This window comes from Roseateles sp. PN1, assembly GCF_038419725.1.
In the GTDB taxonomy this organism is placed as follows: domain Bacteria; phylum Pseudomonadota; class Gammaproteobacteria; order Burkholderiales; family Burkholderiaceae_C; genus Paucibacter_A.
Map to the genome: position 1 here is coordinate 57013 of NZ_JBCARA010000007.1, position 112273 is coordinate 169285.

The 112273-nt window shown below is 64.4% G+C and carries 102 protein-coding genes, 1 tRNA gene, 2 pseudogenes and 1 riboswitch (2 of these 106 running past the window's edge); of the genes and pseudogenes, 46 read left to right on the forward strand and 59 right to left on the reverse strand.

Annotated elements, in window-relative coordinates; all coding sequences use genetic code 11:
* Positions 1-455: the 5' portion of a response regulator gene (locus AABB87_RS12440; RefSeq protein WP_341971547.1), read on the reverse strand. The gene continues 106 nt to the left of window position 1, outside the view; 455 of the gene's 561 nt are visible here — the first part of the coding sequence; it begins with the start codon at positions 453-455; its stop codon lies off the left edge, out of view.
* 348 nt (positions 456-803) lie between these two features.
* Between AABB87_RS12440 and uvrA the strand changes: the two genes are divergently transcribed.
* Positions 804-6464 (forward strand): excinuclease ABC subunit UvrA, encoded by a 5661-nt coding sequence (uvrA, locus tag AABB87_RS12445; RefSeq protein ID WP_341971548.1) that lies wholly within the window; start codon positions 804-806, stop codon positions 6462-6464.
* Between the two features lie 37 nt (positions 6465-6501).
* On the opposite strand, the gene AABB87_RS12450 is transcribed toward uvrA, so the two are convergent.
* On the reverse strand, positions 6502-6960 hold the full coding sequence (locus tag AABB87_RS12450; protein WP_341971549.1) for a hypothetical protein: 459 nt from the start codon (positions 6958-6960) through the stop codon (positions 6502-6504).
* Positions 6961-7295: 335 nt separating this feature from the next.
* On the opposite strand from AABB87_RS12450, the gene AABB87_RS12455 reads away from it, so the two are divergent.
* From AABB87_RS12455 to AABB87_RS12465, 3 genes and pseudogenes are all read left to right on the forward strand, one after another.
* Entirely contained in the window at positions 7296-9788 is a 2493-nt protein-coding gene (locus tag AABB87_RS12455) for a DUF3141 domain-containing protein (protein ID WP_341971550.1), read from the forward strand.
* Positions 9746-10747 (forward strand): annotated as a pseudogene (locus AABB87_RS12460) (phosphate acetyltransferase); the annotation flags it as partial. The gene AABB87_RS12455 and the pseudogene AABB87_RS12460, both read left to right, overlap by 43 nt.
* Positions 10748-10807: 60 nt before the next feature.
* Positions 10808-12013 carry an acetate/propionate family kinase gene (locus tag AABB87_RS12465; RefSeq protein WP_341971551.1) on the forward strand — a complete coding sequence of 402 codons (1206 nt, stop codon included), beginning with the start codon at positions 10808-10810 and terminating at the stop codon, positions 12011-12013.
* Positions 12014-12064: 51 nt separating this feature from the next.
* Here the strand turns inward: AABB87_RS12465 and AABB87_RS12470 are convergent, their stop codons facing one another.
* Complete coding sequence (locus tag AABB87_RS12470) at positions 12065-12376, reverse strand: hypothetical protein (protein WP_341971552.1); 312 nt, start codon at positions 12374-12376, stop codon at positions 12065-12067.
* 134 nt (positions 12377-12510) lie between these two features.
* On the opposite strand from AABB87_RS12470, the gene AABB87_RS12475 reads away from it, so the two are divergent.
* On the forward strand, positions 12511-15303 hold the full coding sequence (locus AABB87_RS12475) for a S9 family peptidase (RefSeq protein WP_341971553.1): 2793 nt from the start codon (positions 12511-12513) through the stop codon (positions 15301-15303).
* Between the two features lie 112 nt (positions 15304-15415).
* Here AABB87_RS12475 and AABB87_RS23090 read toward each other — a convergent pair whose 3' ends face one another.
* From AABB87_RS23090 to AABB87_RS12495, 5 genes are all read right to left on the reverse strand, one after another.
* On the reverse strand, positions 15416-15826 hold the full coding sequence (locus tag AABB87_RS23090) for a GFA family protein (RefSeq protein WP_445944862.1): 411 nt from the start codon (positions 15824-15826) through the stop codon (positions 15416-15418).
* Between the two features lie 63 nt (positions 15827-15889).
* Positions 15890-17413, reverse strand: coding sequence for a M48 family metalloprotease (locus tag AABB87_RS12480; RefSeq protein WP_341971694.1), 1524 nt, complete (start codon positions 17411-17413; stop codon positions 15890-15892).
* A gap of 2 nt (positions 17414-17415) precedes the next feature.
* Positions 17416-18069, reverse strand: a complete 654-nt coding sequence (locus AABB87_RS12485) for a UPF0149 family protein (protein WP_341971554.1) — start codon at positions 18067-18069, stop codon at positions 17416-17418.
* A gap of 110 nt (positions 18070-18179) precedes the next feature.
* Positions 18180-18407, reverse strand: coding sequence for a hypothetical protein (locus AABB87_RS12490; protein ID WP_058718555.1), 228 nt, complete (start codon positions 18405-18407; stop codon positions 18180-18182).
* Positions 18408-18416: 9 nt separating this feature from the next.
* Positions 18417-19349: a DUF808 domain-containing protein gene (locus tag AABB87_RS12495; RefSeq protein ID WP_341971555.1), complete on the reverse strand. Its 933-nt coding sequence runs from the start codon at positions 19347-19349 to the stop codon at positions 18417-18419.
* Between the two features lie 95 nt (positions 19350-19444).
* Here AABB87_RS12495 and AABB87_RS12500 point away from each other — a divergent pair, with 95 nt between their 5' ends.
* Both AABB87_RS12500 and AABB87_RS12505 read left to right on the forward strand, forming a co-directional pair.
* Positions 19445-19954, forward strand: coding sequence for a thioredoxin family protein (locus AABB87_RS12500; protein WP_341971557.1), 510 nt, complete (start codon positions 19445-19447; stop codon positions 19952-19954).
* A gap of 76 nt (positions 19955-20030) precedes the next feature.
* Positions 20031-20885, forward strand: coding sequence for a transposase (locus AABB87_RS12505; protein WP_341971558.1), 855 nt, complete (start codon positions 20031-20033; stop codon positions 20883-20885).
* 977 nt (positions 20886-21862) lie between these two features.
* Here AABB87_RS12505 and AABB87_RS12510 read toward each other — a convergent pair.
* The 6 genes and pseudogenes from AABB87_RS12510 to AABB87_RS12535 all read right to left on the reverse strand — a co-directional run.
* A complete protein-coding gene (locus tag AABB87_RS12510) occupies positions 21863-22327 on the reverse strand; it encodes a hypothetical protein (RefSeq protein WP_341971559.1) in 465 nt (154 codons plus the stop codon).
* Positions 22328-22472: 145 nt separating this feature from the next.
* Positions 22473-23855: a bifunctional UDP-N-acetylglucosamine diphosphorylase/glucosamine-1-phosphate N-acetyltransferase GlmU gene (gene glmU / locus AABB87_RS12515; RefSeq protein ID WP_341971560.1), complete on the reverse strand. Its 1383-nt coding sequence runs from the start codon at positions 23853-23855 to the stop codon at positions 22473-22475.
* A 44-nt stretch (positions 23856-23899) separates the two neighbouring features.
* Complete coding sequence (locus AABB87_RS12520) at positions 23900-24571, reverse strand: DUF4136 domain-containing protein (protein ID WP_341971562.1); 672 nt, start codon at positions 24569-24571, stop codon at positions 23900-23902.
* Between the two features lie 107 nt (positions 24572-24678).
* Positions 24679-25632 carry a tRNA 2-thiocytidine(32) synthetase TtcA gene (gene ttcA / locus AABB87_RS12525; RefSeq protein ID WP_341971563.1) on the reverse strand — a complete coding sequence of 318 codons (954 nt, stop codon included), beginning with the start codon at positions 25630-25632 and terminating at the stop codon, positions 24679-24681.
* A 20-nt stretch (positions 25633-25652) separates the two neighbouring features.
* Complete coding sequence (locus AABB87_RS12530) at positions 25653-26021, reverse strand: dihydroneopterin aldolase (protein ID WP_058721997.1); 369 nt, start codon at positions 26019-26021, stop codon at positions 25653-25655.
* A gap of 408 nt (positions 26022-26429) precedes the next feature.
* Positions 26430-27008 (reverse strand): annotated as a pseudogene (locus AABB87_RS12535) (FAD-dependent oxidoreductase); the annotation flags it as partial.
* Between the two features lie 132 nt (positions 27009-27140).
* Between AABB87_RS12535 and AABB87_RS12540 the strand changes: the two are divergent.
* Complete coding sequence (locus AABB87_RS12540) at positions 27141-29297, forward strand: S9 family peptidase (protein WP_341971564.1); 2157 nt, start codon at positions 27141-27143, stop codon at positions 29295-29297.
* Here AABB87_RS12540 and AABB87_RS12545 read toward each other — a convergent pair.
* From AABB87_RS12545 to AABB87_RS12570, 6 genes are all read right to left on the reverse strand, one after another.
* The gene (locus AABB87_RS12545; protein ID WP_341971565.1) at positions 29223-29879 is read right to left on the reverse strand and encodes a sulfite oxidase heme-binding subunit YedZ; all 657 of its coding nucleotides are present in this window, start codon (positions 29877-29879) and stop codon (positions 29223-29225) included. The genes AABB87_RS12540 and AABB87_RS12545 overlap by 75 nt on opposite strands.
* 3 nt (positions 29880-29882) lie before the next feature.
* On the reverse strand, positions 29883-30872 hold the full coding sequence (msrP, locus tag AABB87_RS12550; protein ID WP_341971566.1) for a protein-methionine-sulfoxide reductase catalytic subunit MsrP: 990 nt from the start codon (positions 30870-30872) through the stop codon (positions 29883-29885).
* Between the two features lie 98 nt (positions 30873-30970).
* Positions 30971-31720 carry a substrate-binding periplasmic protein gene (locus AABB87_RS12555; RefSeq protein WP_341971695.1) on the reverse strand — a complete coding sequence of 250 codons (750 nt, stop codon included), beginning with the start codon at positions 31718-31720 and terminating at the stop codon, positions 30971-30973.
* A 130-nt stretch (positions 31721-31850) separates the two neighbouring features.
* The gene (ccsB, locus tag AABB87_RS12560) at positions 31851-33218 is read right to left on the reverse strand and encodes a c-type cytochrome biogenesis protein CcsB (RefSeq protein WP_341971567.1); all 1368 of its coding nucleotides are present in this window, start codon (positions 33216-33218) and stop codon (positions 31851-31853) included.
* Positions 33215-35395, reverse strand: coding sequence for a cytochrome c biogenesis protein ResB (locus AABB87_RS12565; RefSeq protein WP_341971568.1), 2181 nt, complete (start codon positions 35393-35395; stop codon positions 33215-33217). Before AABB87_RS12565 ends, ccsB begins: the two co-directional genes overlap by 4 nt.
* 132 nt (positions 35396-35527) lie before the next feature.
* On the reverse strand, positions 35528-36148 hold the full coding sequence (locus AABB87_RS12570; RefSeq protein ID WP_341971569.1) for a c-type cytochrome: 621 nt from the start codon (positions 36146-36148) through the stop codon (positions 35528-35530).
* A gap of 67 nt (positions 36149-36215) precedes the next feature.
* Here AABB87_RS12570 and yihA point away from each other — a divergent pair, with 67 nt between their 5' ends.
* Complete coding sequence (yihA, locus tag AABB87_RS12575) at positions 36216-36983, forward strand: ribosome biogenesis GTP-binding protein YihA/YsxC (RefSeq protein ID WP_058721999.1); 768 nt, start codon at positions 36216-36218, stop codon at positions 36981-36983.
* Between the two features lie 29 nt (positions 36984-37012).
* Here the strand turns inward: yihA and AABB87_RS12580 are convergent, their stop codons facing one another.
* The 6 genes from AABB87_RS12580 to AABB87_RS12605 form a co-directional block, all read right to left on the reverse strand.
* Positions 37013-39250: a patatin-like phospholipase family protein gene (locus tag AABB87_RS12580; protein ID WP_341971570.1), complete on the reverse strand. Its 2238-nt coding sequence runs from the start codon at positions 39248-39250 to the stop codon at positions 37013-37015.
* Between the two features lies 1 nt (position 39251).
* Positions 39252-41258 carry a DUF1631 family protein gene (locus AABB87_RS12585; protein WP_341971571.1) on the reverse strand — a complete coding sequence of 669 codons (2007 nt, stop codon included), beginning with the start codon at positions 41256-41258 and terminating at the stop codon, positions 39252-39254.
* A gap of 206 nt (positions 41259-41464) precedes the next feature.
* Positions 41465-43114 (reverse strand): chaperonin GroEL, encoded by a 1650-nt coding sequence (groL, locus tag AABB87_RS12590; RefSeq protein WP_058718568.1) that lies wholly within the window; start codon positions 43112-43114, stop codon positions 41465-41467.
* A gap of 178 nt (positions 43115-43292) precedes the next feature.
* Positions 43293-43583: a co-chaperone GroES gene (gene groES, locus AABB87_RS12595; RefSeq protein ID WP_263540526.1), complete on the reverse strand. Its 291-nt coding sequence runs from the start codon at positions 43581-43583 to the stop codon at positions 43293-43295.
* A gap of 320 nt (positions 43584-43903) precedes the next feature.
* Positions 43904-44284 (reverse strand): nuclear transport factor 2 family protein, encoded by a 381-nt coding sequence (locus AABB87_RS12600; RefSeq protein ID WP_341971572.1) that lies wholly within the window; start codon positions 44282-44284, stop codon positions 43904-43906.
* 137 nt (positions 44285-44421) lie between these two features.
* Positions 44422-45741, reverse strand: coding sequence for an MFS transporter (locus AABB87_RS12605; protein WP_341971573.1), 1320 nt, complete (start codon positions 45739-45741; stop codon positions 44422-44424).
* A 256-nt stretch (positions 45742-45997) separates the two neighbouring features.
* Between AABB87_RS12605 and cyoA the strand changes: the two genes are divergently transcribed.
* The 12 genes from cyoA (at position 45998) to AABB87_RS12665 (ending at position 58280) form a co-directional block, all read left to right on the forward strand.
* On the forward strand, positions 45998-46972 hold the full coding sequence (cyoA, locus tag AABB87_RS12610) for a ubiquinol oxidase subunit II (RefSeq protein ID WP_341971696.1): 975 nt from the start codon (positions 45998-46000) through the stop codon (positions 46970-46972).
* Between the two features lie 76 nt (positions 46973-47048).
* Positions 47049-49052, forward strand: coding sequence for a cytochrome o ubiquinol oxidase subunit I (cyoB, locus tag AABB87_RS12615; protein ID WP_341971574.1), 2004 nt, complete (start codon positions 47049-47051; stop codon positions 49050-49052).
* Between the two features lie 26 nt (positions 49053-49078).
* The gene (gene cyoC, locus AABB87_RS12620; protein ID WP_058718573.1) at positions 49079-49711 is read left to right on the forward strand and encodes a cytochrome o ubiquinol oxidase subunit III; all 633 of its coding nucleotides are present in this window, start codon (positions 49079-49081) and stop codon (positions 49709-49711) included.
* Positions 49708-50106: a cytochrome o ubiquinol oxidase subunit IV gene (gene cyoD, locus AABB87_RS12625; RefSeq protein ID WP_341971575.1), complete on the forward strand. Its 399-nt coding sequence runs from the start codon at positions 49708-49710 to the stop codon at positions 50104-50106. Before cyoC ends, cyoD begins: the two co-directional genes overlap by 4 nt.
* 4 nt (positions 50107-50110) lie before the next feature.
* Entirely contained in the window at positions 50111-50926 is an 816-nt protein-coding gene (locus AABB87_RS12630; RefSeq protein ID WP_341971576.1) for an SURF1 family protein, read from the forward strand.
* A complete protein-coding gene (locus tag AABB87_RS12635) occupies positions 50916-52250 on the forward strand; it encodes an ATP-binding protein (protein ID WP_341971577.1) in 1335 nt (444 codons plus the stop codon). Before AABB87_RS12630 ends, AABB87_RS12635 begins: the two co-directional genes overlap by 11 nt.
* Entirely contained in the window at positions 52243-52857 is a 615-nt protein-coding gene (locus AABB87_RS12640) for a response regulator transcription factor (RefSeq protein WP_341971578.1), read from the forward strand. Before AABB87_RS12635 ends, AABB87_RS12640 begins: the two co-directional genes overlap by 8 nt.
* A gap of 32 nt (positions 52858-52889) precedes the next feature.
* Entirely contained in the window at positions 52890-53648 is a 759-nt protein-coding gene (locus AABB87_RS12645) for an SGNH/GDSL hydrolase family protein (protein WP_341971579.1), read from the forward strand.
* Between the two features lie 245 nt (positions 53649-53893).
* Positions 53894-54958, forward strand: coding sequence for an acyltransferase family protein (locus tag AABB87_RS12650; RefSeq protein ID WP_341971580.1), 1065 nt, complete (start codon positions 53894-53896; stop codon positions 54956-54958).
* 40 nt (positions 54959-54998) lie between these two features.
* On the forward strand, positions 54999-56756 hold the full coding sequence (locus AABB87_RS12655) for an ExeA family protein (protein ID WP_341971581.1): 1758 nt from the start codon (positions 54999-55001) through the stop codon (positions 56754-56756).
* Between the two features lie 58 nt (positions 56757-56814).
* Positions 56815-57651: a general secretion pathway protein GspB gene (locus AABB87_RS12660; RefSeq protein ID WP_341971582.1), complete on the forward strand. Its 837-nt coding sequence runs from the start codon at positions 56815-56817 to the stop codon at positions 57649-57651.
* A gap of 2 nt (positions 57652-57653) precedes the next feature.
* Positions 57654-58280, forward strand: a complete 627-nt coding sequence (locus AABB87_RS12665; protein WP_341971583.1) for a LysE family translocator — start codon at positions 57654-57656, stop codon at positions 58278-58280.
* 36 nt (positions 58281-58316) lie between these two features.
* Here the strand turns inward: AABB87_RS12665 and asd are convergent, their stop codons facing one another.
* A complete protein-coding gene (asd, locus tag AABB87_RS12670; RefSeq protein WP_341971584.1) occupies positions 58317-59213 on the reverse strand; it encodes an archaetidylserine decarboxylase in 897 nt (298 codons plus the stop codon).
* A gap of 61 nt (positions 59214-59274) precedes the next feature.
* On the opposite strand from asd, the gene AABB87_RS12675 reads away from it, so the two are divergent.
* Positions 59275-60954 (forward strand): aminotransferase class III-fold pyridoxal phosphate-dependent enzyme, encoded by a 1680-nt coding sequence (locus AABB87_RS12675; RefSeq protein ID WP_341971585.1) that lies wholly within the window; start codon positions 59275-59277, stop codon positions 60952-60954.
* A gap of 111 nt (positions 60955-61065) precedes the next feature.
* On the opposite strand, the gene AABB87_RS12680 is transcribed toward AABB87_RS12675, so the two are convergent.
* Positions 61066-61665, reverse strand: a complete 600-nt coding sequence (locus AABB87_RS12680) for a hypothetical protein (protein WP_341971586.1) — start codon at positions 61663-61665, stop codon at positions 61066-61068.
* A gap of 159 nt (positions 61666-61824) precedes the next feature.
* Between AABB87_RS12680 and AABB87_RS12685 the strand changes: the two genes are divergently transcribed.
* A complete protein-coding gene (locus tag AABB87_RS12685; protein WP_341971587.1) occupies positions 61825-63087 on the forward strand; it encodes a glycosyltransferase family 4 protein in 1263 nt (420 codons plus the stop codon).
* 45 nt (positions 63088-63132) lie between these two features.
* Here the strand turns inward: AABB87_RS12685 and AABB87_RS12690 are convergent, their stop codons facing one another.
* The 4 genes from AABB87_RS12690 to AABB87_RS12705 all read right to left on the reverse strand — a co-directional run bounded on the left by AABB87_RS12690 (position 63133) and on the right by AABB87_RS12705 (position 67284).
* Positions 63133-63714, reverse strand: coding sequence for a DUF1415 domain-containing protein (locus tag AABB87_RS12690; RefSeq protein ID WP_445944863.1), 582 nt, complete (start codon positions 63712-63714; stop codon positions 63133-63135).
* A complete protein-coding gene (locus AABB87_RS12695) occupies positions 63701-64813 on the reverse strand; it encodes a M14 family metallopeptidase (RefSeq protein ID WP_341971588.1) in 1113 nt (370 codons plus the stop codon). Before AABB87_RS12695 ends, AABB87_RS12690 begins: the two co-directional genes overlap by 14 nt.
* Before the next feature lie 11 nt (positions 64814-64824).
* Complete coding sequence (locus tag AABB87_RS12700; RefSeq protein ID WP_341971589.1) at positions 64825-66021, reverse strand: M20 aminoacylase family protein; 1197 nt, start codon at positions 66019-66021, stop codon at positions 64825-64827.
* Between the two features lie 105 nt (positions 66022-66126).
* Complete coding sequence (locus tag AABB87_RS12705) at positions 66127-67284, reverse strand: ABC transporter substrate-binding protein (RefSeq protein ID WP_445944864.1); 1158 nt, start codon at positions 67282-67284, stop codon at positions 66127-66129.
* A 120-nt stretch (positions 67285-67404) separates the two neighbouring features.
* On the opposite strand from AABB87_RS12705, the gene AABB87_RS12710 reads away from it, so the two are divergent.
* From AABB87_RS12710 to AABB87_RS12720, 3 genes are read left to right on the forward strand one after another with little or no spacing between them, the layout of a single operon-like run.
* Positions 67405-69501, forward strand: coding sequence for a molybdopterin-containing oxidoreductase family protein (locus AABB87_RS12710; RefSeq protein ID WP_341971591.1), 2097 nt, complete (start codon positions 67405-67407; stop codon positions 69499-69501).
* Positions 69498-70595, forward strand: a complete 1098-nt coding sequence (locus AABB87_RS12715) for an aminopeptidase (protein ID WP_341971592.1) — start codon at positions 69498-69500, stop codon at positions 70593-70595. The genes AABB87_RS12710 and AABB87_RS12715 overlap by 4 nt, the downstream gene beginning before the upstream one ends.
* Positions 70596-70598: 3 nt before the next feature.
* A complete protein-coding gene (locus AABB87_RS12720; RefSeq protein ID WP_341971593.1) occupies positions 70599-70985 on the forward strand; it encodes a polyhydroxyalkanoic acid system family protein in 387 nt (128 codons plus the stop codon).
* Between the two features lie 37 nt (positions 70986-71022).
* Here AABB87_RS12720 and AABB87_RS12725 read toward each other — a convergent pair whose 3' ends face one another.
* Positions 71023-71274, reverse strand: a complete 252-nt coding sequence (locus tag AABB87_RS12725) for an acyl-CoA-binding protein (RefSeq protein WP_058718587.1) — start codon at positions 71272-71274, stop codon at positions 71023-71025.
* 83 nt (positions 71275-71357) lie between these two features.
* Here AABB87_RS12725 and AABB87_RS12730 point away from each other — a divergent pair, with 83 nt between their 5' ends.
* Together AABB87_RS12730 and AABB87_RS12735 are read left to right on the forward strand one after the other, a co-directional pair.
* On the forward strand, positions 71358-72782 hold the full coding sequence (locus AABB87_RS12730) for a wax ester/triacylglycerol synthase family O-acyltransferase (protein WP_341971594.1): 1425 nt from the start codon (positions 71358-71360) through the stop codon (positions 72780-72782).
* A 3-nt stretch (positions 72783-72785) separates the two neighbouring features.
* Positions 72786-73769, forward strand: a complete 984-nt coding sequence (locus AABB87_RS12735; protein ID WP_341971595.1) for a CHAD domain-containing protein — start codon at positions 72786-72788, stop codon at positions 73767-73769.
* A gap of 81 nt (positions 73770-73850) precedes the next feature.
* Here the strand turns inward: AABB87_RS12735 and AABB87_RS12740 are convergent, their stop codons facing one another.
* Positions 73851-74624, reverse strand: coding sequence for a hypothetical protein (locus AABB87_RS12740; protein ID WP_058718590.1), 774 nt, complete (start codon positions 74622-74624; stop codon positions 73851-73853).
* A 13-nt stretch (positions 74625-74637) separates the two neighbouring features.
* Positions 74638-75297, reverse strand: coding sequence for a TetR/AcrR family transcriptional regulator (locus AABB87_RS12745; RefSeq protein ID WP_058718591.1), 660 nt, complete (start codon positions 75295-75297; stop codon positions 74638-74640).
* 175 nt (positions 75298-75472) lie between these two features.
* Between AABB87_RS12745 and AABB87_RS12750 the strand changes: the two genes are divergently transcribed.
* The 6 genes from AABB87_RS12750 to hisD all read left to right on the forward strand — a co-directional run bounded on the left by AABB87_RS12750 (position 75473) and on the right by hisD (position 81685).
* Positions 75473-76429, forward strand: a complete 957-nt coding sequence (locus tag AABB87_RS12750) for an ABC transporter ATP-binding protein (protein WP_341971698.1) — start codon at positions 75473-75475, stop codon at positions 76427-76429.
* Entirely contained in the window at positions 76426-77196 is a 771-nt protein-coding gene (locus AABB87_RS12755; RefSeq protein WP_341971596.1) for an ABC transporter permease, read from the forward strand. Before AABB87_RS12750 ends, AABB87_RS12755 begins: the two co-directional genes overlap by 4 nt.
* Before the next feature lie 113 nt (positions 77197-77309).
* Positions 77310-79376 carry a S9 family peptidase gene (locus AABB87_RS12760; RefSeq protein ID WP_341971597.1) on the forward strand — a complete coding sequence of 689 codons (2067 nt, stop codon included), beginning with the start codon at positions 77310-77312 and terminating at the stop codon, positions 79374-79376.
* 64 nt (positions 79377-79440) lie between these two features.
* Positions 79441-79692, forward strand: coding sequence for a BolA family protein (locus tag AABB87_RS12765; protein WP_058718594.1), 252 nt, complete (start codon positions 79441-79443; stop codon positions 79690-79692).
* 13 nt (positions 79693-79705) lie between these two features.
* Positions 79706-80344 carry an ATP phosphoribosyltransferase gene (gene hisG / locus AABB87_RS12770; protein WP_058722008.1) on the forward strand — a complete coding sequence of 213 codons (639 nt, stop codon included), beginning with the start codon at positions 79706-79708 and terminating at the stop codon, positions 80342-80344.
* 30 nt (positions 80345-80374) lie between these two features.
* The gene (gene hisD, locus AABB87_RS12775; protein ID WP_341971598.1) at positions 80375-81685 is read left to right on the forward strand and encodes a histidinol dehydrogenase; all 1311 of its coding nucleotides are present in this window, start codon (positions 80375-80377) and stop codon (positions 81683-81685) included.
* Between the two features lie 83 nt (positions 81686-81768).
* Here hisD and AABB87_RS12780 read toward each other — a convergent pair whose 3' ends face one another.
* Positions 81769-82599: a PEP-CTERM sorting domain-containing protein gene (locus AABB87_RS12780; RefSeq protein ID WP_341971599.1), complete on the reverse strand. Its 831-nt coding sequence runs from the start codon at positions 82597-82599 to the stop codon at positions 81769-81771.
* A 316-nt stretch (positions 82600-82915) separates the two neighbouring features.
* Between AABB87_RS12780 and AABB87_RS12785 the strand changes: the two genes are divergently transcribed.
* The 10 genes from AABB87_RS12785 (at position 82916) to AABB87_RS12830 (ending at position 89245) form a co-directional block, all read left to right on the forward strand.
* Positions 82916-83137 (forward strand): hypothetical protein, encoded by a 222-nt coding sequence (locus tag AABB87_RS12785; protein WP_058718597.1) that lies wholly within the window; start codon positions 82916-82918, stop codon positions 83135-83137.
* Positions 83134-83604: a PIN domain-containing protein gene (locus AABB87_RS12790; protein WP_341971600.1), complete on the forward strand. Its 471-nt coding sequence runs from the start codon at positions 83134-83136 to the stop codon at positions 83602-83604. Before AABB87_RS12785 ends, AABB87_RS12790 begins: the two co-directional genes overlap by 4 nt.
* Entirely contained in the window at positions 83601-84686 is a 1086-nt protein-coding gene (gene hisC / locus AABB87_RS12795; protein ID WP_341971601.1) for a histidinol-phosphate transaminase, read from the forward strand. The genes AABB87_RS12790 and hisC overlap by 4 nt, the downstream gene beginning before the upstream one ends.
* Complete coding sequence (hisB, locus tag AABB87_RS12800) at positions 84686-85303, forward strand: imidazoleglycerol-phosphate dehydratase HisB (protein WP_058718600.1); 618 nt, start codon at positions 84686-84688, stop codon at positions 85301-85303. The genes hisC and hisB overlap by 1 nt, the downstream gene beginning before the upstream one ends.
* A gap of 1 nt (position 85304) precedes the next feature.
* Positions 85305-85952, forward strand: a complete 648-nt coding sequence (gene hisH / locus AABB87_RS12805) for an imidazole glycerol phosphate synthase subunit HisH (protein ID WP_341971602.1) — start codon at positions 85305-85307, stop codon at positions 85950-85952.
* Between the two features lie 92 nt (positions 85953-86044).
* Complete coding sequence (hisA, locus tag AABB87_RS12810) at positions 86045-86794, forward strand: 1-(5-phosphoribosyl)-5-[(5-phosphoribosylamino)methylideneamino]imidazole-4-carboxamide isomerase (RefSeq protein WP_058718602.1); 750 nt, start codon at positions 86045-86047, stop codon at positions 86792-86794.
* Between the two features lie 150 nt (positions 86795-86944).
* Positions 86945-87724, forward strand: coding sequence for an imidazole glycerol phosphate synthase subunit HisF (hisF, locus tag AABB87_RS12815; RefSeq protein WP_341971603.1), 780 nt, complete (start codon positions 86945-86947; stop codon positions 87722-87724).
* A gap of 16 nt (positions 87725-87740) precedes the next feature.
* Positions 87741-88376 (forward strand): 16S rRNA (guanine(966)-N(2))-methyltransferase RsmD, encoded by a 636-nt coding sequence (gene rsmD, locus AABB87_RS12820; protein ID WP_445944865.1) that lies wholly within the window; start codon positions 87741-87743, stop codon positions 88374-88376.
* Positions 88377-88483: 107 nt separating this feature from the next.
* Complete coding sequence (gene coaD / locus AABB87_RS12825; RefSeq protein ID WP_082679699.1) at positions 88484-88981, forward strand: pantetheine-phosphate adenylyltransferase; 498 nt, start codon at positions 88484-88486, stop codon at positions 88979-88981.
* Positions 88982-88990: 9 nt separating this feature from the next.
* Positions 88991-89245 carry a YfhL family 4Fe-4S dicluster ferredoxin gene (locus AABB87_RS12830; RefSeq protein WP_058718605.1) on the forward strand — a complete coding sequence of 85 codons (255 nt, stop codon included), beginning with the start codon at positions 88991-88993 and terminating at the stop codon, positions 89243-89245.
* A 26-nt stretch (positions 89246-89271) separates the two neighbouring features.
* Here AABB87_RS12830 and AABB87_RS12835 read toward each other — a convergent pair whose 3' ends face one another.
* The 16 genes from AABB87_RS12835 to pth form a co-directional block, all read right to left on the reverse strand.
* A complete protein-coding gene (locus AABB87_RS12835) occupies positions 89272-89838 on the reverse strand; it encodes a histidine phosphatase family protein (protein WP_341971604.1) in 567 nt (188 codons plus the stop codon).
* Entirely contained in the window at positions 89835-90635 is an 801-nt protein-coding gene (locus AABB87_RS12840; protein WP_341971605.1) for an adenosylcobinamide-GDP ribazoletransferase, read from the reverse strand. Before AABB87_RS12840 ends, AABB87_RS12835 begins: the two co-directional genes overlap by 4 nt.
* Before the next feature lie 30 nt (positions 90636-90665).
* Positions 90666-91709 carry a nicotinate-nucleotide--dimethylbenzimidazole phosphoribosyltransferase gene (cobT, locus tag AABB87_RS12845; protein ID WP_341971700.1) on the reverse strand — a complete coding sequence of 348 codons (1044 nt, stop codon included), beginning with the start codon at positions 91707-91709 and terminating at the stop codon, positions 90666-90668.
* Positions 91709-92521 (reverse strand): ABC transporter substrate-binding protein, encoded by an 813-nt coding sequence (locus AABB87_RS12850; RefSeq protein ID WP_341971606.1) that lies wholly within the window; start codon positions 92519-92521, stop codon positions 91709-91711. The genes cobT and AABB87_RS12850 overlap by 1 nt, the downstream gene beginning before the upstream one ends.
* Positions 92518-93987, reverse strand: a complete 1470-nt coding sequence (locus tag AABB87_RS12855; RefSeq protein WP_341971607.1) for a cobyric acid synthase — start codon at positions 93985-93987, stop codon at positions 92518-92520. Before AABB87_RS12855 ends, AABB87_RS12850 begins: the two co-directional genes overlap by 4 nt.
* On the reverse strand, positions 93984-95018 hold the full coding sequence (locus AABB87_RS12860; RefSeq protein ID WP_341971608.1) for an aminotransferase class I/II-fold pyridoxal phosphate-dependent enzyme: 1035 nt from the start codon (positions 95016-95018) through the stop codon (positions 93984-93986). Before AABB87_RS12860 ends, AABB87_RS12855 begins: the two co-directional genes overlap by 4 nt.
* Positions 95015-95947, reverse strand: coding sequence for an adenosylcobinamide-phosphate synthase CbiB (gene cbiB, locus AABB87_RS12865; RefSeq protein WP_341971702.1), 933 nt, complete (start codon positions 95945-95947; stop codon positions 95015-95017). Before cbiB ends, AABB87_RS12860 begins: the two co-directional genes overlap by 4 nt.
* A 5-nt stretch (positions 95948-95952) precedes the next feature.
* Positions 95953-96522 (reverse strand): cob(I)yrinic acid a,c-diamide adenosyltransferase, encoded by a 570-nt coding sequence (cobO, locus tag AABB87_RS12870; protein WP_341971609.1) that lies wholly within the window; start codon positions 96520-96522, stop codon positions 95953-95955.
* A gap of 10 nt (positions 96523-96532) precedes the next feature.
* A complete protein-coding gene (locus tag AABB87_RS12875; RefSeq protein ID WP_341971610.1) occupies positions 96533-97849 on the reverse strand; it encodes a cobyrinate a,c-diamide synthase in 1317 nt (438 codons plus the stop codon).
* Complete coding sequence (locus tag AABB87_RS12880) at positions 97842-98705, reverse strand: ABC transporter ATP-binding protein (protein WP_341971611.1); 864 nt, start codon at positions 98703-98705, stop codon at positions 97842-97844. Before AABB87_RS12880 ends, AABB87_RS12875 begins: the two co-directional genes overlap by 8 nt.
* Positions 98702-99709: a FecCD family ABC transporter permease gene (locus AABB87_RS12885; protein ID WP_341971612.1), complete on the reverse strand. Its 1008-nt coding sequence runs from the start codon at positions 99707-99709 to the stop codon at positions 98702-98704. The genes AABB87_RS12880 and AABB87_RS12885 overlap by 4 nt, the downstream gene beginning before the upstream one ends.
* Before the next feature lie 2 nt (positions 99710-99711).
* Positions 99712-100626: an ABC transporter substrate-binding protein gene (locus tag AABB87_RS12890; RefSeq protein WP_341971613.1), complete on the reverse strand. Its 915-nt coding sequence runs from the start codon at positions 100624-100626 to the stop codon at positions 99712-99714.
* Between the two features lie 17 nt (positions 100627-100643).
* On the reverse strand, positions 100644-101225 hold the full coding sequence (cobU, locus tag AABB87_RS12895) for a bifunctional adenosylcobinamide kinase/adenosylcobinamide-phosphate guanylyltransferase (protein ID WP_341971614.1): 582 nt from the start codon (positions 101223-101225) through the stop codon (positions 100644-100646).
* A 157-nt stretch (positions 101226-101382) separates the two neighbouring features.
* Positions 101383-103317, reverse strand: a complete 1935-nt coding sequence (locus tag AABB87_RS12900) for a TonB-dependent receptor domain-containing protein (RefSeq protein ID WP_341971615.1) — start codon at positions 103315-103317, stop codon at positions 101383-101385.
* A 91-nt stretch (positions 103318-103408) separates the two neighbouring features.
* Positions 103409-103663: riboswitch (cobalamin riboswitch) on the reverse strand.
* Positions 103660-104133, reverse strand: a complete 474-nt coding sequence (locus tag AABB87_RS12905; RefSeq protein WP_341971616.1) for a hypothetical protein — start codon at positions 104131-104133, stop codon at positions 103660-103662. (Overlaps the previous riboswitch by 4 nt.)
* Positions 104130-104855: an aminoacyl-tRNA hydrolase gene (gene pth / locus AABB87_RS12910; protein WP_341971617.1), complete on the reverse strand. Its 726-nt coding sequence runs from the start codon at positions 104853-104855 to the stop codon at positions 104130-104132. Before pth ends, AABB87_RS12905 begins: the two co-directional genes overlap by 4 nt.
* 81 nt (positions 104856-104936) lie before the next feature.
* On the opposite strand from pth, the gene AABB87_RS12915 reads away from it, so the two are divergent.
* Positions 104937-105293, forward strand: a complete 357-nt coding sequence (locus tag AABB87_RS12915) for a DUF1304 domain-containing protein (RefSeq protein WP_341971618.1) — start codon at positions 104937-104939, stop codon at positions 105291-105293.
* A gap of 58 nt (positions 105294-105351) precedes the next feature.
* Here AABB87_RS12915 and AABB87_RS12920 read toward each other — a convergent pair whose 3' ends face one another.
* From AABB87_RS12920 to AABB87_RS12950, 7 genes are all read right to left on the reverse strand, one after another.
* Positions 105352-106113, reverse strand: coding sequence for a GGDEF domain-containing protein (locus tag AABB87_RS12920; RefSeq protein WP_341971619.1), 762 nt, complete (start codon positions 106111-106113; stop codon positions 105352-105354).
* Between the two features lie 161 nt (positions 106114-106274).
* A complete protein-coding gene (locus AABB87_RS12925; RefSeq protein ID WP_058718620.1) occupies positions 106275-106901 on the reverse strand; it encodes a 50S ribosomal protein L25/general stress protein Ctc in 627 nt (208 codons plus the stop codon).
* Positions 106902-107019: 118 nt separating this feature from the next.
* The gene (locus AABB87_RS12930; protein ID WP_058718621.1) at positions 107020-107982 is read right to left on the reverse strand and encodes a ribose-phosphate pyrophosphokinase; all 963 of its coding nucleotides are present in this window, start codon (positions 107980-107982) and stop codon (positions 107020-107022) included.
* Positions 107983-108108: 126 nt separating this feature from the next.
* Positions 108109-108185 (reverse strand) — tRNA-Gln (locus AABB87_RS12935).
* A 54-nt stretch (positions 108186-108239) separates the two neighbouring features.
* On the reverse strand, positions 108240-109241 hold the full coding sequence (gene ispE / locus AABB87_RS12940; RefSeq protein ID WP_341971620.1) for a 4-(cytidine 5'-diphospho)-2-C-methyl-D-erythritol kinase: 1002 nt from the start codon (positions 109239-109241) through the stop codon (positions 108240-108242).
* 10 nt (positions 109242-109251) lie between these two features.
* The gene (locus tag AABB87_RS12945; RefSeq protein WP_341971621.1) at positions 109252-109827 is read right to left on the reverse strand and encodes an outer membrane lipoprotein LolB; all 576 of its coding nucleotides are present in this window, start codon (positions 109825-109827) and stop codon (positions 109252-109254) included.
* Between the two features lie 29 nt (positions 109828-109856).
* Complete coding sequence (locus AABB87_RS12950) at positions 109857-111698, reverse strand: tetratricopeptide repeat protein (RefSeq protein WP_341971622.1); 1842 nt, start codon at positions 111696-111698, stop codon at positions 109857-109859.
* Between the two features lie 86 nt (positions 111699-111784).
* Here AABB87_RS12950 and mutM point away from each other — a divergent pair, with 86 nt between their 5' ends.
* A protein-coding gene (mutM, locus tag AABB87_RS12955; protein ID WP_341971623.1) for a bifunctional DNA-formamidopyrimidine glycosylase/DNA-(apurinic or apyrimidinic site) lyase crosses the window boundary here: on the forward strand, positions 111785-112273 show its 5' portion. It continues 351 nt past the right edge of the window; only the first 489 of its 840 coding nucleotides appear in the window; its start codon is at positions 111785-111787; its stop codon lies off the right edge, out of view.

Here is a 112273-nt window from a genome sequence, read left to right on the forward strand (position 1 = left end):
TCGCTGTCCAGCGCATGGGCGGTCAGGGCCAGGATGGGGAAGGGTGCCAGTTGGCCCGCGGCTTGCAGGCTGCGCAGGCGGCGGGTGCATTCCAGCCCGTCCATGCCGGGCATTTGAATGTCCATCAAGACCAGATCGGGGGCGGCAGCGGCGCAGGCGGCCAGGGCCTCGGCGCCGGTTTTGGCCAGGCGCGTGTGCACACCCATCAGGGCCAGAAACTCCAGCGCCACGACCTGATTGACGGCGTTGTCTTCCACCAAAAGGATTGTCGGGATGGCGCTGTCGGTGCTCATGTCGCTGGCTAAGTCTTGCATGGATCCGGCTGCCGCGCGGCTGAAGCGGCTAACCATATGCGGTCGCAGGCCGACAGCTGGGATCTCGCTCAGCGCACGACTGCCGCTGTTCAAATTGACCACTGGCGCGGTGGTGTCGCTACTGAAAAAAGACATCGTCATGGCGCAGGTTCCAGCCCATTTTTTACACCGCCATTTGCACAGTCATTGCTAAAGCAATGTGCATTGGGCTCTTGGCTTCACTCTCGCTGCCCATCGTGACGGCGCGAGTCTATCCGCTAAACACCCGCAGCCTATTGGCGAAAATTACCCTTGTTCAGGGGGTCGACACCGGCGCAAAAGGCAGCGCGTGGGGGCATTCTGTTCGCTGCGCCGGGGCCATGCAATGAGGCATCGAGTCATAGTAGTAACAAAGCGCTTCCGGCTTGCCGGGGCAATTTTGCAGGGGCCGCGCCAAAGTCCGGGGCACTCCTAGAATGCGGGCTCCCAGCGCACAGGCATCACCCACACATGTCAGACGAAGAAGGTCTCATCCGCATCCGCGGCGCCCGCCAGCACAATCTGAAGAACATCGACCTGGATTTGCGCACGGGGGAGATGACCGTCGTGACCGGCCCGAGCGGCTCGGGCAAATCCAGCCTGGTGTTCGATACCTTGTACGCCGAGGGTCAGCGCCGCTACGTCGAAACCTTCTCGGCCTATGCGCGGCAGTTCCTGGACCGCATGGACCGCCCGGCGGTCGACAAGGTGGACGGCGTGCCGCCCGCCATCGCCATCGATCAGACCAATCCGGTGCGCACCTCGCGCTCCACGGTTGGCACCATGACCGAGCTGAACGATCACCTCAAGCTGCTCTACGCCCGCGCGGCCCAGCTGTTTGACAAAAAGACCGCCCAGCCGGTGCGCCACGACACGGCGCAGAGCATCTACACTGAGCTGATGGCCCGCAGCCTGGCCGCCAGCGACCCGCGCCTGGTGCTGACCTTCCCGGTTGAGCTGCCTGGCAACACCTCCAGCGAGCAGGTCACGCAATGGCTTTCGGCCAGCGGTTTCACCCGCGTGCAGGCCGAGCGTGAAGTGGCCACGCCCACTGGGCCGCACAAGCTGCTGGATGTGGTGGCCGACCGATTCCGCATTCAAGGCACCGACAAGCAACGCGCGATGGAAGCCATCGAGCTGTGCTTGAAGCGCGGCAGCGGCCGCTTCAATGTCTATGTGCTGCCCGCCGAAGAAGGGCCGGAGCCCGAACTCTGGCGCTACTCCACCGGCCTGCATTGCCCGGAAAGCGATCTGCGCTACCAAGACCCGCAGCCGCCACTGTTCTCCTTCAATTCGGCCATGGGCGCTTGCGAGGCCTGCCGCGGCTTTGGCCGCGTCATCGGCGTGGACCTGGGTCTGGTGATTCCGGATGAGCGCAAGACTCTGCGCAACGGTGCCATCAAGACCCTCAGCACGCCTGCCTGGAAAGACAGCTTTGACGACCTGCTGCGCTACGCCGGCGACGCCGGCATCCCGCGCGACACGGCCTGGAACCAGCTCTCGCCGGCCCAGCATGACTGGGTCATCAACGGCTCACCCAACTGGACCGGCAACTGGAACAAGCAGTGGTACGGCATCAAGCGCTTTTTTGAGTATCTGGAGAGCAAGGCCTACAAGATGCACATCCGTGTGCTCTTGTCCAAATACCGCAGCTACACGCCTTGCGGCGACTGCGGCGGCGCGCGCCTCAAGACCGAAGCCCTGCTGTGGCGCCTGGGTAGCAAGGCGCTGGCCGATGCCAATTTGCCGGCCGAGCAGCGTTTCATGCCGGTGGGCGTGGACTGGACCCGCGGGCAGCTGGAGGCCTTGCCCGGCCTGGCCCTGCATGATTTGATGCAGTTGCCTCTGCATCGCCTGCGCCGCTTCGTTGATGAGTTGCAACTGCCCAGCGGCTTGCTGGACGATGCCCTCAAACTCTTGCTGGACGAGATCCGCAACCGGCTCAAATACCTCTGCGACGTTGGCATCGGCTACCTGACGCTGGACCGCCAAAGCCGCACGCTCAGCGGCGGTGAGGTGCAGCGCATCAACCTGACCACGGCCCTGGGCACCTCGCTGGTCAACACCTTGTTCGTGCTTGACGAGCCCAGCATCGGCCTGCACCCGCGCGATATGAATCGCATCGTGCAAGCCATGCACCGCTTGCGCGATGCCGGCAATACCTTGGTGGTGGTGGAACACGACCCGGCGGTGATGCTGGCGGCTGACCGTCTGATTGATATGGGCCCCGGCCCCGGCGAGCGCGGCGGCCAGATTGTGTTTGACGGCACGCCCGAGTCGATCCGCTCGGCCGACACGCTGACCGGCGCCTACCTCGGCGCGCGCAAACATGTGGGCATGGGCCTGAAGCGGCCGGTGGACGCCAGTACGCCCAAGCTCATCATCGAAGGCGTGCGCGAACACAATCTGCGCAATGTCACGGTGGAGTTTCCGCTGCAGCGCATGGTGGTGGTGACGGGGGTGTCCGGCTCGGGCAAGAGCACCTTGATGCAAGACGTCTTGTACCCGGCCCTGGCGCGCCACTTCGGCCAGCAAACCGAGACGCCGGGCCAGCACGATCGCCTGCTGGGCGCGGACTGGCTTTCGGACGCGGTGTTTGTGGACCAGTCCCCCATCGGCAAGACGGCGCGCTCCAACCCAGCCAGCTATGTGGGCGCGTTTGACGAGATCCGCAAGCTCTTCGCCAATGCGCCGATGTCGGCGGAGCGCAGCTACACCGCCGGCATGTTCAGCTTCAATGCCGGTGATGGCCGCTGCCCCACCTGCGGCGGCTCGGGCTTTGAGCATGTGGAGATGCAATTCCTATCGGATGTGTATCTGCGCTGTCCGGACTGCGACGGCCGCCGTTTCCGCGCCGAGATGCTGGATGTGAAGCTGGCCCTGCATGGCCGCGAACTGAGCGTGGCCGATGTGCTGGAGCTGACCGTCAGCGAAGCCGTTGCCTTGTTCAAAGACCATCGCGAGGTGCTGACCAAGCTGCAGCCCATCATCGATGTGGGCCTGGAATATGTGAAGCTGGGCCAGCCAGTGCCGACGCTGTCGGGCGGCGAGGCGCAGCGCCTCAAGCTGGCCGGCTTCCTGGCCGAGGCGGCGGCCAAGCCGCGCCAGGCCCTGGCCAAGAAGGGCACGCTCTTCCTGTTCGACGAGCCCACCACCGGCCTGCACTTCGATGACATCGCCAAGCTGATGCGCGCCCTGCGCAAGCTGCTGGGCGCCGGGCATTCGCTGATCGTGATCGAACATAACCTCGACGTGATACGGGCGGCGGACTGGCTGATCGACCTCGGCCCCGAAGGCGGCGAGCAGGGCGGTGAGATCGTTTGCGTCGGCACGCCCGAGCATGTGAAGGAGCACCCCAGCTCGCACACCGCCCAGGCCTTGCGCGAATACTCGGCCCATATGGACAGGCCCGCCTTGCAAGTGGCGGAGGGCCGGCCGCTGCAAGCCATCCTGCGCGCACGGCGCCAGATCGACCCGAATATCCGCATCGTCAATGCGCGTGAGCACAATTTGAAGTCGGTGGATGTGAGCATTCCGCGCGGCAAGTTCAATGTGATCACCGGTGTCTCGGGCTCAGGAAAATCCACCCTGGCCTTTGACATCTTGTTCAACGAGGGCCAGCGCCGCTATCTGGAATCCCTCAACGCCTATGCGCGCTCCATCGTGCAACCGGCCGGGCGGCCCGAGGTGGATGCGGTGTGGGGCATTCCGCCCACGGTGGCGATTGAGCAGCGCTTGTCGCGCGGCGGCCGCAAGAGCACGGTAGCCACCACCACCGAGGTCTGGCATTTCCTGCGCCTGCTGTATGTGAAGCTGGGCGTGCAGCACTGCATGCACGACGGCACGCCGGTGCGGCCGCAAAGCGTGGAGTCGATTGCCGCACAGCTGCTGCGCGATCACCGCGGCCAGCATGTGGGCTTGCTGGCGCCCTTGGTGGTGAACCGCAAGGGCCTCTACACCGATCTGGCCAAATGGGCCAAGACGCGTGGCTACACCCATCTGCGGGTGGACGGTGAATTCCTGCCCACCGCCCCCTGGCCCCGCCTGGACCGCTTCAAGGAACACACGGTGGAGTTGCCGGTCGGCGACCTGGTGATTGCGCTGGACAAGGAAGCCGAGCTGCGCGAGCTGCTGGCCAAGGCGCTGGACCTGGGCAAGGGCGTGCTGCATTTGCTGAGCCCGCTGGACGGCCTCAAGGCCGCGCAAGCCGCCGGGCAAAGCACCGCGGGCCTGGGCGCCGTCAAGGTCTTCTCCACCAAGCGGGCCTGCCCCACTTGCGGCACCAGTTATGGCGAGTTGGACCCGCGCATGTTCAGCTACAACTCCAAGCATGGCTGGTGCAATAGCTGTGTGGGTACCGGCCTGGCGCTGACGCGCGAGCAGCGCAAGGCGCTGGATGACTCTCAGCCCGACAAGGACAACAAAGGCCGGGAGCAAAGCTTTGCCGGCGAAGAGGTCGAGCTGGAAGGCTTGGTGGATCAGGCCTGCCCGGACTGCTGCGGTGCCCGCCTCAACCCCAGCGCCCGTGCCGTCACCTTTGAAGGCCAGGCCATCAGCGATGTGGCGGCCTGGAGCGTGGGTGCGGCACGCGCCTGGGTGCAGAGCCTGGAGCTGCTGGGTCGCGATGCCGATATTGCGCGCGATGTGCTGAGCGAAATCAAGGGCCGGCTGGAGTTTCTGGAAGAAGTCGGCCTGGGCTATCTGACCCTGGACCGGGCGGCGCCTACCTTGTCGGGCGGCGAGGCCCAGCGCATCCGTTTGGCGGCGCAGTTAGGCAGCAATCTGCAAGGTGTTTGCTACATCCTTGACGAGCCCACCATCGGCCTGCATCCGCGTGACAACCAGATCCTGCTCAAGGCCCTGGCCACGCTGAGCGACAAGGGCAATACCCTGGTGGTGGTGGAGCATGACGAAGACACCATCCGCCGCGCCGATCACATCATCGACATCGGCCCCGGTGCCGGCAAGCGCGGTGGCCATGTGGTGGCCCAGGGCACGGCGTCCGATCTGGCCTTGGTGGCCGATTCGGTCACCGGCCGCTTCCTGGCGCATCCGCTGATCCACCCGCTGCAGGAACGGCGTGAGATGCTGGGCGAGGCGCCGGCGCTGCGTATTCTGGACGCCACTCTGCACAATCTGCGCCATGTGACGGTGGATGTGCCGCTGCACTGCTTGGTGGCGGTGACGGGGGTGTCCGGCTCGGGCAAGTCCACCTTGGCGCGCGATGTGCTGCTGGCCAATATGGCGGTGGCCGTGCCGCTGCGCAAAGCGCCGGCCCACTGGATCGGCTGCGCCGGCATCGAGGGCCACGAAAAGGTGGACCGCGTGCTGGAGGTGGACCAGACGCCTATCGGCAAAACGCCGCGCTCCTGCCCGGCCACCTATATCGGCTTCTGGGATGCCATCCGCAAGCTCTTCGCCGAAACCTTGGAGAGCAAGGCGCGTGGCTATGCGCCGAATCGCTTCAGCTTCAACACCGGCGCGGGCCGCTGCCCGGGCTGCGAGGGGCAGGGCATGCGCACCATCGAGATGAGCTTCCTGCCCGATGTGAAGGTGCTCTGTGACCAATGCCATGGCCAGCGTTTCAATCCCGAAACCCTGGGCGTGACCTGGCGGGGCAAGAGCATCGGCGATGTCTTGGCGATGGAAGTGGACGAGGCGGTGGAGTTCTTTGCCGCCATGCCGGCCATCGGCCACCCGCTCAAGCTGCTGCAGGACGTGGGCCTGGGCTATCTGACCCTGGGCCAGCCTTCACCTACTTTGTCGGGCGGCGAGGCGCAGCGCATCAAGCTGGTTTCCGAGCTGGTCAAGGTGCGCGACGAAGTGGGTCGGCGCGGCCAGAAGGCGCCGCACACCCTTTACGTGTTGGACGAACCCACGGTGGGCTTGCACATGGCCGATGTGGAGCGCCTGATCCGCGTGCTGCATCGCCTGGTGGCGGGCGGGCATTCGGTGGTGGTGATCGAGCATGACCTCGACGTGGTCGCCGAGGCCGACTGGGTCATTGACCTGGGTCCTGACGGCGGCACCGCCGGTGGCGCGGTGGTGGTGCAGGGCACGCCGGAGGCCGTGGTGGCCGCCGGCACGCATACCGGCATGGCCTTGCGGCCGGTCTTGCAGCGGGGCGCTTGAAACAAGCGCTTCCGAACGGACTTAAGCGCTTTGCGGCTTAGTCGCGGTCATGGCCTCGGCCATGACCATGGCCGTGACCTTTGCCATGATCATCCCCGCGGCGCTCGTCGCGGCGATCGTCACGCCGGTCATCGCGTCGATCTTCGCGGCGTTCTTCGCGCCGCTCAGAGTAGTGTCGCTGGTACCAGTCCTCGCGCACAAAGTAGACCGGGCGGCCGCAGGCGTCATAGCGGCCGCAATGCTTGTGCCAGTGCTTTTCATGGCCAGGCGGCACGCGCAGATAGAGCGGCTCATAAACGACGCCACGCACTTCCCGGATGACGACCGGGCGCGGGTAGATCACGGCACCGTTGGGCCCGCCATTGCCGATATCAATGCGGCCGTAAAAGCCAGGTTGCCCGACGGTGACCGAAACGCCCACATCGGCAGCCTGAGCTGCCGAGCTGGCCAGCAGGACCAAGCCGAGTCCGGCCAGAATTTGTCTTGTTGTGCTCATGGTGTGGGCTCCAAGCGGATGGGTAGGGTTGGGAAGGCTGGGGTTTGTCTATTCAGCTAACGCGCCAGCCCTCGCGCACGATGACGGGCTTTACCAATGCTCACATTCTCCTCTCGGCACTGGCCTTGGCGCTGTCCACGCTGGCTTGAAACTTGGCCGGCTAGGCTTGCTGAGCATGTCAGCCGTTTGAACCAGACCAAGTCTGCGCCCGGATCCCAGTCGATGCTTGATGTGAATCAAGAAGCGCGCCCTCGGCACGGCTGCCTTCTTGGTGAAATGTTGCGCCGCAACAATGCCTGCAGCAGAATCATTTCACCAAGGCCAGGGAGAGACGAATGCGCGTCAATGCTGAACGTTTTCGAGCCACTGTTGAGAAAACCGGCAAGGTGGGGCAGGTGCTGCAGCGCCGCAAGCAGATTGCGGATGCCAAGCTGCAGGCGCAGTTGGCCAAGGCCCTGCGCCAATTGCCGGCGCTTGAGCTTGCGCTGCCTTCAGCGACCGCGGCCTTAGGCGGCGCTCGGCAAGCCGCCACGCCCTGGGGGCTGTGGCAGGAGTGGGGTCGCTACGCGGTCGATAGCGCGCAGCGCTCGCTGCTATTCCTCGACACCCTGCGCCAGCGCGGCAATAACTACCATGCGCATGAGGCCGCCGGGCGGCCACCGCTTTTGCATTTCGATTACGAGATGGTGATGGACGCGCGCGAGTTCGCGCCGCCGCTGCAGCCGGTCAACTATGCGCTGGTGCGCATCGTGCCGCCCACCGGCGTATATGTGGACGACGCACGCCGGCCCTATGTGATCATCGACCCGCGTGCAGGGCATGGCCCCGGCATCGGCGGCTTCAAGGACGACTCGCAAGTGGGCATGGCCTTGCGTGCCGGCCATCCGGTCTATTTCGTGATCTTCTTTCCCGATCCGCAGCCCGGTCAGACCCTGCCCGACGTCTGCGCCGCCGAACAGGCTTTTGTGCGCAAGGTGCGTGAGTTGCATCCCGGCTCGCCCAAGCCCGCCATCCTCGGCAACTGCCAGGGCGGCTGGGCTGCCATGATGATGGCGGCGGCCGACCCGGAAACGGCCGGCCCCATCGTCATCAATGGCGCGCCCATGTCTTACTGGGGCGGCGCCTGGAGTGAGGGCGAGGGCGATAACCCGATGCGCTATTCGGGCGGCCTGCTGGGCGGCAGCTGGTTGTCCTCGCTGACGGCAGACCTGGGCAATGGCATCTTCGACGGCGCCCATCTGGTGGCCAATTTCGCCACCCTCAACCCCGCCAATGCGCTCTGGGGTAAGTACTACAACCTGTATGCCAAGGTCGACACCGAGGCCGCGCGGTTTTTGGAGTTTGAGCGCTGGTGGGGCGGCTTCTTCCTGATGAACAAGGCCGAGATCGAGTGGATCGTGCAGAACCTCTTCGTCGGCAACCGGCTCTGGACAGCCCCCGCCGGCAAAGGCGGCCAAGCTTTTGATCTGCGCGATATCCGCTCGCCCATCATCTTGTTCGCGTCGATGGGCGATAACGTCACGCCGCCGCAGCAGGCCTTCAACTGGGTCGCCGATGTGTATGACTCCACCGACGAGATCAAGGCCGCGGGCCAGGTCATCGTCGGCTTGCTGCATGAGGACATCGGCCATTTGGGCATCTTTGTTTCCGGCAGGGTGGCAAAGAAGGAGCATGCGCAAATCGTCTCGGTCATGGAGTCGATCGAGTCCCTGCCGCCGGGCTTGTACGCCATGCGCATCGACGAGTCGCGCGGAACTGACGGGCAGCCCGTCTACGAGGTCAGCTTTCACGAGCGCGAGCTGGAGGACCTCAAGGCCCAGCTCAATCGCTTTGAGCGCCGGGACGAAAAGCCGTTTGAAGCGGTGGCCGAAGTCTCACAGCTGAACCAGCTGGCCTATGAGAAGTTTGCCCAGCCTCTGGTGCAGGCCATGTCCACCGAGGCCTCGGCCGAGGCCTTGCGCCGTATTCACCCCATGCGCCTGGAGCAGGGCGTGGCCTCGGACCGCAACCCACTTTTCGCCTGGCTGGCGCCGGTGGCTGCGGCCGTCAGGCACTCCCGCCAAGCGGTGGCGCCGGATTCGCCCTTCAAGCAGGCCGAGCAAGCGGCGTCCACCCTGATCAGCGCCGCGCTGGACTATGCCCGCGACTTGCGCGATGCCAGCAGCGAGGCCATGTTCTTCCAGCTCTACGGCGTGGCCCTGCCGGCCCTGCATGCTGAAGGCTCAAAAGCCGCGCCGGCAGCCTTGCCGCAACTGCCCAAACAACCCCGTGATTTGCCGGTGGTGCGCGAGGCGCTGGCCGCCGTCGCCGAGGGCGGCTATCCGCAAGCCCTGGCGCGCGCCGCCTGTCTGCTGTCCAGCAAGGGCGAGCCGCTGCCGCTGGCCCTGGTGGAGCTGAAGGCGCAGCTGGTCAATGACTACCGAGATTTGCTGCCGGCCTTGTCCGCCGACGAGTGGCACAAGATCCGTGGCCGCCAGGACTTGATCTGCCGCTACGAACCGGCGCTTGCCTTGGCCACGCTGCCCCAGCTGCTGCGTGCCGAGGCGGACTGCGCCCGCTTCCTGGCCGTGCTGCGGCGTTTGCTGGCCGACCCGCGCATCGGCGATGGCCTGGCCAGTGATGCGCGGCGCGAGATGGTCGAGCGGATTTGCGCGCTATTGCCTGAACCCGTCAGCGCCGTGACCGATGTAAGCGAAATGAGCGACATCAGCGACGCTATCGAAAGCCCCGTAGCCGCCGCAGCGCGCCCCGTGCGACAGTCCGCAGCACGCAGCGGCAGCACAAGCGCGACCCGCCCAGCCGGCAGCCGCCGCAAAGCCAACACTTGATTCGGAGCCCCAGCCAGATGACCATGCCTCACTCCAAATACCTGCGCCTGATCGAAGTCTGCAAGGGCTTTCCGGCCATGCCCACGGCCGTGGTTCACCCCTGCGACAGCGCGGCACTGGAAGGCGCCATCGGTGCCGCCAAGCTCGGCTTGATCGAGCCGATTCTGGTCGGGCCGGAGGCGCGCATCCGCGAAGTTGCCGCCAAGGCCGGCATCGACCTGACCCCCTACCGCATCGTTGACGTGCCGCACAGCCATGCCGCCGCCGAGAAGGCGGTGGAGCTGGTGCTGCTGGGCGAGGCCGAGGCCTTGATGAAGGGCAGCCTGCACACCGATGAGCTGATGGGCGCGGTGGTGCAGCGTGAAGGCGGCCTGCGCACGGCGCGGCGCATCAGCCATTGCTTTGTGATGGATGTGCCGGGCTATGAGCAGGCGCTGATCATCTCGGACGCCGCCATCAACATCCAGCCCACGCTGGAAGACAAGATGCACATCGTGCAGAACGCGATTGATCTGGCCCACGCCCTGGCCTTCCCGGAGGTGCGGGTGGCCATTCTGTCGGCGATGGAGACGGTCAACCCCAAGGTGCAGTCCACCATCGAGGCGGCGGCTTTGTGCAAGATGGCCGATCGCAAGCAGATCACCGGCGCCGTGCTTGACGGCCCGCTGGCGCTGGACAACGCCATCAGCCTCGATGCCGCCGCGATCAAGAAGATCGATTCGCCGGTGGCCGGACAAGCCAATGTCTTGATCGTGCCCGACTTGGAGGCCGGCAATATGCTGGCCAAAAGCCTGAGCTTCATGGCCGGGGCCGACGCCGCGGGCATCGTACTCGGCGCCCGCGTGCCCATTATCTTGACGAGCCGCGCGGATTCGGAGTTATGCCGCATGGCCTCTTGCGCGGTGGCCGTGCTGGTGGCCCGGGCCCGGCGTGAGACTTTGAGCAAAGCCCTCACCTGAATTTCATGACGGGGGCGCAGAGCCCCGAATCTTGGAACCTTTCAATATGAAGGAGTGCGCATGTCAGCGCCAAATCTGCCAGAGCAAGCGATTGTGGTTCTCAACGCGGGCTCTTCCAGCGTCAAGTTTTCGGTCTTCATCGCGCAGGCATCCGGCGCCCTGAGCTTGCGCCTGCACGGCCAGGTGGAGGCCTTGTTCAACCAGCCGCACTTTCTGGTGCGGGGCGCCGACGGTGCGCTGATGGATCAGCGCCATTGGTCGGCCGGCACCCAGCTGGGCCACCATGGTGCCCTGGAATATTTGATCGAGTTCTTGCGCCAGCACTCCGAGGGCATCGTGCTGCTGGGCGTGGGCCACCGCGTGGTGCACGGCGGCATGTCCTATGCCGACCCGGTCAGGGTAGACGCAGCCACTTTGGCCGCCCTGGCGCAATTCGTGCCCTTGGCGCCGCTGCATCAGCCGCACAACCTGGATGCGATCCGCGCCGTGGCCGAGCTTTTGCCCGAGGTGCCCCAGGTGGCCTGTTTCGACACTGCCTTCCACCGCAGCGACCCGGACATGGCGCAGATGTTTGCATTGCCGCAGCGCTTCTTCGAGGAAGGCGTGCGGCGCTACGGTTTCCACGGCCTGAGTTACGAGTACATCGCCTCGGTGCTGCCGGCCCTGGCGCCGCGCGCTGCCAGCGGCCGCACGGTGGTGATGCATCTGGGTAATGGCGCCAGCATGTGCGCGTTGAGTGCTGGCCGCAGCGTGGCCTCCACCATGGGATTCACCGCCATTGACGGCCTGCCCATGGGCACGCGCAGCGGCAATCTGGATCCCGGCGTGGTGCTGTATTTGCAGCAGGAGCGGGGCATGTCGGCGGCCGAGGTGGAGCGCTTGCTTTACCAACAGTCAGGCTTGCTGGGTATGTCCGGCCTGTCCAGCGATATGCGCACGCTCTTGGCCAGTGATTCACCGGCGGCGCGTCGGGCTGTCGATCACTTTGTTTATCGCTGCGGGCGTGAGCTAGGTTCCTTGGCGGCGGCCCTCGGCGGCTTGGACGCGGTCGTGTTCACCGCCGGCGTGGGCGAGAACTCGGCCGAGATCCGCGCTCGCATCTGCCGCCAGGCGGCCTGGTTGGGCCTGCAGCTGGACGAGGCCGCCAACGCGGCCGGTGGGCCTTGCATCAGCCTGGCCGGCAGCGTGGTGGAGGCCTGGACTTTGCCCACCGACGAAGAGCTGATGATTGCGCGCCATACCCAGCGCGTGTTGATGACGCAGTAGCCGCAAGAGTCGCATTAGCAGCAACAGCCGCAGGGCTGAGCCTGCGCGGCCTCAGTCGCGCTTTTTGCGGTCGAATTCCTTGGGGCGGTAGACATTGCCGTCCCAAGTGCCGTCCAGCTTCTTGCTCTTGGCGCGGGCAATGGCTTGCGCGGCCTGCGCGGCGGCTGACTTTTCCACCGCCTTGCTGCGCCGCCATTGGCGCAGGCGCTGGACCAGATCCTGGCTGCGCCAAACCAGGCGGCGCAGGCCCTGGTTGACGCGCTGCTGGCGCTGGTGGCTCAGCATCATGTGCAGGCCCAAGGCCAAGCAGACCAGCAGGACGAGGCCGGCGAGGATGTTGTTGAAGGTGAGATAACTACTCATGGCGGCCTCAGTTTAGTCATTCCTAGGCTTGCTTGGCGGCTTATGTCTGCATGACCTCTGGCGAAGGAGCAAACCCTTTCTAGAATGCTGGCTCCCTGATCGGGGACATCGATGAATTCGCAGGAGTGAGCGGTTTGGCTAACAAAGCACAGAAAGACGGCGTGAGCGCACAGGCTCGGCCGACAAGCAAGGTGGCAATCAGCTGCCTGGTCGCGGCGCTGATGGGCGCTTTCGTGATGAGCAGCATGGCGCAGAGCGCACAAGCGGCGACCGGCGCGCCTGTGGCGCAGACGGCGTCGGCTCAGTCCGCCAGCAGCCTGAGCCTGGAGCAGCTGTTCCGCGCCGAGTCCTACCGCGGCGAAAACGCCAAGGACGCCAAGTTCAGCCGCAGCGGCCGCTATCTGGCCTATCTGTGGAACCCCTTCGGCGAACCCGGCACCGACTTGTATGTGCATGACACCAAGACCGGCAAGACCCAGCGCCTGAGTTCGCGTGCCTTGATGGCTGCCTTCGACGCGCCGGAAGACCTGGCCCGCTTCGACAAAAAGCTGGCGCAAAAGCGCAGCGAACTGGCCGAACGCCAAGCCAAGGAAGAAGCGCAAGCCGCCTATCTGCAAGGCAAGGATGTGGATTTGGGCCAGTGGGAAGCCGCCGCCCTGGAGCGTGTGAAGAAGGAACTGGCCGAGAAGAAGGCCAAGGACGACGCGCAAAAGGCCGCCGACAAGGCCGAGGCCGAGCGTGAGAAGGCCGCCATGGCCGCGCTGGAAGCCAAGCGTGCCGGCAAGCCCGTGCCTGCCGCTGCCGCAGCTTCTGCAGCTTCTGCAGCCTCTACTGCTTCTTCCGCTGAAAAGGCCGACAAGGCCGAGAAAGAGAAAGAACTCTGGGAGCTGCGTGACGAGCTGAAGAAGAGCCTGGCCAAGAACAAGCTCAAGCCCACCGACCTCTACCCCGGCGTGACGCAAGTGGTGTGGGCCAATCAGAAGGATGAGCTGATCTTCCAATACCGCGGCAGCCTGTTCCGCTGGAGCGCTGCCGACGGCAAGCTGCAGCCCCTGGTGGCCACGCAGCGTGACTTGCGCATCGTCGCCTTCTCGCCCGATGACCAAGGCTTTGTCTATATGGACGACAAGCGGGTGCTGCGCAGCCGCTTCGCCGAGGCCGGCGTGCAGGTGCTCAACCGCGAGTTGATCCACCCCGATGATGCCGACAAGAAGTACAGCATCGACGCCACCACCATCAGCGAGAACGGCCGCTGGATGGCCCTGCTGGCCCGCGCCCCGCTGACTGGCCCCGACGGCAAGGCCTTGCCGGCCGATGCCGAAGGCCGCAAGGTCGAAATCATGGACTACGCCGAGCGCTTCGCCAAAGCCAAGAAGGTGGACCGCGAAGTCTCCGACGACAAGCGCAAGCAAAAGCCCCTGGCCATCTACATCCGCCAAGTGCCCACCGCTGGCGAAGCCCCGCGCAAGCAAGCCGAAGCGGTGTTCACCCAAGCCGGTGGTGACGGTTGGTTCGAGATCAGCCCCATCGCCTGGGCGCGTGACGGCAGCCGCTATGCCTTCACCACCTGGGAGCGCGAGAAAGAGCTTTTCCGCCTCTACGTCGGCCGCGCCGATGAGAGCGCCAAGCCAGAGATGGTGCTGGAGCGCCGTGGCGATGTGGGCCACGAGGTCGTCAATGTGGTCGACCCCGAGTTCACCCCCGACGGCAAGCAAATCGTGATGAGCCTGGACGACGCCGGCTACCGCCAGCCCTATGCCTGGGACATCGCGGCTCGCTCCCTGCGGCCGCTGCTCAAGGGTGACTTCGAGGCGCACAACGTCATCGGCTTCACGCCCGACAGCAAGAGCATGTTTGTCACCGCCAACAAGGACGACTTCGCCGCCATGAACGTCTACCGCGTCAACCTCGCGGACGGCAGCATGCAGGCCCTGGGCCAGGCCGGTGACTATCACCGTGGTGCCGTGGTCTCGCGCGACGGCCAATGGGCGGCCGCCAATGCCGGTCAGTGGACAGCGCGCCCCGAGTTGAAGCTGCTGAAGGCCGACAAGCCGGCACCTGAGGCCGCCAAGGTCTTGACCGACAGCCACGACAAGGCCTGGGCGCAAGTCGACGCCCTGCGCCCCGAGCGCTTCACGTTCAAGAACCGCCATGGCGACAATATCTCGGCCTTTGTCTTCAAGCCCAAGGGCTGGCAAGCCAGCGACCGCCGCCCGGCCGTGATGTACGTCTACGGCGGCCCGCTGAACGACCGCCACACGGTGGAAAGCGACAGCTTCCAGCCCACGGCCTATGTGTTCGGCATGTATATGGCCGCCAAGCATGGCTATGTGACGGTGGCGGTGGACACGCGAGGACACTCCAACTACGGCCGCCGCTTCTCCGACGCCAACTGGGAGCAAGCCGGCCTGCCACAGACCGAGGACTTGGAAGACGCCTACAAATACGTCACCGCCAACTTCGGCGTTGACCCGGCTCGGGTGGGCCTGAACGGCTGGAGCTTCGGTGGCTTCCAGACCCAGTACACCATGTTCAGCAAGCCCGATCTGTTCGCCGCCGGCATCGCCGGTGCCGGCCCGACCGAATGGGAGAACTACAACAGCTGGTACAGCGGCCGCACCATCGGCAAGGTGGATCGCAGCAAGCCCAATCTGCGCAAATACTCCCTGCTGCCGATGGCCAAGGGCTTGCGCAAGCCCCTGCTGTTGGTGCACGGCATGATGGACCCGAACGTCTTGTACCAAGACACGGTCAATGTCTACCGCGCCTTGCTGGAATCCGGCAAGGAAGGCTTGGTTGATCTCTTCCTGGACCCGGACGGCGAGCACGGCATGGGCGGCGCGGTCAAGGCCGTCGGCTGGCACCGCAAGTACGAAGCCTTCTGGCTGCAAAAGCTGGGTACGGTGCAGGGCCCCGTGGCGAAGTAAGCGGGGCTGAGGTGGTCTGCGTCTAGGTTGAGGCGCAGACGACGCAAGTGCAGAAAAGGCGAGTCAACAGACTCGCCTTTTTCATTGCGGGGTACTGGATCTTCCTCGGCGGCTATTCAGCGGGCTCGAAGCCGGGATAGACCTGGTACGAGGGCAGGTCCGCGGCTAGCTCGTACCAGGGCGCCTTGCTACCAACAAAAACGTTGCGGCTTGGGGAAATCTTTGGATCGGTGTCCAGCGTTCCGAGTGTGATGACTGTGCCCTCGGGGGCGTTTAGCCGCCTGATGAAGAGTTGGGAGCCGCACTTTGAACAGAAAAGCTTCTCTCGGTTCTGGGACGAGCGATAGGCGGTGAGATGCGCTGAACCTTCGATCGTCAGTGCTGCGGTGGGCACAAGCGCGTTGCTTGAGAAAGCCGCGCCGTGAGCCTTTCGGCACATCGAGCAGTGGCAATTTTCCGCATGCTCAATTGCTGAGGCCACGGTGTAGCGCACTGATTGGCAGAGGCAGCTTCCGCTGAGCATTTATAGGCGCCCTGTTGACGACTTAAGCCGCTTCGTGGCGCCAGCTGGCGCCCCCGATCTTCATCACGGCCGCGCAGCGGCCACTGCCACCACTTTCACCTTCTGTCCCGGCTTGGGATCGTTATCCAGTGCCCCATTCAGCAAACGCAGCTGAGCCTCGGCTCGTGCGCCCAGAGGTGAGTTCTTGGCGAGTTGGGCAAAGCCGCCGGCGGGAAAAGCTTGCAGGCGCAGCACCCAGGGCTGGGCGGCTTTGCGGTCGGCGGCGGTGAGGGCGCGGAAGCTGGCTTCGGCTTCGCGCATTTGTGGGCGGGCGCGGTAGATCGCGCCGGCGTCGCGGCCCAGGTATTGCAAAACGTATTGCTGTTGCTTGGGGCCGTCCACCAGGGTCAGCTCCACCGCTTGCCGCTGACCTTGGGCGTTACGCACCACGCCGCTGAAGTGGCTGGCGGGCAGGCCGTTGAGGCTGAGCTTTTCCACCTGCCCTTGCTCGGGCTTGAGCAGGCGGCGCAAGATGTCTTCATGCGCGCCGCCGGCCTTGGCTGGGATGGGGCGCAGCACCAGGGCCGCGTCGCCCGCGGCGTTGACCAGGCTCACGGCCTCGGCGCCGTTATTGATCTTCCAGCCCATGGGGGCGCTGATGGCCAGGCCCAGGCCGGTGTGATAGAAGTTGTTGCCGCGGCTCAGGCCTTGCTCGGCGCTTTCGCCGTAAGCCATGCCTTCGATGGCCTTGAGGTAGGGCTCGCTACCGTCGTCCTGGTAGTTGCCGTCGTCGGCCTTGTATTGGCTGGCGATGTCGCGGATCTGTGCCAGGCGTTGGTCATTGCTGGGGTGGGAGGCCAGCCAACTGGCTTGCGTGGGCGCGGCGCGGCCCTCGGTCTTGGCTTGCTCGGCGGCAAAACGCTCTTGCTGCTTGAGCACGCCGATCACATTGACCATGTTCTGCGGCCGGTAATGGCTGCGCGCCAGGTATTCGGCGCCCAGGCCGTCGGCCTGCAATTCCTGCTCGCGGCCATAGGACGCGATATAGCCGGCGGCCGCCGTTTGCGAGGCCTGGCCCAGCATCTGCCCTGCGCCGCCCAGGCCTTGCGACTCCAGCACTGCGCCCAGCACGCTGGCGGCCAGCACGCCAAAGCCGGCCGTCTGCTGGCGGGTGGCGCGCTGCGCGCCGTGGCGGGCGGTGACGTGGCCGATTTCATGGCCGATGACGCCGGCCAGATCGGCCTCGCTATCCAGATAGGCCATGATGCCGCGCGTCACATAGACATAACCGCCGGGCAGGGCGAAGGCATTCACCTCCGGGCTGTCCAGCACGGTGAAGTGCCATGCCAGATGCGCGCGGTGGGATTGTTTGGCCAGGCGCTGGCCCAGCTCATTCACATAGGCTTGCAGCTTGGGGTCGGCCAGAGCCTGGTATTCCTGCAAGACCTGGGCGTGGGCTTTTTTGCCCTCGGCGATCTCGCTGGCTTCGTCCATCACCGAGCGTTCGGCCTGGCCCGTCACCGGGTTGACCACCACGCTGCCGCAGCCGCTCAAAAACAAGGCTGCTGCGGCTGCGGCAGCCAGGCTACTTTTTACCCGGCTGCGCATGCTCAAGCCGGCTGCTGTGGGTGGCGCAGGGCCCAGAGTTGCAAGACGTTGTCCAGCACCGAGCGGCTCAGGGCGTCGCGTTCCAGCGGGTCGTTCAAGCGGGCTTGCTCGGCCTCGCTCTGCAGGTTCTCGTCACCACCCAGCAGGGCAATGGGGGCCAGCAAGGGGCCGGTGACAGCGTCCTTGAACATTGGCTCCCAGGCGTCGGGCGCCAGATCCACCGCGGTCAAAAAGCCCAGGGCCCAGACTTCGGCATCGATCAAGTCTTCGCCTTCGTCTTGCTCGGCCACGCTGAAGATGGGTTCCCACAGCTCGGGCTTGGCGGTCCATTGCCAGGCGATGGAGCGCAGATGGCGCAGCACCAGCAACTGCACGCGTTTGCGCTGCTTGCCGCTGACGAAGGGGTAGTTCTCGGGTTTGGTGTCGGCAGCCAGGTCTTCGCCGTCGCCGCCCCAGACCTCGGGCAGCCATGCGGCGCCGGGCAGGGTGGGCAGCGCTTGCGGGCTCAGCAGCAGGCCGGCCAGATAGCCGTCCAGCGCCTCGATATTCATGGCGTCAACATTGGGCAGCTTGGTCAGCATGTCATCCAGGGTGGACAACTCCTCGTCGGAGAGGGGCTGATGGTCGGAGTTAGGGTCGTACTGAGGATATTCCATGGGGGGATTGTCGCTGCTTCACCGCGGTCAGGCGCTGCGCTGATTCAGCGCAGGCCCGGCCCGCTTGTCGAGCCGCCCTCCACCTGGCGCCGGGGAGGGGCAGGCGGGCTTTAAAAACGGCTGCGCGCCTTCTTGCCGTCGAACTCGGCCAGCTGGGTTTTCAGCAAGGCCATCAGCACGCGGGCATTGGCCTCGGTGAGGGCCAATACGGTGCTGGGCTCGATGCCTTCGACCGGGGTTTTGGGGGTGATCAAGGCGTCAATCTTGAACAACATCTGACCGTGGATGTTGTTGCTGGCGGCCTTGAACTTTTGAACTTCAATCGTGTACGTCTTCATAGCAATATCCTAACCTTTTGCAAATGCGCCGCGCAGGCGCTGTGCCAGCGAGACCCCGGCCAGCACCAGGGCGCCGGCCACCACGCCCACTAGGCCGCTGCTGAGCAGCCCAGCCACGCCGCCCAGGGGCCCGAGGCCTTGGGCCAGCTGCGCCGGCAACTCGTGCAAGAACGGCAGCCCATGGGCCAGGATGCCGCCGCCAACCAAGAACATCGCGGCCGTGCCGGCCACCGCCAGCGCCTTCATCAGCCAGGGGGCGGCCACCAGCAACAGCCGGCCAAACTGCTTGCTCAAGCTGCCTTTGCGGCGGCTCAGGTAGAGCCCGGCGTCGTCCAGCTTGACGATGCCCGCGACCAGGCCGTAAACGCCCACCGTCATCAGCAGGGCAATGCCGCTGAGCACCAGCACCTGGGTGCCGAAGGCGGCGGCGCTGACGGTGCCCAGGGTGATGGCGATGATCTCGGCGGAGAGGATGAAATCGGTGCGGATGGCGCCGCGCACCTTGTCGGCCTCGAAGGCGAGCAGGTCTTGTTGGGGGTCCAGTGCGGCTTGGCTGAGTGCGGCTTGGCTGAGTGCGGCTTGGTCGGCGGCCAAGTCCTCGGCGCTGTGCAAGTATTTGTGCGCCAGCTTTTCAAAGCCCTCGAAGCACAGATAGGCGCCGCCCACCATCAGCAGCGGCGTCACGGCCCAGGGCGCCCAGGCGCTGATGGCCAGGGCGGCGGGCACCAGAATCGCCTTGTTCTTGAACGAGCCCTTGGCCACGGCCCATACCACCGGCAGCTCGCGATCCGCCGCCACGCCGCTGACTTGCTGGGCGTTCAGGGCCAGGTCATCACCCAGCACGCCGGTGGTTTGTTTGGCGGCGGCTTTGGAGAGCAGGGCCACATCGTCCAGCACGGCGGCGATGTCATCGATCAGGAGCAAGAGGCTGGAAGCCGCCATGGAATTCTTTCAACAATGTTTGAATGATTTGGAGCGCCACCGGCCATGAACTGGCGTGGCAAACTGGCGCCCATTCTCTCCTGAGGAATTGACTCGTGAAACTGATCTCTTTGGCCTTGGCCCTGCTGTCCCTCTCGTCCATCACTGCGCAGGCCCAGGTGGCCACCGCTGCAGCAGTCCCGGCCAGCGCTGCCGCTTCCGCTGCGCTCAAGCCGGTCTACAACGAGCAAGCCGATGCGCGTGCCGAGCTCAACCAGGCCCTGGCCACGGCCAATGCGCAGAAGAAGAATGTGCTGGTGGTCTTCGGCGCCAACTGGTGCGGTGACTGCCGGGCGCTGGACAAGAAGATGAGCGAGGGCAGCCTGGCCGCGCACGTGGCCAAGCGCCTGGTGGTGCTGAAGGTGGATGTGGGCCGCTTCAATCGAAATACCGATCTGGCCCAGCAAATGGGCGTGCCTCTGAAGAAGGGCATTCCGGCCGCCGCCGTGTTGGGCCGCGACGGCGAGGTCATCAAGGCCACCGGCGGTGGCGAGTTGGCCGATGCCCGCAATATGGGCGACGAGGCGGTGCTGCGCGTCTTGCAGGGTCTGCACGCCAGTCCCTGACTGAGGGTTTAAGCGGCATGTGATTTCTTGGGGTCAAGTGTTGCCTTTTGGCGCGGGGTGGACTACCTTTCGCCTCATGGCACGTCCTCTACGCATTGAGTTCCCTGGGGCGGTTTACCACCTCAGTTCCTGGTGTGAACCTGGCGTCCCAGCGTTTGCCGATGATGAGGACCGAGCGGCCTTTCTCGCCTTGCTGGCGCAGACCCTGCACCGCTTCGATGCGCAGCTCTTGTCCTACTGCCTGCTGCCCGACCACTTTCATTTGCTGTTGTTCACCCGGCGCGGCAATTTGTCGCAGCTGATGCGGCATCTCTTGGGCGTCTACACCCAGCAGCATCACCTGCGCCACGGTGGCTGCGGCACGCTGTTTCACGGCCGCTTCAAGGCGGTGCTGGTGGACCGCGAAGCGCATCTGCTGGACACCTGCCGCTATATCGAATTGAACCCGCTGCGAATGGGTCTGGTGAAGGACCTGGCCCAATGGCCTTGGTCGAGTTATCCGGCGCATGCCGGCTTGGTAGCCGTGCCCGAATGGCTGGAGGCCGACGGCCTGTGGGCGTTTGTGATGGGCCGTGCCTTGAGCGGTGCCGCCGATCGGCGCCGCGCGGCAGAGCGTTATGCCAAGTTGCAGGCCAGCGATTCCCAGCTGCGCTTGTGGCCCGGGCGCTTGCGGCAGCAGATCTTTCTGGGTGACGACGCCTTTGCGCGCCGCATGTTGGCGCAGGGCCGCCGCAGCCGCCCAGCAGCCAGCGCCAAGGCAGCCCCTGGGCAGTGGGCCGATTGGCTGGCGCGCAGCGACTCGCGCGAGCAGGCGCTTTATCAAGCCCACACCGAGGGCGGCATGAGCATGAGCGTGCTGGCGCAGACGCTGGGCCTGTCGGTGTCGCGGGTGAGCCGCTTGGTGGCTGCCTACGAGCGTGGACTGGGCTGAGGGCTAAGGGCTGAGTGCTTGCGGGCTTGTTGGCCTTCTCGGCGCCTTGCTCCGTGGGTCAATTCAAGCTGCGCCGCCTGAAGTTGCGCCAGCCTCACGATCTGTCCCCGCCCGCTGTGGATAAGCGCGTGGGTAAGCTGCCCACAGCGGCGGCAAGTCATTGATATGAAAAGGCTTTCAACACGCTGCTGCAAATTTGAGCACGGTGGGTAGCCTGCCCGCTGGGCTTGAACTGGCCCCTATGGAAGTGCGTCTGTGTGTCAAGACATCCAGCAGTCAAAGGCGCCATTTCAGCCTTGGTTCCCCATCCGCTTCATGAACTGTCCCCGCCCGCTGTGGATAAGCGCGTGGGTAAGCTGCCCACAGCGGCCGTAAGTCGTTGATCTGACGGGGCTTTCAACGCGCTGCTGCAAATTTGAGCACGGTGGGTAGATTGCCTGATGGGCTTGAGTTAGCCCCTGTGGAAGTGCGTTTGTGCGTCAGTCTGCCAAGACGTGCAGCAGTCGGAGGCGCAATTTCAGCTTTGGATCCCCATTTGCTTCACGAACTGTCCCCGCCTGCTGTGGATAAGCGCGTGGGTAAGCTGCCCACAGCGGCAGTAAGTCATTGATCTGACGAGGCTTTCAACGCGCTGCTGCAAATTTGAGCACGGTGGGTAGATTGCCAGCTGGCCTTGAAGTGGCGCAGACGGAAGTGCATCACTGAGTCAGCGTGTCAAGGCCTGAGTCGGGGCGGCCAAGGTGCCTAGCGGTTGGAAGCCCAATTCCAGCAGTGCTTCGCCGACGGCTGCCATCTGGCTTCCTGTGCACTTCACGATCTGTCCCCGCCTGCTGTGGATAAGCGCGTGGGTAAGCCGCCCATAGCGGCTGCAAGCCGTTGATCTGAATAGGATTTCAATACGCTGCTGCAAATTTGAGCAGGGTGGGCAAGTCGCCCGCGGGGCTTGATGGCGCCCCAGGTAGAAGTGTGGCTGGTCGTCAGTGCGTCAGCGCGTGAGTCGGGGCGGCCAGTTCGGCTTCCACCCAGGCATCCTGGCTTTGTTCGCGAGCGCTGGCCAGTTGCTGGCACAACTCGAACACGCCCAGGTTGTCGCCGCCCTGCTGTTCGGGCATGGGCTGGCTGGCGATGTCGGCGGGCAGGTCGGCCAAGGCGCCCAGCAGCTGGAAAAGCAATTCCAGCGTGGGTTCGCCGTCGGCTTCCATCTGGCGCGCCAAGCCTAAGCTGCGGCAGAGGTACCAGCAGGCTTGAGCGGCGTTATCGCAATGCGCTTGGTACAGCGCCTCGGTTTCCAGGGCGACGCTGCGGGCGTTTTGCTCTTGCCGCTCGCGGGCTTGTTCGTCAATGCTCACGGCGGGATGCTGGCCATGGCTGGCGTCGGCCAGCGGGCTGGCAATGTCCAAGACATGCTTGCCGCTCGCCAGTGATGTTGATTTGCTTGCCATGATTCGCCTTTACTGCCGGCACCTTGCTGGAGTCCTGATCGTATTCCCCTGGCCTGACGGGAGGCGCCCCGCAGATGAGGGGCGCCATCAAGCCAAGACTCGACGCTGTGCAATTATCACGCTGCAAGGCGAAAACAAGGCTTTGTCAGCGCTTCTTGGTCGGGCGGGCCCAGCCGCTGATGGCGATTTGTTTGCCGCGCGCCACACTCAGCTCGCCAGCCGCCACCGTTTTGGTGATGGTGGAGCCGCCACCAATCGTGGCGCCAGCGCCAATCGTCAGTGGCGCGATCAGCACGCAGTTTGAGCCCACATGCACATCGGCGCCGATTTCCGTGCGGTGCTTGTTGGCACCGTCGTAATTAGCGGTGATGGCGCCGGCGCCGTAGTTGACGCGCTCGCCGACGGTGGCGTCACCCAGATAAGCCAAGTGATTGGCCTTGGCGCCACGCGCCATGGTGCTGTTCTTGACCTCGACGAAGTTGCCGATGTGTACCTCGGGGCCCAGCTCGGCGCCGGGGCGCAGGCGTGCGAAGGGGCCGATCAGGGCGCCTTCGCCCACGGTGACGCCCAGCGCCTCGCCGTCGATATGGGTGAACTCATGGATGCGTGCGCCGGCCTTGATATGGGCATTGCGAATCACGCAGTTGGCGCCAACGCGCACGCCGTCGCCCAGGGTGACCTGGCCTTCGAACACGCAGTTGATGTCGATTTCAACATCCTGGCCGCAAGTCAGGCTGCCGCGCAGATCGAAGCGGGACGGGTCAGCCAAGCGCACGCCGGCGTCCATCAAGGTGACGGCTTGCTGGCGCTGGAAGCGGCGCTCCAGGTCGGCCAGTTGCACGGGGCTGTTGACGCCCAGCACCTCGGTTTCATGGTCGGTCTTCACGCCCACCACCGGCACGCCTTCGGCCACGGCCATGGCGACGATGTCGGTCAGGTAGAACTCGCCCTGGGCATTGTTATTGTTCAAGCGGCTAACCCAGCGCTTGAGCGCGGCGGTGGGCGCGGCCATGATGCCGGTGTAGCACTCGCGGATCAGGCGCTGCTCGGGGCTGGCGTCCTTGTGCTCGACGATGGCTTTGAGCGACTCGCCCTCGCGGATGATGCGGCCATAGCCGGTCGGGTCGCTGTACTCGATGGTCAAGAGCACCAGCTTTTCGCCGCCACAGGCTTCGACCAGTTGGCGCGCGGTGCTGGTGGCGGTGAGCGGGGTGTCGCCGCTGAGAATCAAGGTGCTGCCTGCGACCTCATCGCCCAGCACGGGTACGGTCTGCTGAATCGCGTGGCCGGTGCCCAGCTGGGGCATCTGGCGCACAAAGGCAACGCCGGGGCTGCCGGCCACGACCGCTTCCACTTGCTCGGCACCATGGCCGGTGATGATGATGCGCCGCTCGGCTGCCAAGGGCGCCGTGTTGTCCAGCACATGCTGCAGCAGGGCGCGCCCGGCCAGTTTGTGCAAGACCTTGGGCAGGGTCGACTTCATGCGGGTGCCTTTGCCCGCGGCCATGATGACAATGTTCAGCGCCATAGAAAAATCGCGACTCCAAGGATGAAGTCGCGATTATCACCGGCCTATTTGACAGGGCTGGGTGTGCCCACCATCACCGACACCCGGCGTGGCTTGGGGTCCACTTGCGGGAACCCGCTCAGCGCGGCGCCGAACATGGCGCTGATCAGTTCCATATCGCCTTGGTTGTTGCCCTCGCTGCTGGCGCGGGCTTCAAACAGCGGCTCCAAAGTCTGGCGCTCGCGCACCAGCAGGGCGACCGAGCGCTCAAAGCGCCGCTCCATCAGCATCATGTCAGTGGGGCTGTAGAAGGGGTGGGCGCCGCGGCGCGGCCAGGCACCGGGCCCATAGCCATAGCGCCAGGCCGAGTAGCTGCCGTGCCAGCGCCACCAAAGCGGGTCGTCCCAGGGAGAGCGGTCTTGCGCGTTGATGCGCACGCCCAGCGAGATGAGATAGTCAGCCGCCTTGGGGTCGCTGGCCTCGTTGAAGCCGGCTTTGCTGAGTGCGGCGCGGGCGCTGTCTTCGATGCGGCTTTGCAAATCAGCGCTGTCGCCGGCTTGTTGCTGCGAGGGCAGGCGGTCAAAGGTGTAGCTGCCGGGCTGGCGCGGAGCCGCCCAGCTGCCAAAGCTGGCCACTTCGGTGTTGAGGGTGTAAGTGCTGCTGCAGCCGCTCAGGCCCATCAGGGCGGTGGCGGCCAGCAGCGTCAGGCCACCTGCAAACAGACGACGTCGATTCATGTGCTTTTGCTCCTGTGCTCGCGATCCCAGCATTGTTGCGTGTCAGGGCGGTCAAGCCTTGACGCCCGGGCGAGTGTCGGATCGAGCGGCCAGAACAATTGACCAGATCACTCGTCTTGCTTGGCCTCGCGCCGCACCGGGATCACGCTGCTGATGCTGGTCGTGGTGGGTGTGCCGCAGGCCTCGTCTTCGTCGAAGGCGATGTCGCCATTGGCATCGGGTTGGCCGGTGGCCTTGATGGTCTGGAAGGGGAATAGCTCGCGGTCCATCATGTGCGAGGGCACGACCTTGCTCATGGCGGTGAACATATTCTCGACCCGGCCGGGGAACTTCTTCTCCCAGTCATTGATCATGGCCTTGACCTGCACGCGCTGCAGGTTCTCCTGGCTGCCGCACAAATTGCACGGGATGATGGGGAACTCACGATGCGCGGCCCAGCGCACCAGATCGGGCTCGGCCACATAAGCCAGCGGCCGGATCACCACATGTTGGCCGGTGTCGCTGACCAGCTTGGGCGGCATGCCCTTCATGCGCGCGCCGAAGAACATATTCAGCAAAAGCGTGACGATGATGTCGTCGCGGTGGTGGCCCAGCGCAATCTTGGTGGCACCCAACTCCGAAGCCACGCGGTAGAGATTGCCGCGACGCAGGCGGGAGCACAGGCTGCAGGTGGTCTTGCCTTCGGGCACCAGGCGCTTGACGATGGAGTAGGTGTCCTGCTCCTCGATGTGGAAGGGCACACCACGGCCTTTGAGGTATTCGGGCAGGATGTGCTCGGGGAAGCCGGGCTGCTTCTGGTCCAGATTAACGGCCACGATCTCGAAATTGATAGGCGCGCGTTGCTGCATATTCAGCAAGATGTCCAGCATGGCATAACTGTCTTTGCCGCCGGACAGGCAGACCATGACCTTGTCGCCCTCTTCGATCATGTTGTAGTCGGTGATCGCCTGGCCCACCTGGCGATGCAGGCGTTTGGACAGCTTGGTGATCTCGACGGACTGTTTTTTGTCCTTGTCCTTGGCCTCGGGGGCGTTGTCGACTTCAGGGGCGAGGGTGTTCATGTCGTTCATCTTCATCTGATTTACCACTGGCCGCATTCGGCGCTGATGGCGACTTGGCAGTCGGGGAATATTTCTAGCTTGGTCACTTTGATGCGCACGCCCACCACGCCATGCAAGCTCATCAAGCGGGTGCAGAGCTTGCCCAGCAGGGCTTCGAGCAGGTCGGTGTGCTCTGCGGTGCATTCGTCAATGATGATGGTGCGCACGCGGCGGTAGTCCAGCACATGGCCGATGTCGGCATCGCGCGAAACAATGGTCTGCGCGCCCAGATTGACCTCGGCATCGACCTGAATCGGCTGTGGCCCTTCGCGCTCAAAGTCCAGCACGCCGAGGTTGGCGCCGAAGCGCAGGCCGGTGATGTGAATGATCTGGCGATTGTTGCGGCGCAGGGTCAGCGGGGCTTGGCCTTCGCGCAGCGGGCGCAAAAACGCTTCAATCGCTTTGGCCGCCACCACGCCATCGCCCAGGGCCGTTTGCACGCAGGGGTGCTGGTGGCCGCTGGCGTCGCCGGCCACGAAGAGGCCCAGGGGCGCAAAGCGCGGCTCGTCACGGAAGGGGTGCGAGGGCGCGGTGACGCCGGCGCGCTGCAAGGCGTCACCCACCAGCAGCCAGGCCTCGGGCGCGGCTTCGTAGCCCAGCAGCACGGCCACATGGTCAAAGCGCTCTTCGCCATGCTCGCGCGAGTCCACCTGCACGCCGGTGGCGTCCGGCAGCAGTTGGCTGGGCAGAGGGCAGCGCGGGCGCTGGATGATTGCGGGCTGCAGCTTGTCCACCAAGCCTTGCTGGGCGCGCCAATCGCTGCGCGACCACAGCGTGACCTGGTGGCCGTGGGCCTGCAGGAAATGCGCGTTCTCGACCGCGTTGTCACCGCCGCCCAGCAGCAGGATGCGGCCCGGCGGCAAGGTGGCGCGCTGAGTGGTCAGCGCGATGGCATCGAGGATGCGGGCGTGCGCGTTGGCGAAAAAGAGGTCGGGCCGCAGCGGCTGCAGGCCGGTGGCCAGCAGCAGGCTTTTGGCATGGATCTGGCGGCCATCGTCCAGGCGCAGCTGCCAGCCCTGGCCGTTGATCCAGTCGGCATGACTGAGCCGGCGCTGCAGGTAGAGCTGCAAGCCCGGCAAGGCGCGGGTCTGCGCGGCATAGCGCTGGCCCAGCTCGGCCAAGGTGTCGCCGGGGGCGCCCAGCAGCCAATCCTGAGGGAATTGCAAGGCCTGCAGTGAAGCGCAAAGCTCGGCCGCGCGCTCAATCAGGGCCACACGCAGGCCCAGCTGGCTCAGCCAGGAGGCGGCGCTGCAGCCCGCGGGGCCGCCGCCGATGATGGCGACGTCGACGCTGCTGGCGAGAGGGGTGTGGCCGTCGGCGGAGGCAAGCTGGGGCATGGGGCAGGTGTGGGAACTGAATCGGCAATTATCCCAGGCTGGTGCAGTTGCGCTTGCCGCTAGGATGGCGGCCCCTGAATGCGCGCCAAAAACTGCCGCAAGACAACTGCCAACTGACAAGGAAATTGGCTCATGCCAAGACTCGATTCGAGCTGCGTTCGTTCAATCTCTCTGCCCCTGTGGCTGGCCGGCGGCCTGGTGGCCTTGCTGCTGCAAGCCACGCCGCTCTGGGCGGCTGATGCGGCCCCGCAGGCTCAGGCTGCGCCGGCCTCGGCTGCTGCAGCAGCACCGCTGCCGGTTCGTGCCTATGTGGAGCCGCCGCGTTTTGCCCAACCATCGATCTCGCCGGACGGCCGCTACCTGGCCGTGTTGGCGCCCGTCGGTGGGCGTCGCAATTTGATGGTGGTGGATTTGCAAACCCGCGAGGGCAAGGCCCTGACCGGCCAGACCGATTTCGACGTGGTCGGCCTGCATTGGGTGGGCAGCGATCGTCTGGTGTTCAGCCTTGGCCGCTTAAATTCGCCCACCGGGCCGGAGTCGGGCGATGGCGGCGGCCTGTTCACGATCCGGCGTGATGGCAAGGACTTTCGCAAGCTGTCGCCCACCCTGCGTGAACAAATGAGCCGCAGGGAAGGCCACTTCCGGCGCATGAGCTATTTGATGCCGGTGCCCGGCAGCGAGCATGAGATTTTGGTCAGCAGCAATTTCCGCAGCGCCAAGGTGCAAGACATCTATCGGGTCAACTTGGACAGCGGTGAAAAAAAGCTGCTGACTTTTGATCAGCCTGGTGACGTGCGGGGTTGGCTGTTGGATCCCCAGGGCGTGCCACGCTTGGCCATGGTGGTGGACAAGGAGGACGATCCGCGCGAATTTGGCGGCGCCAAGGTGATGCTGCGAGCCGCCATCGACGCCCCCTGGCAGGTGCTGGCTCGCTTCGAACCTGATGAGCGCCAGCGTTGGCAGCCGGTGGCTTTTGCTGACAACGGCAAGGATTTGATCGTGGCGGCGCGCAATGGCCGCGACACCACAGGCCTGTATCGCTTCGATGTGGCGGCGGGAAAAATGGCCGAGCCCTTGGCCGTGCATCCTCGTTATGACATCTCTGGCGGCTTGTTGTACGACACCAAGAATCATCAGGCTGTGGGCGTGGCGATTGCCGATGAACGCTATCAAGTGGCTTATTTCGATGCCGGCTATGCCCAGCTGCAGGCCCAGTTCGAGGCGCTCTTCCCAGGCAAAGCGGTGCGCTTTGAGAAGAGCGCCGGCGCGCGCAGCTTGGTGACGGTGTGGAGCGACCGCTCGGTGCCGACCTTCTACATCTTCGACGCGGAAAAGAAGACGCTGGAAGAAGCCTTGCGCTCTCGTGATGAGGTGGAGGAGGAGCATCTGGTGACGATGCGGCCCTTCTTGCTGAAAACGCGCGACGGCTTGGAGATTCCGTCCTACTACTTCTTGCCGGCCAACTATCAGCCGGGCCAGCGCTTGCCCACCGTGGTGCATGTTCATGGCGGTCCACAAGTTCGTGCCGATACCTGGGGTGCGCTGAACAGCTTTGGCGTGCGGGAGGCGCAGTTGCTGGCCTCGCGTGGCTATGCGGTGGTGCTGCCCAATTACCGCGTCACGCCAGGTCTGGGGCAAAAAATCTATCGTGCCGGTTTTGGTGAGGTGGGCCGCAAACTGTCGGATGACCATGAGGACGCCGCCCATTGGGCCGTGGCCCAGGGCTTTGCCGACGCGCAGCGGGTTTGCATCAGCGGCGCCAGCTACGGCGGCTATGCGGCGCTATGGGCCAGCATCCGCTCGGCCGAAGTCTTCAAGTGCGCTGTGGCCGGCTTGGTGGTGAGCGATATGAAGCTGCAGCTGAATTCGAACCGGACCGATTTTTCGGGCAGCGAATTTGCCGTGGCGGAATGGAAGCGCCTGCTGGGCGTGGTGGGCGACGACTGGACGCGGGCGCAAGAAGTGTCGCCGGCGCTGCATGCCGAGCGCTCCAAGCTGCCGCTGATGATTTACGCTGGTGAAGCCGATCGCCGCACGCCCCTGGAGCAGACCAAGGCCATGATCACTGCGCTGAGCGAGGCCGGCAAGCCCGCCGAAGTGGTGATGATCAAGGCCGGTGAAGGCCATGGTTATGGCAAGGTGGAGAACAACGTCGAGCTCTACACCCGCATGCTGGAGTTCCTGGACCGGCACATCGGCCCGGCCAGCCGCGCCTCAGGCCAAGCGGCTGCTGGCGCTGATGGCGCCGCCGCTGCGGCTAGCGCGCCTGGCGCGGTAGTGGCGAACTAAGCGCCAGCCCAGCAGCAGGAGCAGGATGGCGCCGTAAACCGCGGGCTCGGCAAAATCATTCTTGCCGGCGCGCATCCAGATGAAGTGCAGCAGGCCGATCACCGCCACGGCGTAGACGGCCTTGTGCAGCCACTGCCAGCGCTTGCCACCCAGAGCCTTGATGGCCTTGTTGAAGCTGGTGGCGGCCAAGGGCAGCATCAAGGCCCAGGCGGTGAAGCCCATCAGGATGAAGGGGCGCTTGGCGATGTCGTGGGCGATGTCGCCGAAGTCCAGGCCCATGTCCAGCCAGGCGTAGGCCAGCAAATGCAGGCTGCCGTAGACAAAGGTGAAGACGCCCAGCATGCGGCGAAAGCGCAGCAGGGCGGGCTGGCTGCTGAGCACGCGCAAGGGCGTGATGGCCAGCGTGAGCCACAGGCCGCGCAGGGTCCAGTCACCCAGGCCGCGTATCAGCGCCTCAGCCGGGTTGGCGCCCAGCTGATTGTTGGCTGCGGCCCAAACGAGCCAAGCCAGCGGCAGCAGGCATAGCGCGAATAGCAGCGGCTTGGCGGCGGGGTGCAGCCAGAGATTCTTCGGCTTGGGCATGGCTTAGTAATTCTTTTTGAGGTCCATGCCGGCGTAGAGGTGAGCGACCTGGGCTTCATAGCCGTTGAACATCAGGGTCGGGCGCTTCTTGCTGAACAAGCCGTCTTCGCCGATGCGGCGCTCGCTGGCCTGGCTCCAGCGCGGGTGGTCGACCTGCGGGTTGACGTTGGAGTAGAAGCCGTATTCCTGCTGGGCCGATTTGGTCCAACTGCTGGTGGGTTGCTTCTCCACAAAGCGGATCTTGACGATGGACTTGGCCGACTTGAAGCCGTACTTCCATGGCACCACCAGGCGCACCGGCGCGCCGTTCTGATTTGGCAAGACCTCGCCATACATGCCAAAGCTCAGCAGGGTCAGCGGATGCATGGCTTCGTCCATGCGCAGGCCTTCCACATAGGGCCAGTCCAGCACGCCGGAGCGCACGCCGGGCATTTGCGACTTGTCGGCCAAGCTGATGAATTCAACGAATTTGGCCTTGGAGGTGGGTTCCACTTTTTTGATCAGCTCGGCCAGGGAATAGCCCACCCAAGGAATCACCATGGACCAGCCTTCCACGCAGCGCAGGCGGTAGATGCGCTCTTCCATGGGGCTGAGCTTGAGCAGGGTGTCCAGATCGAACACGCCGGGCTTGCCGACCTCGCCCTCTACCGTCACCGTCCACGGCCGGGTGCGCAGGCTGCCGGCGTAGCGGGCGGGGTCGGACTTGTCGGTGCCGAACTCGTAGAAATTGTTGTAGCTGCTGGCGTCTTGGTAGCTGGTCGGCTTCTCCAGGCTGATGGCGCCGGCCACGCTGCTTTTGGCGCCGGGCAGTTTGGGCAGCTTGCCGCCGCCGGGCGCCTGGGCCAGGGCCTCACGGCCAGCCCAGCTGGCCAGTGCAGCTCCGGCGGCGCCGCTGGCCATCAGGCGCAGCCAGTCGCGCCGTTGCTCGTAGACGGCGCGTGGGGTGATCTCGGTGGCGGCTGGGGAGCGCAGGAGCGGGGAGTCGCGATTCATAGGGGCAGGCTTTCGGTTGAGGTTGAACTTGCCCCGTCTGTCGTACCGGGCGGGCCTGAGCTTACGCGGCTAGCAAAAAATAGGATGGCCCAGGGTTTTTACCCGCCTAGCCAACTGGACGGGCACTGCACCTTGCTCAGCATGGTTTGGTATTCGCCGCTGGCTTTGAGCTTCTTGAGGCCTTGGTTGAAATCGGCAAGCAAGGCGGCACTGCGAGGCGCTTGGAGGGGCAGGATCAGGTGCGTGGTGAAACTCTCGGTCAGCAGTCGCGGATGGGCTTGCAAGCGACTGGCCTGCTCTGACGTGAAGTGCCGGTAGAGCAGATCGCACGCCACATTGCGTTCCATGGGCATGGCATCGATGCGGCCCAGCAGCAGTTTGCGCAAGCCAGCCTCATCGCTAGGCGTGCTGTCGCTGCGCAGTTCGCCACTTTTCAGTAGCGCCCAGAACTCCGGTGTGTAGGTGTACTCGCGAATGACGCCAAGGGTGTAGGGGCGCAACTGGCGCAACTCTTGCCAGTCCAGTTTGAGTTCGCGGCGGTAGATGATCACCCATTGCTCGGTCAGGACGTTGTCGCTGAGCAAAAAGCTGCGTTGTCGCGCTGGCGATGCGCCCCAGTAAGCAGATGCGTCCCACTGGCCTTGCTGGGTTTCTTGTTGGGCTCGTGGCCAGGGGCGGAAATGGAACTCGACCTTGTGACCGCTGAGCTCGAAGGCGCGCCGCACAATCGCCAAGGCAATACCTTGGTCGAGGCGTGACTGGGTGGCGTAGGGCGGCAACTCGCCGGTGGCAATTTGCAGGGCCGAGGTTTCGGCCGCCACGCCGCCTGTCAGTGCGGCCAAACCCACGGCCAAGGCCCATCTCAAAGCCAGTGCCCTGCCTCGCTTGCCCCGGCATATGCGCGGCCACATCATATTGAGCTCAGTTCAACTCATTGCTGTCGATGTCTCTGCTCGCGTGAGCACGGGGGGGCGGGGGTCAAAGGGTGCCGTAGGAATGCAGGCCTGATAGGAACATATTGACGCCCAGGAAGGCGAAGGTGGTGACCAGCAAGCCACCCAGTGCCCACCAAGCCGAAACCGCTCCGCGCAATCCCTTCATCAAGCGCATATGCAGCCAGGCCGCATAGTTGAGCCAGACGATCAGCGCCCAGGTTTCTTTTGGGTCCCAGCTCCAGTAGCCGCCCCAGGCCTCGGCAGCCCAGAAGGCGCCCAGGATGGTGGCGATGGTGAAGAAGGCAAAGCCCAGCGCGATGGCCTTGTACATCAGGTCGTCCAGCGCCACCAGTTCGGGCAGGCGGGCCGTCAGCGGCTTGCGCAGGACGATGCACAGGCCGAAGAAGGCGGTGGTGCCGCCGAGCTTGCGGGCCCAGCCGTCCAGGCCGGCGATGGTGTCGGGGCCCAGATTGGCGCCAAAGCGGGCGGCCAGAATGGCGGCGACCACGCCCAGGGGCAGTGCAATCAGGCCGATCAAGAGCGAGCGCTGCGAGGCGGTCTTGAGCAGATAGGCCAGGCCCACCATGGCCGCCAGGGCAAAGGTGCCATAACCGACAAAATTGGCGGGCACATGAATCTTCATCCACCAGCTTTGCAGGGCCGGCACCAGGGGCTGGATCTCATGCGCATCGCGCGCAACCGTGTACCAGAGCAAGAAGCTCACCGCCGCGCTGATCACCAGCAGCACATAAGCACCCAGGGCGCGGGTCTTGAAGCGGGCTTCGTAGTACAGGTAGAAAAGCGCCGTCATCCAGGCGAACAGCACAAAGACCTCGTAGAGGTTGCTGACCGGGATGTGGCCGATATCGGGCGCGATCTGGTGGCTCTCGAACCAGCGCACCATGGTGCCCACCAAGGCCATGAAGACGGCGCCCCAAGTCAGCTTGGAGGCGATGATTTCGGCCGTGCTGTCGCTACCCTTTTTGGTGAAGAAGCCGCCCCAGTAGAACAAAGTGGCCATGAAGAACAGCACGCTCATCCACAGAATGGCACTTTGGCTGGAGAGCATGTATTTGAGCCAGAACACTTTGTCGGCGGCGGCCAGGTCGGCGCCGAAGCTGTCGGTGTGCTGCAAATAAATATTGATGGCCAGCAAGCTGGCGGCGCCCACCGCGACCGTCAAAAACCTCAGCGGTCGCCAGAACCAGCCCTGGGCAATCAGCGCCGGAATGGCGCACAGCAGAATGGCCTTTTCGTAGCCATCCATCGAGGCGTGATAGCGATTGAAGGCGTAGAGGCCGCCGATCAGCACGATGGCGGCAAAGATCCAGTCCAAGGCATCTCGGCCGGAGAAATAGCCCTGACGACCGATGGTCATGCCGGACTTGAGGGTGGTGCTCGCGGTATTCATACGCCTTCTTTCTCTTCCTTCAGCAGCGCGACCTTGAGTTGCTCAAAGTCTTGCGCAGTATCGGGGGACTCGCGGGTGCTGGACAGCGCCATGCGCACACGCGTGACTTCGGGCTGGCCGGGTGCGCTTTCCAGCCAAATCCAGAGCCGCTGCTCTTTGATGTAAAGCATCGCAAACACGCCGATGATCAAAAGCACCGCGCCCAGATAGACCAAGTTCTGGCCGGGCGCCCGGGCGAGCTGGAACACGCTGGCCTGCACTTGCTTGAAGTCTTGCAGTTGCAGCAGTACCGGGGCAGGGTAGAACATGCTGTCTGACAAAGCCAGCACCGATTGGGTCATGAAGGTCTGGGTGGCTGCATCGGTGGCGGGCGCGCTGAGCTTGGCTTGCTCACGTGTCATTTTGTAAAGCTCGAACAAGCTGCCGTTGAGGATGCGCAGCAGCACCTCGCTAACGCGCTGGCGTTCGCCCTCGGGGACTTCGGCCTCGATGAAGTTGGACAGGGCTGGCAGGCCGCCCATCATTTCCGATTCGGCGTTTGCGCCAGGCATTGGGCTGCCGGGCTTGGGGGCTGGTTTGAACTTTTCGGCACCCGCGAACAGTCCCAAGGCCTTGGCGGCGGTGGCCTGCAATTGCGGCAGCATCTGCGGCTTGTCGGCGGGCGTGGCCATCTCGGCGTAGCGGCGCGCGGCCTTGGCGCGCGAGGGAGCGTCCAGCAGGGCGGCGCGCAGGTTCATCCAGCCCTGCAGGCTGAACTGCTCATCGGCGGGAATGCGCAGATAGCGGAAGCCCTCGTTGGGGTTCTCGCGCACGCCGGCCAGGAAGACGCGCTGGCCGTCCAATTCCACCGGCACCATATAGTTGTTGAACTCACGGCGCTGGCCGGCGGCATCCACCAGCTTGTAGCTGAAGGAAGGGCCGATATTGTGGAGTTGCTTATCGGCCTTGTCCGGTGCGCCGCTGCCCAAATGTTTGTTGAGCGAGTTGACCAGATCAACCCGGCGCACATCGGTGCCTTTGCCTGCGCCATTGGCGTCGCCAGCCAGGTTTTCGACGTTGATGACGCGCAGGCCGGTGAATTCGAGCGTCAGCGGCGGCTGGCCTTCGGCCTTCAGCACACTGCTGCCGCCCACGCGGCCTTCGAGTTCAAGGGGCTTGCCGCCGCTTTGCATCGGCAGCGCCGTCATCTTGAGCGCAGAGCCGCCATCTTCGAAACTGCTTTGGTAGATATTGATGCCGCGCACATTGAGCGGCTCATTGACCTTGATGCGGGCCTCGCTCACGGCGCCGGTCTTATGGTCGCGGATGACCACGTCGCTGGCGAACAGCTTGGGCATGCCTGTGTCGTAATACTCGACGATGAACTTCTTGAGTTCCAGATCGAAGGGCAGGTCCTGCAGCACCACGCCGTTAGGCATGGAGAGAATGGCCGTACCAGCGCGGCCACCCTCGGGCACCATCATATTGCCGCGAAAACCCGGGTTGCCGGGCGGCAGACGGTGCTCGGGCTTGACGTCGCTGATCAGGCCAGCGCCCTCGTACACCGTTTTGCCCTGCACCAGCATCAGCCCGCGGACCAGCAGGTCGCCGTCCGCCAGGCCGCCCAGGCAGATCAGTACGATGGCCGAATGCGCGGCGATATAGCCAATCTTATTGGCCGAGCCCTTGCGCGCGGCCACCATCACGCCACGGTCACGCACCTGGATTTTGGCTTTCCAACCGTCGCTGGCCAGCATGTGGCCGACCTGGGCCAGCACCGCCTCGGTGCCGCCATCGCGGTGACCCAGGGCCTTGTGGTGGAAGGACTGCAGCGATTGCTCGCGCACATGTTCCTTGTAATTGCGCAGGTCGTGCAGGATCTTGGGCGTATTGCGCGCGATGCACAGGCTGGTGGAGATCACCAAAAACGCCAGGATCAGCAGGAACCACCAGGCACCGTAGATGGTGTAGATGTCCAGCTTGCCAAACACTTCGCTCCAAAACGGACCGAACTGATTGACATAGTTGTTCAAGGGCTCGCGCTGCTTGACCAGGGTGCCGATGATGGAGGCGATGCAAATCACCACGAACAGCGACACGGCAAAGCGCATCGATGCCAGCAGGTCCAGCAACTCGCGGCCGGCGGAGTGGCGGCGTGATGGGGAGTCGGCCGCCGGGCTGAGGGTGGGTTCGGTCATATCAGGAGGCAATGCGCAATGCTGGGGCAAAGCGGGTGGAAGGCATGTCGGGATGCAAAAAAGGCCGGTGAAATTCACCGGCCTTTGCCGTCAGCTCATTGCGTGGACTTAGTCGAGGGGACGACCGGCGCTTCAGCGCAAGCCGGCAATGTAGTCGGCGACGGCCTTGATTTCGCGGTCATTCATCTTTGCCGCCACACCGGTCATCTGGGCGTTGTTGGCGCGGGCGCCGGAGCGGAAGGCGATCAGCTGAGCCTCGGTGTAATCACCGTGCTGGCCGGCCAGGCGCGGGTATTGGGCGGGCATGCCAGCGCCGTTGGGGCTGTGGCAGGCGGCGCAGGCGGGAATCTGCCGGTCGGCAATGCCGCCGCGGTAGATCTTCTCGCCCAGGGCGACGGTTTCTTTGTTCTTGGCGAAGCCGGGTTTGGCCTGCTTGCTGGCGTAGAAAGCCGCGACATGCTTGATATCTTCATCCGACACCGTGGCGGCCATGCCTTGCATCACTGCGTTCTTGCGCACACCCGATTTGAACTCGGTCAACTGCTTGGCCAGATACTCCGGATGCTGGCCCTGCAGAATGGGGTTGGCCGGGAGACCGCGCGAGCCGTCTGCCGTATGGCAAGCTGCGCAAACCTGGGTGGAGATGGCTTGGCCCTTGGCCAGGTCGGGCTTGGAGGGCGCTGTGGCCTCATTCGCAAAAGCGATGGAGCTGACCAACAGGCCGGGCAACACAAAAGCAGCAATCTTCATCATGTTTATATTGATTCGGTAAGCGCAACCCAAGGATTTTACAATGGCAAATTACATTGCTAGCGAAATCATGACCAACACCTCTGCAACGCCGCAACAAACCCCTGTGGCTGATCCTTCCGACAAGGTGGTGTTGGGCTGGACCCACACCGCACGATTCCTGACCACAGCCAGCGAATTGGTGCACCTGCCGCCCAATGAATTGCCCGAGATTGCCTTTGTTGGCCGCTCCAACGCCGGCAAGTCCACCGCCATCAATACGCTGGCCCAGCAAAAGCGTCTGGCCTTCGCGTCCAAGACGCCTGGTCGCACGCAGCACATCAATTTGTTTGAGCTCGGCCCCAAGGACGCCGCCGACGCTTGGTTCGCCGACTTGCCCGGCTACGGCTACGCGGCCGTGGCGAAGGCGGCCAAGCTGCGTTGGCAAAAAGTGATGGCCGATTACCTGGGTACGCGCCGCAGCCTCTCCGGCGTGGTGCTGATGGTGGATTCACGCCTGGGCCTGACCGAGCTGGACAAGCAACTGCTGGAATTCGTGACACCGCGCGTGCGTAACGGCGAGATCAAGCTGCTGGTGCTCTTGACCAAATCCGACAAGCTCAATCGCAAAGAGGCTGATGCGGCGCTGTTCGCAACGCAAGACTTCCTGGGCGGCATCGTCACCGAGGAGTCGGATGTGTCGGTGACCTTGTTCTCGGCGCTGAAGAAGAAGGGCGTGGAAGACGTTGCCCGTGCCCTGCATGAGTGGGCGCACCCCAAGGCGCAGCCAGCGGCCGAAACCGCTGAAGAGGCTGAGCCTGCCGATGCCGCACCTCCGGCGCCCGCCGCCGCGAGCTGATCACTCTTCGGCAGCCCTGGGCGCTTGGCTCAGGGCCGGCCGATGAAGAGATAGACGACGGTGCTGCCCTTTGGCGCATAGCCCAGGGCCAGATACAGCGGGCCTAAACCCGTGTCGGCGCCCACAAACAGGCTGGCCGCCGGGCGCAGATCGCGGGGCTTGAGGGGATCGCTGCGCTTCCAGGCATTGCCCAGCTCCAAAGAGCCGCCCAGGAAGAAGCCGCGGGCGAACAAGGGGTTGTCGCGCAAGCGCTGGTAATAGCTGGCGCGGCCGAACAGCAAGGTGTCGCCGACCAGCTGGCCCGGCTGATAACCCGACAGCAGCTGGAAGCCGCCGAGCGAGAAGGGGCCTTGGGCCGAGTCTTCCGGCTGAATTGCCAGCAAGCCGCGGGTGTGCAGATTGAGGGTGTGCACGCCCCAGCTGCGCACCCAGGTGGCCTGCATTTCGGCCCGCTGGAAATCGGCGTTACGTACATCACCGCCGGACTGCTTGCCGCCAATACCTTCGACCAAGAGGCGGTAGCCGCTGAGCGGGAAGTTGGCAAAGTCCAGCTGGTCCACCACCAGGCGCAGGCGCAGGCCGGCTTCATGCCAAGGCGTTTCAATCCGCGCGTCCGGCAGGTCGATGGTCATCAGCTTGACGCTATTGCGCCAGGTCTGGTGCTTGAGCCCCAAGCGGAGTTCTCCTAGGCTGCCCCAGGGCTGGCCGAGGTCGAAGCCCAGGGTGGCGGATTGGCGCTGCAGCCGGGCCGCGGCGATGTCCGAGGTCTCGCGGTAGATGGTGAAGTTGTGGCGTTCCAACTCGCCCCAGCCGGACACAAACCAGTCGTTGGAGCGGCCCAGCTGAAAGCTCAGCGGCTGATAGATCTCGCTGAAGAGGCGGGGCGTTTGCCCGATGGTGAGCTGGTTGCGCCATTCGGTGCCGGTGGGGGTGAGCCAATGCCGGTTGTGCGAGACGCGCAGATTGAAGGCGCTTTCGCCGTCCAGGTCGGTGCTCAGGTCCAGGCCGATGCGGAAGTAGTTGGGACCCCAGAACTTGTCGTCCATGGTGAAGACCAGGGCGTCGCCGCCGGGGCGGCCTTCCACGTGGTAATCCACCCGCTCGTAGTCCCCCGAGGAGGCCAGAAAGCGCGAGTCGCGCTCGGCGCGTTCGGTGTTGAAGACCTGGCCCGGGGCGGATTCCAGCTGGGCCTTGAAGCGCTCCGGGTGGGTGAGTTCGGTGCCGGCAAATTCGATGCTCTTGATTTGCGGGTCGGACTTGGTGATCTGGATGCGGCTGAGCTGCCAGGCGGCGTAGGCCTCGGGCGCCAGGGCCAATTCGCGCAACTGCGGCAGCATGGCTTCGGCCGCGGCAGCGCCGGCTTGGATGAAGTCTTTGCTGCGCTCGAAGTCGCCGGCGCCGAGTTGATCCAGCCGCGGCGTGATCAGAATATCGGTCTGCAGCAAGGCGGCCAGGCTGTGCTGCACATTCTGCTCGGTCAGGATATTGATCATCTGCCCGGTCAGGCCCAGCAAGGACGTCAGCGCCTTGCGCCCCGCCAAGGGCGTGCCCACATTGACCGCGATGAGGCGCCGCGCGCCCATGCGCCACGCCACGTCGACCGGCAGGTTGTTGACCAGGGCGCCATCGCCCAGCAGGCGCTCGTTCACCTCGATGGGGGCGAATACCGCCGGCACGCTCATGCTCGAGCGCATGGCCAGCGCCAAGTCGCCGTCGCCCAGCACGGCTTGCGCGCCGGTTTCCATATCGGTGGCCACAGCGCGGAAGGGCGTGGGCAGCTGATCGAAATTGCTGATGTGGCGCACCGGCATGGTCAAGCGGCGCAGCAAGATCTCCAGGCCGCGGCTCGACAGTGTGCTTTGCGGCAGGCGAATCTCGCCGTCCCGCATGCCCAGCTCGACAGCGGCGGAGAACTCGAAGTCTTCCTCCTTGCGGCGTTGCGAGAGCAATTGGCGATCCACTCGCCCCGCGAAGATATTGCCCCAGACCACTTGTAGCAATTCGCGCTCGAGATCAGTGGCGCTCATGCCGCTGGCGTAGAGCCCGCCGATGATGGCGCCCATCGAGGTGCCGGCAATCACATCAACGGGGATGCGCTCTCGCTCCAGCACCTTGAGCACGCCCACATGGGCCAGGCCACGGGCGCCGCCGCCGGAGAGCACCAGGCCGATTTTGTTGGGGCTGCTCTCGGGCTCTGACTGTGCAGCTGCCGGCAAAGCCACCAAGACACAAATCGAAGCCAGCCAGCCGAAGCGGCGCAGAAACACTTTAGCCGCCACCTTCGTCCAGGTCTTGCATCAAGGTGTCGACGGCGCGCTGCACCAGGCTGCTTTCATCCAGGATGGTGATCAGGCCGTTGGCCAGCAGCTTCTCGATCGCGCCGCGGGTAAGTGAGCGGCGCTCCTCGGGGTCTTGACCGACCAGCAAATAGAACTGCTTGCTTTCGCTGACCCAGGCGACCTGGGCGGTCAGCCATTCGCCCTGGCTGAACAGGTGGTACCAATTGCCCACCTGCAGGCCGTCCATCCAGGCTGCCACGGCGGCCTTGGCCAGTGCGGAAGCGGGCTGGTCGTAAAGCTGCACCGGCACGGTAGGCAGCTGGCCACGGTCGACCTTGGTATTGGTCCAGTGATCGGGCTGGCGTGATTCGCGCTCTTCTAGCAAGCGGGTCAGCTGGGCTTCGGGCGTTGGCGCCTGATGGCCATCGCCCTGCGGCGCGGCTTGCGGCGGCAGCTTGTAGCCTGGGGGCAGGGCGGGCAGGCCACGCAGGATGCGGCCGTGCAGTTGCATCAGCTCTTGCAGCACCGGGTCGCTGGCGCTTTGCGCCAAGCCAATGCTCTCACAACCTTGGCGGAAGCCGTCGATCAGCGCAGGCAGCTTTTGCCGCAAGGCGATGCGGTCGGCCTCGGCTGGGAGTTCGCGCAGGCTGTCGAGCAGGCGATCCACCCAGTCGACCCAGGCCGTCACCGGCTCGGCGTCGGGGCCATGCGTCACCATGGCTTGGGTGATGACCTTGGGCCATTGAGTCTGCAAGAACAGCAGCAGGCGCGGGCCCAGCGGCGCGCCGACGATCTGCGCGCGGATTTGCTCGTTCAGCAACTGCAGCCATTCGCTGCGACTTTGCTCGCGCTCCAGCGAGGCCAGGGCTTGAACGCTGCCTTTGCTGCGCTGTTGCACTTGGGTGCTGATGTGGGCGTCAACGCGGTCCAGCACCGTTTGAAACAGCACGGCGCTGATCGTGGCGCTGTCGATCAGGAGCGGTAACTCGCCGTCCATGAAGTGCAAAAAGCTTTGCAGCGCCTCGTCGTCGGGGCGCTCAAACGCCATGCCGTGGGCGGCCACGCGGTTGAGCAGGCGCCAGGTCGGGTGGTCTTGGCGGTGCAGCAGGCTGGTGTCGGTGCGAGACAAGCGCACCACGGCTACCTGCAGGCGGGCCAGCAAAGCTTTCAGTGGCGGCAGCAGGCGGGGGTCGGCCAGGATTTGTTCATACAGTCGGCTCAGCAGATCCCGGCCGCCGACCTTGATGAAAACAGGCTCCGCAGCGGCGCTGCCGTCCAGGCCGGCGGCCTGGGTATTGCGCTGATGCACGCGCCGCGCCAGCCCGTCCAGGGTGGCGGGTTCGGTGATGCGGCGGGCTTCGATGAAGCGCAAGTCCGCGTTCTTGTCCTGGATGTTGGAGGCGTGGCTGATCAGCAGATCGCCTACCTCGGCTGCGCGCAGCTTGGCGCACAGCTGGGCGTAGAGCCGGTGCAGGCCTTCGGCCAGCGGCGTGGCGGCGGCTTGCATCAGGCCGTAGCGGCGCTCGGCATCGAAATCGAAACTGGAAAATGCAGTCAGCAAGGCCTGGGCAAACAGGCCCGGGCGCAGTGGGTTGTCGTTCTTGCGGGCGCGCGCGGTGCCTCGGAGGGCGGCGAAGAAGTTGCCGAGCTGGTGCAGCTCCGGCAGGCAGTGCTGCTCCACCGTGGTGATCACGTGGGCGATGGCCACGTCTTGCAGGGCCTGGCGTTCATCCACCAGGCTCAAGCTGTTCAGGCCGGCCAGGGACGGCGCTTGCAAAGGCGCATCGCTGATATTGCGGGGGTCCAGCAGGGTGCGCAGCGAGGACTCGAAGTCCGCCATGAAGCTGTGCTGCAAGCGCCGCCAGGGGTCTTGCAGCAAGAAGTGTTGCGGCTTGGCCTTGAGTTCATCCTGGATGCTGTTCAACAGCGCACGACTCAAGCCCGGCAGCTGCGCGTGGGCTTCTTCCAGGATGTCGTTCAGGGTGATTGCGGGCATGAATCGGCTTGGGCGAGTAAGCGTGCATTATGGCGGCGGCCAGCGCCGCGCCGGGCTTGCTTCGGTGAGCATCCCCCTGATCGGGTGGCAGCGCAGTGGCGGGCGCGGGCATAAAAAAAGGGCCGCATTGCTGCGGCCCTTCTTGGCAAACAGTGCTGAGGGTCAGGTCTTGCTGCAAGCAGCCCGACCTAGCCCTGGCGCTGAATTTACATGCCCATATCGCCCATGCCGCCCATGCCGCCCATGCCACCAGGCATGCCGCCGCCGGCTGCTTCGTCCTTCGGTGTTTCTGCGACCATGCACTCGGTCGTCAGCATCAGCGAAGCGACGGAAGCGGCGTTCTGCAGAGCAGTACGTGTCACCTTGGTCGGGTCCAGGATACCCATTTCGATCATGTCGCCATAGGTGTCGTTGGCAGCGTTGAAGCCGTAGTTGCCCGAACCGTTCAGCACGGCGTTGACAACGACCGAAGCCTCGCCACCGGCGTTGAAGACGATTTCGCGCAGGGGCGCTTCGATGGCGCGCAGCACCAGCTTGATGCCGGCGTCTTGATCGGCGTTGGCGCCTTCAATCTTGCCTGCAGCTTGCTTGGCACGCAGCAGAGCCACGCCACCACCGGCCACGATGCCTTCTTCCACAGCAGCGCGGGTAGCGTGCAGGGCGTCTTCAACGCGGGCCTTCTTTTCCTTCATTTCGACTTCGGTGGCAGCGCCAACCTTGATCAGTGCAACGCCGCCGGCCAGCTTGGCCACGCGCTCTTGCAGCTTTTCACGGTCGTAGTCGCTGGTCGCTTCTTCGATCTGGATGCGCACTTGCTTGACGCGAGCTTCGATGTCAGCAGCAGCACCGACGCCGTCAATGATGGTGGTGTTTTCCTTGCCCACTTCGACGCGCTTGGCTTGGCCCAGATCGGCCAGAGTGACCTTCTCCAGAGTCAGGCCGACTTCTTCGGCGATGACCTTGCCGCCCGTCAGGATGGCGATGTCTTCCAGCATGGCCTTGCGGCGGTCGCCGAAGCCAGGAGCCTTGACGGCCACAACCTTCAGGATGCCGCGGATGGTGTTGACCACCAGAGTTGCCAGCGCTTCGCCGTCAACATCTTCAGCAATGATCAGCAGCGGGCGGCCCGACTTGGCCACTTGCTCCAGCGTAGGCAGCAGGTCACGGATGTTGGAGATCTTCTTGTCGTACAGCAGCACGAAAGGATTGTCCAGCAGCGAGGCTTGCTTCTCAGGGTTGTTGATGAAGTAAGGGCTCAGGTAGCCGCGGTCGAATTGCATGCCTTCGACGACGTCCAACTCGTTGTCCAGCGACTTGCCGTCTTCGACGGTGATGACGCCTTCCTTGCCGACCTTGTCCATCGCGTCAGCAATGATCTTGCCGATCGACTCGTCGCTGTTAGCCGAGATCGAGCCAACTTGAGCGATTTCCTTGGACGTGGTGGTGGCCTTCGAAGCCTTCTTCAGCTCGGCGACCAGGGCTGTCACAGCCTTGTCGATGCCGCGCTTCAGGTCCATCGGGTTCATGCCGGCGGCCACGTACTTCATGCCTTCGCGCACGATGGCTTGAGCCAGCACGGTGGCGGTGGTGGTGCCGTCACCGGCGTTGTCAGAAGTCTTGGAAGCAACTTCCTTGACCATCTGCGCGCCCATGTTCTGCAGCTTGTCTTTCAGCTCGATTTCCTTGGCCACGGACACACCGTCCTTGGTCACGGTCGGGGCGCCGTACGAGCGCTCCAGCACCACATTGCGGCCCTTGGGGCCCAGGGTCACCTTGACCGCATTGGCCAAGATGTTCACGCCTTCAACCATGCGTGCGCGGGCTTCGCCGCCGAAAACTACGTCTTTTGCTGCCATGAAAATTCTCCAAATTCGTGAATTGGGACCACGCTCTCTTTAGCAATTAGTTGTTGAGAAAGAAAGCGTAGCGAGCGGCGTGCTGGCTAGGCGGATGGCGCGGAGGAACCGGAACGTGCTTCCTGCACGTGAGGATTCCGAGCACCGTCCAACGACGCCAGCGCGTCGCGCAGTAGCTTTATTTCTCAACAACGGCGAAGAGGTCTTCTTCGCGCATCACCAGCAGTTCATTGCCATCGACCTTGACGGTCTGGCCGCTGTACTTGCCGAACAGAACGCGGTCACCGACCTTGACGTTCAGGGCGATCAGGTCGCCACGGTCGTTGCGCTTGCCGTTACCGACGGCCAGCACTTCGCCTTGGTCCGGCTTCTCAGCGGCGGCGTCAGGGATGAAGATGCCCGAGGCAGTCTTGGTTTCTTGTTCGAGGCGCTTAACGATCACGCGATCGTGCAGAGGACGCAGGTTCATCACATCTCCTTGAGATATTGGTCAGGGCTGACAACAAAGCAACAGCCGAGAAAAGTCTCGGCTGCGCTGAATTTGAGTCGTTAGCACTCACGGGATGCGAGTGCTAGCAATCGAATTATAGGGGCGAGAGTTGTCAATTCAAGACCCACCCTTGGCGCGGTGGGCGTTTGCCGGGCGGGGAGCTTCGATCGGCTCTGGGCTGAACAGTGCTGCGTCGCCAGCGTGGGCTGGTTCTGGCTGCAGGACTTTGGGGTGGGTGATCGAGGGGAGTTGGGTGTGGGCCTCCCTTCTGGGGTGAAGGCGGATGCGCTTGTGTTCGTTCACCAAGTTTGCGCAGCTGCGGTGCCTTGGTGATAACGCATTTGCCAACCGTCTCCAACCCAAATCCAGATGGAGGAGCGCAAGGTGTGGCGAGCCAAGGTGCCATTCGCTTGACGATGAGCGGCTCGGTAGGTGAGTAGGGCAACGCCGGCTTGCAACTCTGTTGCGACGTAGTTGTCAGCGACCACTTCTACAGGTACTGACTCGCTGAGCAGCATGTCGACCATGGCTGCGCGGTTCCAGTGGCGCCCGGACCGGCCAACTTCTTCAAAGTCGGCATGAAGCAATGCGTTGATTCTTGAAGCGCTTTTTCGAACGCCCGGAAGATGCAACTCGCCTTCGAGTTGGGAAAGGGTGCGAACTAGCGTGTCGGCCGACATCTGGGTTCCTCTAGTGGCTACTCTTGAGCGCCAAAGGTTACCGTCTTGCTAGGGTGCTCTCTGCCTTCAACAGGCGCAGTTGGCGCAAGTAGTTCAGGCGAATGGCTGCCCCGGCCGCGAAGCCGGGGCATTTCTCCTCAGTCGCGCAGCGACTTCAAGCGGTTGACCCGCAAGGCCAGCAAGGTGCAGGCCGCACCCGACAGCAAATAGAGGCTGACAGCGCCCAGGCCGAAGCGCGCCGACAAGGCCAGCGCCACCAGCGGGGCAAAGGCGGCGCCGATCAGCCAGGCTAGATCGGCCGTCAGGGCGGCGCCGGTGTAGCGGAAGCGGGGCAGGAAGTTGGAGGTCACCGCGCCGGCCGCCTGGCCGTAGGACAGGCCCAGCAGCACAAAGCCGACCAGGATGAAGCTGTCTTGGCCCGCCGTGCCGCCGCCCAGCAACCAGGGCGTCAGCAGGCTGAAAAGGCCGATCACGGTGGCCAGGCTGCCCAGGAAGCTGCGCCGGCCCATGCGGTCGGCGATCAGGCCCGAAATTGGCATGGCGGCTGCCGCCAGCAGGGCGCCAACGATCTGCACGCTGAGGAACTCGCCCATGGTCTGCTCGGAGTACAGCGACACCCAGGACAGCGGGAACACCGTCACCAGATGGAAGAGCGCGTAGCTGGCCAGGCTGGCGAAGGCGCCGATGGCGATGTTCTCGCCTTGCTGGCTGAGCAGTTCGCGCACGCTGCAGGGCTCCAGCTCGCGGGCTTCGAGTTCGCGCTCGTACTCGTGCGTCAGCACCAGGCGCAAGCGGGCGAACAGGGCCACCACATTGATGGCGAAAGCGGCGAAGAAGGGGTAGCGCCAGCCCCAGCTGAAGAAGTCAGCGCCGTCCAGATTCGCCCACAAATAGGCAAACAGGCCGGCCGCAATCACAAAACCCAGCGGTGCGCCCAGTTGGCCCAGCATGGCGTACCAGCCGCGCTTGCCTTCCGGGGCATTCATGGCCAGCAGCGAGGGCAGGCCGTCCCAGGAGCCGCCTAGCGCCAGGCCTTGGCCGATGCGGAAGATGGCCAGCAGGACGATGGCGCTGCTGCCGATGGTGGTGTAGCTGGGCAGCATCGCCATGCCCGCGGTAGAGCTGCCCAGTAAGAAGAGCGCCAGGGTCATCTTGGTGCTGCGGCCGAAGTGCTTCTGAACCTGCATGCCCAGCACCGTGCCAATCGGCCGGACCACAAAGGCCAGGGCCAGCAGGGCGAAGGCGTAAAGCGTGCCATCCAATCGGCTGGCAAAGGGGAAGAACACGGCCGGGAAGACCAGAACCGAGGCGATGCCGAAGACAAAGAAGTCGAAATACTCCGAAGCGCGACCGATGATGACGCCGACGGCGATATCACCCGGGGCCACGGAGCTGGGTTCTTGGGAATGGCTGGCCGGTTGGCCGGCAGGGAGCGGGTAGGCGGCTGAGCTGTTCATGGCGGTTGCAAAGGTTGCTGGGAGAAAACCCTCTTACGAGAGCGGCGGGACCCCTAGGACAAAATGTCCAATCGTTGACCTAGCTCAATCAAGATACATTTCGGCCGGGTACGCAATGGCGTTTTCCCGCCTTTTCTGGTAACTACCAATGACTCCCGTCCCCTCCCCAAAATTGACTCAGGCCGGTCCCACAGGTCTGAAGCGGCTCGGCGTGCTGGCTGCAACGCTGCCTCTGGCGGCCTGCAATATGGTGGTGATGAAGCCTTCGGGCGACATCGCGCAGCAACAAGCTCAGCTGATCATCACCTCCACGCTGCTGATGTTGCTGATCATCGTGCCGGTGATCTTCCTGACCTTGTTCTTCGCCTGGCGCTACCGCCAGGCCAATCGGGCCGCCACGTACAAGCCGGATTGGGATCATTCCACCAAGCTGGAGTTGCTGATCTGGGGCGCGCCCTTGCTGATCATCATCGCACTTGGCGCCATCACCTGGATCAGCACCCACAAGCTGGACCCCTATCGCCCGCTGGATCGCATCGCGCCCGGCCGCCCGGTGGCTGCTGATGTGAAGCCGCTGGTGGTGGAAGTGGTGGCCTTGGACTGGAAATGGCTGTTCCTCTACCCGGAGCAGGGCATTGCCACCGTCAACGAGCTGGCCGCCCCGCTGGATCGCCCGATTCAATTCAAGCTGACCGCCTCCACGGTGATGAACAGCTTCTACATCCCGGCGCTGGCAGGTCAGATCTACACCATGCCCGGCATGCAGACGCAGTTGCACGCGGTCATCAACAAGCCGGGCGTCTTTGACGGCTTCTCGGCCAATTACAGCGGCGCCGGCTTCTCGCATATGCGCTTCAAGTTCCATGGGCTGTCGCACGAAGACTTCGACGCCTGGGTTGCCAAGAACAAGGCCGAAGGTGGGCTGCTGAGTCGCAGCGTCTACCAGCAGCTTGAGCAGCCCAGCGGCCGTGAGCCGGTGCGCCGCTACGCCGAGGTGGAGCAGGGCCTGTATCAGGCCATCCTGAACCGCTGCGTGGATACCAACAAGATGTGCATGGGCCAGATGATGGCCATCGACGCCGCGGGCGGCACCGGCAAGGGCGGGGTGGACGGCGTGCGCCGCCAAGCCTGGCGTGACGGCGAACGCAGCGTTGTCGCCGCCATGTGCACCCCGCAAAACCTCGATCAGTACCTGCCTGCGGCCAACGCCAGCCGTAACGCACAGCCCTGATTCGCCGGGCTGCCGGCCGCCGTGTCACCGACACAGCGGCCAGCGGCCCGCAATGCTAGAACTCCGAGAGAAGCCCATGCTTGACTCCCCCAACACCTCGACATCGCTGCTTTTTGGTCGCCTCAGCTGGGCCGCCATTCCGCACGATCCCATCATCCTCGGCACCTTTGTCATGGTGATCCTGGGCGGCCTCGGCCTGACCGGCGCGATGACTTACTACCGCGCCTGGGGCCCCTTGTGGCGCAATTGGTTGACCAGCATCGACCACAAGAAGATCGGCATCATGTACATCGTGCTGGCGATCGTCATGCTCTTGCGCGGCTTTGCCGACGCCATCATGATGCGCGCCCACCAGGCCATCGCCTTCGGTGACAACGCCGGCTTCCTGCCGCCGCACCACTACGACCAGATCTTCACCGCCCACGGCGTGATCATGATCTTCTTCGTGGCCATGCCTTTTGTGACGGGCTTCATGAACTACGTGGTGCCGCTGCAGATCGGTGCCCGCGATGTGGCTTTCCCCTTCCTGAATAACTTCAGCTTCTGGATGACGGCCAGCGGTGCCGTGCTGATCATGGCCTCGCTGTTCATCGGCGAGTTTGCCGCCACCGGTTGGCTGGCTTACCCGCCGCTGTCGGGCATTTTGGGTAGCCCGAGTGTGGGGGTGGATTACTACATCTGGTCACTGCAGCTCGCGGGGGTGGGTACGACGCTATCGGGCATCAATCTGATCGCCACCATCGTCAAGATGCGTGCGCCCGGCATGACGCTGATGAAGATGCCCGTCTTCACTTGGACCTCGCTGTGCACCAACGTGCTGATCGTGGCCGCCTTCCCGGTGCTGACCGCTGTGCTGGTCTTGTTGAGCTTGGACCGCTATCTCGGCACCAACTTCTTCACCAACGACATGGGCGGCAACGCCATGATGTATGTGAACCTGATCTGGATTTGGGGTCACCCCGAGGTTTACATCCTGATCTTGCCCGCCTTCGGCATCTTCTCGGAAGTGGTGTCTACGTTCAGCCGCAAGCGTCTGTTCGGCTATGCCTCGATGGTTTACGCCACCGTGGTCATCACCATCCTGTCCTACCTGGTGTGGCTGCATCACTTCTTCACCATGGGTTCGGGCGCCAGCGTGAATGCCTTCTTCGGCATCACCACCATGATCATCTCCATCCCCACGGGGGCGAAGATCTTCAACTGGCTGTTCACCATGTACCGTGGCCGCATCGAGTTTGATGTGCCGATGCTGTGGACCATGGGCTTCATGGTCACCTTCGTGATCGGTGGCATGACGGGTGTGCTGCTGGCGGTGCCGCCGGCCGACTTCGTGCTGCACAACAGCTTGTTCCTGATTGCCCACTTCCACAACGTCATCATCGGCGGCGTGCTGTTCGGCATGATGGCCGGCATCAGCTACTGGTTCCCCAAGGCCTTCGGCTACAAGCTCGACCCGTTCTGGGGCAAGTGCTCGTTCTGGTTCTGGCTGGTGGGCTTCTACCTCGCCTTCATGCCGCTGTATGTGCTGGGCCTGATGGGCGTGACCCGCCGCATGAGCCACTTCGATGACCCGTCGCTGCAGATCTGGTTCCAGGTCGCGGCCCTCGGCGCCGTGTTGATTGCCATTGGCATCGCCAGCTTCCTGATCCAACTGGTGGTGAGCTACCGCAACCGTGAAGCTCTGCGCGACCACACTGGCGACCCATGGGGTGGCCGCACGCTGGAGTGGTCCACCGCTTCGCCGCCGCCGGACTACAACTTCGCCTTCACGCCCATCGTGCATGAGCTTGATGCTTGGCATGACATGAAGCAGCGCGGCGCGGTGCGCCCGACCAGTGGCTTTATGGAAATCCATATGCCCAAGAACACCTCGGCAGGCATCATCTTGGCCGGCCTGGCCACGGTCTGCGGCTTCGCCTTGGTCTGGCAGATTTGGTGGTTGGTGATTGCCAGCTTCGTTGCGGTGTTGGCCGCGACCATCAAGCACACCTTCAACTACAAGCGCGATTTCTACATCCCCGCGGATGAAGTCAAGCGCTGTGAAGATGCCCGCAGCAAGGCCCTGGCGGCTCTTGCCTGAAGCCAGGAATTAGCGAGACTGAAACGATGAGTTCAAACATCCTCACCGCCGACGCGGTCACGGGCGCCCCGCGCTTCTTTGACACCGAAGGCAAGCACCATCCGCAGCAAGGCACGCTGCTGGGCTTCTGGCTCTATTTGATGAGCGACTGCCTGATCTTTGCCGTGCTGTTCGCCGTCTACGCCGTGCTGGGCCGCAGTTATGCGGCAGGCCCTTCGGGCGCGGATCTGTTCAGCCTGCCCCTGGTGGCTGCGGGTACGGCAGCGCTGCTGCTGTCCTCCATCACCTATGGCATGGCCATGATCGCCATGCAGCATGGCCGCATCAAGGGCGTGCTGACCTGGCTGGCCATCACCGGCTTGTTCGGTCTGGCCTTCCTGGGCCTGGAGCTGTATGAGTTCCATCACCTGATCCATGAAGGTGCAGGCCCGCAGCGCAGCGCCTTCTTGTCGGCCTTCTTCGCCCTGGTGGGCACCCACGGCTTGCACGTCACTTTCGGCCTGGTGTGGCTGGTGGTGCTGATGCTGCAAGTCAAGAAGCTGGGCCTGACGGTGGAAAACAAGCGCCGTCTGATGTGCTTGTCGATGTTCTGGCACTTCTTGGACGTGGTCTGGATCGGTGTCTTCACCTTTGTTTATCTGATGGGAGTGATGCCATGAGCGCGCAGCATCAACATGAGGGTCATGCTGACCATGATCACGGCCATGACGACGACGGCGGCTACCACGCCACCGTGCGCGGCTATGTGATTGGCTTCTTGCTGTCGGTCATCCTGACCGCCATCCCCTTCTGGCTGGTGATGGGCAAGGTCTTGCCGACATCGGGCATGACCGGGCTGGTCATCATGGGCTTTGCGGCGGTGCAGATCGTCGTCCACATGGTGTATTTCCTGCACATGAACGCCAAGGTCGAAGGCGGCTGGTCCATGCTGGCGCTGATCTTCACGCTGGTGATGGTGCTGATTCTGTTGGTCGGCTCGATCTGGGTCATGCACCATATGAACGCCAATATGATGCCCACCCACAGCATGGGCGAGGCGCGCATCGCGCCTTGATGCCGTGAGCCAAAACCCAGCCAACAGCCAACACGCGGGTGCCGAACAGCCCCGCGCTGCGCGGCCGCGCTGGGTGGTGGCGATTTTGCTTTTGCTGGCCGGCCTGCTTTGTGCAGGCTTTTTCGCGCTTGGCAATTGGCAGCTGCAACGCCTGAGTTGGAAGCAGGCGCTGATCAATCGCATCAGCCAGGCCCAGCAGGCGGCGCCCGTGCCTCCGCCATCCGCCGCGCAATGGGCGCAGTGGACGCCGGCGCAGCAGCAAGCGCTTGAATATCACCGCGTCCGCCTACAGGGCCGATTTGCCCATGAGCAGGAAACCCTGGTGCGTGCCAGCACCGAGCTAGGCACGGGCTACTGGGTGCTGACCCCGATGGCTATTGAGCTTGAGGGGCAGCCGCGCGGCTGGGTGATCGTCAACCGTGGCTATGTGGGCGCGGAGCAGGTGGCGCCCGCCAGCCGGCCGGCGCCTAAGCCGACGACTGAGTCGCAGACGGTGATTGGCTTGCTGCGCCTGACTGAGCCCGTCGGCAGCCTGCTGCAAAAGAACCAGCCGGCGCAGGCGCGCTGGTATTCACGCGATGTGGCGGCCATCGCCCAGGCCCGTGGCCTGAGCGGCGATGTAGCACCCTTCTTCGTGGATGCGGTGGCTGCGCCCGAGCAGCCGGAGTGGCCGCGTGCCGGCCTGACCGTTTTGAGCTTCAAGAACAACCATCTGGTTTACGCCATCACCTGGTTTGGGTTGGCTTTGATGGTGCTGGGCGCGGCGGCTTTTCTCGCTCGTACAGAATGGCGGCTGAGACAAGCACGCCATGCCTACTGACCCCCGCGCCACCTCCCGCCAAGAAGAAGCTGCCGCTGCGCCTGAGAACCTGGCCGGGCGGCGTAATTTGCTGCAGCTGATCCAGCTGCGCTGGCTGGCCGTGGCCGGGCAATTGGCCACCATCCTCACCGCCGAGCTGCTGCTGCAAGAGCGGCTGCCGCTGCGCGAGATGCTCATCCTGCTGGCTGGCCTGGCCTTGTTCAACGCCGCCTGCTGGCTGCGCTTGCTGCGGGCGCGCGGCACCATCCACAACGGCGAGTTGTTGGCCGGCCTGGTGGTGGATGTGCTGGTGCTGAGCGCGCAGCTTTACTTCAGCGGCGGTGTCGGTAACCCCTTTATCTTTTTGTACTTGTTGCAGCTGGCCGTCGGCGCCATGCTGCTGCGGCCGCGCTATATCTGGGCCATGGTAGGTTTGACCTGCGTTTGCTTCTTGGTGCTGACGGCCTGGCACCGCCCCTTGAGCCTGCCGGATATGGGCCGGCAATCCCTGTCGGTGCACTACATCGGCGGACTGCTGGTGTGCTTCATGTTGAACGCGACGCTGCTGGTGATCTTCATTCACCGCATTGGGCGCAATCTGCGCCAGCGCGACAGCCATCTGGCCGATCTACGCCAACGCGCCGCCGAAGACGAGCACATCATCCGCATGGGCTTGCTGGCCAGCGGCGCGGCGCATGAGTTGGGCACGCCTCTGGCTACCTTGTCGGTGATTCTGGGCGACTGGTCGCGCATGGCGCCTTTCGCCGCCGACCCCGAGTTACGTGAGGAAATCGAAGAGATGCAGTTCCAGCTGACCCGCTGCAAGTCCATCGTCACCGGCATCTTGCTGGCGGCCGGCGAGTCGCGCGGCGAGGCGCCTGGTCAAACCACGCTGCATGCTTTTCTGGACGGCATGGTGGCCGAGTGGCGCGAGACCCGGCCCGGCCAACAGCTGGCTTACGAGCGCCTCGACACGCCCGACCTAGCCATCATCTCCGACACCGCCCTCAAACAGATGCTGGCCAATGTGCTGGACAACGCGCTCGAAGCCGCGCCCCAACAGCCCATTGCCCTGCAGGTGCGCTGCGCCGACGATTGGCTGACGCTTTTGGTCTGCGACCAGGGACCGGGTTTTGCGCCCGAGATCCTGGCCAATTTCGGCAAGCCCTATCACTCCAGCAAGGGCCGGCCCGGCAGCGGCCTGGGCCTGTTTCTGTCGGTCAATGTGGCGCGTACCCTGGGCGGGCATATCGAGGCTCGCAATCTGCCGCAGGGCGGCGCCGAGGTGCAAATCAGCCTGCCGCTGGCGGCTTTGAGCTGGCGTGAAACAATTGGCCATGCCTGATCCCCTGACCGCCGCTTCATCTGCACTTGATCCTGCTCCTGGTCCTGCCGCAGGTGCCCCACTGGCTGCGCCTCAAGAGCAGCCCCTGCTGCTGATCGTCGAAGACGACGATGCCTTTGCCCGCACCCTGATCCGCTCCTTCGAGCGGCGCGGTTACCGGGTGCTGCGCGCTGCCGATCTGGCCCAGATGCAGGCCTTGCTGGCACAGCACAAGCCGGGATTTGCGGTGGTGGACCTCAAGCTGGCCAGTGGCGACTCTGGCCTGGCCTGCGTGCAGGCGCTGCATGGCCACAACCCGCAGATGCTGATCGTCGTGCTGACCGGCTATGCCAGCATTGCCACCGCCGTGGAGGCCATCAAGCTGGGCGCCCGCCATTACCTCGCCAAGCCCGCCAATACCGATGACATCGAGGCCGCGTTCGCGCGCGCCCAGGGCGATGTGGAGGTGGAACTGACCGAGCGCACAACCTCCATCAAAACGCTGGAGTGGGAGCACATCCACGAGACCCTGGCCGCCACTGGCTTCAATATCTCGGAAGCGGCCCGCCGCCTGGGCCTGCATCGCCGCACCCTGGCGCGCAAGCTTGAAAAGCAGCGGGTTAAGTGATGCGCCTGGCTTCATCGCATTGAGCGCTTGCGGTGCGCCCCGAACCAAATCTCCGCCCGGCTGACCCAGCCCAAGCCAAGCGCCAGCGCTGGCTCGTGCTGACGGCCTTTGCGCTGGGTGCCTTGACGCTGCTGTTCTTGCTGCTGGCTCAGCCCGCGCTTTACTTGCGCATGGCCGATGGTTTGCGCTGGCGCTTGGGCCTGCCGGCCTTGGCGCAAATCGACTACGAGCAAAGGCTCGCCCTGGCTCAACAGCGAGGTGAGTCGCAGGCCGGCCCCTGCGCGGTTCTGCTGTTCGGGGACTCGCATCTGCAAGGCCTGCCCGGCTCGGCGCTGGGTGCCGAGGTCAGCAACTTCGCCATCGCGGGGGAACCAGCCGAGCGCCTAGCTCAGCGCATAGTCGCCTATTCCTCGGTCAAGCAGTCGCGCCACATCGTGCTCTTATCGGGGGCGAATGATTTGGTGACCGGCCGCTCGGCCGCGCAGACTGCTGCGTCCCTGTCGGCGGTGCTGGCCCAGATTCCGGCCACCACCACGGTCAGCTTGCTGGGTCTGCCGCCGTCCACGCAGCCGGCCAGGCCCGCATTGAATGCGGCCTTGCAGGCCTTGTGCACGGCTCGACCGGGCTGCAGTTTCGTGTCGCTGGAGGCCTTGGGCGATGGGCTCGGCGCACTGAGCCCCGAACTGGCGGCGACCGACGGCATTCATCTCTCTGCTGCCGGCTATGGGCGTTTGGCGGTCGCAATTCAGGCGGACTTGCCGAAGCACGCACAATGCGCGCATTCAACCTAGATTCGGCAGTTGACCGCTTGGTCTTTTCTGGAAGCCTACATGCTGACTATCGCTACTCCGGTCAAGGACCTTCACCATTTGGGTCACAGCGCTACGCAGCCGCCTGGCTCGCTAGGCAGTACGCGGACCGCGTTGCTTCTCCTCGTGGGCAGGAGCCCACTTCGTCGGCGCGCCTTATCCGCGCACTGCCTAGCGACCCCTTCGGATGCGTCCAACTGCCGAATCTAGGTTGAACTTGGCCCGCCATGAGTAAATCTGCCCACCGCTTTCACGAAATCGACCTGCTGCGAGGCATCGCCTGCGCATCGGTGCTGCTCTTCCACTTCCTCTCGCGTGCGCCACAAGCGGGCTGGATGAGCCATGTGGACTACCCCCAGATAGAGGCCGTGATGCGCTACGGCTATCTGGGCGTGCATCTGTTCTTCGTCATCAGTGGCTTTGTGATCCTGATGTCGGCGCAAGGCGCCACGCCGCGGCAGTTCTTTGCCTCACGGGTGGCGCGCTTGTTCCCGGCCTTTTGGGTGGCGGTTTGCCTGACGGCGGGCACGGCCTGGTGGCTGGGTGAAAGCCGCTTTGCCGTTTCGCTGCCGCATTTCCTGGTCAATCTGAGCATGCTGCCGCACTGGTTCAACATCCCCTTTGTGGATGGTGCCTACTGGTCGCTGGCGGTGGAGCTGCACTTCTACGCCTACATCTGGATCGTGCTGCGCCTGCAGCAGATGCGGCGGATCGAATGGTTGATGCTGGCCTGGTTGGCGGTGGCCCTGGTCGACCTGATTCGCCCGGCCTGGCCGCTGGAGCTGTGGCTGGATGCCAAATGGGCGCCGCTGTTTGTGGCCGGCGGCATGTTCTACCTGATCCGCACGCAAGGCCTGACCCTGCGACGGGTGCTGCTCTTGCTGGCGAGCTATGGCCTGGCGCTGGCCAGCGCCCTGCGAGAAAGTGGCGGCGAGGGCGGTCAGGCCAATCCCTGGATCGTGGTCGCCATCATCACGGTGATCTACCTCATCTTCACCGCCATTGCCTTTGATCGCTGGCGCCTGCCCGCTTCGCGCCTGACGTTCTGGGCAGGAGCCTTGACCTACCCGGTCTACGTGATTCATCAATTCTTCGGCATCATGCTTTATCAACAGCTGCGCGCTCAAATCGACAACACGCCTTTGGTGCTGGCGGTGGTGATTGCCCTGGTCTTGGTGCTGGCGGTAGCCATCCATGTCTGGATCGAAAAGCCTTTTGGGCCGCGCCTGCGGCGCTGGGTGGAGGGCAAAGCCGCTGCGAGCGCTGGTTCCGTCAAGGCCGGCCGTGCCTGATAGCCAGTCGCCCTTGCAGTCCCAGCCTCCCGTTCTGCCCATGTACGCCCAATTCTTCGGCCTCAAACAAGAACCGTTTTCCATCGCCCCCGACCCGCACTACCTCTTCATGAGCGAGCGGCACCGGGAGGCTTTGGCGCATTTGCTTTACGGCCTGCGCGGTGGCGGGGGCTTTGTGCTGCTGACCGGGGAGATCGGCGCCGGCAAGACCACGGTGTGCCGCTGCTTCCTTGAGCAGATTCCGAAGAAGTGCAATGTGGCCTATGTCTTCAACCCCAAGCTGACGGCGCTGGAGTTGCTGCAGACCATTGCCGAGGAGTTCCACATCCGGCCGCGCGACAGTGCTCCCGCCGCAGGGGAGGGCGTCAAGCAGCTGGTCGATGCCATCAACGAGTTTTTGCTGCGCACCCACGCGGTGGGCATGAACAATGTCTTGATCATCGACGAGGCCCAGCTGCTGTCCACCGAGGTGTTGGAGCAGCTGCGCCTGTTGACCAATCTGGAAACCCGCGAGCGCAAGCTGCTGCAAATCATCCTGATCGGCCAGCCCGAGTTGCGCGGCATGTTGGCCGCGCCCGAGCTGGAACAGCTGGCGCAGCGGGTGATCGCGCGCTTCCATCTGCCGGCCTTGTCGGCCGCCGAGACGGGGCAATACATCAAGCACCGCCTGACCGTTGCTGGCCTGCGCGGCAGCTCGCCGTTTGATGGCAAGCTGCGTGAGCGGATTCACCAGCTCTCGCGTGGTGTGCCACGGCGCATCAATTTGCTCTGCGACCGCGCCCTGCTGGGGGCCTATTCACAGGGCCAGAGCAAGGTCAGTGTGGCCACGCTGAACCGGGCTGCTGAGGAGGTGTTTGGTGGCGAGGCCGCTGCGCTTTCCTCAGGTTCAGCGGCAGCAGGGCAGCAGCAGCCTCAGCGCCTCTGGATGGCGGCGGGCCTGCTGGTCTTGGCGACGGTGCTGGTTGTGCTTTGGTTGCGGGCGCAAACTGAGCCCGAACCCAAGCTGGCCGCAACGGTGGTGCACAAGGCCGCGGCGGCATCCTCGCCCCTCGCGTCAGCCAGCGCAGTGCCTCGCGTGGTGGCCGCCAGCATGCCAGCCATCTCGGCTGCGTCTGTGCCGGCTTCAGCCGTGGTCTTGGCGTCAACCGCTTCGATGACGCCTGCCGCGCCCCTGCAAGCCGGGGAAGCTTGGCAGGGCTTGGGCCGCCTATGGCAGTTTGAGGGCGACTTGCGCGAGGCCAGCGATCCCTGCGCCGCCCTGCAAGCCGCCCAGCTGCAATGCTTTTACAGCCGTGACGGCGGCCTGGCTCTGCTGCGTTTGCTGGGTCGGCCCAGCTTGCTAAGCCTGGCCGCGGACGCCGGGCAAGCGCCGCGTTATGCCTTGCTGCTGAGCCTGGGCCCGCAAACGGCCACGTTGCAGATGGCGGGTGGTATCACGCAGCGGATCAGCCTGATTCAGCTAAGCCGCATCTGGCAGGGCGAGTTCATCACCTTGTGGCGCGCCTCGGCCAGCCTGGACGGGCCTGCAGCCAGCTTCAACGGCAATAGCGCCGCACTCACTTGGCTGGACCAGCAGCTCAGCCAGGCCTTGGGCGAGGCACCGCGTGAGCTGTCGGCCAAGGCTGGCGGCAAAGCCAGTGCGCCCGCCGTCCAGCGCTTGGACGCTGCCTTGCGCGCCAAGGTGGCGCGCTTCCAGCGCAGCCAGGGCTTGCCCAGCGACGGCTGGCCGGGTCCCATCACCGTGATGCAACTGAACAGGGTCGGCGCCGTGCCTGAGCCGCAATTGCAGGGGCCGTAAGGCACTCGCCCACGAACGAACTGTCTATCGATCGAACGAACGAGCGACCCATCTAACCATGTCCTACATCCTTGATGCCTTGCGGCGCGCCGAGTCAGAACGCGAGCGTGAACGCAGCGCGGTGCCCACCTTGCACGCCCAGACCGTCGGCGCCCATTTGAACCAGCAGGACGATGACGAGACCAGCTCCGCCGGCCGGGCCCGCTGGCGCTTGGCCGCGGCCGCAGTGCTGGCATTGGGCGCGCTGGCCTTATTGGGCTTTGGGCTGCGCAGTTGGTTGAGCGCGCCGCCACCCCAGCCGGCGCCAGCGCCCGTGGTGGCTGCCGGCAATGCGGCGATGCCAAGTCCGAACATGGCGCCTGCCGTTCCAGTCTCGCCTGCCGTGCCGTCGTCGATGCCGGCCGCAAGCGCGCCTGAGCCATCGCCTCAATATGCCCCCCAGCCTTCGCCTGCAGCAATGCCAACGGTGGCGACATCCGTGCCGCCGCCAGTTCGCAACTTGCCCGCGGCAGCAGCGCCAATCCAAGCGCCCGTGCTGGCTCAGCCGACGGTCAGCCCACCCGTGGCCACAGCGCCGTCCCAAACCAAGCCCCAGCCGGTCAACGCCAAGCCCGCGCCGTCCAGCAGCCCGGTCATTGCACCGGCACAAATGCCCGCAGCCAATGCCGCACCGCCGGCCCTGGCCAGCTTGCCTGAATCGCTTCGGCGAGAATTGCCGCCCCTGGTCGCGGGCGGGGCCATGTATTCCGATACGCCCGCCAACCGCATGCTCATCATCAACGGCCAAGTTTTGCATGAAGGCGACAAGGTGACGCCGGATGTGACGCTGGAGCAAATCAAGCTCAAGGGCGCGGTCCTGTCCTACAAGGGCCAACGTTTTTCCATCAATTTCTGACCATGTTGCCCATCGATACCGCTGTCACTTTCTTCGGCCTTGCCCTGGCGCTGGGCTTCACGCCTGGGCCAGACAATTTGTTTGTGCTGATGCAGTCGGCCACGCAGGGGCGGCGCGCCGGCATGTTTGTGGTGCTGGGCCTGTGCACCGGTTTGCTGGTGCACACGGCGGCGATTGCGCTGGGCCTGGCCGCGATGTTTGCGGCGTCACCGCTGGCCTTCACGCTGCTGAAGTTTGCCGGTGCGGCCTATCTGGCTTATCTGGCCTGGCAAGTGCTGCGCGCCCCGGTCGGCCCGCTGGCCGAAGCCGGCCAAGTGCAGGCAAGCCCTGGCACCATGTACCGGCGCGGGGTGGTGATGAATTTGAGCAACCCCAAGGTGGTGTTCTTCTTCCTGGCGCTGCTGCCGCAGTTTGTCGATGCCGCACGCGGCCCGGTGGCTGGGCAGATCGTGCAACTGGGCTTGCTCTTCATGCTCAGTACCTTGATTTCCTTCGGCGCCATCACCTGGTTTGCGGGCTCGGTGCGTGGCTTGCTCAAGCGCTCGCTCAAGGCGCAGCGGGCTTTGAATCGACTGGCCGGCGTGGTGTTCATCGGCCTGGCGGCACGCTTGCTGATGGCGCAGCGTTGAGCTGAATCGAGCCAAGCCGAGCCAAGCCGCAAAGCTTCAATTGCCGGTTTCGACGGGATAGCGCAGCAAGGCTTGGCCCATGCGAATGCGCTGGCCGTTGGCGATGCCCGGACACAGCTCGAAGCCCTTGGGCGCGAACACGATGATGGTGGAGCCATGCTGGAACCAGCCCATTTCCTCGCCCTTGCGCAAGCGGGCCTCGCAAGGCAGTTCATTGGCGCCGCGGTAGCCCAGGTGCAGCAATAGATTCAAAAAGTGCAGGCGCAGGCTGGCCACCAAGATGGCGGCCACCGGCACGATCGCAATCGCCTGGCCCATGGCCGGCCCGCTGCTGATGCGGGCGCGCAGCACCGCGCGTTCATTGCGGCAGAACAGTCGCTCGACGCGCTGCAGCGCGATCGGGTTGACGTTCCAGGTATCGCCGGCGATGTGGGTCACATGCTCCACCACACAGTCCTGCGGCGCGTGGAAGCGGTGGTACATGGCCGAGGTCAGGCGCAGGGTGACGAAGCTGCCGTCCTGAAAAGCGCTGGTGTCCTGGCTGGGGCCGAACAGGTCCTGCATCGCGTAAGGGAAGCCCTTGGCCTGAAAGAGCTGCCGGCCCGCCACCGGCCCACAGGCGCCGACGATGGCGTCGCATGGGCTGGTCAAGATCTCTGGCGCCATCTCGATCTGGCGCGCGCCGGGCTGTAGTTCGCGGGTGAAGCAGTCGTGCAGGCTGGCGAAGCGCTGCTGCTTGGCGTCGCTCAGGTCGAGGTCGGTGAACAAGCGCCACACGGCGATGGACAAGCGGCAGACCAGCGGGTTGCGAATCTGGCTGAAGCGGCCCATCAGCTTGGTCAGGGCGATGCGCGGAATGCGGTTGGTGAGCAAGAAGTTGAGGTCCTCTTGCAGGAAGAGTTGGCGCAGGGCGCGGGTGCTGGTTTTCATCATCTTGTCAATCTCGGCGGTTAGATATTGGGGCTTGGACAACGGCAGGCCGTATCGGCAACTCATGGACGACACTCTCTTCGCATCGACATTCACGCTTTCCGCGCTGGCCTTGGCCGCCGCGGTGGCCTTGTTGCCCAAGGCCAGGGCGCGGCTGCGGCTTTCGCGCGCCAAGCATCGTTCGCTGGCCGGGCATTCGCGCATGGCCAAGCGCCTGGCCTCGCTGCTGCCCGGCTATGCCTTTGATGAGGCGCAGTTCTTCGCTTCTGACTCGGCACCCGCTGCCGTGGTGGCGCAGCGCCGCGCCGGCTTCGCCCGCTTGTGCGCCGTGCTGGCCGAGCGCCATGCCAAAAGCATTGCCATGTCGGCCGCGGCGCGCGGCAGCATCTCGGATCTGCAATTCACCGGCAGCTACCGGGTGCCGTTCCCCTACAGCCCCTATTTGCGCGAGCACCTCAAACTCGGCAGCTTTTTGCAGGCGGCTGACGGCGTGATGCTGGAGGATCTGGACGGCCAGCGCTTTTTTGACCTGGCCGGCTCTTACGGCGTCAATGTCTTTGGCTACGACTTCTACCGCAGCTGCGTGGACAAGGGGCTGGCCCTGACCCATGCGCTGGGCCCGGTGCTCGGCGCCTATCACCCTTGCGTGCTGGAAAACGTCGAGAAGCTCAAGGCCATCTCGGGGCTGGACGAGGTGTCCTTCCATATGTCGGGCACCGAGGCGGTGATGCAGGCGGTGCGCCTGGCCCGTTACCACACCGGGCGCCGCCATCTGGTGCGCTTTTGCGGGGCGTATCACGGCTGGTGGGAGGATGTGCAGCCGGGACCCGGCAACCCCTTGCCCCCGCGCGAAACCTACACCTTGAAGGACATGGACGAGCGCAGCTTGAATGTGCTGCGCACCCGCCGCGACATCGCCTGCGTGCTGGTCAATCCGCTGCAAGGTTTGCACCCCAATAAGGGTGCGCCGGGCGACTCGTCCCTGCTGGACAGCGGCCGCAGCGCTGGCTTTGACCGCGCGGCCTACACCGCCTGGCTGAAGCGCTTGCGTGAGGTGTGCACCGAGCGCGGCATCGTGCTGATTTTTGACGAGGTGTTCCTCGGCTTCCGCCTGGCCAAGGGCGGCGCGCAGGACTATTTCGGCGTGCGCGCCGATATGGTCACCTACGGCAAGACCCTGGGCGGCGGGCTGCCGGTGGGCGTGGTGTGCGGGCGGGCTGATCTGATGAAGCGCTTCCGTGAGGAGCGGCCCGCTGACATCTGCTTCGCGCGTGGCACCTTCAATGCCCACCCCTATGTGATGGGGGCGATGAATGTCTTTTTGCGCCGCCTGGAGGAACCTGCTGTCCAGGCCATTTACGCTCAGGCCGATGGCCTGTGGGACGCGCGCGCCGCGCGCTTCAACCAAGTGCTGGCCGAGGCCGGCCTGCCGCTCAAAGTGGCGCATCTGCAATCGGTCTGGACGCTCAGCTACACCCAGCCTTCGCGCCACAACTGGATGCTGCAGTTCTATTTGCGTGAACAAGGTTTGCTTTTGAGTTGGGTGGGAACGGGCCGCTTCATCTTCAGCCTCAACTACACGGATGCCGACTTCGACACCGTGCTGCAACGCTTTGTGGCCGCCGCCCGCAGCATGCAGGCCGACGGCTGGTGGTGGCAGGACAGCGGTCTTAGCAATAAGAGCATCCGCCGCGCCGTGTTGCGCGAAACCCTGGCGCGCAAGTGGCAGGAGTTGCTGGCTTGATGCGGATCTGACGCTGCGCTGAACGAGTGGCCCGCACGATCTGCGGGCCTTCTTTTTGTTTGCGGGCTGGCGGCCCTGGATAAGGCCGAGCAGCCCGCGCCTGACTCGCCTTTAGGCGTGAGGCTTCACATGCCCCATCGGGTCAATCAGCTCACCGCGCAGCAGATACAGCGGCGCCTTGTGATACAGATAGATGTCGTGGAAGGGGTCGGTGATGATCTTGATCGCCCAGGCCAAGCCGGTCATAAAGCTTTGCTGCACCCACAGTTGCAACACGCGAAACAGCAGGCCCGTCACACCCAGCGACAGCCAGGCGATGCCGACATCGTGGATGAAGCCTTGGAAGTCGTGCGCGGGCTCGATCAAGCCGAACAGCGAGGGTTGCAGCCAAAGCACGGCCGGCAGCGCCACCCACACCGCCAGCAGCACGATCTTGCGGCGGATGTTGTAGCCGATCTTGATTTCTTCTTTGTACTCGTCGGTGGCTTGGTTGACCTCGTCGTAGCCGCGCGGCTCGAAGAAGAAGTGCCCCGCCTGGCGGCTGGTCATGGACACGCACCAGGCCAGCAAGGCGGCCATGGCCGGGTCGCTGAACAGCAGCCCGTAGCTGATCAGAAAGCAGATGGCGCTGAGCAAATGCAGGCTTTGATTGATGCGGCTGTGGTGGTAGTAGCGGTGGTCGTCCCAGCGCTGCACAGCAAGAGTGTTCAACAGTTCCTTCACGTTCAGACCTCGAGATGGGGGTGAATCGGCGACCCGGGCTGGGTCGGCGTGACGCGATGGTGACGAGCCCACATGAAAATTGCGTGACGATGGCCGACTGCGCCCCTTGTCATCGAACTGTTATGCAAGCCGGTCAGGATGCGGGGCATGAACAGCCGCAACGCGCAACTCCATCCCGTGGCCGACAGCATCGAGGTCAGCCATTTGCCGGCGGCCCGCCGTCAGCTGCGCATCGCCTTCGTCACCGAGACCTATCCGCCCGAGGTCAATGGCGTGGCCATGACCATCGCGCGCATCGTCGATGGCCTGCACCGGCGTAACCACGATGTTCAGCTGATCCGGCCGCGCCAGGACGCCGCCGATGCGGCCGAGCGTAGCCCGCGCTTTCACGAGGTTTTGATGCGCGGCCTGCCGATTCCGCGCTACCCCAATCTGCGCATGGGCGTGCCGTCCAAGCGGGCGCTGGTGCAGCTGTGGTCGCTGCAGCGGCCGGATGTGGTGCACATCGCCACCGAGGGCGCGCTGGGCTGGTCGGCCCTGCAAGCGGCCCTGCATCTGAAGCTGCCGGTGTGCTCAGACTTCCGCACCAACTTTCACGCCTACAGCCGCCACTACGGCATTGGCTGGTTGTACAAGCCCATCATGGCCTATCTGCGCAAATTTCATAACCGCACGGCCTGCACCATGGTGCCGACCGAAGCGCTGCGCCAAAGCCTGGATCACGCTGGCTTCAAGAATCTGAGCGTGGTTTCGCGCGGCGTGGACACCCAGCAGTTCAGCCCGCTGCGGCGCAGCCAGGCGCTGCGCGAGCAGTGGGGTGTGGCCCCTGACGATCTGGTCTGCCTGTATGTCGGGCGTATCGCGCCGGAGAAAAACCTCACGACCTTGAGCGCGGCCTTTGACGCCATTGCCCGGCGCGATGCGCGGGCGAAATTGGTGGTGGTGGGCAGCGGCCCGCAAATGGCGGAACTGCAAGCACGCCACCCGAACGCCATCTTTGCCGGCCAGCGCAAGGGGGAAGACCTAGCGGCGCATTACGCCTCGGCCGATCTCTTCTTGTTCCCCAGCCTGACCGAAACCTTTGGCAACGTCACCACCGAGGCCATGGCCAGCGGCCTGGCGGTGCTGGCTTTTGACTACGCGGCCGCCGCGCAGCTGATTCGCACAGGCGAGAACGGCCTGCTGGTGCCCATCGACGACGCGGCCGGCTTTGTGCAAGCGGCGGTGGCTGCCGCGGCCGATTTGGCGGCCTGCCGCGCACTGGGCGTGCAGGCTTGCGAGACCGCCCGGGCGCTGGACTGGAGCAGCATCATTGCCCGCTTTGAAGGCGTGCTGGAAGCGGTGATGCAGCGCGCGGTGCTGCCACAGGGCCATGTGCCGCTGACGCTGGGCGAGCGCCATTCGGCTTGATGGTGGCCGGCGTTCAGCCGGCGCTAATGCCAACTTGTTTGAGACCTAGCGCTTCAAGCCCAGCGCGGTCCAGCCCTCGATCCCCAGCTTTTCCAGGGTCTGCATATTGGCTTCGTAAATCGCATCGGTGTCGGCCATGGTCTCGGTGGCGCGGGCGATGCTGCTTTCACGCAGCAGGTGCAAGGTGGGGTAGGGCGAGCGGTTGGTGTAGTTGCTAATGTCGTCCGGCTCGGTACCGGCGAATTGGTACTGCGGGTGGAAGCTGGCGATTTGCAGCTCACCGGCCAACTCCAGGTCTTCCACCAGCGCATCGGCGGCGCCGAGGAAATCGTTGAAGTCGAGGAAATCGGTCAGCACCTGCGGGTGGATCAAGACCGTGGTTTCGATCTCATCCGGGTCGGCGCGGTTCAGGGCCAGCAGTTCGCGGGCCAACTCTTTGAGCAGGTCTTCGGGCGTGCTGGCGCTGCTGACCACATAGCGCAGGCGATTATTGACATGCACGCTCTTGGCGAAGGGGCAGAGGTTGAGGCCGATGACGGCCTTCTCCAGCCAGAACTGGGTGTCTTGCTGAACCTGGCTGGGCGCCGGGCTTGTCATCGCGGTGTTGTTGTCGTTACTGCTGTTCATCTGAATTCAAACCAGTCAATGCCTGCTGGGCCACCTCAAAGGCTTGGCGCAGCAGGGCTTGTTGCCATGCGGGGGTGTCGACGTAGAAAGCGTCGCGGAGTTGCTGTTTGATCTGGCGCGCCAGCGCCGGGTCGGCCTGCGGGTTGGCTTCCAGCCAATGGTCGGCGCGCAGGGCCATGATGGTCTCGGCCCATGGCACCGTGCCGAACTCCAGCGCGATGCCGGTGTAGCGGGCTTGTGGGCAGGTCTGCTGGATCACCGACCACATCAGGCCTTGCAGCGGGGCGGCGCTGGAGCTGCCATCTGCCATCGAGGTGACTTCGTTGCCCCACCAAAGCCGGGCGCGGGCCAGTGAGGCCGTGTCGGCATCAGGCCCAGCGAAGATGCGCTCGCCATGGCCGCAAGGCCCCAGGCCGGTGTGCAGGTCGATCCAGGCGATGTCTTGCGCATGCTGGCCATGCTCGCTCAACACATGGCGCAAGGTTTGCTGGCTCCAGGTGGGCGCGTGGCCGCCGTAGAACAGACCCAGCTCATGCGTGTACTGGCCGGCGGTGACGGCTTTTTGCAAGCCAGCTTGGCCGTGGCGGGCGGCGTAGTCGGCCAGTACCGCTTCGTCAGCGGCACTGGGCGGCCAGTGAGCGGGCAGCAAGGCGCTGGCAATTTCTTCGTAGCCGGCGTTGTGCGGCAGCGGCTGGTGATGGGCGAAGTCGTGGAAATTGCGGTTCAGATCCACCCCTTCTTGCGTGACGCGCCGCCACCAGGAAAAGCCATAGGGGTTGAGGGCGTGCAGATACAGCACCGCCAGGTCTGGCTGCGCGTTCACGGCGCTCAGCCATGCCGCATCGCTCAGCAAGGCGGTTTGCAGGGCCGAACCGCAAAAGCCTTCCACCCCGTGGCAGGCGCTGCTGATGATCAGCAGGCGCTTGGCCTTGGCCGGCCCCTGGCGCAGCACGTCCAGCGCCAGGCGCTCGCCGTCACGGCCCAGCAGGGGGTGCCAGTGCGGCTCGGCGTCCAGGCCGGCGGCGTCCGCCGCAGCCAGGAACTTGGCCCTGGCCTCGGCGTAGCTTTGCGAGAAAAACGACTGGGTCGTGCTGTCCATGCGGCGGTGCTTCAGACCTGGGGCTTGGCCAGCCAGGCTTCGGCCAGCTTGACCCACATGCTGCCGCCCAGCGGAATCAGCTCGTCATTGAAGTCATAGCTGGGGTTGTGCAGCATGCAAGGGCCCATGCCGTGGCCGCCAACGCGGTGGCTGCCGTCGCCATTGCCGATCAGGAAATAGCAGCCGGGGATTTGCTGCAAATAGAAGCTGAAGTCCTCGGCGCCCATGGTGGGCTCGAACTCCTGCACATTGGCGGGGCCGACCAGCTCGCTGAGCAACTCGCGCGCAAACTCGGTCTCGTTGGCGTGGTTGATGGTGGGCGGGTAGTTGCGCTTGAAGCGGAATTCGCAAGTCAGCTCAAAGGCCTCGGCCGTACTCAGCGCCACCTGCTTCATGCGGCGCTCGATCAGGTCCAGGGTTTCCAGCGTGAAGGTGCGCACGGTGCCTTCGATCACGCAGGAATCCGGGATCACATTGGTGGCCTCACCCGCATGGATGGTGGTGACCGAGATCACGCCGGCATCGATGGGCCGCTTGTTGCGGGTGATGATGGTCTGGAAGGCCTGCACCATCTGGCAGGCCGCCGGCACCGGGTCCAGGCCCAGATGCGGCATGGCCGCGTGGGCGCCCTTGCCGCGCAAGGTGATGAAGAACTCATTGCTGGACGCGAACACCGGCCCGCTCTTGAGCGCGAACTGGCCCGCGGCCATGCCCGGCCAGTTATGGGCGCCGAAGATGGCCTCCATCGGGAACTGCTGGAACAGGCCGTCCTTGATCATCTCGCGGGCGCCGCCGCCACCCTCTTCGGCGGGCTGGAACACCAAATAGATGGTGCCGTCGAAATTGCGGTGTTTCGCCAAATGCTGGGCCGCCGACAAAAGCATGGCGGTGTGGCCGTCATGCCCGCAAGCGTGCATCTTGCCGGGGAAGGTGCTGGCGTGGGCGAACTTGTTGTGCTCGGTCATCGGCAGCGCATCGATGTCGGCGCGCAGGCCCACGGCACGATTGGATGTGCCGTTCTTGACAATGCCCACCACGCCGGTCTTGCCCAGGCCGCGATGCACCGGGATGCCCCATTCCGTCAGCGCCTTGGCGATCAGGTCGGCGGTGCGCTCTTCCTGAAAGCACAGCTCGGGGTGGGCGTGGATATCGCGCCGCAGGGTGGCAATGCCGGCGGCATTTTGAAGAATGTCGGTGATCAGTTTCATGGCGTGCTGCTCGCGGCTAATCGAGCGGGCAGTTTACGCGCCTTGACCGCGCCAACGGGGCGAGCTGCGCATCGCCCCGGGCGTCGTGAAGGGTCTCTGATTGGGTCAGCGCTTCACCCGACCGTCGCCGGTGAGCATGGACAGCTCGACAAAATTGGAGCCGACATGGTCTTGCGGGGTGAACTTGACGCGGAAGCCGCCGGCATTGAAGTCGCGCATGCCTTCCAGTGCGTTGACCAAGCTCTCGCGGCTGGGCTTGGCGCCCATGCGGCGCAGGCCTTCGGTGAAGACCTTGGCGGCCAGGAAGCCTTCCATCGCGGTGTAGTTCGCCTTGCCGTCGCCACCGGCTTTTTGCAGCGCCGCCTGGTACTCGGCCACCACGCCGGTGGCCTGGCCCATGGGGTAGGGCACCACTTGGCTAACCACCACGCCGGCTGCGTCTTTGCCCAACTCATCCGACAAGGCTTGGGTGCCGACGAAGGAGACGTTGTAGAACACCCCGCCGTAGCCCGCCTTGCGCGCTTCGCGGATGAAGGCGGCGCAGCTCTTGTAGGCACTCACCATCACGATGCCGTCCGGGTGTTGGCCTTGCACCAGCGCTTTCACTGCTTTGGCCACATCGACCGAGTTGCGTTCCACCGTGGCCACGGCCAAAGGGTCGAGATTCTGGGTCTTGAGGGCGCGCTGCACGCCGCTCAGACCGGCCTGGCCATAGGCGTCGTTCTGGTGGAAGACGGAGATGCGTTTCAGGCCTAGCTGGGTCAGCTGGTTGACGATCAACGCCGTCTCATCGAAATAAGAAGCGCGCAGGTGGAAGACCCAGCGGCTGAAAGGATCGCGCAATGACTGCGCGCCGGTCAGGGGCGCGAAGAAGGGGATCTTGTGCTGGTTGACCAGGGGCAGGGCGGCCAGCGAGGTGGGCGTGCCCACATAGCCGAAGAGCGCGAACACCTCGTCGTTGATGAACTTCTCGGTATTGGCCTTGCAGCGCTCGGGCTCATAGCCATCATCCATGGTGCGCAGCACCACCGGCAGACCGCCAACGCCGCCGGAAGAGTTCAGCGCATCAAAGAACAGCTTGGCACCGGCTTGCATCTGCAGGCCAAGCTGGGAAGCCGGGCCCGTCAAGGGGGCTGATTGCCCCAGCACGATGGCGCGGCGTTCCTGGGCTTGCAGCCAGTCTGCCGAACTCAATGTGCCCAGGCCCAGCAAGCCTTGCAGGCCATATTGCAGATAGCGTCGTCGTTGCAAGCTCGTTGTCATATTCTTGTGGGGTCGTTGGTCGGGTGATGCAGGCGAGGCCTGGCGCGTATTTTCATCGCAGCGCCGGCCGCGCCCGGCCGGCTGCCGCTAGAGCGCGCGGCTTTGTGCAATAGTTGGCGCATGACTTCCGCAGCTGACAATTTTTTTTCGCCTTCCGCGCCACAAACTCACGGCGCCATTCAGATCGTCAAGGGCGCTTGCCCACATGATTGCCCCGACACCTGCGCCTTGCGCATTAGCGTGCAAGACGGTCGTGTGGTCAAGGTGCAGGGTGCCGCCGAGCATCCCAGCACCCACGGCGCCCTGTGCACCAAGGTCTCGCGCTATGCCGAGCGCACCTATCACGCCGAGCGGGTGTTGCAGCCGCTCAAGCGCGTCAGCGCCAAAACCGAGCCGCCGCGTTTTGAGCCGGTCAGCTGGGCTGAGGCCCTGGCCGACATCGCCGCCAAGCTCGGGCAGATCGCCGCCCGCGACCCGCAAGCCGTCCTGCCCTATAGCTATGCCGGCACCATGGGCTTGGTACAGGGCGAGGGCATGGCCGCACGCTTTTTCAACCGCCTGGGCGCCTCCCGGCTGGATCGCACCATTTGTGCTTCAGCTGGTGCCGCCGCTTTGACGGCGACCTATGGCCACAAAGTGGGCATGCACCTGCCTTATTTCGCCGAGAGCCAGCTGATCCTGATCTGGGGCAGCAACTCGATTGCTTCCAATCTGCATTTCTGGACCTTTGCCAACCAGGCCAAGCGTGCCGGTGCCAAGCTGATCTGCATCGACCCGCGCAAGACCGAGACGGCTGACAAATGCCACCAGCACATTGCGCTGCTGCCCGGCACCGATGGCGCCTTGGCCTTAGGTCTGATGCATGAGCTGATCACGCACGACTGGCTTGACCACGACTATCTGCGCCAGCATGTGGACGGCTGGGAGGAGTTGCGCGCCAAGGCCCTGCAGTGGCCGCCGGCGCGCACCGCCGAGGTTTGCGGCATCAGCGTGGACGAGGTGACGCAACTGGCGCGCGACTACGGCAACACGCGGCCGGCCGCCATCCGCCTGAACTACGGCATGCAGCGGGTGCGCGGCGGCGGCAATGCGGTGCGCCTGATCGCGCTGCTGCCTTGCCTGACGGGCGCTTGGCGCACGCGGGCGGGCGGGCTGCTGCTGTCCAGCTCGGGCTGGTTTGCGCCCTTCAAGAATATGGCCGCGCTGGAGCGCCCCGAGTTGGCCACCGGCGCCACGCCCCGCCTGCTGAATATGAGCACCATCGGCGACGATTTGCTGCGCGAGTCCGACCCCGTTTTCGGTCCCAAGGTCGAGGCGCTGATCGTCTACAACAGCAATCCGGTGGCGGTGGCGCCCGAGTCCCCCAAGGTGGTACGTGGCTTCCAGCGGGCTGATCTGTTCACCGTGGTGCTGGAACACTTCATGACCGACACCGCGGATTTGGCCGATTACGTGCTGCCCGCCACCACTCAGCTGGAACATCTGGATGTGCACACCAGCTATGGCCACACCGATGTGTTGATCAATGAGCAGGCCATCGCCCCGCTGGGCCAGGCCAAGCCCAACACGCAAATCTTCCGCGAGCTGGCCGCAGCCATGGGCTTCACCGAGGCCTGTTTTGCTGAAACCGACGAGCAACTGGCCCGTCAAGCCTTCAGTGCCGAGATTGATTTCGAGGCCCTGCGTGCCCAGGGCTGGCAAAGCCTGCCCCTGGCGGAGGCGCCCTTCGCCCAGGGTGGTTTCCCCACGGCCAATGGCCGGGCCCAGGCGGCGGGCTGCGACTACGTGGCGAACTACGAAAGCCGGGCCTCCTCGCCCGAGTTGGCGCAGCGCTATCCGCTGGCCATGATCTCGCCGCCGGCGCGCAACTTCCTCAATAGCAGCTTCGTCAATGTGAAGAGCTTGCGCGATATCGAGGGTGAGCCCTTGGTGGAGGTGCATGCCGAGGACGCCGCAGCGCGGGGCCTCACGGACGCCAGCATGGTGCGGGTGTTCAACGATCGCGGCAGCTATGTCTGCCGCTTGCGCGTCAGCCCGCGGGCCCGGCCCGGCGTGGTCAACGGTCTGGGCGTGTGGTGGCGCAAGCTGGGGGTGCAGGGCAGCAATGTCAATGAAGTCACCCACCAAGGCCTCACCGATCTGGGCGCGGCGCCGAGCTTTTACGACTGCTTGGTCGAGTTGCAAGCCTGGTCGCCCGCCGAGGCCAGCGCTGGATGAGGCGAGCCCGCTGGCTGGCCAGCATCGGCGCAGGCGGGCTTGCCCTGCTGGCCTTGCTGAGCCTGGGCGGCTGCGCCGAGTTGGGCTATCTGCGCCAGTCGGCGGCGGGCCATCTGCGGCTGATGGCGGCGGCCAAGCCGGTCGATGAGGTCTTGGCCCAGCCGGGCGTCTCAGCAGACTTGAGGCAGCGCCTGCTGCTCAGCCAGCGCATGCGCAGCTTCGCGGTGAGCGAGTTGAAGCTGCCCGACAACAGCAGCTATCGCCGCTACGCCGACCTGGGCCGGCCGGCGGTGGTGTGGAATGTGGTGGCCGCTCCTGAGCTGAGCCTGCAACTCAAGACCTGGTGTTTCCCGGTGATGGGTTGCGTGGGCTATCGGGGTTATTTCGATCAGGCGCAGGCGCAGGCCTTCGCGGCGGAGTTGCAGCGCCAGGATGCCAGCCTGGAAGTGCAGGTCTACCCGGTGCCGGCCTATTCCACCCTGGGCTGGAGCAATTGGGTGGGCGGCGACCCTTTGCTCAATACTTTTATTCGCTACCCGGAAGGCGAGTTGGCCGGCCTGATCTTTCACGAACTGGCGCATCAAGTCGCTTATGTAGCCGACGACACGCCCTTCAATGAAGCCTTTGCAACAGCCGTGGAGCGGCGTGGCGCGGCGGCCTGGCTCAGCGGCCAAGCCAGCCCGGCGGCGCGTGAAGCCTATGCCAAGCGCCAACTGCGGCGCGAGCAGTTCCGCGCCTTGACCGGCCGCTATCGCCAGCAATTGGCCGCCCTCTACGCCGGGCCGCTCAGCGCGGCCGAACAGCGTGCCGCCAAAGCCGCCTTGCTGCAGGATATGCGCCAGGACTACGAGCGCCTGAAGGCCGACGCCTGGGGGGGAGACAAGGCCTATGACGCCTGGTTCGCCCAGCTCAATAACGCCAGCCTGGCGATTCTGTCGGCCTATACCGATCTGAGCCCCGCCTTCGAAGCCTTGCTCGATCACGAGCAGGGCGATTGGCAGCGCTTTTATGTGCAAGTGCAGCGTCTGGCAGCCCTGCCAAAATCGCAGCGTCTGCAAGAATTGCTAAACAACAAATCACCCGGAGCACACTGAACCATGGCCGATATCCGCATCCACCGAGACCATGCCCTGGGCCTGACCCGTGCCCGTGAAATTGCCTGGGCCTGGGCCGAGCAAGTCGAGGAGAAATTCGGCATGGACTGCACGGTGCTGGAGGGTGAAACCAGCGACACCGTCGCCTTCACCCGTTCGGGCGTGAAGGGCGAGTTGATCGTCGCGGCCAAGCATTTCGAACTGCACGCCAAACTGGGCTTGCTGCTGGGGGCTTTCAAGACCTCCATCGAGGGCGAGATCGAGAAGGAGTTGGACAGCCTGTTGGCGGCGGAGTCTTCTGCCAAGCCCGCCAAAGTTGCGAAGGCCGCCACCAAGGTCGCCTCGCCTAAGGCGCCCGCGAAAGCAGCGGCCAAGAAAAAGCCGACCTGAGCAGGTCGGCTTTGGGCTGGGCTAAGCCTAGGTGGGCTTACTTCAGCGATTCGATCAGGTCAATATAGCTCTGCTGAGCTTCGTCTTGGCTGGTGCCCTTGAGTTCGTTCCAAGCATCCCACTTGGCGCGGCCCACCATATCGGTGAAACCGGGGCGCGAACCCTCCACATCGCCGGCGCTGCCTTGCTTGAACAAGGCATAGAGCTTGAGCAGCGTCATATTGTCCGGGCGCTCGGGCAGGGACTTGGAGCCGGCAACGGCGGCGTCGAATTGGTCTTTCAGGCTCATGTGGTCTTTCTCCTGCACTTGGTATCAATTGGGATGGACGGCAGCGATGTTAACCAGCATTGTGTGCATATAGAAGATTGGAGATGACTTTGCCGCAACGACAAGTACGCATGAGCAAGGTGGACACGGCCTGGCTGCGCATGGACACCGAGTCCAATTTGATGATGATTGTGGGCGTCTGGCGTATTCGGCCCGGCGTGGCCCTGGCCGATGTGCGCGAGCGCATCGCCAGCCAGTTGCTGCAATACCCGCGCTTCGGCCAGAAGGTGGTGGAAGACGCCATGGGCTCGGTTTGGGTGCAGGACTCTAATTTCGATATTCAGCGGCATTTGGTGCCCGAAGTGCTGCCCCTGCGGGCCGGTGCGGATGGCGAAGCCTTGCTGAAGGCGCGGGTCGGCGAGTTGGCCATGCAGAGCCTGGATACGGCGCATCCGCTGTGGCAATTTCACCTGGTCGAGGACATGGGCGATGGCTCCAGCGCCCTGATCGCCCGCATCCACCACTGCATTGGTGACGGCATCGCCCTGATTGCGGTGATGCTGTCCATCACCGACGGCGGCAAGGCCCCGCCCAAGCGGCGTTCGCGCGAGCCCGAGGAGCATGACTGGCTGACCGATCACCTGATGCGGCCCATCACCGGCATGACGGTCAAGGCCATTCGCATGGCCGGCGCCAGCATGGCCAAGGGCATGGATCATTTGATTCACCCTGCCAGCCCGCTGGACAACAGCCTGGACATGGCCCGCATGGGCTATCAGGCTGTTTCCGATGTGGCGGCCTTTGCCTTGATGGCGGACGACTCCCACACCCGCCTCAAGGGCAAGCCCGGCACGAGCAAGCGTGTGGCCTGGGGCGAGCCGCTGCCGCTGGATGCGGTGAAGGCGGTGGGCAAGGCCATGAATGCCTCCATCAACGATGTCTTGCTGAGCTGTGTGGCCGGTGCGATTGGCAGTTATTTGAGCGCCAAGGGCGACTCAGTGGACGGCCAGGAAATCCGCGCCATGGTGCCGGTGAACCTGCGGCCGATGGAAAAGGCTTATCAGCTGGGCAATCGCTTTGGCTTGGTGCCTTTGGTATTGCCCATCGGCATTGCCAATCCGGTGGAGCGGCTTTACGCCGTCAAGGCGCGCATGCAGGAGCTCAAGGGCAGCTTCCAGCCGGTGCTGGCTTTTGGCCTGCTGTCGGTGGCGGGCCTGCTGATCAAGCCGGTGCAGCACGCCATGTTGAATATCTTTGCCAAAAAGGCCACCGCCGTGATGACCAATGTGCCCGGCCCGGCCGAGGCCTTGCACTTCTGTGGCTCCGAAGTCGAGCGAGTGATGTTCTGGGTGCCGCAGTCGGGGGATATCGGCGTGGGCGTCAGCCTGCTGACCTATGCCGGCCAGGTGCAGTTCAGCCTGATCACCGACAGCACGCTGTGCCCCGACCCGGAAAAGGTCGTCGCCAACTTCACGCCCGAGTTCAATAAGTTGCTGTTGCTGGCGCTGATGCTGCCGTGGGCCGAGTGAGTGATGGCCACGCCTGAGCCGCTGGCCTCCGCAGCCGCCTCTGCCTTGGCGCCGCCCTGCACGGCGCAGCTGCTGGCGTTGCAGGCCGATATGGATCACGCGCAAGTGCTGCGCCAGGTCTTGCTGTCCTGTCAGGCGCAGATCGAGGGCAATGCCCGCCATATTGCCCGAGCGCAGTTTGAACCAGGCCATGTGCATCAGCTGCGCGTGGGTTTGCGGCGCCTGCGCAGCGGCCTGCGTTTGATGGCCAGCAAGGATGAGTTGGGGCTGCCGGCTGAAAGCCTGGCGCAGTTGAATGAAGCGGCGGCGCGGCTGTTCCGCCAACTGGGCCCAGCGCGTGAAGCCGATGTGTTGGCCGAGCTGTGGCCGCCGCAGCTGCTGGCGCAGATTGCTGCCGAGTTTCATGTCGACGGGCCCGAAGCCCGGCGCTTGCTGCAGGGCGAGCTGGCGCCACGCCTACCTGCCGCCGCCGTGGCACGGCTGCTGCGCTCGCGGGCCAGCCAAGCCTTGCTGGCGCAGCTACGCGACATGATTGCGCAATTGCCGGCGCCAACAGTCAAACCAAACAAAGCATCCAAATCCATCCCAGCCGGTGTGCCTGCTTTGCCTAAGCTGCATCGCCGGCTGCGGCGCTGGTTTCTGCGGGCGCAGCTGGAGGCTGCCGATTTTTCCAATCTGGATGCGAGCGGCCGCCATGCCTTGCGCAAGCGGCTCAAGCGCCTGCGCTATGGCATGGAGTTTTGCTTGGCCGGGCACGCCACAGCGCGTAGCCAGCAAGGCCTGCCGCTATTGCGCCAAGCCCTGCAATGCCTGGGGGAGTTGAATGACCAAGCCGGTGCCATGGCCCAGCTGCGCGCCCACGCGAGCCAGGCGCCGGCGGCGCAGTTCGCGCTGGGCTGGCTGGCCGCCCTGCATGAGCAGCAGCTGCGCCAGACCGTGCCGGTGATGAAGGCGCTGGTGGCCGCGCCGCTGCCCTGGCGGGATTGAGCGGGGCGGCGGCTGGGTAGCTGAACGGGCGAACGCCGTGCGCTAGTTTGGTTGGGCAGCCTTGGCAGGCCGCAGCCGGCGTCAGTCTTCCAGCTCTTCCCGGGCCATGGCGATGTCCAGCGCTTCCATCGCATCCATGGGTTCGCAGGCGGCGGCGTCGGCGTAGAGGGCTTCGGCTTCCTTCATGCGCTTGTCGCCTTCCAGCATGATCAGGCCGTTGGCGCGCTCCACCATGGCGATGGCGCAGCCGGGGTTGAGTTGCAGCGCCTGCACAAACATCTTCAGGCCGGTGCTGGTGTCGGCGCCCTGGGTCTTGCCCAGCAGCTTGCCCACCTTGTCGATCACCTCGGCATGAAAAGCACCCAGGGCGATATGAGCGTCAGCATGCTTGGGGTTCAGCTCAATCGTGCGCTCCAAGGCGTTCTTGACCTTGCTGCCCAGGCCTTGGGCCAAGGCCTTGGTCACGCTGATGCCCTGGCCGTAGCGGCCCACGGCATAGGCCTGCCAGTAATAGGCATTCGGGTTCTTGGGCTCCAGCTCTTGCTGGGCGGCGGCGCGTTCGGCCACTTCCTGGAACATCTCGAGCTTGACGCTTTCCTTCTTTTCCAGATAGTTGGCGTAGATGGCCTGGGCCTTGTTGGCCACCGTGATGCCGGCGCCGCCAACGGCGAGGCCCGCGTCATGCGCCAACTGGAACTCGCCGGCATGGAAGTGGATCCAGGCTTGCACCACCGCCGCATCCTTGGGGAAGGGCTCGCCGTCACCGGTGTGCAGGCGCGCCCAGTGCTTTTTCAGCGTGCTGGGTGTGTACTGGAAAGCGTGATTGTCGTGCGGGAAAGCGGTCCACTTGGCCATGCTGCGGTCTCCTTCAGGCTTGTTGATACTGATTGGCGAGTGCGAAGAGATGATCTTTCGAGGCCGGCTCCAGATAGGGCAGCAGCAGGCTCAGCACATGGAAGGCGCCGCGCATCAAGGCCACGCCGGCCTGCGAGGGCTCCAGGGCATTGCGCGGGTCGCGCACATACTCAAAACTGAGCCAATAGCTCAGCAGCACCACCATGGAATTGGCCGTGGGCGCTTGTTCGCGGCTGTCCATCTTCAGCACACCGCCGCGCTGCAGGCCGCTCAAGACCTGGCGCATGGCCTGGCCTTTTTGGCCTAGCACGGTCTGGAAGTGGGTTTCCAGGCGGCGGTTCTTGGACAGCAGGTCGTTGAGGTCGCGGTAGAGAAAGCGATGCTTCCAGATCAGCTCATAAAGCATGTGGAAGAACAGCCAGGCGTCTTCGACATTGCGCACATTGTCGGCCGCGCCCAGCAGCGCGCCCAGCTCCTGCTCGTAGCGATTGAACAGGGCGTTGATCAGCTCATCTTTGGCCGGGTAGTGGTAGTACAGATTGCCGGGGCTGATGTTCAACTCGGCCGAAATCAGCGTGGTTGAGACGTTAGGCTCGCCAAAGCGGTTAAACAGATCCAGCGTGACTTCGAGAATTCGCTCGGCCGTGCGGCGCGGCGGCTTTTTTGTGGCCATTTACTCAGGGTCTCCTACGCTGATTCTGTCATCAAGCGGTGAACATTCTCTAGGGTATTCGCTCCACTGACAGCATAGCCGCGCCGGGCGGCCAAAGACCCTGGCCCGGCACGCATGCAGGCAGCTTCCTACAATCAAGGATATGCGCACACAAATTAGTCCCCAGGCCGGCGCCGTGCCGGCCATTTCGTTTCAGAACGTCAGCAAAACCTATCGCGGCGGGCAGGTGAGGGCGCTGGACGGCGTCTCCTTCGACATTGCCCAAGGCGAGTTCTTCGGGCTCTTGGGCCCCAACGGCGCCGGCAAAACCAGCTTGATCAGCATCTTGGCCGGTCTGGCCCAAGCCAGCGGCGGGCGGGTTGAGGTGCTGGGTCACGATGTGGTGAAAGACTACGGCGCGGCGCGGCGCGCGCTGGGCATCGTGCCGCAGGAATTGGTGTTCGACCCCTTTTTCAGCGTGCGCGAGTCGCTGAAGATTCAAAGTGGCTACTTTGGTGTGCACAACAACGAGGCCTGGATCGACGAGTTGCTGAGCGAACTGGGCCTGGCGGACAAGGCCAATGCCAATATGCGCCAGCTTTCCGGCGGTATGAAGCGCCGGGTGCTGGTGGCGCAGGCCCTGGTGCATCGCCCGCCGGTCATCGTGCTGGACGAGCCCACCGCCGGTGTGGATGTGGAACTGCGCCAGACCCTGTGGCAGTTCATCGCCCGCCTGAACCGCGAGGGCCATACCGTCTTGCTGACCACCCATTACCTGGAAGAGGCCGAGGCCCTGTGCGGCCGCCTGGCGATGTTGAAGCAAGGCCGCATCGTGGCGCTGGACCGCACCAGCGATCTGCTCAAGGGCCGCGCTGCCACCATGCTGCGCTTCAAGACCGACGGCCAATTGCCCGCTGCCTTGGCGCCACAGGCCCGCATCACTGGCCGTATCGTGCAGATCAAGGCGCATGACGCCGCCGAGGTCGAAACCATTCTGGCCACACTGCGGGCCGCGCAATGCCAGGTGGAAGACCTGGAGATTGGCCGCGCTGATCTGGAGGATGTGTTCCTGGAGATCATGCAGGGCGCGTCGCTCAGTGCGCCGAAAGAACAGCAAGGCCAACAAGAACAACAACAAGGAGTGCAGGCATGAGCGCCATGATTTTGCAGGGCGCACGAACCCTGTTTTACAAAGAAGTGCTGCGCTTTTGGAAGGTTAGCTTCCAGACCGTGGCCGCGCCGGTTCTGACCTCGGTGCTCTATTTGCTGATCTTCGGCCACGCGCTGGAGAACCATGTCAAGGTCTACGACAACGTCGGCTACACCAGCTTTCTGATCCCCGGCCTGGTGATGATGAGCGTGTTGCAAAACGCGTTTGCCAATAGCTCCTCCTCGCTGATTCAAAGCAAGGTGACGGGCAATCTGGTGTTCTTGCTGGTGACGCCGCTTTCGCACTGGGCCTGGTTTGTGGCCTATGTGGGCGCGGCCATCGTGCGTGGGTTGGTGGTGGGCTTGGGCGTTTTGCTGGTCACGGCCTGGTTTGCGCCCCTGGGCCTGGTGGCGCCGGGCTGGATCTTGGTCTTCGCCGCGCTGGGTGCTGGCACCATGGGCGCGCTGGGCTTGATCGCCGGCTTGTGGGCGGAGAAATTTGACCAGCTCGCCGCCTTCCAGAACTTCATCATCATGCCCATGACCTTTTTGTCGGGCGTGTTCTATTCGGTGCATTCGCTGCCACCGGCCTGGCTGATGGTGAGCCACCTGAATCCGTTTTTCTACATCATCGACGGCTTCCGCCACGGCTTCTTTGGCGTCAGCGATGTCTCGCCTTGGCTCAGCTTAGGCGTGGTGGGGGTAGCCTTCGCCCTGGTCGCCAGCGTGGCGCTGGAATTGCTGCGTCGCGGCTATAAGATCCGCAGTTAAGCGAGCAAGGAACGGGGCGAGGCCTGGCTTCGCCCGCCGATTGCAAGTCCCTCATCAAGACTGGGTCAGAATGCGCAGCTCAATTCATCTTGGCTCACATCATGACCCTGTCCATGACTTCCACACGTCGACTGTGTGCGCTGGCGCTGGCCGCTAGTGCTTGTTTGTCGGGTTTGCCCGGCCTGGCAATTGCCGCTGAGGCCGCCGCAGAGCCGGCCGCCGCCGCTGCGGTTCTGGCTCCCAACCCCAATTTGCTGGTGCAAGGCATTCCTGCGATTCCGCAGGCCTTGGCCGCTGAGGTGGCGCGTTACACCGATTTCCGCGGCCACAGCTTTGTCGATTGGCACCCCACCAAGCGCGAGATGCTCGTCTCGCACCGCGCGGCCGGTGGCAACACCAGCCAGCTCTTCAGCTTGGCGGCACCCGTGGCCGGCAAGCTCAGTGAGCCGCGCAAGCTGACCGATGCGGCCGACCCGGTCAGCCGCGCCAGCTACGAGCCCAAGCAAGGGCGCTACATCGTGTTCGAGCGCGCCAATGGCGGCGACGAAGTGGCCCAGCTTTATCGCCTGAATGAAGGCGCTGCGCCGGTGCAGCTGACGCCGGCCGACGAGCGTCATGCCTTGATCGGTTGGCTGCATGCCGGTGGCGAGCTGATTTACGCCTCCACGCCGCTGGATCGCACCGCCAAAGGCGGCTCGCGCGCCGAGGTGACGACCACGTTCTGGATCGTCAACCCTGAGAGCAGTGAGCCCTTGAAAGCCCGCCGCAAGCTGGCCGAGTTACCCGGCGGTGGTTGGTTTGGCGGCCAATTGTCCTGGGACGACAAGCAGCTGGCGCTGACACGCTATATCTCCGCGACCGAGAGCGAAATTTGGCTGATGGACCTGAGCAGTGCCAAGCTGCGCCAGCTGCTGCCCGCCGCAGGCGAGGCCAAAGCCAGCTATTTCAGCGCCGGTTTCAGCCATGACAACAAGCAGCTGTGGTTCAGCAGCGACCGTTTCGGCGAGTTCCGCGAGTTGCAGCGCATCCAGCTGGCCAGCGGTAAATCGCAGCGCGTCAGCGCCGGCATTCCCTGGGATGCCAGCGGCGTCAGCTTCAGCCATGACGGCAAGATCGTGGCGGCCCAGTTCAATGTGGAAGGGCGCAATGAGCTTCGCTTGTTCGACGCTGCTAGCGCCAAGCCCCTGCCCACGCCGCGCCTGCCGGCCGGCAATCTGGGCGCCGCCTACTTTGACCATGGTCGTGGCGAGTTGGCTTTCAGCATCAACAATGCGCAAGGCCCTAGCCAGGTCTATAGCCTGAATCTGGCCAAGTCGGCGAAGGCGGGCAAGGCACAGATTGAGGCCTGGACCCAGTCCTACGCCCCGCCCGGCGTGGACACCGCCAAGTTCCCCGAGCAGCAAATCATCCGCTGGAAGAGCTTTGATGGCCTGAGCATTTCGGGCCTGCTGACCCAGCCGCCGGCCGATAAGTTCCCCGGCAAGCGCCCGGTCTTGATCTCTATCCACGGCGGCCCAGAAGGCCAGGCCAGCATCGGCTTCCTGGCGCGCAATAACTACTTTGTGATGGAGCAGGGCATCGCCTTGATCCAGCCCAATGTGCGCGGCTCCAGCGGCTTCGGCAAAACCTTCTTGAGCCTGGACAACGGCTTCAAGCGCGAGGACTCGGTCAAGGACATCGGTGCGTTGCTGGACTGGATCGCGACCCAGCCCAATTTGGATGCCTCCCGCGTGCTGATCATGGGTGGCAGCTACGGCGGCTATATGACGCTGGCCACGGCCACGCATTACGCCGACCGGATCGCTGGCTCCATCGATGTGGTGGGCATCTCGCACTTCGTCACCTTCTTGACCAATACCGAGAGCTACCGCCGCGATCTGCGCCGGGTTGAGTATGGCGACGAGCGTGATCCGGCCATGCGTGCGCATCTGGAGCAAATCTCGCCGCTCACCAATGCCAGCAAGATCCGCAAGCCGCTGTTCGTGGTGCAGGGCAAGAATGATCCGCGCGTGCCTTACACCGAGGCCGAGCAGATTGTGGCCAAGGTGCGCGAACTGGGCACGCCGGTTTGGTACCTGCGCGCCGACAACGAAGGCCATGGTTTCTCCCGCAAGGAGAACCAGGACTTCCAGTTCTATTCCATGATTTTGTTCATGCGTGAGACCTTGCTGAAACCCTGAGTCTTGACGGGTCTGGCTGAGGCTGGGGCAGGGTCGGGTCTTGAGCCGCCCTACAATTCCCCGCATGGCCGACCCTACACCCGCTCAAGTACAGCAATACATCGCCGCAGGCTTGCCCTGCGAACACCTGCATGTTGAGGGCGATGGCAGGCATTTCTTTGCCACCATCGTGTCCTCGCAATTCGAAGGCCTCAGCCGCGTGCGCCGCCATCAGCTGGTTTACACCGTGCTGGGCGAGCGCATGAAGGAAGAGATTCATGCCCTATCCATGCAGAAGACCCTGACCCCGGCCGAATGGGCCGCGGCCCAGGGCTGAGGCGATGACGATGATGATTACCCTGGCGCTCTCCAAAGGCCGCATCTTCGAAGAGACCTTGCCCCTGCTGAAGGCAGCTGGCATCACGGTGCTGGAAGATCCGGAAACCTCGCGCAAGCTCATTCTGGCCACCAACAACCCCGCCGTGCGCGTGGTGCTGGTGCGCGCCAGCGATGTGCCCACCTATGTGCAGTACGGCGGCGCCGACCTCGGCGTGGTCGGGCGCGATGTGCTGATCGAGCATGGCGTGGACGGCATGTACCAGCCGCTGGACCTCAATATCGCCCGCTGCCGCATGAGCGTGGCGGTGCGCGATGACTTCGACTATGCGGGCGCCGTCAAGCAGGGTTCGCGCCTGCGCGTTGCCACCAAATACACCGAAATCGCCCGCCAGCATTTCGCCGACAAGGGCGTGCACGTCGATCTGATCAAGCTCTACGGTTCGATGGAGTTGGCGCCGCTGACCGGCTTGGCCGATGCCATCGTTGACCTGGTGTCCACCGGCAACACGCTCAAGGCCAATCATCTGGTCGAGGTGGAGCAGATCATGGATATCTCCTCCCGCCTGGTGGTCAATCAGGCCGCGCTCAAGCTCAAGCAAGAGCCGCTGCGTCGCATGATCGACGCCTTCGCTTCCGCCATCGTTAAGTAAACACCCCACCCGTCCGAGCCCACCCAGTCCATGTTGAATCTGCGCCAACTCAGCACCGCCTCCGCCACTTTTGAAGCCGAGTTCCAGCGGGTGCTGCATTGGTCGGCGGAAACAGATGCGGGCATCGAAACCCGGGTGGCCGAGATCCTGGCCGATGTGCGCGCCCGTGGCGACGCCGCCGTGCTGGACTACACCGCACGCTTTGATCAGCTCAGCGTCAGCAGCATGAGCGAGCTGGAGCTGACTCGGGACGAGCTGAAAGCGGCTTTTGATGCCATCACCCCCGCCCAACGCACGGCTTTGCAAGCCGCTGCGGCGCGGGTGCGCAGCTATCACGAGCTGCAAAAACAGCACTCCGGCTTGAGCTGGAGCTACCGCGATGCTGACGGCAATCTGCTCGGGCAAAAAGTGACCCCGCTGGACCGTGTGGGCATCTATGTGCCCGGCGGCAAGGCGGCTTATCCCAGTAGCGTGCTGATGAACGCCATCCCCGCCCATGTGGCCGGCGTGCCTGAAATCATCATGGTGGTGCCCACGCCCAAGGGCGAGAAGAACCCCCTGGTCTTGGCCGCGGCCTATGTGGCCGGCGTCAGCCGCGCCTTCACCGTCGGCGGCTCGCAGGCGGTGGCGGCCTTGGCCTACGGCACGGCCACCATCCCGCGCGTGGACAAGATCACCGGCCCCGGCAACGCCTATGTGGCCAGCGCCAAAAAGCATGTGTTCGGCCAAGTCGGCATCGACATGATTGCCGGCCCCAGCGAGATTCTGGTGCTGGCCGATGGCAGCACGCCGCCCGACTGGGTGGCGATGGATTTGTTCAGCCAGGCCGAGCATGACGAGCTGGCGCAGAGTATTCTGCTGTGCCCCGATGCCGATTACATCGCCCGCGTGGCCGAGGCGATCGAGCGCCTCTTGCCCACCATGCCGCGCCAGGCGGTGATTCGCGCCTCGCTGGAAGGGCGCGGCGCCTTGATCCACACCCGCTCGATGGACGAGGCCTGCGAGATCAGCAACCGCATTGCGCCCGAGCATCTGGAAGTGTCCAGCAGCGAGCCGCATCGCTGGGAGCCGCAGCTGCGTCACGCCGGAGCGATCTTCCTGGGCGCTTTCACCAGCGAGTCCCTGGGTGACTACTGCGCCGGCCCCAACCATGTGCTGCCCACCTCGGGCACGGCGCGGTTTTCATCGCCGCTGGGCGTGTATGACTTCCAAAAGCGCAGCAGCCTGATCGAGGTTAGTGAAGCCGGGGCGCAAATTCTGGGCCCCATCGCCGCTGAGCTGGCTTATGGCGAAGGGCTGCAGGCGCATGCCCGCGCAGCGGAGCTGCGCTTGAAGGGTTAAGCGGAGCTGCGCCTGAAGGGCAAATTGGCGGCCCCGCGCTTGAAGCGCGAGAGAGCGGCCTGGCCGCTAAAGCCGCAGACCGCCTAGCTGCGCCGGCGAGTAAGCCCAAGCAGCCCTAGTCCCAGGGCCAGTAGCGCATAGCTGGCGGGCTCGGGCACGGCGGTGGTCAAAAAATCGTGCCCACTCAAGCCCGTGGTGTTGAGCCCGCTGTCCGAAGGGCTGAGCTGATAGTAGGCCGAGTGATAAAAATCGGCTTCGGTGCTGCGCCCGGTCTGGGCGTAAGAACCTACGTCGGCCCCTGCGTAAAGCATGCCGTTGATGCTCAGCGTGTGCCCGACCTGGGTGTTCAGCACCAAGGAGTAGACGCCTGTGGCCTGGGTGCTTGCATTCCAGCTCAAGATGCTGGTCTCCCCGCTCTCGCGATCCCGCAGCCTCATCTCGGCAATGCCACTGGCGCTGAGATAGCCGCCCAGCTCAAAATTGGGTGAGGACAGCGTGCCATTGATGGTGAAGTCCATGCGATAGCTCACCGGCGTGCCGATGGCCAGCGTGTTGCTGCTGACCACCAAGGTATCGAAGAAGCTGGCTTGCGCCGTGCCGTTCCCGTAACCGTATTGCACCAGATGGCCCTGGGCGTCATAGCCGTAGGGGTAGCTGGCGAAGGCGTAGGCCTTGAGCATGCCGATGCTGGCCAAGACCTTGGCGCTTGCCTTGCCGCCGCTGACCACCTGGGCCTGGGTATCCAGGCTGTTCAAGGTCAGGGCCTGGGGTTTATCGAGCCAGTCGAAGTTTTGGAAGTCGGTCTTGTCGTCGTTGTGCAGAAAATCTGCCGCGTGGCTGCGGGTGTAGGCGCTGAGTTGGTAGGACTGGGCTTGCGCATGGCTCATGCTGGCCAGGAGGATGAGGGCGGCCAAGGCCGGCTGTAGGCTTGAATGCCGGGCTGAAGGTCGGGCTGTCGAGAAATGCTGTGACATGCGATTGACTCCTTTGGGTGGCCCGAGCGCGGTGCAACAAGGGTGCACCAATCTATTCCTATCGCAGTCAGCGCCTAGCCCCTAGCTATTGGGGGTCTTGATGACACGAACTTCGTGTTGCACGAACTTCGTGTTAATCTTGCGGACAATGAATTTGATCAGCGCTTGCCTGGGCGCAGCTCGCTCGGTCCGGCACACAGAACCCGCTTAATCAGTTGGTGCCCGAGCTCGCTGCGCTCGGTCCGGCACACAAGACATGAAAAACGTCACCGTCAGCATGGAAGACAGCGTCGCCGAATGGGCACGGCTGGAGGCCGCCAGGCGCAATACCAGCGTCTCGCGCCTGGTGGGTGAGATGCTGGCCGAGAAAATGCGGCATGACGATGCTTATGAGCGCGCCATGCAGGATTGGTTGCATCGCGAGCGCTCCTGGGTGTCTGACGGCCAGGCTTATCCGCAGCGGAGCGCTGCCAAATGAGCGCCTTGCCGCTCGCCAGTGAAGGCTTTGTCTTCGTCGATACCTCCGTGCTGATCTGCAGCGAGGATGGCGCCGATGAGGCCGCCCGCGCGGCCGTGATGGACTGGCTGCGCGTGCTTTGGCTGCGGCGTCTGGGCCGGGTCTCGACCCAGGTGCTGAACGACTTTTATGCCCAGGTCACCACCCGCATCACACCGCCCATGCCCAATGGCGACGCGCGCGCCGAGGTGCGGCGTTATCAGCGCTGGCAGCCCTGGGCGATTGACCATGCGACGGTGGAAAGCGCCTGGTCCATCGAGAGCCGTTTCGGCCTGCCTTATGTCGACGCGCTGATCGTGGCCGCCGCCAAGGCGCAGGGCTGCAGCTTGCTGTTGAGCCTGGAGTTGCCGGCGGAGTTGCAGCTCGACAGTGTGCAAATCATCAACCCCCTTTTGACCAGCCCCAGCAGCAAGGGCTTTTTGCCATGACCATCAGCCCGCGTTTGAATCAAGCCCTGCAAAGCGTGCGCGAAGACGTGCGGGCCACCCAGGCCTATGCCGTGGCGCCAAGCCATGGCCTGGTCAAGCTGGACGTGATGGAGAACCCCTTTCGCTTGCCGCCCGAGCTGCAGCAAGCGTTGGGCGAGCGCTTGGGTGCCGTCGCGATCAACCGTTATCCGGCCGAGAGCACCGCAACGCTGGCGGCCGCGCTGGCTCGCCACGCCAAGATGCCGGTAGGTTGCGCCATCACCTTGGGCAATGGCTCGGACGAGCTGATCACCATGCTCAGCATGGCGCTGAGCCGCTCCGGCGCCGTGGTGCTGTCGCCTGAGCCCAGCTTTGTGATGTACGAGATTTCGGCCCGCTACCAAGGCCTCAAATACGTTGGCGTGCCGCTGCGCAGCGAGGACTTCGCCCTGGACGGCCCGGCCATGCTGGCAGCCATTGCCGAGCATCAGCCCGCGCTGATTTACCTGGCTTACCCGAACAACCCGACCGGCAACCTGTGGGATGCCGCGGTGATCGAGCAAATCATCGAGGCCGCGCCCGGCCTGGTGGTGATGGACGAGGCCTACCAGCCCTTTGCCAGCAGCGATGCCATGCATTGGCTAAGCCGTTACCCGCAGCTGCTGGTGATGCGCACCATGAGCAAGTTCGGCCTGGCGGGTGTGCGCATCGGCTACTTGATCGGCCAGCAAGCCCTGGTGGCTGAGATCGACAAGGTGCGCCCACCTTTCAACATCAGCGTGCTGAATGCCGAGGCCGGCTTGTTTGCGCTGGAACATGCCGAGGTTTATGCCGCCCAAGCCGCCGAGCTGCGGGCGCAGCGCGAAGTGCTGTTTGCGGCGCTGCAGAGCTTGCCCGGCGTGCAGCCCTATCCCAGCCAGGGCAATATGATTTTGACGCGCGTGCCGGACGCGCCGGCACTGTTCGCGGCGCTGAAGGCGCGCGGCGTGCTGGTCAAGAATTCCTCGGCCGCCCACCCCCTGTTGAAGAATTGCCTGCGCATCACGGTGGGCACGGCAGATGAGAACCAGGCCTTGCTGGCCGCGCTGAAAGAGAGCCTTTGATGACCACGACCTCCTCACCCTCAACTTCACCACGCATTGCCGAGATCAGCCGTAACACCAAGGAAACGCAGATCACCGTGCGCGTCAATCTTGACGGCACGGGCGAGGCCAAGCTCAGCACCGGCATCGGCTTCTTTGACCATATGCTGGACCAGATCGCCCGCCACGGCATGATCGATCTGGACATTGACGCCAAGGGCGATTTGCATATCGACGGCCACCACACGGTGGAAGACGTGGGCATCACCCTCGGCCTGGCGGTGGCGCAAGCGATTGGCGACAAAAAAGGCCTGACGCGCTACGGCCACAGCTATGTGCCGCTGGACGAAGCGCTGTCGCGCGTGGTGGTGGATTTTTCCGGCCGCCCCGGCCTGGCCATGGACGTGAAGTTCACCGCCGGCAGCATCGGTGCCTTTGACACCCAACTGGCGTTCGAGTTCTTCCAGGGCTTCGTCAACCACGCCGGCGTCAGCCTGCATGTGGACAATCTGAAGGGGCATAACGCCCATCATCAGTGTGAGACCATCTTCAAGGCCTTTGGCCGCGCGCTGCGCATGGCGATGACGCTGGACCCGCGCTCGGCCGGCGTGATTCCGTCAACCAAGGGAACGCTCTGACATGACTAGAACCGTGGCCGTCGTTGATTACGGCATGGGCAATCTGCGTTCGGTCTCGCAGGCCGTGCTGCATGTGGCGCAAGACTCGGGCCTGGAGGTGGTGATCACCGCCAACCCCGAACAGGTCTACGCCGCCGAGCGGGTGGTGTTGCCCGGCCAAGGTGCCATGCGCGACTGCATGCGCGAATTGGCTGATTCCGGCTTGAAGGAAGCGGTGCTGGACGCCGCCGCCCGCAAGCCGTTGATGGGCGTGTGCGTGGGCATGCAAATGCTGCTCGATCACAGCGAAGAGCAAGACACGCCGGGCCTGGGCCTGATTCCCGGCAAGGTGAAGCGCTTTCAGCTGGAGGGCCAGATCCAGCCCGATGGCAGCCGCTACAAAGTGCCGCAGATGGGCTGGAATCAGGTTCGCCAAGCGCGGCCCCATGCCATCTGGGCGGGGGTGCCCGATCAGTCCTGGTTCTACTTCGTGCACAGCTACTACGCCGCGCCGTTAGATGCGCACCACAGCGCCGGGGAATGCGATTACGGCGCACGCTTTACCTGCGCGGTCGCCCGGGATAATATTTTCGCCACCCAATTCCACCCCGAGAAAAGTGCTGCCCTGGGTCTTGCCCTGTACCGAAACTTCCTGCACTGGAAGCCCTGAGCCTTGCCAAGAATGCCTCAGCTCTTGGCCGCGCCGCAGACACCTTCTCAGCTCCCTCCCACTTCCCTTCATCCCCACCACCTCACTCGGCCATGCTGCTGATACCTGCTATTGACCTGAAAGACGGTCGCTGCGTTCGCCTCAAACAAGGCGATATGAACGACTCCACCACCTTTGGCGAGGACCCCGCCGCAATGGCCAGGCGCTGGCTGGATGCGGGCGCCCGGCGCTTGCATCTGGTCGACCTGAATGGCGCGTTTGCGGGCAAGCCCGTGAATGAGGCTGCCATCAAGGCCATCTTGCGCGAGGTGGGGGACGAGATCCCCGTGCAGCTGGGTGGCGGCATCCGCGACCTCGACACCATCGAACGCTATCTGGACAGCGGCATCAGCTACGTCATCATCGGCACCGCCGCCGTCAAGAGCCCGGGCTTCTTGAAAGACGCCTGCTCGGCCTTTGGCGGCCACATCATCGTGGGCCTGGATGCCAAGGACGGCAAGGTCGCCACCGATGGTTGGAGCAAGCTGACCGGTCACGAAGTGATCGACCTGGCCCGCAAGTTCGAGGACTACGGTGTGGAAGGTGTGATCTACACCGACATCGGCCGCGACGGCATGCTCAGCGGCGTCAATATCGAAGCCACGGTCAAGCTGGCGCAGGCGCTGACGATCCCCGTCATTGCCTCCGGCGGCCTGTCCAATCTGGCCGACATCAAGGCCTTGTGCGAGGTGGAGCGCGAGGGCGTTGAAGGCGTCATCTGCGGCCGCGCCATCTACACCGGTGACCTCGATCTGGCCGCCGGCCAGAAGCTGGCCGACGAGTGGGTCGACGGCGAGGAATGAGTGTTTCGGGCGGCTCTCTCGCCGCCCGCCTCTTAGTCTCAGATTCTCAGTTTTAGTCCAATGAACGGCGGGCCCAGGTCCGCTTGATACGTTCATCACCCGCCTGAAGTGATGGGGCGATTTCACCCCGCCCCGAGAAAAGAACAGCCCATGCTCGCCAAACGCATCATTCCCTGCCTCGACGTGACCGGTGGTCGCGTCGTCAAGGGCGTCAATTTCACCGAGCTGCGCGATGCCGGCGACCCGGTGGAAATCGCCGCCCGCTACAACGAGCAGGGCGCCGACGAGCTGACCTTTCTGGACATCACCGCCACTTCGGATGGGCGCGATCTGATCCTGCACATCATCGAAGCCGTGGCGAGCCAAGTCTTCATCCCCCTGACGGTGGGTGGCGGCGTGCGCGAGGTGGCCGATGTGCGCCGGCTCTTGAACGCGGGTGCCGACAAGGTCTCCTTCAACTCGGCCGCGATTGCGAATCCGCAGGTGATTCGGGATGCGTCCGAAAAATACGGCGCGCAGTGCATCGTCGTGGCCATCGACGCCAAGCGCCGCCAGGGCGATGACCTGGCCGCACGCGGCCCGGGCTGGGACATCTACAGCCACGGCGGCCGCAAGAACGTTGGCCTCGACGCGGTGGCCTGGGCGCGCCAGATGGCCGCGTACGGCGCCGGTGAAATTCTGCTCACCAGCATGGACCGTGATGGCACCCGCAGCGGCTTCGACCTGGAACTGACCCGCGCGGTCAGTGATGCGGTGTCGGTGCCGGTGATTGCCTCCGGCGGCGTGGGTTCGCTGGAAGATCTGGCCGATGGCGTGCAAATCGGCGGCGCCGACGCGGTGCTGGCCGCCAGCATCTTCCACTACGGCCATCACACCGTGGGCGAGGCCAAGGCCTTGATGGCGGCTCGTGGCATTCCGGTGCGACTGTGAATTTCCGGCCAGCTCTATGAACCGCCCCCGTTCCAGCGTTGCCGCCAAGGCAAAAGCCGCCCACACTCAAAAAGCGGCCGGCGGCCCGCGCATGGCCGCGCGCGAGGTGCGCATCATCGGCGGGCAATGGAAGCGCTCCAAGCTGCCGGTGGCTGACAAGCCGGGTCTGCGCCCCACGCCCGACCGCGTGCGCGAAACCTTGTTCAACTGGCTGGGCCAGGACCTTGACGGCTGGCACGTGCTGGACGCTTTTGCCGGCAGTGGTGCCCTGGGTTTTGAGGCCGCTTCGCGCGGCGCGACCGAGGTCGTGCTCTTGGAGCGTGACGCCGAATTGGCCCGCAGCCTGAACAGCAGCCGCGAGCGTTTGAAGGCTTCCAATATGCGGGTCGAATGCACCGACTCGCTGGCTTGGCTGGCGCGCCATGCGGCACCGCGATTCGAGCTGGTGTTGCTGGACCCGCCCTTTGGCCTCGATCTGTATTTGCCCGCCTTGGCCGCCGCCGTGCCGCTGCTGACGCTGGGTGGCTTCATTTATCTGGAAGCCGGCGAGCCGATCGAAGCGCCGGCGGAGCTGGGCCTGGAGCAGCTGCGTTCGGGCAAAGCGGGTGCCGTTCACTTCCAGCTCTTGCAGCGTTCGGGCGCGCCGATCTAATCCAGTTGGTGCAAGGCGCCCGCTTGGCTAAGGGGTGATGCGCGAGCCAGCGCCCGGGTTTGGCCTGGCCCAGGGGATAATCGCCCACCTCGAATGGAGCCTTTGCCTTGACCTCTGTCACCGTACTCACCGCCGTTTATCCCGGCACCTTCGATCCCATGACCCTGGGCCATGAGGATCTGATGCGCCGCGCCAGCCGCTTGTTTGAGCGCCTGATCGTGGCGGTGGCGGCCGGCCATCACAAGCGCACCATGTTCAGCATCGAAGAGCGGCTGGAAATCGCCACCGAGCTGGCGGCCAAATACCCCAATGTGGAAGTGATTCCCTTCCGCGGCTTGCTGCGCAACTTCGTGGTGGAGCATGGCGGCAAGGTGGTGGTGCGCGGCCTGCGTGCCGTCAGCGACTTCGAATACGAATTCCAGATGGCCGGCATGAACCGCCAGCTGATGCCCGATGTGGAAACGGTGTTCTTGACGCCTTCGGATCAGTTCCAGTTCATCTCCGGCACCTTTGTGCGCGAGATCGCCAGCCTGGGCGGCGATGTGTCCAAGTTTGTTTCCCCTTCGGTGCGCGAGCGTTTGCTTGAGCGCATCAAGGGTGAGTGAGGGTTCGTCATGGCTTTGATGATCACGGATGAATGCATCAATTGCGATGTATGCGAGCCCGAATGCCCGAACGAAGCGATTTCGATGGGCGAGGAGTTCTATCAAATCGAGCCCAGCAAGTGCACCGAATGCGTGGGTCATTTCGATGAGCCGCAATGCGTGCAGCTGTGCCCGGTGGCCTGCATCCCGGTCAACCCGGCTTTTGTTGAAGGCCAGGAAACCTTGATGGCCAAGTATCTGCGGCTGACGGCGGCGAAGGCCTGAAGCGGCCTGTGCGCCGCCGCCAAACATCAAATCTCTGACACCTGCCCCGGCTGAAACTGCCGGCATTCGCCATAGCCCGGCGGGCGTGGCCAGCTGGTGGCTTGGGGTAGGGCATCGCCATGCTCACTGAGCCATTGCCGAGCCAACATCCAGCCGCCATGGCTGACGATCAGCGCGCCGGCCGGCAGCGGCCAGGCTTGCACGCGTTGGAGCATGTGCGCCAGTGACTCACCGCCGCCGGGCGCGTGGGCGCTGAAGTTATTCACCCATGCGTCCACCTCGGCTTGGCTGATCTGCGTCCATGCGAGGCCGTCCCAGGTGCCGAAGTCCAGCTCCAGCAGGGCAGGATCGCGGTGATGTTGCCAACCCCAGCGGCGTAGCCAAACACCCACGCTGGCACAGCGTTGCAGTGGCGAGGTGATGACCCGGTTCGGCAGGCGCTCCCGCCGCGCCAAAGCCTGAATGCGCCTGGCCAAGCGTTTGGCGCGGCGCCAGTGCACCGGCAAATCGCTGCGCGCTCCCACACACAGGCCGGCCGCACCCTCGGGCTTGGGGTGGCGCCAGACGCGTGCCGGGGCTTGCGGCGCACTCATGTGAACACGCCCACCAGGGCCAGCAGGCTCAACAGAATCACCAGCTCGACGATCTGCTGGGTGGCGCCCAAGTTGTCACCGGTGTAGCCGCCCAGGCGGCGCTCCAGCCAGCTTTGCATGGCCAAGGTCGCCGCGCCACCGGCCACCCAGGCGGCGCACAGGCCGGGCACCCAGGCGGAGTCGTACGCGGCCATCAAGCCGCTCAGCAACAACAGCCAGGCCAGGCCGAAATACAGCGTGCCGCTGCTGGCCTGCGTGGCCAGAGGCTTGGCTTTGGCATGGTCGGCGTCACCCGCGTAGGCCGAGGCGCTCATCAGCCAGACGGGCGCCAGGCGTGAGGCGCTGTGGGCCCACACCAGGGCGGCCAGGCCCAGGTGGGGGTCGGCTTCCAGCAAGGCCAGCAAGGCTGCGGCTTTGAGACCGAGCATCAGGATCAGGCCCAGCGCGCCATAGCTGCCGATGCGCGAGTCCTTCATGATCAGCAGCGCCTTCTCGCGGCTGACCGCGCCGCCCAGGCCGTCGCAGGTATCGGCCCAGCCGTCTTCGTGGAAGCCGCCGGTCAGCCAGACGCTGGCGGCAATGCTCAGGCCCACCGCGATGCTGGCCGGCCAAATCCAACTGGCCGCCCACAGCACGGCTGCCGCAAACAAGCCCACCAGCGTGCCCACCACCGGGAAGTAGCGTGCGCATTGCTGCAGCCAAGCCGGCTCGAAGCCGACCCAGGCCGGCACCGGGCAGCGGGTGAAGAACTGCAGGGCGATGAAGAAGAGGCGGACTTGGTGCAAGAGATGGCGCATGGTGGCGAGCGTATCCGAGGCCGTGCTTGATTAAGCCGCTTCCTTCTCGCTCACTCCGGCCGAAGCAAAGCTGGCCATCTCGCTCATGATCCGGCAGCTCGACTCCAGCAGCGGCCAGGCCAGGGCGGCGCCCGAGCCTTCGCCCAGGCGCAGGCCCAGGTTCAGCAAGGGTGTGGCGCCGCAGGCTTGCAGCATCAGGGTGTGGCCGCGCTCTTCGGAATGGTGCGCAAACACGCAGCGTTCCAGCACAGCCGGCTGCAGGCGCGCGGCCACCAGCACGGCGGCGCTGGTGATGAAGCCGTCCACCACGATCACGCGGCGCTCCAGCGCGGCTTGCAAAATGGCACCCACCATCATCGCGATCTCGAAGCCGCCGAAGGCAGCCAGGGCCTGCAAAGGCTCTTTGGCGTACGCATGTTTTTGCAGCACGGTGTCCAGTACGCTGATCTTGCGCGTCAGGCCAGCGTCGTCCAGGCCGGTGCCGCGGCCGGCGCATTCGGCAATCGGGGCGCCGCTCAGGCGGGCCAGCAGCAGGGCCGCGCTGGAGGTATTGCCGATGCCCATTTCGCCCAGCAGCAGCGCATTGCCCGGGCGCTGGCGCAGCAGGTTCTTGCCGGCGGCGATGGCGGTGGCGCATTGATCAATGCTCATGGCGCTGTGTAGGGTGGCGTCCTGCGTGCCCTTGGCGATCTTGGCGATGATCAGGCCCGGGCGTGGCGCAAAGTCATGGGCCACGCCGGCGTCCACCACCGTCATCTCCAGCCCATGCTGGCGCGCCAGCACGCTGACGGCGGCGCCGCCGGCCAGGAAGTTTTCCACCATCTGCCAGGTCACTTCGCTGGGGAAGGCCGACACGCCCTGCGCCGTCAGGCCATGGTCACCGGCAAACACCATCAGCTGCGGATCGCGCAGTTGCGGGCTCAGGCTGCCCTGAATCAGACCCAGGCGCAGCATCAAGCCTTCCAGCAGGCCCAGCGAGCCCAGCGGCTTGGTCTTGCCGTCGATACGCTCTTGCAAGGCGGTGCTCAGGGCGGCGTCGGCCAGGGAGGGAATGGTGGGGATCAGGTCTTGCATCATGCGGGGGACTCGGTATCGGTGAGGCTTTGCAGGGCGGCCAATACCTGGCCGGCCCCGCGTGTGATGGCCGTGGGGCCGGGCGACAAAATGTCGGCGGATTTGATTTCAATCAGGCGGCCGCCCAGCTCGGCAAAGCCGGGCCGCGCTAGCACCTTGTCGGGCGCGAAGCGCTTGCCGCACCAAGAGCCGAGGATCAGCTCGGGGCGTTGGGCCAGCACCTCGCTGGGCGAGACGATGCGTTGTTTGGCAAAGCCGGCTTGGGCACGTTCGGCGAAGACATCCTCGCCACCGGCCAGCTGAATGATTTCGCTGACCCAACCGATGCCGCAAATCATGGGCTCGTCCCATTCTTCGAAATAGACCCGCGGGCGGCGTGGCAGGCGGGCCGCAGCGGCGGCAATCTCATCCTGGCGGGCCTGCAATTCGGCGCAGAGGGTCAGGGCTTGCACTTGCCGATTCACCAGCTCGCCCAGGCGCAGCACCATGGCGTGGATGCCGGCCAGGCTGCGCTGGTCGAACCACAGCGTGGCCAGGCCGGCGCGCTCGCATTCCTCCAGCAAGGGCCGCTGCAGGTCTGAAAAGCCAATCACCAGATCGGGCTGCACGGCCGTGATCTTCTCCAGCTTCATGCTGGAAAAGCCGCTGATCTTGGGCTTTTCCTGGCGCGCCTCGGGCGGGTAGACGGTGTAGCCGGAGATGCCGGCGATATGCGCTTGCGCGCCCAGGCGGTAAAGCGTGTCCACCGCCTCCGTGGATAGGCAGGCGATGCGTTGCGGGATGGCCTGGCCTTGGCTTGTTGCTTGAGTCATGGCGCGTCCAGCAAGCCCGCCAGCACGCCGGGGGCAAAGTGTTGATCGACGTAGTCGGCGAGGCCCTCGAACACCGAGTCCAGGCTGGGCGTGGCGGCGCCGAACAGGGCGCGCATTACCAAAGGGTCCTCGAACAGGCCGTGGGCATAGCAGCCCAGCACCGAGCCGGCTTGCCAGCCAATCACCTCGCCGCTGTCGCTCAAGACGGCCGGCTGGGCCGGGGCCAGGCTAGGGTGTTGGGCGCTGCGGCCATGGTGAATTTCATAACCTTGGGCCTGCACGGCGCTCAAGTCACCCCAAGGCGCGGTCAGCGCGCTGAAGCGCAGCTGGGCCGGGCGCAACAGTTTCTCGCGCTCGAACTGGGTGACCAGGGGCAGCAGGCCCAAGCCCGGCGCATTGCCGTCCAGACCAAAGGGGTCCAGCAGGCTTTCGCCCAGCATTTGCAGGCCGCCGCAGATGCCCAGCACCCTTTTGCCGGCCGCTGCGTGTTGGGCCACGGCCAGGTCCAGGCCTTGCGCGCGCAGCCAGGCCAAGTCGGCTGCCACGGCCTTGGAGCCGGGCAGGATGATGAGGTCAGCGTCCACCAGTCCTGCCGGTTCGCGCACCCAGCTCAGGCGCACCTGGGGCAGGCCGCGCAGGGGCTGGAATTCGTCCAGATTGGACAGGCGCGGGTAGGCGATGATGGCAATCTTCATCACGCCTGGGCCACCGCCGCCGGTGCAGCCGTCGTCGAAAACGCCGTCTTCTTCCGGCAGGCCGTGGCCGCGCCACATCGGCAGCACCGCCACGGTGGGCACGCCCGTCAAGGCTTGCAGCTGCTCGGGGCCGGGGGCCAGCAGGCTGGCATCACCGCGGAAGCGATTCAACACATAACCGCGAATCAAAGTGCGTTCATGCGCGGGCAGCAATTGGTGGGTGCCGTAGAGATGGGCAAAGGCGCCGCCACGGTCGATATCGGTGACCAGCAGGCAGGCGGCTTGCACTTCCAGCGCGGTGCGCATGTTCACGTAGTCGCTGGCATGCAGATTGATTTCGGCGGGCGAGCCCGCGCCTTCAATCACCACCACATCGTTCTCCGCCATCAGCTCATGCAGGGCCGGGCGGGCGCGCAGCCAGAGCTTTTCGCTGCGCTCGCGCCAGGGCATCTCGGTCAGGGCGGTGTCCACCTCGCCCAAGACAATCACCTGCGAGGCGGTGTCTTTCTCGGGCTTGAGCAGGACCGGGTTCATGCGCACCTCGGGCGTGCGGCGCGCGGCCAGGGCTTGGAAGTATTGGGCCGAGCCAATCTCGCCCATCGCGCCTTGCAAGCCCTGCACAACACGGGCGTTATTGCTCATGTTCTGCGCCTTGAAGGGGGCCACCTTCAGGCCTTGGCGCGCATACCAGCGGCATAGCGCGGTGGCCAGCCAGCTTTTGCCGGCACCGCTGGTGGTGCCCAGCACCATGACTGCTTTGGCGCGACTCATTGTGTTTTCAACTCCTCTTGCAGGGCTGCGCGCAGCGCCGCTTGTGATTCGGGGGGCTGGACCGACAGGCGGACCCAGCCTGGCAGGCCAAAGCTTTGCGCGTCGCGCAGCTTGATGCCGCCGTCGTTGTGGCTATTGCGCAGGCGCTGCAGGCAAAGCGCCTGGCTGGGCCGGGCCAGCCAAAAATTGCTGCAGCTGGGGGTTTGTTGCCAATCCAACTCGGCCAGCATCTGCTGCTGCGCCGCTTGCCAGCCGCGCAGCACGCTCCTGACCTCGCTCAAATGGCGGCGGGTGTCTTCGCTATGCCAATGCATCAGCAAGGCGCAGCCTTCGCTGGACAAAACCCAGCTGGGGGCCACCGCCTGGGCGTGCGCCAGCAGGCGATCAGCTTGAGCTGGCGCCAGCAGATAGGCCGCGCGCACGCCGGTCAGGCCCAAGGCCTTGTTGGGGCAATGCAGGCGCCAGGCTTGTGCCGCCAAATCGGCGGGCAGCTGGCTGTGGCCATGCAGGCGCAGGGGCTCGTAAGCCTGGTCGATGGCCAGGCTGGCCTTGGCGGCTTGCAGGGCCAGGCTCAGCGCTTGCCATTCCTCGCCAGACAGCGTGCTGCCGCTCGGGTTGCAGGGCTCGCAGACCCACACTAAGTCAGCATCGGCCAGGCCCTGGCAAAGTTCCGTGATGCTGCGGTAGCTGCGCACCTTCATGTTCAATGCCAGGGCGGCCGCCGCGTAATCACCAAAGCCCGGCTGCGGCACCCAAACGCAGCGGCTGCCGGCCAGCAGCGCCGCCAGGCTGAGCCGGCGAATGGCCTCGGCGCCGCCGGAGCAGGGCAGCACGCGCTCGGGTTCAACACCGGTCGCGGCGCCCAGCTGCGCGCGCAGCGCGGTGTAGGCGGGGTCCGGGTAGCGCTCACGCTCGGCGCCCAGCACGGCCGCCAGCAGCGGCGGCGGCGGGCCCAAGGGGCTGGCGTTGCTGGAAAAATCGTGCGCCACGGCGGGCCCGGCGTCGCTGCCGCCATGCTCGTTCAGCCTCATGGCAACCTCAGCACAAAAGCGCCAAAGGCCAGCAGCGCGGTCGACTTCAGCATGGCAGACAGTGCCAAGCCGTAGGCCCGGGCGATGGCGCTGCTGTCGGGCTCGCTACCGGTGGGGTTGAGTTCGTAAGTTCCCGGTTTGGCCAGGCGCAGATTCAGGCGCAAAGCCATGGCGCCCATGGGCCAGCCGCCGTTGGGTGACGGTGTTTTGCGCGCCTCGCGGCGCAGCTTTGTGAGCCAGTGCAGGCGCCAGCTCAGCAGGGCCAGGCCGGTGATGCGGGCCGGCAGCCAAGACAGCCAGTCGTCTGCCCAGGCGGCCCATTTGCCGGCCCATTCCCAGCGGCCGTGGTAGCCCCACATGGCATCCGCCGTGTTGGCGAAGCGGTAGAGCGCCGCGCCCGGCAGGCCCGCGACCATGAACCAGAAAAGCGGTGCCACGACCGAGTCATTGAGGTTCTCGGCCAGGGTTTCGATGGCGGCCTCGCGCACTTCCGCCGCGCTCAGCGCCGAGGTGTCGCGGCTGACCAAGCGGGACAGGCGCGCCCGCCCGGCCTCCAGGGAGTCCTGCAAGGCCAGCTCCACCGCCGCCACTTCCTCACTCAGCATGCGCCAAGACAGCAAGGGCTTGAGCATCAAGCCCAGCAGCAGGGCGCAGCCCAGCATGCGGCCGCTGGCCTGCCAGGGCTCCACGCCGCGGATCAGGCCGGTCTCCAGCATCACCGTCGCGGCCACAACCAAGAGTGCGCCTAGCCACCAACGCAAGGCCCCTGCCGTAAAGCCGGCCGCTGGCCCCAGTGACTGCAGCCATTGCGAGCCGCGCTGCAGATAAGCGCCCATGCCCACCACCGGATGCGCCCACACCGGCGGTTCGCCAAACAGGCGGTCCACCAGCAAGGCCACCAGCATGGCCAGCGGCAGCAGCAGGGCCATGCTCATCAGTCTTCAATACCGCGTTGGGCCGGCACACCGGCCTTGAAGTGATGCTTGATCAAAGCCATCTCGGTGACGGTGTCGGCCAACTCAATCAGCTCCTCCGGCGCGTTGCGGCCGGTCAGCACCACATGCACATGGGCAGGCCGCTCGCGCAAGGCTTGCAGCACCGGCTCCAGCGGCAGCCAGCCATAGCGCAGCGGATACATGATCTCGTCCAGTACGACCAGGAAATGCTCACCAGCGGCAATCGTCGCGGCGGCACGTTCCCAGCCGTCGCGCGCCAGTTGCGCGCTGTGTTCCAGGTCCTTGCTCTTCCAGCTGAAGCCGTCGCCCAAGCCTTCGATGGGCACACCGAGTTGTTCGAACAGGCGGTGCTCGCCGAAGCGGGCGCTGGGCACTTTCATGAATTGATAGATCTTCACCGCCTTGCCACGGCCATGTGCGCGCAGGGCCAGGCCAAAGGCGGCCGTGCTCTTGCCCTTGCCGTCGCCGGTGTGGACCAGGATCAGGCCGCGTCGCTCGGCGGTGGGGATGATGCGTTCGCGGTCGACTGGGGGTTGTTCGATTTGCATGGTTTCAGGCTCAGGGCTGGCCGCCGAAGAAGGCCGCCACAGCGGCCGGGTTCGAGGCGAAATAGTGGTGGATATAGCTGGCGCGCAGGGAACCCTGTTGGTAGAGCGATTCAGTCGTGCGCCCGCCATTGGGGTTGTGGGCGGTGGCGATCGCCGGCAGCGGCGTGCCCAGGGTTGAGTAGTGGAAGCTGTGGCCGCGCAGCGGGCCTTCGGGCCAGTCGATGGCTTGCAGGCCAAGGGCGGCCAGGCGGCTTTGCATGCGGGCGCTGCCTGGCATCACACCGGCCATGGCATGGGGCTGGCCATCGACATCCAGCAGCTGATCCAGCAGGCACAGCATGCCGCCGCATTCCGCCAGCAGCGGCCGGCCGGCGGCCAGGTGTTGGCGCAGGTCGGCAAAAAAGCTCGGATGCTGGCGCAGGGTTTGCGCATGCAGCTCCGGGTAGCCGCCGGGCAGCCAGAGTGCGTCGCAGGCCGGCAAGGCCTGACCCTGCAGCGGCGAGAACATCAGCAGCTCGGCGCCCAGCGCGCGCAGGCAGTCCAGATTGGCGGGGTAGATGAAGCTGAAGGCCGCGTCCTGCGCCACCGCGATGCGGCGGCCGGCCAGGGCTTGCGGGTCGGCTTCGGCCAGTGCGCCGGCGAAGCGCTCGGCCGCGCCCTCGAAGCTGACGCGGGGGAATTCAAAGTCAGGCTCCAGCGCGCGGGCGAACTGGTCGGCCCAGGCGTCCAGCTGTGCGTCCAGTTCGGGCAGCTCCAGCGCTTGCACCAGGCCGAGGTGGCGCTCCGGCAGGCTGAGGCTCTCATCGCGCGGCAGGGCGGCCACCAGCGGCAGCTCGGGCGGCAGGCCTTGCGCCACCATCTTGCCGTGGGCGGCGCTGCCGACTCGGTTGGCGACCACGCCGCACACCGACACATCGGCGCGAAAGCGCTGCAGGCCGGTGGCCAGGGCGGCGAAGGTTTGGGCCATGGCCGAGGCGTCGATCACCGCCAGCACCGGCAGGCCGAAGGCGGCCGCCAGGTCGGCGCTGCTGGGATCGCCGTCAAACAAGCCCATCACGCCTTCGACCAGGATCAAGTCCGCGCTCGCCGCCGCTTCGGCCAGAAGGGCGCGGCAGTGATCCAAGCCACCCATGAACAGGTCCAGTTGGTAGACCGGGTGGCCGCTGGCGCGTTCCAGAATCATCGGGTCCAGGTAGTCGGGGCCGGTCTTGAAGACGCGCACGCGGCGGCCCAGGCGGCGCTGCCAGCGGGCGATGGCCGCGGTGACGCTGGTCTTGCCGGAACCGGAGGAGGGCGCGCTGATCAACAGCGCTTGGCATTCATTCATGGCGGGCCTTCAAAGGCAGGACATTGCTGGTGGTGGCGGCAACTGAGCGTGGCGTGCTGGCGCTGGATGCCGGCGCACCGGGCAGGGCCAGCCACTGGCCTTGCCACTCGATCAGTTGCAGGCGATGGTCGAATACTTCTTGCAGGGCGGCGCGCGTGGCGGCCTCGGCCGGGCTGCCGCAGTGGCGCACCCGCCCCTCGCTCATCACCACCAGCCAGTCGGCCTGCAGGGCGACATTGAGTTCGTGCAGCACGCTGATCACCGTGTGATCGGCACGCACCTGATCGCGCACGATCTGCAGCCAGTCGGCCTGATGCGGCGGGTCCAGATGGGCCAGGGGCTCGTCCATCATCAGCACCTGGGCCTGCACCGCCAGGGCCCGCGCCAGTAGCACGCGCTGGCGCTCGCCGCCGGACAAAGTGCCCAGGCTGCGGGCGCGCCAGTCCCAGCTTTGGGTTTGGCGCATGGCGGTCTCGACGGCGGCGTGATCGGCCCCGCTTGGCGGGGCCAGCCAGGCGCGGTGCGGCAGACGGCCCAGCATCACCACATCTTGCGCGCTGAGGTCATCGCCGCTAGCCTCGTTCTGGCCGAGCCAGGACAGCTCACGCGCTCTTTGCTTGACCGGGCGCGCGTGTAGTGGCTGCCCCAATAATTCGATGCTGCCGAGGCTGGGCGTCAGGCCCGCCAGTGCGCGCAGCAGGGTGGATTTGCCGGCGCCATTGGGGCCGACGATGGCGGTCCAGCGGCGCTCGGGCAGGGCCAACTCAATGCGGTGCAGCACCGGGTGGCCGGACAAGCTGACGCTGAGTTCGCGCGCATGCAGGGCGGCGGGCTGTGTCAGATTCTTTGTGCTCATGCGGCCCTCCGGCTGCGTTGGCGGTGCATCAGGCGCAGCAGATAGCCGCCACCCAGGATGGCGGTGATGACACCCACCGGCAGCTCCTGCGGGGCCAGAATCCAGCGCGACAAAATATCGGCACTCAGCAGCAGCAGGCCACCTGCGCAGGCCGATAGCAGCAGCAATTTGCCATGCGGCGCGGGGCACAGATTGCGCACCAGATGCGGCGCCACCAGGCCGACGAAGGCGATCATGCCGGTCTGCGCCACCGCCGTGCCGGTGGCCAGGGCGAAGGCGGCGATCAAGGCCATGCGCACCAGGCTCAGGCGCACGCCCAGGGACTGCGCCGTGGCCTCGCCCAGGGTCAGGGCGTCGAGCGCCTGGCTGCCGCCCAAAGCCACGGCCAGGCTGATCAGCAGCACGGCCGCCATCAGCGCCACGCTATTCCAGCCCAGAAAGCCGGTGGTGCCAAGCACAAAGGCGGCCATGGTGCGCATGATGTCGGGCGTGGCCAGGGTGATCAGATCGGTGATGGCGCCCAACACCACGCCCACCACCACACCGGCCAGCAGCAGGCGCAGGGTGTGCTCAACACCGCGCGCCATCATCAAGGCCAGGGACACGCCCAGCAAGGTGCCGCAGAAGGCTGCGCCCGTCAGGCCCAGGCGCTCCAGCCATTGCAGGGATTGCGGCGAGCCGCCGAACAAGGCCAGCGTGATCGCCACGCCTAAGCGCGCGCCGGCCGCACTGCCCAGCAAATAGGGGTCGGCCAGCGGATTGCGGAACAGGCCTTGGGTGATGGCGCCGGCCAGGCCCAGCAAGGCGCCCGCCAACCAGGCGCCGAGCGAGCGCGGCAGGCGGATTTGCCAGAGGATTTGCTGCGCCATGGCGTCGTCATGCAGCCAGGTGAAGGCGAAGCCGGTGCTGCCCACCGCCACGCCGAGCAGCATCATCAAGGCGCCGGCCAGCAGCAGCCCGGCCAGCAGCGGCCAGGGGGCAATGCGTTGCGCGCTGGGGCTCATGCTCAGGGCTTGGCTGTGGCCACGGCTTTGGTTTGCGGGGCGAACTCACGTAGGCATCGCGCCATGATTTGCGCTGCCTCGCCCATGCGTGGGCCAGGTCTTGCCATCACATCGCTTTGCTCGGCATCGAAGACGCAGACGCGCTTGTTGGCGATGGCACCGATGCGGTCCCAGCCGGGGCGCTGATACAGGCCGTCCAGATTGCGCCGGCCAATCATGATGAGCTGCGGATTGGCGCGCACCACATACTCGGGGCTGATCTTGGGAAAGGGGCCCATCTCTGGCGTGATGATGTTGCGCCCGCCCAGGCGGGCCAGGGTCTCGCCCATGAAGGAGCTGGGGCCGGCGGCATAGGGCGAGCGGTCCACCTCGTAGTACACCAAGGTGCCGCGTGCCTGGGGCGGAATACTTTGGGCGGCGGCGCCAACGCTGGCGTCAATGCGGCGCCAGATCGCTTGCGCGTCCGCCACCTGCAGCAATTGGCCCAGCTTGGTGAGCACGCGCTGCACATCGGCGTAGGACTTGGTTTCCAACGTCACCACGGTCAGGCCCAGGCCGCGCAGGCGATCGCTGACTCGCGAGGAGGGGGCCACGAGCACCAGATCGGGCCGCAGCGCCACGATGGTCTCGACTTGGGTATCGTCCAAGCCGCCCAGCTTGGGCAGCTTGTTCACTTGGGCGGGGTAGTTCGAGTAGCGGTCCACGCCCACCAGGCGATCGCAGGCACCCAGCTCGCAAACCGTTTCGGTCAGCGAGGGCAGCAGGGTGACGATGCGCTGTGGAGGTTTACTCCACTGCGTGGTCTGGCCCTGGTCGTCTTTGATGGCGACGGTGGCTTGGGCTTGCGCGCTCGTATTCAGCAGGCTGAATACGAGTAAAGGCAGGGCGATTAAAAAATTCAAGCGGCGCAATTTCATGGCTTTGATTCCTTGGCTCATTGGCCGCGCTGGGCCGCCACCGGCCGGGTCCAGGGCTGGCCCGCCACCATCAGGGTCAGCTGCGCGCAACGCGCGGCCACCTCCTGATTCAGGCGCCCCAGCTCATCGACATAAAAACGTGCCTCACTCGACATCGGCGAGACACCCCAGCCGACCTCGTTGGACACAAAAATGATGCGGCCGGGCAGCTGGGGCAGGGCCTCAAGCAAGGCCTGCCGTTCCTGTTGCCAGCCGAGCAAGTCCGCCTGGCCCTGCATGGGCATCAACCAGTTGGTCAGCCACAGGGTCAGGCAATCCACCAGAATGAGCCGCTCGGGCGCGGCGTTAGCTTGTAAAGCCGCGGTCAGGGCCAGGGGCTCCTCCCGCGTGCTGAAGCCGGCCGGGCGGTCTTGCTGGTGGCGCTGAATGCGGGCTTGCATCTCCGCATCAAAAGCCAGCGCCGTGGCCAGCACGATGACGCGGTGCTCGGGCGCAGCGGCCAGCCAGTCTTGCGCCAGCGCTTCCGCATGGCGCGACTTGCCGCTGCGTTGGCCGCCGACGATCAGCTGGTGTTGGCCGCTGCTAGTGTGGTGTTTCATGCTGTGTGGCGCTTAAGAAAACCGATGGATTCGCTCTTGTGGCAAGGCGCAAACCGCAGCCATAGCCGTAGCTATGGCGAGGATTTGCAACGCCGTCACGGGAGTGAAGGCGCGGTTTTATGACCCGCTCAGTGTGAAACACCACACTAGCCATGGCTCAGAGCGCCGGGCTGTAACGCAGGCCCAGGAACACGGTGCGCGGCGCCTGCGCATAGTCCAGCGCGGTCTGGTAGTCCTTGCTGAAGGCATTGTCCAGATTGAGCTGAACTTTCAACTCACGCGTCAGCGCATAGGCTGCGTTGAGGTTGAGCAAGGCATAGCCGCCCAGCGGGCGTTTGTTGGCGGCGTCGTCAAAGCGTTGGCCGGAGGCAAACACCGCCGCGCCGAAGTCGAAACCAGCCAGCTGGGTTTGCGCCGAGATCGTGCCGAACTTGCTGGCACGGCGGGCCAGCATATTGCCGGTGGCCAAGTCCTTGGGCGCTTGCAGGTCCAGGCTGGCGCGCCATTGGATGCCGACCAGCTGGGTGCTGGCGGCCAGGCTCAGGCCTTGGAGCTGGGCGCGGGTGACGTTTTGATAGCAACCAAAGCTGCTATTGCAGGTGCCGGCGCCGCCGTAGACGATCAGATTGTTGATGTGGTTGCGGTAGACGGTGGCGCTGGCGTCGCTATCACCCGCGGCGAACTTGATGCCGACTTCCACATTGCGGCCCTTCTCCGGCTCCAGCGCCTTGACGCCAGGGATGCTCAGCTTGGGGCCGTAGTCGCTGAAGCTCTGGTACAGAGTCGGCGCACGGAAGGCATTGCCGACCGAGCCAACCAGGCGCCAGGCCGGGCTGAGCTTGACGCCCAAGGCCAATGTGCCGGTGTTGACGCCGCCGAACTGGCTGTCGTCGTCGTGGCGGGCGTTGACTTGGGCGTCGAAGGCCGCGCCGGTCCACAAATAGCCCAGGGCCAAGCCGGTTTGAGTGCGCTCGGCGCTGCCCACGGTGGCGGCTTGGGTCAGGCCGCTATTGTCCAGCTGGTCTTGCTTGTGCTCGGCCAGGAAGTTGATCTGCTGATGTGCGTCAAGCTGATAGCTACCGTCCAGGGTGGCGGTGCGAATCCGGGTGTCGGTCTTGTAGGGCGATGGGCGGGTCTCGTAACCGGCCTTGGCCTGGGCCACGCTGAGGCGCGTTTGCAGGGCCTGGCTCCATGTCGAGAGCCAGCTCAGGCGTGCCGCGCTTGTGTCTTGCAGGCTATGGTCATCGACCTTGGACTTGAAGGCGTCGTACTGGCCGTCGGTATGGCTTTGCAAGGCCATCAGCTCCAGGCGATGCGCGGTGTTCAGCTGCGCGCCAAGGCGCAGGCTGGCGTTGTGCTTGTTCCAGCCGTCGATGTCGGGGTGGTAGTTGCTGTTTTTTGGGTTGGCGATGGTGTTGAAGCCGTCGCTGCGCTCGCCGCCCACATTGAGGGCGTAGTCGAACACGCCGGCCGTGCCGCTCACCGAGGCACCCAGGCGGGCCGTGCCCAAATTGCCAATGCCGCCGCTCAGCTCAAGGGCCAACTTCTTGGCGCCCTTGCGGGTGAAGATCTGCACCACACCGCCGACGGCGTCGGAGCCGTAGAGCGCGCTGGCCGGGCCTTTCAGCACTTCGATGCGCTCGACTTGCGAGAGCGGGATGGTTTCCCACGGCGCGCCGCCGGTGCTTTGGCTGTCCATGCGCACGCCGTCGATCAACACCAGGGTGTGGCGTGAATCGGCGCCGCGCAGGAAGACCGAGGTGGTCGAGGCCGGGTTGCCGTTGCGAGTGAACTCGACGCAGCCGGCGTTGCGCAGCAGATCTGCCAGGTCGCCGAAGCCTTGGCGGTCGATGTCGGCGCGGGTGATGACGGTCAGGTCGGCGCTGACATCACCGAGGCGTAGCGGTGTGCGCGAGGCGGTCACTACCACCGAGTCAAGCTTGTTGGGGCCGGGGCCGGCTTGTTGGGCCAGGGCCTGGCCGGACAGGCCAGAGAGCGCAGCAGCAGTGGCCAGAGACAGAGGCGCGAAACGGCGCAGGCAGGCAGGGGCGAACGCCAAGCGGGCCGAGGGCCGGAAAGAAGTGGTTTGCATGAAAGAAAACAGGGAACACAGCAAGGGCCAGACGCGCAACTCACCCGCTACGCGTACTGAAATCGATGCATCGATGCAGACATGGCTGCGGCGATCCATCACCTTGTTGGCCGGTATCCGGGCTGGTGAACATACCGCTGAGTCCTTCCCAGCACCTCTTCTTTGCAGAATCGGCGCCAGTGGATTGAGTCCAGGGCTTGAGGCATCTGTCGAAGCATGCCTCGTTCACTTACCGTTGCGGGGACAGCTCAGGTTGGTCTTGCCGCGTGGCGGCTTAACTTCCTGATTCCCGTTTAACTGCACCGCCATGAAGGGCGGTGCGAGCACCAACAGCCTTTGATTCTACTTGCTGCCGGGCACTGTTTTCGCCGGTTTGGCTGGCTTGCCCGCTTTTGGCGCCTTGCGCTTGTCTGGATGCTTGTGCGCAACGGACTTGGGCGCGCTGGCAGTTGGCTCGGCTTGGGCGATGCCCTTGAGCCCATCAATGCCTGCTGGATTGGCATTGCGCTGCAAGTCTTGGGCTTCCTGGCGCAGCCGGGCCTGCTCCATTTGGTCGGCCTGCCGGGCTTGTTGTTGCGCCTGTGCTTTGGCGGCTTGCGTTTGCGCGGCCTGGGGCTGGTCGTAGCTCAGCGGGGAGGGCGCGGTGTCGGGCTTGCCGGGGCAGGGGGAGTCGCGCAATTCGCGTCCCTCCGGCCCGCAGCGATAGAGGCCGGTGGTCTTGATTTGGGTTTGCGCCTGCGCCGTTTGCTGCAGACCCAGTGCCAGCCCGAACAGGGCTAGCAGCGGGCAGAGCAAGAGGCTGGCAAAGCGGTTCACGGGCTGGGTTTGTGATCCTGGGCAGGCCCTGATTCTGCGCTTGCGAGGGGGCTTGTTTCAAGCGCGCCATCCGCAGCTTTGAGGGTGACTCCTAGCTCAGCGGCCTCAGCAGGTTTGGGCGGCTTGGGTGGCTTCGGCCGAGGCGGCTTGGCGTGGATCTTGGTCAGTGCCTTGTCCATCTCGCCCTTAAGCAGCAAGTCCACCGCATCAAGCGATTTCGCGATGCAGTCTTCCACCGCCTGGCGCTCGGCCAGTGGTGGTTTGCGCAGCACATAGTTGGCCACTTCAGCCTTATGGCCGGGGTGACCAATGCCGAGGCGCAAGCGCCAGAAATTGGCGCTGCCCAGCTGGGCCTGCATGTCTTTCAAGCCGTTGTGGCCGCCATTGCCGCCGCCTTGCTTGAACTTCATCTCGCCGGGCAAGAGATCCAGCTCATCGTGGATGGCCAGGATTTCTTCCGGTGCGATCTTGAAGAACCGCGCCAGTGCGGCCACCGACTTGCCGGACAGGTTCATATAGGTCATGGGCTGCAGCAACCAGATCGGTCCGGCTGCGCCGGGCGCGGTGTTGACCCGTGCGACCAGGCCGTAGTAATTGCGCTCCACCTGCAGCGAGGTGCCGAGCTTGCGCGCCAGGGTGTCAATCCACCAGAAACCCGCGTTATGGCGGGTGTCTTCATATTCAGTGCCCGGATTGCCGAGGCCAACAAAGAGTCGAATCATGGGGTGGGATTATCCTTGCGGACTTGTGCCCGCCGCCACGGCCGGCTGCCCGCGCTTGAAAGACGATAGAAGGACGTTTGCATGATTGCTAATTTGCTGCTCGCACTGGTGGCTCTGATCCACATCTACATCGTGGTACTGGAGATGTTTCTGTGGGAGAAGCCACTGGGGCGCAAGGTCTTCCGCACCACGCCCGAATTTGCCGCGGCCTCCAAAGTGCTGGCGGCCAATCAAGGGCTTTACAACGGCTTTCTGGTCGCGGGTTTGATCTGGGGCCTGAGCCTCGGCGCAGTCGCGGGTCAGCCGGTGCAATTGTTCTTCCTGGGCTGCGTGCTGGTGGCGGGGCTTTACGGCGCGCTCACCGTGGGCAAAAAGATCTTGTTTGTGCAGGCCGTGCCGGCTGCGTTGGCCATCGCGGCCGTCTTGTTGAAATTGTGAGCGAGCGGGGGCGAAGCTCTCGCGCTGGCGCTGAAGCTAGCGGTCAGGCCTAGTTCGTTTAGGCTTGTGCGAGAGCGCGGTTGCGGCCCTGCAGTTTCGCGGCGTAGAGCGCCAGGTCGGCGCGTTTGAGTGCCGGTTCAGCGCTGTCAAGATCGTCTGCCTGCCAGGCGCTCACGCCGATGCTGGTGGTGACGGGGTGGCCTTGGCTTTGCACGGCTGCGGGCAGGGCCAGCGTCAGGCGTTGAGCCAGACTCAGGGCCTGCGCCAGATCGGTGTCGGCGCAGATCACCAGAAACTCTTCACCACCCCAGCGCACTACGGTGTCCAGATCGCGGAGGCTGTTGTGTAGCTGCTGGGCTGCGATTTGCAGCACATGGTCGCCTTCGTCATGGCCGTGCCGGTCATTGATGGCCTTGAAGTGATCGAGGTCCAGCAGCAGCAGGCTGAAAGTGCGGCCATGGCGCTGCGCGCGCGAGACGTTCAGCGCAAGCACTTCTTTGCCGCGGCGGCGATTGGGCAGACCGGTGAGGACGTCGGTGTGTGATTGCCAGAATCTGTGGCTGGATTCGCGCCAACGCCGCCAAGCGAAGATGCCCAAAAGCCAGGGCAGCACCGAGAAACTCAGCAGCAATTCGTCCAGTTCCCATTCTTCATGTTGGACCGAGAAAGCGCTGAAGAGTTCGAATACGTTGTAACGTACAAAGAGCAAATGCAGCGCGACGACGCTGACCAGCAGGAGCAGCAATTCGAGCAGTGCAACACGCTCGCGTTCGCACATGCGCTTGAAGCGCCGTTTGGCAGACAGAGGGGCGAAGGGCATGCGGCTGGGTAGAGGGACGCTGCGCAAAGTTTGGACCTAGCGCAAACCCTAATTGGGCCGCAAACAGGCCGCTCAGGCCAGGAACTTTTGCCCATAAAAAAAGGCCCTGCATCGCAGGGCCTTCTACTTACCTGGGCTCAGGAGCCCAAAGCGAGACTTATTTACTTCTTGCCTTTTTTCTTGCCCTTGCCGTCATCGGCAGGAGCGGCAACGGCCACGATCACTTCTTCAGCGACGGGCTCAACCGGCGTGGCAACCACGGGGTTAGGCTTGCCGTGAGTCACAACCTTGACGCCGGCGGGCAGAGTCAGGTCATTGACGTGCACCGAGTGACCCTTGGTCAGGCCGCTCAGGTTCACTTCGATGAACTCGGGCAGTTGCTGGGCCAAGCAGGTGATCAGCAGTTCGTTGATCACGTGGTTGACGGTGCAGCTGTCGGTCTTGACGGCAGGCGAAGTCTCTTCACCGATGAAGTGCAAAGGCACCTTCTTGGTGATCTTGGTGGTGCCGTCAACGCGCTGGAAGTCAGCGTGCAGAACTTGCGGCTTGTAGGGGTGCAGTTGGAAGTCGCGCAGCAGAACTTGCGTCACGGTGCCGTTCAGTTCCATCTCGAGGATGGTGCTGTGGAAGGCTTCCTTCTTCAGCGCGTGGAACAGGGCGTTGTGGTCCAGTTCGACGTTGGCAGGCTCGCCGGCACCGAAAACGATGGCAGGCACGCGGCCAGAAATGCGCAGGCGGCGGCTCGCTCCGGTCCCCTGCAAATTGCGCTCAAAAGCGACGAATTTCATATGGTTCTCCAAAAAGGATGAATGGAACGCCCGCGACCAGGCTGTTCCGGTAAAAGCGGCCCTGAACTACCGGGCCACAAGGAAAACAAGCCTCGGTGTTGCCACCCAGGCTCGTTGATCAGAAATTGTTGTTCTGCTCGCTGAACAGCGAGGTCACCGACTCACCGTCCGAGATGCGGCGGATGGTTTCTGCGAACAAGAAGGCCACCGACAGCTGGCGAATCTTGCCGCAAGCCTTGGCTGCGTCGTTCAGAGGAATGGTGTTGGTGATGACGACCTCGTCCAGCATGGACTTGGAGATGCGCTCAATCGCCGGGCCCGACAGAATCGGGTGGGTGCAATAAGCGAACACGCTCTTGGCGCCACGATCCTTCAGCACTTCGGCGGCCTTCACCAGGGTGCCGGCGGTGTCGATCATGTCGTCCATGATGACGCAGTTGCGGCCATCGATTTCACCGATGACGTGCATCACTTCGGACACATTGGCGGCTGGGCGGCGCTTGTCGATGATGGCCAGATCGCAACCGAGCTGCTTGGCCAGGGCGCGCGCACGCACCACACCGCCAACGTCGGGGCTGACCACCACCAGATTGGAATAGTTGCGGGCCTTCAGATCCGACAGCAGCACCGGCGAGGCGTAGATATTGTCGACCGGGATGTCGAAGAAGCCTTGGATCTGGTCAGCGTGCAAGTCCATGGTCAGGACGCGTTCTACGCCGACCTTTTGCAGCAGGTCGGCCACCACCTTGGCCGAGATCGGCACGCGGGTGGAGCGGGGGCGGCGATCTTGACGGGCGTAACCGTAGTAGGGGATCACGGCGGTGATGCGGCGAGCGCTGGCGCGCTTCAGGGCATCAACCATGATCAACAGTTCCATCAGGTTTTCGTTGGTCGGCGCGCAAGTGGGCTGGACCACGAAGACATCACGTGCACGCACGTTCTGTTGAATCTCGACGGTGACTTCGCCATCGGAGAAACGGCCAACAGTCGCCTTGCCGAGCTCGAGGCCCAGATGCGTGGCGATTTCTTGGGAGAGGACCGGATTGGCATTACCGGTGAAGAGCACGGTATTGAGCAGCACGAGCCATCCTTTACGGAAAAGGACCCGTGGTCAGCCGCGTGTCCGGGTAGAAAAAACAAAAGCCCGTAACGTTAAATTAGCGGGCTACGGATTCACTTGCGAATGCTGTGACTTCCTGAAGAAATTTGGCAGGGGAAGAAGGATTCGAACCTTCGCATGTCGGAATCAAAATCCGATGCCTTAACCAACTTGGCGACTCCCCTACACAGGACACTGCAGAGCTGCAGCACCCCATAACTTTCAGCGTCTTATCTTGCTTAGGCCCAACCGTGAAGTGGGTGCCGATCTAAGCAGCGGCAAATTCTAGCATGAAAATTAGAGGGTAAACCATCTAACCATGAATTTTTATCCGAAGATAAAGTGCCGCTTTTTCCTGTCTGCTTTGCCGGCAAACCGTCAGGCCTGAGCCCATCGTTAAGCCTTGCAAATACTGCGCTTCCCGATCCCGTCATTCGGCTATTGCCAAACTCGGCTTCAAGAATCTGCAGTGCCTGAACAACTTCGGGGCAGTGGGCTTCGGCCGGCTTTTGTAGATCGTTACGACCAAAGCCATTCAAAAAGCTCGCTATCCCTTGCTCGTTCAACTCAACTGGCTTGGCATTCTCGCTAGAAGAGCCTTGACTCTTCTCGTTTGTGTGCTGCGCTTCGTTGTGTGCAGGAAAGCCCGCTACTATAGCCACAGAATTCGACCTTGCCAAGAGGGGGCTCGAAAATATTTGCTGTGTGGAGATGCTTTGAGCGGGTTTGAGGACCGCAAAAGTCATCTGCGGCAAATCGATGGGATGCAGGATTTCCCCGATGCCTTCTACAAACGCGTGCCTTCCGCCCAGAAAAAATGGCACGTCGGCGCCCAGGCTCAAACCCAGTGAAAAAAGTTTTTCCAAAGGCCAGTTAAGGTCCCATAAACGGTTCAAAGCCAGCAAAGTGGAGGCTGCGTCGGAGGATCCCCCGCCCATGCCAGCGCCCGCAGGGATGCGTTTTTCAAGATGGATGTCGGCGCCATAGTTGCAACCGCTTTGCGCTTGCAGGGCACGCGCCGCGCGCAGGCACAGGTCGTCGGCGGGCAAGATCGCACTGGCGTCAGCGCCGTCGTGCCTCGTCAGTTGGCCGTCGCTGCGGCGTTCGAAGTGCAGGGTGTCGGCCCAATCAATCAGGGCGAAGATCGATTGCAGCAGGTGGTAGCCGTCGGGCCGTTTGCCGACAACGTGCAAAAAGAGATTGAGCTTGGCGGGAGCGGGGACGTCGTAAATCGCGTGCATGGGAAAGAGATCAGGGAGTGGCGCTTGAGGGTTCGACGCGGGCGCGCAGCGTGACGATGGGCTCGCTGGAGTTCCCGTTGGCGCCTTTTGCCGCCATGATGACGCCTTGCTTGCCGGCGAGGTCAAAGCCCGTGAGGTCAATACGCCAACCCAGTTGTTCAAAGCCGGCCTGTTCTTGCGCCAGCGGCCGACTGGCTACTTGTGGCCAGGGCCGACCTTGCAGCCAATCAAACAAGGCGGCGACAGGGATTGCTTCGCCCAGCAGTTCGCGGCTCAGCTCATCCAGATCGGCGAATTGGCGCTCGCCCTCGGGAGTTTGCAGCTTGACTTCGCCGGCGCCCCACGTCGCGCGCGCCACCAAGCTGCCCAGCGGTGAACTCAGCTCCATTTGCCCGGCGGCGGGGTTGCCGCTGAGGTCAAAGCCCACATTGCCGCCGGTGGGGCGTGCCGTACTGCTGCTGACCTGGATGCTGAGTCGGCCGGTCAGATGCACATCGCCTTCTGCCCTGACGACCACAGGCTTGGCGGGTAGGCCGGCGCAGCCGATCAGACCACCACTCAAACCCGCGACGAGCAGGGTTGCCATTGCTGCGCGCGAAAACTGCCTCACAGACTTCACAGCGCAACCTTCAGGCGTTTGAGTGTTTCTAACAAGGCTTCGTTCTTGGGGTCGCGCTTGAGGCCTTCTTGCCAGATCTGGCGTGCTTCTTCGGGCTGATCATTGGCCCACAGTACCTCGCCCAGGTGGGCGGCGATCTCGGCGTCGGGCCGCGCGGCATAGGACTGACGCAGCAAGCGCAAGGCCTCGGCCTTGCGGCCCAAGCGGAATTCGACCCAGCCCATGCTGTCGAGGATGAAGGGCTCGGTGGGGACAAAGCTGAGCGCCTTGGCGATCAGTTCGCGCGCTTCTTCCAGGCGGATATTGCGTTCGGCCAGTGAGTAACCCAGCGCGTTGTAGGCATGGAAGTGATCTGCCTTGGTGGCGATGACCTTGCGCAGCAGTTGTTCCATCTCTTCAAAACGGCCGAGCTTCTCCGCCATCATGGACTGCTCATAAAGCATGTCGGCGTCACCTTGGATGCGCTCGTTGGCTTTGGCCAGCACCTCGTAAGCGGTTTGCCAGTCATGCGCCTCGCGCAGCAGTTGCGATTCGGCCAGCAGCTTGCTGCGCAGTTTCTCCGGGCTGTCTTCAGGCTGGGTCTGAATGATGGCGCGGGCCTGGCTCATCTTGCCTTGGCGGGCCAGCAAGGAGGCACGGCGGAACTGCGCTTCCATCATGCGATCAGGGCTGTCGACCTTGATCAGCCAGGCTTCGGCGGATTGCAGGTCGCCGCGCATTTCGGCGGCTTGGGCCAGCATCAGCCAAGCTTGTTGGCGGGCTTCGCGCTCGGCCGCTTCCTGGTTTTGTGCCTGAGCCGTGTTGGATGGCGTGGGGTTCTTGTCCAGCAGGGCCAGGTATTCGCCCAGGGCGTTTTCGGCCTCTTGGGGGTGGCGCATGTCCAACTCAAGCGCGCCGAGTCCAAACCAGGCGGTGGAGATTTGCGGCGCGGCCTGGGTCACGGTGCGGAATTCTTTTGCCGCATCGGCCGCGCGCTGGGCCCGCACCAAGGCCTGGCCATAAGCCAAGCGCAGGGCGTGGTTATTGGGTTGGGCCGCCAAGCGCGCCTTGATCAAGCTTTCTGCCTCCGGGCGGCTTGCCATCAGCTCCAGCGCCAGTTGCATGGCGTCATCGGAGTCTGGATATTCAGCGGCCAAGTCTTTATTCAGGCTGAACGCGCGCGCCGTGTCGCCGGCCGCAATGCTCAGCCGGGCTTGGGTCAGCCGTGCGGCAAGCCGGGTCTCTTTTTGCGCGGCGGCTGATTCCAGCACCGGGTCCAAGGCAGCCAAGACCCGCTTGGGCTCGGCCGCGCGCTGGAACAAGCGGGGCATGGAGAGCAGCACGCCACTGCGCTGATCGACCGGGCTGAGTGCCAGCAGGGCGCGCAGGGGCTCGGGCGCTTCGTTGGGGCGATTCAGCGCGGCCAGCAATTGCAGCGTCATCTGCTGGGCGGCTGCAGACTTGGGCAGGGTGTCGCGCCAGGCCTTGGCCGCTTGCAGGGCCTGATCACCGGCGCGCGCTTGCAGGGCGATGCTGACGACGCGGTTGAACAGCTCCTCGTCACTGGTGCGCCGGGCGGCGTCCAGCAGCACTTGGTAGGCCACGCCGGGCTGGCCGCTGCGCAATTCCATCTCGCCCACCAGCAGTTGGTAGAACAGTGGTGCGTCCAGCTCCGAATTGTGGGGGGCCGAGGCGGCGTTGCTTGCTGCGGCGGGCTTGGGTTCGGCTGGTTTGGCCTGCGCGGCCGGTGCAGCCCATGCGGTCAAACTCGTCAAGCTCATCAAACCGGCGCTCAACAAGGCCAGGCTGGCCTTGCGTGGAAAGGAAGAAAGACCGCCTGGGCGGCAATACTCGGGCATGAAAGCTCCTGCGTGAACGATGCTGCGGGGCGATGACTGGGCAAGGACTCGCTTTGCCCCTCATTCTGCCCCGATATGATGGCCGCATGCCCGAGCTCCCCGAAGTCGAAGTCACCCGCCGCAGCTTTGCGCAAGCCATTGAAGGCGCTACGGTGACCCGCGTGGCCCTGGGTAAAGCGCTGCGTTGGCCGCTGGGGCTGGCGCCCGATAGCTTGGTGGGCGGCCGTGTTGGCGCCGTGACCCGCCGAGGTAAATATTTGTGGCTGCCGGTTTCTGCGCCGGTGGCGGAGGGCGGCTTGCTGCTGCACCTGGGCATGTCGGGCTCGCTGGCCTTCAGCGCCGCGCCGCAAAGTACGCCAAGCGCACCGGGCCCGCATGACCATTTCGACCTCTATACCGACCGCGGCCTGCTGCGTCTGAATGATCCGCGTCGCTTTGGCGCCGTGGTCTGGTCGCCAGCTTTCGATCAGCCGCCGGCCGCCAAGCTGCTGGCCGGCTTAGGGCTTGAGCCTTTTGACCCGCGCTTCACCGGTGAGTACCTGCGTGCGGGCTTGAGCGGGCGCCGGGTGGCGGTG

What these genes read in the sequence shown, in the direction of transcription:
- uvrA (WP_341971548.1), top strand. Translation starts at nt 804, where the DNA reads ATGTCAGACGAAGAAGGTCTCATCCGCATCCGCGGCGCCCGCCAGCAC.
- AABB87_RS12450 (WP_341971549.1), bottom strand. Translation starts at nt 6,960, where the DNA reads ATGAGCACAACAAGACAAATTCTGGCCGGACTCGGCTTGGTCCTGCTG.
- AABB87_RS12455 (WP_341971550.1), top strand. Translation starts at nt 7,296, where the DNA reads ATGCGCGTCAATGCTGAACGTTTTCGAGCCACTGTTGAGAAAACCGGC.
- AABB87_RS12465 (WP_341971551.1), top strand. Translation starts at nt 10,808, where the DNA reads ATGTCAGCGCCAAATCTGCCAGAGCAAGCGATTGTGGTTCTCAACGCG.
- AABB87_RS12470 (WP_341971552.1), bottom strand. Translation starts at nt 12,376, where the DNA reads ATGAGTAGTTATCTCACCTTCAACAACATCCTCGCCGGCCTCGTCCTG.
- AABB87_RS23090 (WP_445944862.1), bottom strand. Translation starts at nt 15,826, where the DNA reads ATGCTCAGCGGAAGCTGCCTCTGCCAATCAGTGCGCTACACCGTGGCC.
- AABB87_RS12480 (WP_341971694.1), bottom strand. Translation starts at nt 17,413, where the DNA reads ATGCGCAGCCGGGTAAAAAGTAGCCTGGCTGCCGCAGCCGCAGCAGCC.
- AABB87_RS12485 (WP_341971554.1), bottom strand. Translation starts at nt 18,069, where the DNA reads ATGGAATATCCTCAGTACGACCCTAACTCCGACCATCAGCCCCTCTCC.
- AABB87_RS12490 (WP_058718555.1), bottom strand. Translation starts at nt 18,407, where the DNA reads ATGAAGACGTACACGATTGAAGTTCAAAAGTTCAAGGCCGCCAGCAAC.
- AABB87_RS12495 (WP_341971555.1), bottom strand. Translation starts at nt 19,349, where the DNA reads ATGGCGGCTTCCAGCCTCTTGCTCCTGATCGATGACATCGCCGCCGTG.
- AABB87_RS12505 (WP_341971558.1), top strand. Translation starts at nt 20,031, where the DNA reads ATGGCACGTCCTCTACGCATTGAGTTCCCTGGGGCGGTTTACCACCTC.
- AABB87_RS12510 (WP_341971559.1), bottom strand. Translation starts at nt 22,327, where the DNA reads ATGGCAAGCAAATCAACATCACTGGCGAGCGGCAAGCATGTCTTGGAC.
- glmU (WP_341971560.1), bottom strand. Translation starts at nt 23,855, where the DNA reads ATGGCGCTGAACATTGTCATCATGGCCGCGGGCAAAGGCACCCGCATG.
- AABB87_RS12520 (WP_341971562.1), bottom strand. Translation starts at nt 24,571, where the DNA reads ATGAATCGACGTCGTCTGTTTGCAGGTGGCCTGACGCTGCTGGCCGCC.
- ttcA (WP_341971563.1), bottom strand. Translation starts at nt 25,632, where the DNA reads ATGAACACCCTCGCCCCTGAAGTCGACAACGCCCCCGAGGCCAAGGAC.
- AABB87_RS12540 (WP_341971564.1), top strand. Translation starts at nt 27,141, where the DNA reads ATGCCAAGACTCGATTCGAGCTGCGTTCGTTCAATCTCTCTGCCCCTG.
- AABB87_RS12545 (WP_341971565.1), bottom strand. Translation starts at nt 29,879, where the DNA reads ATGCCCAAGCCGAAGAATCTCTGGCTGCACCCCGCCGCCAAGCCGCTG.
- msrP (WP_341971566.1), bottom strand. Translation starts at nt 30,872, where the DNA reads ATGAATCGCGACTCCCCGCTCCTGCGCTCCCCAGCCGCCACCGAGATC.
- ccsB (WP_341971567.1), bottom strand. Translation starts at nt 33,218, where the DNA reads ATGAATACCGCGAGCACCACCCTCAAGTCCGGCATGACCATCGGTCGT.
- AABB87_RS12565 (WP_341971568.1), bottom strand. Translation starts at nt 35,395, where the DNA reads ATGACCGAACCCACCCTCAGCCCGGCGGCCGACTCCCCATCACGCCGC.
- AABB87_RS12570 (WP_341971569.1), bottom strand. Translation starts at nt 36,148, where the DNA reads ATGATGAAGATTGCTGCTTTTGTGTTGCCCGGCCTGTTGGTCAGCTCC.
- yihA (WP_058721999.1), top strand. Translation starts at nt 36,216, where the DNA reads ATGACCAACACCTCTGCAACGCCGCAACAAACCCCTGTGGCTGATCCT.
- AABB87_RS12585 (WP_341971571.1), bottom strand. Translation starts at nt 41,258, where the DNA reads ATGCCCGCAATCACCCTGAACGACATCCTGGAAGAAGCCCACGCGCAG.
- groL (WP_058718568.1), bottom strand. Translation starts at nt 43,114, where the DNA reads ATGGCAGCAAAAGACGTAGTTTTCGGCGGCGAAGCCCGCGCACGCATG.
- groES (WP_263540526.1), bottom strand. Translation starts at nt 43,583, where the DNA reads ATGAACCTGCGTCCTCTGCACGATCGCGTGATCGTTAAGCGCCTCGAA.
- AABB87_RS12600 (WP_341971572.1), bottom strand. Translation starts at nt 44,284, where the DNA reads ATGTCGGCCGACACGCTAGTTCGCACCCTTTCCCAACTCGAAGGCGAG.
- AABB87_RS12605 (WP_341971573.1), bottom strand. Translation starts at nt 45,741, where the DNA reads ATGAACAGCTCAGCCGCCTACCCGCTCCCTGCCGGCCAACCGGCCAGC.
- cyoA (WP_341971696.1), top strand. Translation starts at nt 45,998, where the DNA reads ATGAAGCCTTCGGGCGACATCGCGCAGCAACAAGCTCAGCTGATCATC.
- cyoB (WP_341971574.1), top strand. Translation starts at nt 47,049, where the DNA reads ATGCTTGACTCCCCCAACACCTCGACATCGCTGCTTTTTGGTCGCCTC.
- cyoC (WP_058718573.1), top strand. Translation starts at nt 49,079, where the DNA reads ATGAGTTCAAACATCCTCACCGCCGACGCGGTCACGGGCGCCCCGCGC.
- cyoD (WP_341971575.1), top strand. Translation starts at nt 49,708, where the DNA reads ATGAGCGCGCAGCATCAACATGAGGGTCATGCTGACCATGATCACGGC.
- AABB87_RS12635 (WP_341971577.1), top strand. Translation starts at nt 50,916, where the DNA reads ATGCCTACTGACCCCCGCGCCACCTCCCGCCAAGAAGAAGCTGCCGCT.
- AABB87_RS12640 (WP_341971578.1), top strand. Translation starts at nt 52,243, where the DNA reads ATGCCTGATCCCCTGACCGCCGCTTCATCTGCACTTGATCCTGCTCCT.
- AABB87_RS12650 (WP_341971580.1), top strand. Translation starts at nt 53,894, where the DNA reads ATGAGTAAATCTGCCCACCGCTTTCACGAAATCGACCTGCTGCGAGGC.
- AABB87_RS12655 (WP_341971581.1), top strand. Translation starts at nt 54,999, where the DNA reads ATGTACGCCCAATTCTTCGGCCTCAAACAAGAACCGTTTTCCATCGCC.
- AABB87_RS12660 (WP_341971582.1), top strand. Translation starts at nt 56,815, where the DNA reads ATGTCCTACATCCTTGATGCCTTGCGGCGCGCCGAGTCAGAACGCGAG.
- AABB87_RS12665 (WP_341971583.1), top strand. Translation starts at nt 57,654, where the DNA reads ATGTTGCCCATCGATACCGCTGTCACTTTCTTCGGCCTTGCCCTGGCG.
- asd (WP_341971584.1), bottom strand. Translation starts at nt 59,213, where the DNA reads ATGATGAAAACCAGCACCCGCGCCCTGCGCCAACTCTTCCTGCAAGAG.
- AABB87_RS12675 (WP_341971585.1), top strand. Translation starts at nt 59,275, where the DNA reads ATGGACGACACTCTCTTCGCATCGACATTCACGCTTTCCGCGCTGGCC.
- AABB87_RS12685 (WP_341971587.1), top strand. Translation starts at nt 61,825, where the DNA reads ATGAACAGCCGCAACGCGCAACTCCATCCCGTGGCCGACAGCATCGAG.
- AABB87_RS12690 (WP_445944863.1), bottom strand. Translation starts at nt 63,714, where the DNA reads ATGAACAGCAGTAACGACAACAACACCGCGATGACAAGCCCGGCGCCC.
- AABB87_RS12695 (WP_341971588.1), bottom strand. Translation starts at nt 64,813, where the DNA reads ATGGACAGCACGACCCAGTCGTTTTTCTCGCAAAGCTACGCCGAGGCC.
- AABB87_RS12700 (WP_341971589.1), bottom strand. Translation starts at nt 66,021, where the DNA reads ATGAAACTGATCACCGACATTCTTCAAAATGCCGCCGGCATTGCCACC.
- AABB87_RS12705 (WP_445944864.1), bottom strand. Translation starts at nt 67,284, where the DNA reads ATGACAACGAGCTTGCAACGACGACGCTATCTGCAATATGGCCTGCAA.
- AABB87_RS12710 (WP_341971591.1), top strand. Translation starts at nt 67,405, where the DNA reads ATGACTTCCGCAGCTGACAATTTTTTTTCGCCTTCCGCGCCACAAACT.
- AABB87_RS12715 (WP_341971592.1), top strand. Translation starts at nt 69,498, where the DNA reads ATGAGGCGAGCCCGCTGGCTGGCCAGCATCGGCGCAGGCGGGCTTGCC.
- AABB87_RS12720 (WP_341971593.1), top strand. Translation starts at nt 70,599, where the DNA reads ATGGCCGATATCCGCATCCACCGAGACCATGCCCTGGGCCTGACCCGT.
- AABB87_RS12725 (WP_058718587.1), bottom strand. Translation starts at nt 71,274, where the DNA reads ATGAGCCTGAAAGACCAATTCGACGCCGCCGTTGCCGGCTCCAAGTCC.
- AABB87_RS12730 (WP_341971594.1), top strand. Translation starts at nt 71,358, where the DNA reads ATGACTTTGCCGCAACGACAAGTACGCATGAGCAAGGTGGACACGGCC.
- AABB87_RS12735 (WP_341971595.1), top strand. Translation starts at nt 72,786, where the DNA reads ATGGCCACGCCTGAGCCGCTGGCCTCCGCAGCCGCCTCTGCCTTGGCG.
- AABB87_RS12740 (WP_058718590.1), bottom strand. Translation starts at nt 74,624, where the DNA reads ATGGCCAAGTGGACCGCTTTCCCGCACGACAATCACGCTTTCCAGTAC.
- AABB87_RS12745 (WP_058718591.1), bottom strand. Translation starts at nt 75,297, where the DNA reads ATGGCCACAAAAAAGCCGCCGCGCCGCACGGCCGAGCGAATTCTCGAA.
- AABB87_RS12755 (WP_341971596.1), top strand. Translation starts at nt 76,426, where the DNA reads ATGAGCGCCATGATTTTGCAGGGCGCACGAACCCTGTTTTACAAAGAA.
- AABB87_RS12760 (WP_341971597.1), top strand. Translation starts at nt 77,310, where the DNA reads ATGACTTCCACACGTCGACTGTGTGCGCTGGCGCTGGCCGCTAGTGCT.
- AABB87_RS12765 (WP_058718594.1), top strand. Translation starts at nt 79,441, where the DNA reads ATGGCCGACCCTACACCCGCTCAAGTACAGCAATACATCGCCGCAGGC.
- hisG (WP_058722008.1), top strand. Translation starts at nt 79,706, where the DNA reads ATGATTACCCTGGCGCTCTCCAAAGGCCGCATCTTCGAAGAGACCTTG.
- hisD (WP_341971598.1), top strand. Translation starts at nt 80,375, where the DNA reads ATGTTGAATCTGCGCCAACTCAGCACCGCCTCCGCCACTTTTGAAGCC.
- AABB87_RS12785 (WP_058718597.1), top strand. Translation starts at nt 82,916, where the DNA reads ATGAAAAACGTCACCGTCAGCATGGAAGACAGCGTCGCCGAATGGGCA.
- AABB87_RS12790 (WP_341971600.1), top strand. Translation starts at nt 83,134, where the DNA reads ATGAGCGCCTTGCCGCTCGCCAGTGAAGGCTTTGTCTTCGTCGATACC.
- hisC (WP_341971601.1), top strand. Translation starts at nt 83,601, where the DNA reads ATGACCATCAGCCCGCGTTTGAATCAAGCCCTGCAAAGCGTGCGCGAA.
- hisB (WP_058718600.1), top strand. Translation starts at nt 84,686, where the DNA reads ATGACCACGACCTCCTCACCCTCAACTTCACCACGCATTGCCGAGATC.
- hisH (WP_341971602.1), top strand. Translation starts at nt 85,305, where the DNA reads ATGACTAGAACCGTGGCCGTCGTTGATTACGGCATGGGCAATCTGCGT.
- hisA (WP_058718602.1), top strand. Translation starts at nt 86,045, where the DNA reads ATGCTGCTGATACCTGCTATTGACCTGAAAGACGGTCGCTGCGTTCGC.
- hisF (WP_341971603.1), top strand. Translation starts at nt 86,945, where the DNA reads ATGCTCGCCAAACGCATCATTCCCTGCCTCGACGTGACCGGTGGTCGC.
- rsmD (WP_445944865.1), top strand. Translation starts at nt 87,741, where the DNA reads ATGAACCGCCCCCGTTCCAGCGTTGCCGCCAAGGCAAAAGCCGCCCAC.
- AABB87_RS12830 (WP_058718605.1), top strand. Translation starts at nt 88,991, where the DNA reads ATGGCTTTGATGATCACGGATGAATGCATCAATTGCGATGTATGCGAG.
- AABB87_RS12835 (WP_341971604.1), bottom strand. Translation starts at nt 89,838, where the DNA reads ATGAGTGCGCCGCAAGCCCCGGCACGCGTCTGGCGCCACCCCAAGCCC.
- AABB87_RS12840 (WP_341971605.1), bottom strand. Translation starts at nt 90,635, where the DNA reads ATGCGCCATCTCTTGCACCAAGTCCGCCTCTTCTTCATCGCCCTGCAG.
- cobT (WP_341971700.1), bottom strand. Translation starts at nt 91,709, where the DNA reads ATGCAAGACCTGATCCCCACCATTCCCTCCCTGGCCGACGCCGCCCTG.
- AABB87_RS12850 (WP_341971606.1), bottom strand. Translation starts at nt 92,521, where the DNA reads ATGACTCAAGCAACAAGCCAAGGCCAGGCCATCCCGCAACGCATCGCC.
- AABB87_RS12855 (WP_341971607.1), bottom strand. Translation starts at nt 93,987, where the DNA reads ATGAGTCGCGCCAAAGCAGTCATGGTGCTGGGCACCACCAGCGGTGCC.
- AABB87_RS12860 (WP_341971608.1), bottom strand. Translation starts at nt 95,018, where the DNA reads ATGAGGCTGAACGAGCATGGCGGCAGCGACGCCGGGCCCGCCGTGGCG.
- cbiB (WP_341971702.1), bottom strand. Translation starts at nt 95,947, where the DNA reads ATGGCCCTGCTGCTGCCGCTGGCCATGCTGGTGGCCTTGCTGGTGGAC.
- cobO (WP_341971609.1), bottom strand. Translation starts at nt 96,522, where the DNA reads ATGCAAATCGAACAACCCCCAGTCGACCGCGAACGCATCATCCCCACC.
- AABB87_RS12875 (WP_341971610.1), bottom strand. Translation starts at nt 97,849, where the DNA reads ATGAATGAATGCCAAGCGCTGTTGATCAGCGCGCCCTCCTCCGGTTCC.
- AABB87_RS12880 (WP_341971611.1), bottom strand. Translation starts at nt 98,705, where the DNA reads ATGAGCACAAAGAATCTGACACAGCCCGCCGCCCTGCATGCGCGCGAA.
- AABB87_RS12885 (WP_341971612.1), bottom strand. Translation starts at nt 99,709, where the DNA reads ATGAGCCCCAGCGCGCAACGCATTGCCCCCTGGCCGCTGCTGGCCGGG.
- AABB87_RS12890 (WP_341971613.1), bottom strand. Translation starts at nt 100,626, where the DNA reads ATGAAATTGCGCCGCTTGAATTTTTTAATCGCCCTGCCTTTACTCGTA.
- cobU (WP_341971614.1), bottom strand. Translation starts at nt 101,225, where the DNA reads ATGAAACACCACACTAGCAGCGGCCAACACCAGCTGATCGTCGGCGGC.
- AABB87_RS12900 (WP_341971615.1), bottom strand. Translation starts at nt 103,317, where the DNA reads ATGCAAACCACTTCTTTCCGGCCCTCGGCCCGCTTGGCGTTCGCCCCT.
- pth (WP_341971617.1), bottom strand. Translation starts at nt 104,855, where the DNA reads ATGATTCGACTCTTTGTTGGCCTCGGCAATCCGGGCACTGAATATGAA.
- AABB87_RS12915 (WP_341971618.1), top strand. Translation starts at nt 104,937, where the DNA reads ATGATTGCTAATTTGCTGCTCGCACTGGTGGCTCTGATCCACATCTAC.
- AABB87_RS12920 (WP_341971619.1), bottom strand. Translation starts at nt 106,113, where the DNA reads ATGCCCTTCGCCCCTCTGTCTGCCAAACGGCGCTTCAAGCGCATGTGC.
- AABB87_RS12925 (WP_058718620.1), bottom strand. Translation starts at nt 106,901, where the DNA reads ATGAAATTCGTCGCTTTTGAGCGCAATTTGCAGGGGACCGGAGCGAGC.
- ispE (WP_341971620.1), bottom strand. Translation starts at nt 109,241, where the DNA reads ATGCACGCGATTTACGACGTCCCCGCTCCCGCCAAGCTCAATCTCTTT.
- AABB87_RS12945 (WP_341971621.1), bottom strand. Translation starts at nt 109,827, where the DNA reads ATGGCAACCCTGCTCGTCGCGGGTTTGAGTGGTGGTCTGATCGGCTGC.
- AABB87_RS12950 (WP_341971622.1), bottom strand. Translation starts at nt 111,698, where the DNA reads ATGCCCGAGTATTGCCGCCCAGGCGGTCTTTCTTCCTTTCCACGCAAG.